Origin of the sequence: Halomonas sp. KAO (assembly GCF_015595025.1) — a bacterium.
Classification (GTDB): domain Bacteria; phylum Pseudomonadota; class Gammaproteobacteria; order Pseudomonadales; family Halomonadaceae; genus Halomonas.
Window position 1 is genome coordinate 249,334 of sequence record NZ_JADNRL010000026.1, and the last position, 115,343, is coordinate 364,676.

At 62.8% G+C, this 115,343-nt stretch carries 101 protein-coding genes, 3 pseudogenes and 1 riboswitch (1 of these 105 running past the window's edge); of the genes and pseudogenes, 39 read left to right on the forward strand and 65 right to left on the reverse strand.

Features of this window, described 5'->3' with window-relative positions; genetic code table 11:
- The coding region (locus IOC61_RS14955; protein ID WP_195689529.1) for an IS481 family transposase at nt 1-706 on the forward strand (706 nt) is incomplete at its 5' end.
- 167 nt (nt 707-873) lie between these two features.
- Here IOC61_RS14955 and IOC61_RS14960 read toward each other — a convergent pair.
- Both IOC61_RS14960 and gloA read right to left on the reverse strand, forming a co-directional pair.
- A complete protein-coding gene (locus tag IOC61_RS14960; protein WP_195689530.1) occupies nt 874-1,842 on the reverse strand; it encodes a glycine betaine ABC transporter substrate-binding protein in 969 nt (322 codons plus the stop codon).
- 112 nt (nt 1,843-1,954) lie between these two features.
- Nucleotides 1,955-2,488: a lactoylglutathione lyase gene (gene gloA, locus IOC61_RS14965; protein WP_195689531.1), complete on the reverse strand. Its 534-nt coding sequence runs from the start codon at nt 2,486-2,488 to the stop codon at nt 1,955-1,957.
- A gap of 278 nt (nt 2,489-2,766) precedes the next feature.
- Here gloA and IOC61_RS14970 point away from each other — a divergent pair, with 278 nt between their 5' ends.
- Genes IOC61_RS14970 through IOC61_RS14985 form a run of 4 tightly spaced genes read left to right on the forward strand, consistent with a single transcriptional unit; the run spans nt 2,767 to nt 5,774 of the window.
- The gene (locus IOC61_RS14970; RefSeq protein ID WP_195689532.1) at nt 2,767-3,111 is read left to right on the forward strand and encodes a hypothetical protein; all 345 of its coding nucleotides are present in this window, start codon (nt 2,767-2,769) and stop codon (nt 3,109-3,111) included.
- Nucleotides 3,112-3,163: 52 nt separating this feature from the next.
- Complete coding sequence (locus IOC61_RS14975; protein ID WP_195689533.1) at nt 3,164-3,670, forward strand: C40 family peptidase; 507 nt, start codon at nt 3,164-3,166, stop codon at nt 3,668-3,670.
- Between the two features lie 41 nt (nt 3,671-3,711).
- The gene (locus IOC61_RS14980) at nt 3,712-4,392 is read left to right on the forward strand and encodes a response regulator transcription factor (RefSeq protein ID WP_195689534.1); all 681 of its coding nucleotides are present in this window, start codon (nt 3,712-3,714) and stop codon (nt 4,390-4,392) included.
- Nucleotides 4,389-5,774, forward strand: coding sequence for an ATP-binding protein (locus IOC61_RS14985; protein ID WP_195689535.1), 1,386 nt, complete (start codon nt 4,389-4,391; stop codon nt 5,772-5,774). The genes IOC61_RS14980 and IOC61_RS14985 overlap by 4 nt, the downstream gene beginning before the upstream one ends.
- Nucleotides 5,775-5,798: 24 nt before the next feature.
- Here IOC61_RS14985 and IOC61_RS14990 read toward each other — a convergent pair whose 3' ends face one another.
- Both IOC61_RS14990 and IOC61_RS14995 read right to left on the reverse strand, forming a co-directional pair.
- Complete coding sequence (locus IOC61_RS14990) at nt 5,799-5,966, reverse strand: hypothetical protein (protein ID WP_195689536.1); 168 nt, start codon at nt 5,964-5,966, stop codon at nt 5,799-5,801.
- A 178-nt stretch (nt 5,967-6,144) separates the two neighbouring features.
- Nucleotides 6,145-6,753, reverse strand: a complete 609-nt coding sequence (locus tag IOC61_RS14995; RefSeq protein ID WP_195689537.1) for a CBS domain-containing protein — start codon at nt 6,751-6,753, stop codon at nt 6,145-6,147.
- 134 nt (nt 6,754-6,887) lie between these two features.
- On the opposite strand from IOC61_RS14995, the gene nhaD reads away from it, so the two are divergent.
- The 3 genes from nhaD (at nt 6,888) to thiE (ending at nt 9,957) form a co-directional block, all read left to right on the forward strand.
- Complete coding sequence (gene nhaD / locus IOC61_RS15000) at nt 6,888-8,354, forward strand: sodium:proton antiporter NhaD (RefSeq protein ID WP_195689717.1); 1,467 nt, start codon at nt 6,888-6,890, stop codon at nt 8,352-8,354.
- A 46-nt stretch (nt 8,355-8,400) separates the two neighbouring features.
- Nucleotides 8,401-8,499: riboswitch (TPP riboswitch) on the forward strand.
- 32 nt (nt 8,500-8,531) lie between these two features.
- On the forward strand, nt 8,532-9,353 hold the full coding sequence (gene thiM, locus IOC61_RS15005) for a hydroxyethylthiazole kinase (protein WP_195689538.1): 822 nt from the start codon (nt 8,532-8,534) through the stop codon (nt 9,351-9,353).
- Nucleotides 9,343-9,957, forward strand: a complete 615-nt coding sequence (gene thiE / locus IOC61_RS15010; RefSeq protein ID WP_195689539.1) for a thiamine phosphate synthase — start codon at nt 9,343-9,345, stop codon at nt 9,955-9,957. Before thiM ends, thiE begins: the two co-directional genes overlap by 11 nt.
- A 24-nt stretch (nt 9,958-9,981) precedes the next feature.
- On the opposite strand, the gene IOC61_RS15015 is transcribed toward thiE, so the two are convergent.
- The 3 genes from IOC61_RS15015 to IOC61_RS15025 form a co-directional block, all read right to left on the reverse strand.
- A complete protein-coding gene (locus IOC61_RS15015; protein ID WP_195689540.1) occupies nt 9,982-10,857 on the reverse strand; it encodes a DMT family transporter in 876 nt (291 codons plus the stop codon).
- 112 nt (nt 10,858-10,969) lie between these two features.
- Entirely contained in the window at nt 10,970-12,388 is a 1,419-nt protein-coding gene (locus IOC61_RS15020) for a serine hydrolase (RefSeq protein ID WP_195689541.1), read from the reverse strand.
- Nucleotides 12,389-12,504: 116 nt separating this feature from the next.
- On the reverse strand, nt 12,505-13,266 hold the full coding sequence (locus tag IOC61_RS15025; protein ID WP_195689542.1) for a TSUP family transporter: 762 nt from the start codon (nt 13,264-13,266) through the stop codon (nt 12,505-12,507).
- A 199-nt stretch (nt 13,267-13,465) separates the two neighbouring features.
- On the opposite strand from IOC61_RS15025, the gene IOC61_RS15030 reads away from it, so the two are divergent.
- The 4 genes from IOC61_RS15030 (at nt 13,466) to IOC61_RS15045 (ending at nt 17,556) form a co-directional block, all read left to right on the forward strand.
- Entirely contained in the window at nt 13,466-14,374 is a 909-nt protein-coding gene (locus tag IOC61_RS15030; protein WP_195689543.1) for a 3-keto-5-aminohexanoate cleavage protein, read from the forward strand.
- Complete coding sequence (locus IOC61_RS15035) at nt 14,371-15,327, forward strand: L-carnitine dehydrogenase (RefSeq protein WP_195689544.1); 957 nt, start codon at nt 14,371-14,373, stop codon at nt 15,325-15,327. Before IOC61_RS15030 ends, IOC61_RS15035 begins: the two co-directional genes overlap by 4 nt.
- Nucleotides 15,327-15,782 (forward strand): thioesterase family protein, encoded by a 456-nt coding sequence (locus IOC61_RS15040; protein ID WP_195689545.1) that lies wholly within the window; start codon nt 15,327-15,329, stop codon nt 15,780-15,782. The genes IOC61_RS15035 and IOC61_RS15040 overlap by 1 nt, the downstream gene beginning before the upstream one ends.
- 166 nt (nt 15,783-15,948) lie before the next feature.
- Entirely contained in the window at nt 15,949-17,556 is a 1,608-nt protein-coding gene (locus IOC61_RS15045) for a BCCT family transporter (protein ID WP_027960703.1), read from the forward strand.
- Nucleotides 17,557-17,665: 109 nt separating this feature from the next.
- Here the strand turns inward: IOC61_RS15045 and IOC61_RS15050 are convergent, their stop codons facing one another.
- Nucleotides 17,666-18,775, reverse strand: coding sequence for a hypothetical protein (locus IOC61_RS15050; RefSeq protein WP_195689724.1), 1,110 nt, complete (start codon nt 18,773-18,775; stop codon nt 17,666-17,668).
- Between the two features lie 164 nt (nt 18,776-18,939).
- Here IOC61_RS15050 and IOC61_RS15055 point away from each other — a divergent pair, with 164 nt between their 5' ends.
- Nucleotides 18,940-19,614 (forward strand): Fe2+-dependent dioxygenase, encoded by a 675-nt coding sequence (locus tag IOC61_RS15055; protein WP_195689546.1) that lies wholly within the window; start codon nt 18,940-18,942, stop codon nt 19,612-19,614.
- 322 nt (nt 19,615-19,936) lie between these two features.
- Here the strand turns inward: IOC61_RS15055 and IOC61_RS17825 are convergent, their stop codons facing one another.
- The gene (locus IOC61_RS17825; RefSeq protein ID WP_195689547.1) at nt 19,937-20,203 is read right to left on the reverse strand and encodes a GreA/GreB family elongation factor; all 267 of its coding nucleotides are present in this window, start codon (nt 20,201-20,203) and stop codon (nt 19,937-19,939) included.
- Between the two features lie 386 nt (nt 20,204-20,589).
- On the opposite strand from IOC61_RS17825, the gene IOC61_RS15065 reads away from it, so the two are divergent.
- Together IOC61_RS15065 and IOC61_RS15070 are read left to right on the forward strand one after the other, a co-directional pair.
- On the forward strand, nt 20,590-21,558 hold the full coding sequence (locus IOC61_RS15065; protein ID WP_229333164.1) for a GlxA family transcriptional regulator: 969 nt from the start codon (nt 20,590-20,592) through the stop codon (nt 21,556-21,558).
- Nucleotides 21,559-21,638: 80 nt separating this feature from the next.
- Nucleotides 21,639-22,874 carry a TauD/TfdA family dioxygenase gene (locus IOC61_RS15070; protein ID WP_195689548.1) on the forward strand — a complete coding sequence of 412 codons (1,236 nt, stop codon included), beginning with the start codon at nt 21,639-21,641 and terminating at the stop codon, nt 22,872-22,874.
- A 111-nt stretch (nt 22,875-22,985) separates the two neighbouring features.
- Here the strand turns inward: IOC61_RS15070 and IOC61_RS17695 are convergent, their stop codons facing one another.
- From IOC61_RS17695 to IOC61_RS17710, 4 genes are read right to left on the reverse strand one after another with little or no spacing between them, the layout of a single operon-like run.
- The gene (locus IOC61_RS17695) at nt 22,986-23,138 is read right to left on the reverse strand and encodes a hypothetical protein (RefSeq protein ID WP_229333165.1); all 153 of its coding nucleotides are present in this window, start codon (nt 23,136-23,138) and stop codon (nt 22,986-22,988) included.
- 3 nt (nt 23,139-23,141) lie between these two features.
- The gene (locus IOC61_RS17700) at nt 23,142-23,282 is read right to left on the reverse strand and encodes a hypothetical protein (protein WP_229333166.1); all 141 of its coding nucleotides are present in this window, start codon (nt 23,280-23,282) and stop codon (nt 23,142-23,144) included.
- Nucleotides 23,272-23,505 carry a glycine betaine ABC transporter substrate-binding protein gene (locus IOC61_RS17705; RefSeq protein WP_324254727.1) on the reverse strand — a complete coding sequence of 78 codons (234 nt, stop codon included), beginning with the start codon at nt 23,503-23,505 and terminating at the stop codon, nt 23,272-23,274. The genes IOC61_RS17700 and IOC61_RS17705 overlap by 11 nt, the downstream gene beginning before the upstream one ends.
- A complete protein-coding gene (locus tag IOC61_RS17710; protein WP_229333167.1) occupies nt 23,502-23,687 on the reverse strand; it encodes a hypothetical protein in 186 nt (61 codons plus the stop codon). The genes IOC61_RS17705 and IOC61_RS17710 overlap by 4 nt, the downstream gene beginning before the upstream one ends.
- Nucleotides 23,688-23,841: 154 nt before the next feature.
- Between IOC61_RS17710 and IOC61_RS15080 the strand changes: the two genes are divergently transcribed.
- From IOC61_RS15080 to IOC61_RS15100, 5 genes are all read left to right on the forward strand, one after another.
- Nucleotides 23,842-24,081: a hypothetical protein gene (locus tag IOC61_RS15080; RefSeq protein WP_195689549.1), complete on the forward strand. Its 240-nt coding sequence runs from the start codon at nt 23,842-23,844 to the stop codon at nt 24,079-24,081.
- Between the two features lie 12 nt (nt 24,082-24,093).
- Nucleotides 24,094-25,620: a sodium:solute symporter family protein gene (locus tag IOC61_RS15085; protein ID WP_195689550.1), complete on the forward strand. Its 1,527-nt coding sequence runs from the start codon at nt 24,094-24,096 to the stop codon at nt 25,618-25,620.
- A gap of 50 nt (nt 25,621-25,670) precedes the next feature.
- On the forward strand, nt 25,671-26,483 hold the full coding sequence (locus IOC61_RS15090) for a FadR/GntR family transcriptional regulator (protein WP_195689551.1): 813 nt from the start codon (nt 25,671-25,673) through the stop codon (nt 26,481-26,483).
- Between the two features lie 108 nt (nt 26,484-26,591).
- Entirely contained in the window at nt 26,592-27,860 is a 1,269-nt protein-coding gene (locus IOC61_RS15095; RefSeq protein ID WP_195689552.1) for a Zn-dependent hydrolase, read from the forward strand.
- Between the two features lie 3 nt (nt 27,861-27,863).
- The gene (locus IOC61_RS15100) at nt 27,864-29,279 is read left to right on the forward strand and encodes an amidase (protein ID WP_195689553.1); all 1,416 of its coding nucleotides are present in this window, start codon (nt 27,864-27,866) and stop codon (nt 29,277-29,279) included.
- A 172-nt stretch (nt 29,280-29,451) separates the two neighbouring features.
- Here the strand turns inward: IOC61_RS15100 and IOC61_RS15105 are convergent, their stop codons facing one another.
- From IOC61_RS15105 to IOC61_RS15120, 5 genes are all read right to left on the reverse strand, one after another.
- Nucleotides 29,452-29,973, reverse strand: coding sequence for a hypothetical protein (locus tag IOC61_RS15105; protein WP_195689554.1), 522 nt, complete (start codon nt 29,971-29,973; stop codon nt 29,452-29,454).
- Complete coding sequence (locus IOC61_RS15110; RefSeq protein ID WP_324254728.1) at nt 29,970-31,532, reverse strand: sodium/proline symporter; 1,563 nt, start codon at nt 31,530-31,532, stop codon at nt 29,970-29,972. The genes IOC61_RS15105 and IOC61_RS15110 overlap by 4 nt, the downstream gene beginning before the upstream one ends.
- Nucleotides 31,533-31,582: 50 nt before the next feature.
- The gene (locus IOC61_RS17830) at nt 31,583-31,714 is read right to left on the reverse strand and encodes a hypothetical protein (RefSeq protein ID WP_267491317.1); all 132 of its coding nucleotides are present in this window, start codon (nt 31,712-31,714) and stop codon (nt 31,583-31,585) included.
- 95 nt (nt 31,715-31,809) lie between these two features.
- Nucleotides 31,810-33,300 (reverse strand): CoA-acylating methylmalonate-semialdehyde dehydrogenase, encoded by a 1,491-nt coding sequence (locus IOC61_RS15115; RefSeq protein ID WP_195689555.1) that lies wholly within the window; start codon nt 33,298-33,300, stop codon nt 31,810-31,812.
- A 53-nt stretch (nt 33,301-33,353) separates the two neighbouring features.
- On the reverse strand, nt 33,354-34,697 hold the full coding sequence (locus IOC61_RS15120) for an aspartate aminotransferase family protein (protein WP_195689556.1): 1,344 nt from the start codon (nt 34,695-34,697) through the stop codon (nt 33,354-33,356).
- A gap of 244 nt (nt 34,698-34,941) precedes the next feature.
- On the opposite strand from IOC61_RS15120, the gene IOC61_RS15125 reads away from it, so the two are divergent.
- A complete protein-coding gene (locus IOC61_RS15125) occupies nt 34,942-35,862 on the forward strand; it encodes a LysR family transcriptional regulator (RefSeq protein ID WP_195689557.1) in 921 nt (306 codons plus the stop codon).
- 100 nt (nt 35,863-35,962) lie between these two features.
- On the opposite strand, the gene IOC61_RS15130 is transcribed toward IOC61_RS15125, so the two are convergent.
- The 3 genes from IOC61_RS15130 to IOC61_RS15140 form a co-directional block, all read right to left on the reverse strand.
- Nucleotides 35,963-36,868 carry a LysR substrate-binding domain-containing protein gene (locus tag IOC61_RS15130; RefSeq protein ID WP_195689558.1) on the reverse strand — a complete coding sequence of 302 codons (906 nt, stop codon included), beginning with the start codon at nt 36,866-36,868 and terminating at the stop codon, nt 35,963-35,965.
- 90 nt (nt 36,869-36,958) lie between these two features.
- The gene (locus IOC61_RS15135) at nt 36,959-38,836 is read right to left on the reverse strand and encodes a TRAP transporter permease (protein WP_195689559.1); all 1,878 of its coding nucleotides are present in this window, start codon (nt 38,834-38,836) and stop codon (nt 36,959-36,961) included.
- Nucleotides 38,837-38,979: 143 nt separating this feature from the next.
- Nucleotides 38,980-39,981 carry a TAXI family TRAP transporter solute-binding subunit gene (locus IOC61_RS15140; RefSeq protein ID WP_229333168.1) on the reverse strand — a complete coding sequence of 334 codons (1,002 nt, stop codon included), beginning with the start codon at nt 39,979-39,981 and terminating at the stop codon, nt 38,980-38,982.
- 299 nt (nt 39,982-40,280) lie between these two features.
- Here IOC61_RS15140 and IOC61_RS15145 point away from each other — a divergent pair, with 299 nt between their 5' ends.
- Genes IOC61_RS15145 through IOC61_RS15155 form a run of 3 tightly spaced genes read left to right on the forward strand, consistent with a single transcriptional unit; the run spans nt 40,281 to nt 46,188 of the window.
- Nucleotides 40,281-41,528, forward strand: a complete 1,248-nt coding sequence (locus tag IOC61_RS15145) for an aspartate aminotransferase family protein (RefSeq protein WP_195689560.1) — start codon at nt 40,281-40,283, stop codon at nt 41,526-41,528.
- Nucleotides 41,525-44,830 (forward strand): FAD-binding and (Fe-S)-binding domain-containing protein, encoded by a 3,306-nt coding sequence (locus tag IOC61_RS15150; RefSeq protein ID WP_195689561.1) that lies wholly within the window; start codon nt 41,525-41,527, stop codon nt 44,828-44,830. The genes IOC61_RS15145 and IOC61_RS15150 overlap by 4 nt, the downstream gene beginning before the upstream one ends.
- Nucleotides 44,827-46,188, forward strand: a complete 1,362-nt coding sequence (locus tag IOC61_RS15155) for a VOC family protein (RefSeq protein WP_195689562.1) — start codon at nt 44,827-44,829, stop codon at nt 46,186-46,188. The genes IOC61_RS15150 and IOC61_RS15155 overlap by 4 nt, the downstream gene beginning before the upstream one ends.
- Before the next feature lie 34 nt (nt 46,189-46,222).
- Here IOC61_RS15155 and IOC61_RS15160 read toward each other — a convergent pair whose 3' ends face one another.
- The 11 genes from IOC61_RS15160 to IOC61_RS15210 form a co-directional block, all read right to left on the reverse strand.
- Nucleotides 46,223-47,602 carry an L-serine ammonia-lyase gene (locus IOC61_RS15160; RefSeq protein ID WP_195689563.1) on the reverse strand — a complete coding sequence of 460 codons (1,380 nt, stop codon included), beginning with the start codon at nt 47,600-47,602 and terminating at the stop codon, nt 46,223-46,225.
- A 144-nt stretch (nt 47,603-47,746) separates the two neighbouring features.
- Nucleotides 47,747-48,613 carry a formyltetrahydrofolate deformylase gene (purU, locus tag IOC61_RS15165; protein ID WP_195689564.1) on the reverse strand — a complete coding sequence of 289 codons (867 nt, stop codon included), beginning with the start codon at nt 48,611-48,613 and terminating at the stop codon, nt 47,747-47,749.
- 133 nt (nt 48,614-48,746) lie between these two features.
- Entirely contained in the window at nt 48,747-49,091 is a 345-nt protein-coding gene (locus IOC61_RS15170; protein ID WP_195689565.1) for a cupin domain-containing protein, read from the reverse strand.
- Nucleotides 49,092-49,254: 163 nt separating this feature from the next.
- Nucleotides 49,255-49,905: a sarcosine oxidase subunit gamma gene (locus tag IOC61_RS15175; RefSeq protein WP_195689566.1), complete on the reverse strand. Its 651-nt coding sequence runs from the start codon at nt 49,903-49,905 to the stop codon at nt 49,255-49,257.
- Nucleotides 49,898-52,936 (reverse strand): sarcosine oxidase subunit alpha family protein, encoded by a 3,039-nt coding sequence (locus IOC61_RS15180; RefSeq protein WP_195689567.1) that lies wholly within the window; start codon nt 52,934-52,936, stop codon nt 49,898-49,900. Before IOC61_RS15180 ends, IOC61_RS15175 begins: the two co-directional genes overlap by 8 nt.
- Nucleotides 52,933-53,307 carry a sarcosine oxidase subunit delta gene (locus IOC61_RS15185; protein WP_195689568.1) on the reverse strand — a complete coding sequence of 125 codons (375 nt, stop codon included), beginning with the start codon at nt 53,305-53,307 and terminating at the stop codon, nt 52,933-52,935. Before IOC61_RS15185 ends, IOC61_RS15180 begins: the two co-directional genes overlap by 4 nt.
- Before the next feature lie 12 nt (nt 53,308-53,319).
- The gene (locus tag IOC61_RS15190; protein ID WP_195689569.1) at nt 53,320-54,570 is read right to left on the reverse strand and encodes a sarcosine oxidase subunit beta family protein; all 1,251 of its coding nucleotides are present in this window, start codon (nt 54,568-54,570) and stop codon (nt 53,320-53,322) included.
- A gap of 38 nt (nt 54,571-54,608) precedes the next feature.
- The gene (gene glyA, locus IOC61_RS15195; protein WP_195689570.1) at nt 54,609-55,928 is read right to left on the reverse strand and encodes a serine hydroxymethyltransferase; all 1,320 of its coding nucleotides are present in this window, start codon (nt 55,926-55,928) and stop codon (nt 54,609-54,611) included.
- A 283-nt stretch (nt 55,929-56,211) separates the two neighbouring features.
- The gene (locus IOC61_RS15200; protein ID WP_195689571.1) at nt 56,212-57,255 is read right to left on the reverse strand and encodes a GlxA family transcriptional regulator; all 1,044 of its coding nucleotides are present in this window, start codon (nt 57,253-57,255) and stop codon (nt 56,212-56,214) included.
- 45 nt (nt 57,256-57,300) lie between these two features.
- The gene (locus IOC61_RS15205; RefSeq protein WP_195689572.1) at nt 57,301-57,696 is read right to left on the reverse strand and encodes a PIN domain-containing protein; all 396 of its coding nucleotides are present in this window, start codon (nt 57,694-57,696) and stop codon (nt 57,301-57,303) included.
- The gene (locus IOC61_RS15210) at nt 57,693-57,935 is read right to left on the reverse strand and encodes an AbrB/MazE/SpoVT family DNA-binding domain-containing protein (RefSeq protein ID WP_195689573.1); all 243 of its coding nucleotides are present in this window, start codon (nt 57,933-57,935) and stop codon (nt 57,693-57,695) included. The genes IOC61_RS15205 and IOC61_RS15210 overlap by 4 nt, the downstream gene beginning before the upstream one ends.
- Before the next feature lie 151 nt (nt 57,936-58,086).
- On the opposite strand from IOC61_RS15210, the gene IOC61_RS15215 reads away from it, so the two are divergent.
- Nucleotides 58,087-59,016: a LysR substrate-binding domain-containing protein gene (locus IOC61_RS15215; protein ID WP_195689574.1), complete on the forward strand. Its 930-nt coding sequence runs from the start codon at nt 58,087-58,089 to the stop codon at nt 59,014-59,016.
- A gap of 15 nt (nt 59,017-59,031) precedes the next feature.
- Here the strand turns inward: IOC61_RS15215 and IOC61_RS15220 are convergent, their stop codons facing one another.
- The 5 genes from IOC61_RS15220 to IOC61_RS15235 all read right to left on the reverse strand — a co-directional run bounded on the left by IOC61_RS15220 (nt 59,032) and on the right by IOC61_RS15235 (nt 65,350).
- A complete protein-coding gene (locus IOC61_RS15220; RefSeq protein ID WP_324254729.1) occupies nt 59,032-60,063 on the reverse strand; it encodes an Ldh family oxidoreductase in 1,032 nt (343 codons plus the stop codon).
- A gap of 67 nt (nt 60,064-60,130) precedes the next feature.
- The gene (locus tag IOC61_RS15225) at nt 60,131-62,167 is read right to left on the reverse strand and encodes an NADH:flavin oxidoreductase (RefSeq protein WP_195689575.1); all 2,037 of its coding nucleotides are present in this window, start codon (nt 62,165-62,167) and stop codon (nt 60,131-60,133) included.
- Nucleotides 62,168-62,350: 183 nt separating this feature from the next.
- Nucleotides 62,351-62,680, reverse strand: coding sequence for a M24 family metallopeptidase (locus IOC61_RS17715; protein ID WP_229333169.1), 330 nt, complete (start codon nt 62,678-62,680; stop codon nt 62,351-62,353).
- Entirely contained in the window at nt 62,656-63,600 is a 945-nt protein-coding gene (locus IOC61_RS15230; protein WP_229333170.1) for a M24 family metallopeptidase, read from the reverse strand. Before IOC61_RS15230 ends, IOC61_RS17715 begins: the two co-directional genes overlap by 25 nt.
- A gap of 61 nt (nt 63,601-63,661) precedes the next feature.
- The gene (locus tag IOC61_RS15235; protein ID WP_195689576.1) at nt 63,662-65,350 is read right to left on the reverse strand and encodes a BCCT family transporter; all 1,689 of its coding nucleotides are present in this window, start codon (nt 65,348-65,350) and stop codon (nt 63,662-63,664) included.
- A gap of 356 nt (nt 65,351-65,706) precedes the next feature.
- Between IOC61_RS15235 and IOC61_RS15240 the strand changes: the two genes are divergently transcribed.
- The 6 genes and pseudogenes from IOC61_RS15240 to IOC61_RS15260 all read left to right on the forward strand — a co-directional run bounded on the left by IOC61_RS15240 (nt 65,707) and on the right by IOC61_RS15260 (nt 71,585).
- Nucleotides 65,707-66,897 (forward strand): aromatic ring-hydroxylating oxygenase subunit alpha, encoded by a 1,191-nt coding sequence (locus IOC61_RS15240; protein ID WP_195689577.1) that lies wholly within the window; start codon nt 65,707-65,709, stop codon nt 66,895-66,897.
- A 22-nt stretch (nt 66,898-66,919) separates the two neighbouring features.
- Nucleotides 66,920-68,362 (forward strand): aldehyde dehydrogenase family protein, encoded by a 1,443-nt coding sequence (locus IOC61_RS15245; RefSeq protein ID WP_195689578.1) that lies wholly within the window; start codon nt 66,920-66,922, stop codon nt 68,360-68,362.
- An 11-nt stretch (nt 68,363-68,373) separates the two neighbouring features.
- Nucleotides 68,374-68,535, forward strand: a pseudogene (locus tag IOC61_RS17720) (rubredoxin); the annotation flags it as partial.
- Nucleotides 68,524-69,789, forward strand: a complete 1,266-nt coding sequence (locus IOC61_RS15250) for an FAD-dependent oxidoreductase (RefSeq protein ID WP_229333196.1) — start codon at nt 68,524-68,526, stop codon at nt 69,787-69,789. The pseudogene IOC61_RS17720 and the gene IOC61_RS15250, both read left to right, overlap by 12 nt.
- 101 nt (nt 69,790-69,890) lie before the next feature.
- On the forward strand, nt 69,891-71,210 hold the full coding sequence (locus IOC61_RS15255; protein ID WP_195689580.1) for an NAD(P)/FAD-dependent oxidoreductase: 1,320 nt from the start codon (nt 69,891-69,893) through the stop codon (nt 71,208-71,210).
- A gap of 171 nt (nt 71,211-71,381) precedes the next feature.
- Entirely contained in the window at nt 71,382-71,585 is a 204-nt protein-coding gene (locus tag IOC61_RS15260) for a cupin domain-containing protein (RefSeq protein ID WP_324254730.1), read from the forward strand.
- Nucleotides 71,586-71,900: 315 nt separating this feature from the next.
- Here the strand turns inward: IOC61_RS15260 and IOC61_RS17980 are convergent.
- The 5 genes and pseudogenes from IOC61_RS17980 to IOC61_RS15285 form a co-directional block, all read right to left on the reverse strand.
- Nucleotides 71,901-72,447: pseudogene (locus IOC61_RS17980) on the reverse strand (IS1380 family transposase); the annotation flags it as partial.
- Nucleotides 72,448-72,642: 195 nt separating this feature from the next.
- Complete coding sequence (locus IOC61_RS15270; RefSeq protein ID WP_195689582.1) at nt 72,643-73,938, reverse strand: TRAP transporter large permease; 1,296 nt, start codon at nt 73,936-73,938, stop codon at nt 72,643-72,645.
- Nucleotides 73,938-74,465: a TRAP transporter small permease gene (locus tag IOC61_RS15275; RefSeq protein WP_195689583.1), complete on the reverse strand. Its 528-nt coding sequence runs from the start codon at nt 74,463-74,465 to the stop codon at nt 73,938-73,940. The genes IOC61_RS15270 and IOC61_RS15275 overlap by 1 nt, the downstream gene beginning before the upstream one ends.
- Before the next feature lie 74 nt (nt 74,466-74,539).
- Nucleotides 74,540-75,556 (reverse strand): TRAP transporter substrate-binding protein DctP, encoded by a 1,017-nt coding sequence (dctP, locus tag IOC61_RS15280; RefSeq protein WP_195689584.1) that lies wholly within the window; start codon nt 75,554-75,556, stop codon nt 74,540-74,542.
- Between the two features lie 55 nt (nt 75,557-75,611).
- The gene (locus IOC61_RS15285; RefSeq protein ID WP_195689585.1) at nt 75,612-76,718 is read right to left on the reverse strand and encodes a hybrid-cluster NAD(P)-dependent oxidoreductase; all 1,107 of its coding nucleotides are present in this window, start codon (nt 76,716-76,718) and stop codon (nt 75,612-75,614) included.
- Between the two features lie 307 nt (nt 76,719-77,025).
- On the opposite strand from IOC61_RS15285, the gene IOC61_RS15290 reads away from it, so the two are divergent.
- A complete protein-coding gene (locus IOC61_RS15290; protein ID WP_195689586.1) occupies nt 77,026-78,291 on the forward strand; it encodes an aromatic ring-hydroxylating oxygenase subunit alpha in 1,266 nt (421 codons plus the stop codon).
- A 72-nt stretch (nt 78,292-78,363) separates the two neighbouring features.
- On the opposite strand, the gene fdhA is transcribed toward IOC61_RS15290, so the two are convergent.
- From fdhA to IOC61_RS15350, 12 genes are all read right to left on the reverse strand, one after another.
- The gene (fdhA, locus tag IOC61_RS15295; RefSeq protein WP_195689587.1) at nt 78,364-79,551 is read right to left on the reverse strand and encodes a formaldehyde dehydrogenase, glutathione-independent; all 1,188 of its coding nucleotides are present in this window, start codon (nt 79,549-79,551) and stop codon (nt 78,364-78,366) included.
- A 155-nt stretch (nt 79,552-79,706) separates the two neighbouring features.
- Complete coding sequence (locus IOC61_RS15300; RefSeq protein ID WP_195689588.1) at nt 79,707-80,483, reverse strand: electron transfer flavoprotein subunit beta; 777 nt, start codon at nt 80,481-80,483, stop codon at nt 79,707-79,709.
- The gene (locus IOC61_RS15305; RefSeq protein WP_195689589.1) at nt 80,473-81,696 is read right to left on the reverse strand and encodes an electron transfer flavoprotein subunit alpha/FixB family protein; all 1,224 of its coding nucleotides are present in this window, start codon (nt 81,694-81,696) and stop codon (nt 80,473-80,475) included. The genes IOC61_RS15300 and IOC61_RS15305 overlap by 11 nt, the downstream gene beginning before the upstream one ends.
- On the reverse strand, nt 81,696-83,672 hold the full coding sequence (dgcB, locus tag IOC61_RS15310) for a dimethylglycine demethylation protein DgcB (RefSeq protein WP_195689590.1): 1,977 nt from the start codon (nt 83,670-83,672) through the stop codon (nt 81,696-81,698). Before dgcB ends, IOC61_RS15305 begins: the two co-directional genes overlap by 1 nt.
- Before the next feature lie 95 nt (nt 83,673-83,767).
- Nucleotides 83,768-85,840 carry a dimethylglycine demethylation protein DgcA gene (gene dgcA, locus IOC61_RS15315; protein ID WP_195689591.1) on the reverse strand — a complete coding sequence of 691 codons (2,073 nt, stop codon included), beginning with the start codon at nt 85,838-85,840 and terminating at the stop codon, nt 83,768-83,770.
- A gap of 15 nt (nt 85,841-85,855) precedes the next feature.
- Nucleotides 85,856-86,386: a 4-vinyl reductase gene (locus tag IOC61_RS15320; protein ID WP_195689592.1), complete on the reverse strand. Its 531-nt coding sequence runs from the start codon at nt 86,384-86,386 to the stop codon at nt 85,856-85,858.
- A gap of 155 nt (nt 86,387-86,541) precedes the next feature.
- On the reverse strand, nt 86,542-87,519 hold the full coding sequence (locus IOC61_RS15325) for a dipeptidase (protein WP_195689593.1): 978 nt from the start codon (nt 87,517-87,519) through the stop codon (nt 86,542-86,544).
- A gap of 772 nt (nt 87,520-88,291) precedes the next feature.
- Nucleotides 88,292-89,596, reverse strand: a complete 1,305-nt coding sequence (locus tag IOC61_RS15330) for a TRAP transporter large permease (RefSeq protein WP_195689594.1) — start codon at nt 89,594-89,596, stop codon at nt 88,292-88,294.
- Nucleotides 89,597-90,154 (reverse strand): TRAP transporter small permease, encoded by a 558-nt coding sequence (locus IOC61_RS15335; protein WP_195689595.1) that lies wholly within the window; start codon nt 90,152-90,154, stop codon nt 89,597-89,599. It abuts the gene before it with no gap.
- Nucleotides 90,154-91,167: a TRAP transporter substrate-binding protein gene (locus IOC61_RS15340; RefSeq protein WP_195689596.1), complete on the reverse strand. Its 1,014-nt coding sequence runs from the start codon at nt 91,165-91,167 to the stop codon at nt 90,154-90,156. Before IOC61_RS15340 ends, IOC61_RS15335 begins: the two co-directional genes overlap by 1 nt.
- Nucleotides 91,168-91,740: 573 nt before the next feature.
- Nucleotides 91,741-92,877, reverse strand: coding sequence for a GlxA family transcriptional regulator (locus IOC61_RS15345; RefSeq protein WP_195689597.1), 1,137 nt, complete (start codon nt 92,875-92,877; stop codon nt 91,741-91,743).
- Between the two features lie 582 nt (nt 92,878-93,459).
- Nucleotides 93,460-94,914, reverse strand: a complete 1,455-nt coding sequence (locus IOC61_RS15350) for a sodium:solute symporter family protein (protein WP_195689598.1) — start codon at nt 94,912-94,914, stop codon at nt 93,460-93,462.
- Nucleotides 94,915-95,176: 262 nt separating this feature from the next.
- On the opposite strand from IOC61_RS15350, the gene IOC61_RS15355 reads away from it, so the two are divergent.
- On the forward strand, nt 95,177-96,040 hold the full coding sequence (locus tag IOC61_RS15355; protein WP_195689599.1) for a LysR family transcriptional regulator: 864 nt from the start codon (nt 95,177-95,179) through the stop codon (nt 96,038-96,040).
- Between the two features lie 144 nt (nt 96,041-96,184).
- Here IOC61_RS15355 and IOC61_RS15360 read toward each other — a convergent pair whose 3' ends face one another.
- The 4 genes from IOC61_RS15360 to IOC61_RS15375 form a co-directional block, all read right to left on the reverse strand.
- Nucleotides 96,185-97,873 carry a BCCT family transporter gene (locus tag IOC61_RS15360; protein WP_195689600.1) on the reverse strand — a complete coding sequence of 563 codons (1,689 nt, stop codon included), beginning with the start codon at nt 97,871-97,873 and terminating at the stop codon, nt 96,185-96,187.
- 83 nt (nt 97,874-97,956) lie between these two features.
- A complete protein-coding gene (locus IOC61_RS15365) occupies nt 97,957-98,715 on the reverse strand; it encodes a creatininase (protein ID WP_195689601.1) in 759 nt (252 codons plus the stop codon).
- Between the two features lie 65 nt (nt 98,716-98,780).
- Nucleotides 98,781-99,989: a M24 family metallopeptidase gene (locus IOC61_RS15370; protein ID WP_195689602.1), complete on the reverse strand. Its 1,209-nt coding sequence runs from the start codon at nt 99,987-99,989 to the stop codon at nt 98,781-98,783.
- A 234-nt stretch (nt 99,990-100,223) separates the two neighbouring features.
- The gene (locus IOC61_RS15375) at nt 100,224-101,291 is read right to left on the reverse strand and encodes a substrate-binding domain-containing protein (protein WP_195689603.1); all 1,068 of its coding nucleotides are present in this window, start codon (nt 101,289-101,291) and stop codon (nt 100,224-100,226) included.
- Nucleotides 101,292-101,415: 124 nt separating this feature from the next.
- Between IOC61_RS15375 and IOC61_RS15380 the strand changes: the two genes are divergently transcribed.
- The 5 genes from IOC61_RS15380 to IOC61_RS15400 are packed head-to-tail and all read left to right on the forward strand — an operon-like array spanning nt 101,416 to nt 107,440.
- The gene (locus IOC61_RS15380; protein WP_195689604.1) at nt 101,416-101,910 is read left to right on the forward strand and encodes a formate dehydrogenase subunit gamma; all 495 of its coding nucleotides are present in this window, start codon (nt 101,416-101,418) and stop codon (nt 101,908-101,910) included.
- A complete protein-coding gene (locus tag IOC61_RS15385; RefSeq protein WP_195689605.1) occupies nt 101,907-103,463 on the forward strand; it encodes a formate dehydrogenase beta subunit in 1,557 nt (518 codons plus the stop codon). The genes IOC61_RS15380 and IOC61_RS15385 overlap by 4 nt, the downstream gene beginning before the upstream one ends.
- The gene (gene fdhF / locus IOC61_RS15390; protein ID WP_195689606.1) at nt 103,460-106,333 is read left to right on the forward strand and encodes a formate dehydrogenase subunit alpha; all 2,874 of its coding nucleotides are present in this window, start codon (nt 103,460-103,462) and stop codon (nt 106,331-106,333) included. Before IOC61_RS15385 ends, fdhF begins: the two co-directional genes overlap by 4 nt.
- A gap of 38 nt (nt 106,334-106,371) precedes the next feature.
- Complete coding sequence (gene fdhD, locus IOC61_RS15395) at nt 106,372-107,196, forward strand: formate dehydrogenase accessory sulfurtransferase FdhD (protein ID WP_195689720.1); 825 nt, start codon at nt 106,372-106,374, stop codon at nt 107,194-107,196.
- A 10-nt stretch (nt 107,197-107,206) separates the two neighbouring features.
- Nucleotides 107,207-107,440, forward strand: coding sequence for a formate dehydrogenase subunit delta (locus tag IOC61_RS15400; protein WP_195689607.1), 234 nt, complete (start codon nt 107,207-107,209; stop codon nt 107,438-107,440).
- A gap of 153 nt (nt 107,441-107,593) precedes the next feature.
- On the opposite strand, the pseudogene IOC61_RS17985 reads toward IOC61_RS15400, so the two are convergent.
- Nucleotides 107,594-107,740 (reverse strand): annotated as a pseudogene (locus IOC61_RS17985) (IS481 family transposase); the annotation flags it as partial.
- Nucleotides 107,741-107,879: 139 nt separating this feature from the next.
- Here IOC61_RS17985 and IOC61_RS15405 point away from each other — a divergent pair.
- Nucleotides 107,880-109,337, forward strand: coding sequence for an aspartate ammonia-lyase (locus tag IOC61_RS15405; protein WP_195689608.1), 1,458 nt, complete (start codon nt 107,880-107,882; stop codon nt 109,335-109,337).
- A 94-nt stretch (nt 109,338-109,431) separates the two neighbouring features.
- On the opposite strand, the gene IOC61_RS15410 is transcribed toward IOC61_RS15405, so the two are convergent.
- From IOC61_RS15410 to IOC61_RS15435, 6 genes are all read right to left on the reverse strand, one after another.
- Nucleotides 109,432-110,784: a sodium:solute symporter family protein gene (locus IOC61_RS15410; protein ID WP_324254731.1), complete on the reverse strand. Its 1,353-nt coding sequence runs from the start codon at nt 110,782-110,784 to the stop codon at nt 109,432-109,434.
- 649 nt (nt 110,785-111,433) lie between these two features.
- On the reverse strand, nt 111,434-112,360 hold the full coding sequence (locus IOC61_RS15415; RefSeq protein ID WP_195689610.1) for a LysR family transcriptional regulator: 927 nt from the start codon (nt 112,358-112,360) through the stop codon (nt 111,434-111,436).
- Nucleotides 112,361-112,455: 95 nt separating this feature from the next.
- Complete coding sequence (gene argE / locus IOC61_RS15420) at nt 112,456-113,667, reverse strand: acetylornithine deacetylase (RefSeq protein WP_195689611.1); 1,212 nt, start codon at nt 113,665-113,667, stop codon at nt 112,456-112,458.
- 83 nt (nt 113,668-113,750) lie between these two features.
- A complete protein-coding gene (locus IOC61_RS15425; protein ID WP_195689612.1) occupies nt 113,751-114,425 on the reverse strand; it encodes a DUF1028 domain-containing protein in 675 nt (224 codons plus the stop codon).
- Complete coding sequence (locus IOC61_RS15430; protein WP_195689613.1) at nt 114,422-114,847, reverse strand: RidA family protein; 426 nt, start codon at nt 114,845-114,847, stop codon at nt 114,422-114,424. The genes IOC61_RS15425 and IOC61_RS15430 overlap by 4 nt, the downstream gene beginning before the upstream one ends.
- Nucleotides 114,847-115,343: the 3' portion of a flavin-containing monooxygenase gene (locus IOC61_RS15435; RefSeq protein ID WP_195689614.1), read on the reverse strand. The gene runs 865 nt beyond the window's last position; 497 of the gene's 1,362 nt are visible here — the last part of the coding sequence; the start codon falls outside the window, past its right edge; the stop codon is at nt 114,847-114,849. The genes IOC61_RS15430 and IOC61_RS15435 overlap by 1 nt, the downstream gene beginning before the upstream one ends.

Genomic DNA, 115,343 nt, shown 5'->3' on the forward strand with positions numbered 1-115,343 from the left:
GCGTCAGCGACGCCAGACCTATTGCCAGATTGCTCAGGCGCTGGGGGTTGGCCAGAGCACGGTGGCGCGCATTCTCAAGCGTAAAGGGCTGAATCGTCTGGCGGCGCTGACGCCGCCAAGGCCCGATAATCGCTATGAGCACGCCGCCCCCGGAGATCTCTTGCATCTGGATATCAAGAAGCTCGGCCGCTTCGAGCGCCCGGGGCATCGGGTCACCGGCGATCGCCAACAGGCCACGCGTGGCGCGGGGTGGGAGTATGTCCATATCGCCATCGACGATCACTCGCGGGTGGCCTTCGGCAGCCGCTACCCCGATGAAACTGGCTGGAGCGCGTGTTACGCGCTGTTGGAGGCCATGCGCTATTACCGAGGGCTGGGGACTCGCTTCACGCGGGTGCTCACCGACAATGGCGCTTGCTACCGATCCAGAGCGTTTCACCGCCTGTGCCGGCGACTGGGGCTGAAGCACAAGCGCACTCGCCCCTATACGCCCCGCACCAACGGCAAAGCAGAACGATTCATTCAAACCGCTCTGCGCGAATGGGCCTATGCCCGGTCGTACAAGAGCTCGAAGGAGCGAGGCCAGCATCTACTCGCCTGGCTCCATCAGTACAACTGGCATCGACCGCATGCCAGCCTGAATTATCAGCCTCCGGTGAGCCGGCTGGGGCTTTCCGTGAACAACCTGGTGGGTTTACACATCTAGCTGTGCAACCCCATCGGGTCAGGCACTCCCGCCGCATGCCAGTGGCACCATCATGCCAGTAGCACCACCGAACGGCGTGGCGCTGGTTCACCATGCTTCCAAAAGCATCAAGGCCGCCCGTAGGCGGCCTTGATGCGGCAACGATGGGCAGCGCCTCATCGACCGATTCAGGCGTCGGGAATCTCCAGTGCTTCCTGAACCACCGGCCAGGCTTCCTTGCCACCGTCTCGGGTGGTCACGCCCTCCAGGAAGGCCTTGACCCGCTCGGGGTTGTCGCGCAGCCACTCCAGTGCGACCTCCTCGGGCGGGCGCTCCTCGAAGCTGAAGCCGTAGATCATCGCACTCTGGTCGTCGGCGCTGAACACCAGCTGGTCGAGCAACCGGGTAGCATTGGGGTTCGCTTCGGCGAAGCGGCGGGTAACCAGCGAGATAACGTCGCTGCGGCCACCATCCGGACCCCAGGCATCCTCTGGGTCATCGAGGAAGCGGATGTCGTATTCGATGGTCATCCAGTGGGGCGTCCAGGCGTAGAAGACGATCCACTCATCCTTGGCCATGGCCGCCCGCGCCTGGCTGAGCATGCCGGGTGTCGACGTTTCCGACAGTTCCCACTCGTCGAGGCAGTAGGTGCCGTTGTCCTGCATCTCGGCCAGCAGATCGCTGGTCCCCGAGCCCACCTCGATGGAGTAGAGCGTGCCGCCGGCCTTGCCCCGCAGCTCTTCACTGCAGAGATCCTCGGCCGAGGTGTAGCCTTCATCATGGATGTAGGTGGGTACCACGAAGCCCAGCCGTGCACCGTCGACGTTGGTGCCCAGATCGACCAGCGGATTGTCGCTCTGCATGGCGGTGTCGTACATGCCTTGCTGAGCCGGCAGCCAGGCGGCCAGGTAGGCGTCGAGCTCACCCTGGCCAAGTGCCTGATAGGTGATGGTGGACCCCACCTCCTGTGACCGACTCTCATACCCCAGTGCATTCAGCAGCTGTGAGGCGAGCTCGGTCTTGACCGTCACGCCGGGCCAGGGCGGCACGGAGAAGCGTACCGTGGCAGGCTCCTCGGCCTGGGCGGTCATGGCCAGCGGAGCGGCCAGCAGGGCACCAGCCAGGGCCAGGGTGATAGGTCGACGTGGCAAGTTCATCGGGTCTCCTTGGCAGTTCATGCCATGTATGGACATGAACTTACCTTATCGCCCTCCGGCGTGGAGGGCAAAGACGCCGCCTTCCACGAAACGCCTCTGCGCCGACGCGATCTCAGTCGCCCATCGCGGCAAGCCGGTCGGCCTGAACGACCTCGATCCAGTAGCCATCGGCGTCCTTCACGAACACCACGTTCTTCATCTTGCCCTGGTCGGAACGCTTGATGAACTCGACATCGTTGGCGTCGAACCACGCCTCGGCCGCCTCGAGATCCGGCACGCTGAAGCAGATATGTCCGAAGCCCTGGGGCTCGGCATTGCCGTCGTGATAGGCGAAGTCCTGCTGCTCCTCGGTGCCCCAGTTATGGGTCAGCTCCAGCAGCCCCTTCTGGCTGAAGGTCCAGACGGTACGCTGCCCGGCCTCTTCCGGCACGGCGTCATCCTTCTCCAGGCGGGCCAGGAAGTAGAGCGAGAACTGCATCTCCTCGAAGTCGAGGCGGCGCACCACCGACATGCCGAACACCCGCGAGTAGAAGGCCAGGGCCTTCTCGGGGTCCTTGACCCGCAGCATGGTGTGATTGAGGCGGAATCCCTCGGTCTCGGCCGTGGGGACCTGTACCCCGGGATGCTGTTCACCCTGGAAGCTCATGGATCACTCCTGTTTTGCGCGAATGTAAGCATAGATATGGGGGCGAAGACGGCGGTTTTCCAGCCAGGTCAATCTGCATAAGAGCAACACACAGCAGCTATACATAAGCACTACATATAAAAGCTATACAATGCATCACCTTTACGCCTTCTCACTCCGAAAATTGCCAGAAAAAGGCCAACTTCGGCTTGAGTGGCGCCACAATAGCTCTACACTTCCTATACAGGGATGATGCTTTCCGCTTGCCATTCGGCTGAATCAACCTTAGAGGCCTCCCCATGAACGCCCATGCCTACGACCTTCACGACCGTATCACCCTGAAACAGCTGGCCAACGCCCTGAACCACGGCTTCACGCCTGTCGTCGAGATAGAGTCCATGGATGGCATCTATACGGTGCGCTTCCATCACGGCACAGGCGTCTGTGAGCTCGCCGACGCAAAGGGCAACACTCGCACCTTCCTGGGTACCGGAGAGATTCGCGATCTGCTTGGCAATCTGGGGCTGAGCCACGGGGTATTGACCTGGTCCGATCAGTGCGGCGACGAGATGATCGGGGTGCCCGGCCATGCCGTGACACCCGATGAAATGCTTGCCTATGGCACGCGCATCGCCTTCCGTTAGTGCGTTCGCCGGACTAGGCTAGGGGCGAACTTGCCGCCCGCGTGGAGCTCGAATGCCCCCTTTCCTCTCCGTTTATCTACCTCCGGTATCGATACGACTGATCGCTCTGCTGTTGCCCCTGATGCTGCTTACCGGCTGTGCCGGCAAGCAGCTGGCGGTGGAGGATCCGCCGCCTCACGAAGGGCTCTCCATCGATCGCGTGCTGATACTCGCCGCGGCCGAGCGCACCCTGGGCACACCCTATCGCTTCGGCGGCAACACCCCCTCAGGGGTCGACTGTTCGGGCTTGGTGCAGCTGGCCTACCAGGCCGCGGGCATTGCCGTCCCACGCACCGCCGACGACCAGTTTCGCCAACTGCCGAAGGTGGACCGCGCCCGCCCGGGCGACCTGCTGTTCTTCGACACCAGCGGAGGCGGCAAGGCCAGCCATGTCGGCATCTATCGCGGCAATGGGCAGATGATCCATGCCCCTGGTCGTGGCCGCCGAGTGGAGACCTCGCCGGTGGAGATCGATTACTGGCAGGAGCGCTTTCTGGGTGCCGCCGCCCTGGTACCCTGATCTCCAGTTTGACAAGCCAGCCCCCAAGGAGAGAACAACCGATGCGCATCCTGCTGGTGGAGGATGATCCAAGCCTGGCCGCGGGCATCCGCCTGGCCCTCAAGCCGGAACACTACACCGTGGACCATCTTGGCGATGGGACCATGGCCCTCGCCGCCCTGCAGGGCGACGAGCCCTTCGATGCCGTGATTCTCGATCTTGGCCTGCCGGGGCTCGACGGCATGCGGGTGCTGGAGGCCGTGCGGCGGAGCGGCAATCGGGTGCCGGTGCTGGTGCTCACCGCCCGGGATGCCGTGGATGACCGTATCGAAGGCCTCGATGCCGGCGCCGACGACTACCTAGTCAAGCCCTTCGAGGTCGCCGAACTCAAGGCGCGGCTGCGCGCCCTGCTGCGCCGCAGCCAGGGCCAGGCCACACCGCTGCTGGAGTGCCGTGGCATCCAGCTCGACTCCACCAGACGCCAGGTGAGCTACCAGGGCCAGGAGATCACCCTGTCGCGCCGTGAGTTCACCCTGCTTCAGGAGTTCATGAGCCATCCGGGGCGGGTCTTTACCCGCGATACCCTGACCCGCCTGGTCTACGGCTGGGAGGAGGACGTGGAGAGCAATGCCATCGAGGTGCATGTCCATCATCTGCGTCGCAAGCTGTTCCCCGGCCTGATCCGCACGGTACGCGGCATCGGCTATGTGCTGGACCGTGCGCCTCAGGAGGCCGGAGCGTGAGCTCCATTCGTCGCCGTACCCTGGGACTGGTACTGCTGGTATTCGGCGTCAGCATGCTGGCCATCGGTCTGGTCAGCTACCGCTACGCCGCCCACGAGATCGAGGAACTCTATGATGCCAGCCTGGCCCAGAGTGCCCGCCTGCTGGAAGGGTTGATCCAGGCACCACTACCGGAGGGGCAGCGACAGGCATTGCTGGCCAGCCTCGAGAGTGCCCTGCTGCGAGCCGAGCAGTCGGACAAGCGCTTGGCCGGCCATCGTTACGAGAGCAGGCTGGCCTTTCAAGTGTGGGAAGATGATCGACTGGTACTGCGATCGGCCAGCGCTCCGCCCGAGCCGTTCACCGATGCGCCCCCCGGCTATGCCAGCAGCCAACGGGCGGACCATGACTGGCGGGTCTATATCCTCGACCTGCCCGAGTCGTCGCGGCGGGTGATGGTCGCCGAGCGTGATGACGTGCGCGGTGAGCTGATTCGCGCCGTGGCCCTGCGCACCCTGCTGCCGGACCTGATCGGCCTGCCCCTGCTGGCTCTGCTGCTGTGGTGGGCCACCGGCCGTGGGCTGCGGCCGCTATCGCGGCTGGCCGCGGCGATCCGCCAACGCGATCCCCACAACCTGCAGCCGCTGGTGATGCAGTCCCTGCCCCGGGAACTGGACACCATCGTCGGTGCCCTGAACCGCCTGCTGGAACGCATCCGGCATCTACGGGTACGCGAGAAGCGCTTTATCGCCGATGCCGCCCACGAGCTGCGCACCCCCCTGGCGGTGCTCGACCTGCACGCCCAGAACGCCCTGGCCGCCGAGGACCCCGCCGACCGCCACGAGGCGCTGCAGGAGCTACGCGGCGGCGTGTCCCGAGCCACCCGGCTGGTCTCCCAGCTGCTGACCCTGGCACGCCTGGAGCCCGAAGAGGTGGAGCAGGAGGCGGCGCCGCGTGTGGCGAGCAATTTGCTGATCGAGGTACGCGAGGCGCTGGCCGAGCTCTCGCCGCTGGCCATCGAGCGAAACCAGACCCTGGACCTTGTCGCCGACGAGGCAGATGACTGGCAACTGGCCGCCGAGCCGGGCGCCATCGGTATCCTGGTACAGAACCTGGTCGGCAACGCCCTGCGCTATAGCCCGGACGGCGGCCGGGTGACGGTGGCCCTGGAGGCCAGTACGGACCGCCTGATGCTGCAGGTGGATGACCAGGGCCCGGGAATCCCCGCCGCGGAGCGCGAGCGCGTCACCGAGCGTTTCCATCGCGTCGGCCCCGGTGCCGGTGCCGGCCTGGGGCTATCCATCGTCGAGCGCCTGCTGGCCCGCCACGGCGGCACGCTCGATCTCGGCCCCGCTCCCGGGGGTGGGCTGCGTGTCGTGGCGATGCTGCCCCGGGACGCCTGAGCTTCGCGTCCCTCCGCAACCTCCCTACTCGTCAGCCAACGACGCTTGCGGCTCCCCATCGGTCGACACTGTCTTCTCGCCCCCAGCCTCGTCCCCACCGAACGTCATCCCCAATACGCGCCTGTCGACATAGTGCAGCAGCCCTAGCTGAAAAAGCAGCACCAGGAAACACCAGAACAGTGCCTTGATCATGGCCCCCTCCTTTCGAAGGCTCACAGCCTTCATGCTTGTGATTGCGATTCCGCCGTCGACAGAGAAGGCGCCTTCGTCGTCAAGAACTCGACAGCGTCCTGAGCATCCTCGCGATAGCTTCGCTGAAACACCGCCAATACCTATCGCGACATGGCCTGTGCCAAGGTCATCCACTGCCTCACAGATCATGTCCCATCATCATCCTGTAGGTATCTGCAAAGCTATTCGCCGTTGCCACCTCCGGCGTTGCGCTCTCCGTCCGCCCGACGGCCCGTCGAATATCAGCCGCCGAGACCAGGCCACGAATTCGCAGGCTTCCCTGCTGATCGCGCTCGGTCACCAGCAGGTGCTGGTCGGTCATCGATTCCAGTGATAGCAGCAGGTCGCCAATGGTTAAAGTGGCAAGCTGCTCCAGCGGCATGGCCGAGAGCTTCTGCCAGGGTGTCATGATCATGCCCACGGTCACCTCATCGCTCGAGAGACCATGCTGTTGCTGGGCAAGCGTGATGCGACGACCACCAATGACCTCACGGGCTGCCAGCACGCCGATGCAACACTGCTGATCATCGATGACCAATAGCAGGCGAAATCCACCATGGCGCATCATCAAGTGGGCCTCATTGACATCGGCATCGGCCCGAATCGTGCGGGGAGCCACCCGCAAGAAGTCCGTGAGCATCTCGAGGGCAGGATTCAATACGCTGAACCCATCCCGGGCAGGGGTAGCCAGCCGCGGGGCTGCCTCGAGCCGACTGAGAGGCATGAAGGAGGCGTGTAACTGGTTCATGGGATTACTCCTGTGCGGGGTAAATGGGTACCACCGGCATTCATTTATTTACATTCACAGGACTCCCTTAAGGCAGCCTTAAGGCTAGAACAGCTATCATGCTGCCCCCTCTTCCTCGACGCTTCACTGCCACCATGACATCTCCCCTGAACGCCCTCCGCCAAGCGCCTTACCGCCTCGGCGCGTTTCTGTTTCTTGGTTTTTGCTGCCTGGCCATACCCTCTCTTGCCATGGCCAGCGCTGGCCCCCTCGATCTCACTGGCTCAGGGGTCGGCGTGATCTCGGTGGCACTCTTCGTGCTCGCCTACGCCCTGGTCATGTCCGAAGAGCTGCTGCACATGCGCAAGTCGAAGCCGGTGCTGGTCGCCGCCGGCCTGATCTGGGCGCTGGTGGCCTGGGCCTACACCAGCGCCGGACTGCCCCAACAGGCCGAGACGGCCTTTCGCGAAACGCTGCTCGAATACACCGAACTGCTGCTCTTCCTGCTGGTTGCGATGACCTATATCAACGCCCTGGAGGAGCGCCGGGTATTCGATGCGCTGCGCGCCTGGCTGGTACGCAAGGGGTTCAGCTACCGCAGCCTGTTCTGGATCACCGGCTGTCTCGCCTTCTGGATCTCGGCCATCGCCAACAACATGACCACCGCCATGTTGATGTGCGCCGTGGTGCTCAAGGTGGCCGAGGGCGACGACCACTTCATCCGGCTCTGCTGCATCAATGTGGTGGTGGCATCGAACGCCGGGGGCGCCTTCAGCCCGTTCGGCGACATCACCACGCTGATGGTGTGGCAGGCCGGCCAGCTACCCTTCGGCGCCTTCTTCCAGCTGCTGGCGCCTTCGCTGGTCAACTTCCTGGTACCGGCGCTGGTAATGAACTTCTTCATTCGCAACCGCAAGCCTCCGACCCTCACCGAGGAGGTGTGGCTCAAGCGCGGTGCGCGGCGCATCATCCTGCTATTCCTGCTCACCGTGGCCATCTCGGTGCTGTGCCACTCGGTGCTCGGCCTGCCGCCGGCCATGGGCATGATGTTCGGGCTGGGGCTGCTGCAGTTCTTCGGTTACTTCCTGCGCCGCAGCCTGCCACGTTCACTGGACAGGAAGCGCACCCGTTATGCCCAGCGCGGTGACTGGAAGAAGCTGGAGCAGCTCGGCAGCGTGGTGCCCTTCGATATCTTCAGCCGTATCGCCCGCGCCGAGTGGGACACCCTGCTGTTCTTCTATGGCGTGGTGATGTGCGTGGGCGGACTGGGCTTCATGGGCTACCTGGCCCTGCTCTCGGAGACGCTCTACGGTGGCTGGAACCCGCTGTGGGCCAACATCGTGCTGGGCATCGTCTCGGCGGTCGTCGACAACATTCCGGTGATGTTCGCCGTGCTCTCCATGGCACCCGACATGTCCGAGGGCCATTGGCTACTGATCACCCTGACCGCCGGTGTCGGTGGCAGCCTGCTCTCCATGGGCTCCGCCGCCGGCGTGGCGCTGATGGGACAGGCTCGCGGGATCTACACCTTTGCCGGCCATCTACGCTGGGCGCCCGCCATCGCCCTGGGCTATGCGGCCAGCGTGGCGACGCACCTGATGATCAATCACTCCCTGTTTTAAGATCGATGCACGGGCTTTACAGGCTTATCCGGGGCAGGGATAGTGATGCCCACGACAGGGGCGCCGCGGCATCCACCGCGGTTGAGACGCACCCTTGGAACCTGACCCGGATCATGCCGGCGTAGGGAGTCGTGCAGCCCACCCCGGCGACTGCACCTCCCGCGCCCGGGAGGAATGATGACTACCGCCATCCGCGGACCGATCGACCCCGCCGCCCACCTGGCACGCCTGCGCGAGCGGGCGCCGCTGATTCACAACATCACCAATCTGGTGGCCATGAACCCCATGGCCAATGTGCTGCTGGCACTGGGCGCCTCGCCGGCCATGGTGCATGCCCGCGAGGAGGCCGCCGAGTTTGCGGCGCTGGCCGATGCGCTGACGATCAACATCGGCACCCTTTCGCCCCACTGGCTGGCCGCCATGGAGGAGGCCGCCGAGGCCGCACAGCTGGCGGGCAAGCCCTGGGTATTCGACCCGGTGGCAGTGGGTGCCACCGCTTATCGCCGCGAGGCAGGCCAGCGCCTGCTGGAACATCGACCGACGGTGATTCGCGGCAACGCCTCGGAGATCCTCGCCCTGGAGCGTCAGGGCAGTGGCGGTCGCGGGGTCGACAGCAGCGACCCCATCGAGGCCGCCGAACAGGCCGCGATCACCCTGGCGCGGCGCACCGCGGCGGTGGTGGCGGTCACCGGTGAGGTCGACCTGGTCACCGATGGCCGGCACCTGGCCCGGGTGCCGGGTGGTCATCCCCTGATGCCCCGGGTCACCACCCTGGGCTGCGCCCTCACCGGGGTGGTGGCCGCCTTCCTGGCAGGGGCCGAAGATCCCTTCGCCGCCAGCGTGGCGGCACTCGCCTGCTACGGCGAGGCGGGACGCCGCGCCGGTGAGGTGGCCAGCGGCCCCGGCAGCTTTGCGGTGGCCTTCCTCGATGCCCTCTACGCCCTCGACCACGACCAGCTTGTCACCCTGCCCACCCTGGAGGTGTCCGATGCGCCTTGATCTTTCCCTGTACCTCGTTACCGACCCGAGCCTGTGCGCCGGCCATGGCCTGGAGAAGACCGTCGTGGCCGCGGTGCGCGGTGGCGCCACGGTGATACAGCTGCGCGACAAGCACGCCGGTGACGGTGAGCTGATCGACCAGGCCCGGCGCCTGAAGGCAGCGCTTGCCGGCAGTGGCGTGCCGTTGATCATCAATGACCGCCTGACGGTGGCGGTGGAGAGCGGCGCCGACGGCCTGCATATCGGCCAGGACGACGGCGAGGTGGCCGCGGCCCGAGCGGCACTGGGGGAGCAGGCGATCCTGGGGCTCTCGGTGCAGACCCTGGACCAGATGGCCCGCCTCGACGTCGAGCGTCTCGACTACCTGGGGCTGGGTCCGGTCTTCGCCACCCCGAGCAAGCACGATCATGCCGCACCCCTGGGTTTCGAAGGGTTGGCCAGCCTCGTGGCGGCAAGTCCCCTGCCCAGCGTGGCGATCGGCGGACTCAAGGCGGAGCATGCCGCCGCGGTACGCCAGGCCGGCGCCCAGGGCCTGGCGGTGATCTCGGCGATCTGCGGCATGCCGGACCCGGAGGCCGCAGCGCGCGCCTTCTATCCCGACTAAATCATGCCCCGACTGATGCCTGGGTCAGGCGGTCGGGCGCCGCGCGAGCGAGGTGCGCCGCTCGTGGTAGGCGATCGCCAGGCCGCTGGCGATGATCAGGCTGCCGCCGACGAAGACCCAGAGGTCCGGCACCTCGTCCCAGAACCACCACCCCAGCAGCACCGCCCATAGCAGCGCGGTGTAGTCGAAGGGCGCCACCAGGGCGGCCGGTGCGTAGCGAAAGGCCAGGGTCAGGCCGGTCATGGCGCCCACGCCGAGGAAGCCCGCCATCAGGAAGGCCGGCCAGTGCAGGGGCGCCGGCATCTGCCACACCCACGGCAGCGTCGTGGCAGACACCAGCAGCGGCACCAGGGTGCTGTAGAAGACCAGCGCCCAGAGGTGCTCGCGGCTACCGTAACGCCGCGCGGTGATCATCGTCAGCGCGTAGAAGACCGCCGCGCCGACCACCACCAGGGCCCCCAGCTGGAAGCTCTCGCCACCCGGCCGCACCACCACCAGCACGCCCACAAAGCCCAGCGTGGTGGCCAGCAGTGTCGGCCGGTCGACCCGCTCACCCAGCAGCGGTACCGAGAGCAGGGTGACGAACAGCGGGGCGGCGAAGGCGATGGCGGTCGTCTCGGCCAGGGGCAGCAGGGTCAGCCCCCACATGAAGCAGATCATGGTGCCGGTGAAGATCAGGCCACGCAGCAGATGCACACCGGGACGCCGAGTGCTCAGGGTGCGCAGGCCACCGTTGAAGCGCGCGATCAGCGCAATCAGCGGCAGCGACACCAGGGTGCGAAAGAAGATGATCTGCAGCGGCGAGTGCACTTCGCCCAGCCACTTGGTGATGGCATCCCCCAGCGCCAGGCAGAGCACCCCCAGGCACATCAAGCCGATTCCCTTGAACGACTCAGACATCGCGACTCCCCTTCCCGATCGTCCCGCATGACAAAAGCACCACCCCGTCGATCAGGGATCGACGGGGTGGTATCGAGATAAGGCTAGAAGGTTCGCAGACGAACGGCAAGAACTAGAGGGTGGCGTTGACCACCATGCAGTCGATGCCATCCCGAACCAGGCTTCGACAGGCGCGATAGGCCTGGTTCTCGTCGAGATTGACCAGGCGGGCACGGAACAGGGATTGCGGCCCGGGTACCTCATGGACATCCACGCGGGCATTGGCCAGGTCGCTGGCCAGCCGGTCGGCGGCACGGCCGGCCAGGTTGCGGGCGTTGTCGGGGCTGCTGAAGGCGCCGACCTGGATACCCCAGCCGCCTCTGGGCCCCAGCGGCTCGAGGCGCTGGGTGGTACGGCTGACCGGTGCATCGGCTCGGCCGATCAGTTCGCGAATCGGGTCGTTGGCGGAGCCCTGGGCGGTCTCGGGCAACGCCGAGGCCGCGCGGGGCAGCGGCTCGGGCGCCTCCAGACTGGCCACCTGGACCGCCGGCTCGGGTGGCAGACGACGCGTTACCCGAGCGGCTGGCTCAGGCGTCTGGCGGCTTGCCACCTGCACGGCCGGCGGAGCCGACGGCAGCGTGCGGCTGGGCACCGGTGCCGCCCGAGGCAGATCCATGCGCTCACCCGAGAAGTCGGCCTGGGCGACCCAGTCACCGCGCCCGAACAGCGAGGCCCGCACGAAACCGCGGTTCAGCAGGTCCGCCATATGGGCGTCGCGGGAGGCCGCGGTAAAGCCTCCCATGACCACCGACACCAGCCGACGTCCGTCGCGCACCGCCGAGGTCGCCACATTGAACCCCGAGGCGCGGATAAAGCCGGTCTTCAGGCCGTCGGCACCGGCATAGTTGTCGAGCAGGCGGTTGTGCCCGGTGATGGTCTTGCCCTTCCAGTCGAAGCTGGTGCGCGAGAAGTAGTGGTAGTACTGGGGGAAGTCCTGCATCAGACGCAGCGACAGGGTCGCCATGTCGCGGGCGGTGGTGGTCTGGCCGGCGTCGGGAAGACCGTTGGCATTGCGGAAGGTGGTGCGACTCATGCCCAGCTCGCGCGCCTTGTCGGTCATCATGCGGGCGAAGTTGGCCTCGCTACCGCCCAGCGCCTCGGCCACCACCACGGCCACGTCATTGGCCGACTTGATGATCAGCGCCTCGATGGCGGTCTCCACCGGGATCGTCGAGCCCGCCTTGACATAGAGCTTGGAGGCGGGCTTTCCGGCCGCATAGGAAGAGACCGCCAGCGCATGATGCAGGCTCAAGCTACGATCCTCGAGCGCCTCGAAGAGCAGGTAGAGGGTCATCATCTTGGTCAAGGAGGCCGGGTAACGCGTCTCCTCGGCGTTGGCGGCATGCAGAATCTCGCCGCTTTCCACATCGACGACGATGGCCGCATAGCGAGGGTTGGCCTGCGCCACCCCGGCCAGCAGCACCGCCAGGCTCACCAGTAGCCCGAACGCCAATAGCCGTGAGCGGCCCATGGCCATGATCGCGGTCACCATAGTCTTCTCCCTCGAATGTCCCGAAGCGCTTTTTTTGAGGTTTCTAAAGGCATTATGGCCAGCATGACACCAGTTTACAGTGTCAGTTGCCAAAAAAAGAGGCGTCCTCCATCCCCTCACCCCATCAGCCGGGACGCCCCCAGCCAGACCAGTCGCAACGCCAGCAGCGTCAGGGCCCACTTGAACAGCGTATCGAAGCGGTGATCCGAAAGCCGACTGAGCAGGCGCAGCCCCAGCCAGGTGCCAAGAAACCCCGAGGCGATCATGGCCAGCATCAGTCCCAGCCAGTCGCGAAACACGAAGCCGGCCATGCCGAACACGAAGGCCTTGGTCAGGTGCTGTGCGCTCATGCAGGCCGAGAAGGTGGCCACCTTGGTCAGCCGGTCGGCCTGACCCTGCTTGATGAAGGCGGCCACCATGGGTCCACTGGCACCCACCAGGCTGGAAAGCAGTGTGGTCAGGGCGCCGGCCAGCAACACCCCGGCACGCCCGAGGGCACGCCTGGGCAAGCCCGGCCCCCAGCAGCTGTAGAGCACGAAGGCGGCGATACACAGCTCCAGCAACCCGGCAGGCAGGCGTATCAGTAGCCAGGCCGCCGCCAGGGCACCCAGTACCACCCCGGGCAGGAAGGCCGCAATCACCTTGCGGTCGACATGACGCCAGGTCAGCGCTACCCGCCCGACATTGGAGCCCGTCTGCACCATGCCGTGCACCGGGATCAGCGCCGCCGCCGGCATCACCTGGGCCAGGGCCATGATCAGCAGCAACCCGCCGCCAACCCCTACCGCCGCGGTAAAGGCGGAGGTAAACACGGAAATCACGATCAGCAGCAGATTGATGCCGGCGGAGAGCGGCGACAGCAGGTCGAGCAGCAGCATTGGGGCTCCCGGGGAGGATTTATTGCGGCGTCCAAGGGTAGCGAGAAAGCGCTCCGCAGGCCCTTATTTATTGACCATGTTCCGCGCCAGCCCCCACAACCGTCGTGTTTAATCAATCAAATGTCGCTTACCGCCAACAATGTGTATCGATGGCTGGCCACACTATGCGGGTCAAATCCTCCAACACAGGGAGCGGAGCATGAACCGCAACGTTATTCTGACCTGCGCCGTCACCGGTGCCGGCGACACCACCGGCAAGAACCCCAATGTGCCGGTCACCCCGCAACAGATCGCCGATAACTGCATCGAGGCCGCTCGCGCCGGCGCCAGCATTGCGCATATCCACGTGCGCGACCCGGAGACCGGCGGCATCAGCCACTCCTTGGACCACTTCCGTGAAGTAATGGAGCGCGTTCGCGAGGCGGACGTCGACATCGTCATGAACATCACCGCCGGCGGCGGTGGCGACTGGATCCCCGATGTCGAGGACCCGACCCGCGGCGGCCCGGGCACCGATATCCAGACGCCCGCCCAGCGCCACGAGCCGGTGGGCGAACTGCTGCCCGAGCTGTGCACCCTGGACTGCGGCAGCCTCAACTTCGGCGACATGGTCTATATCAACACCGCCGACTGGCTGCGCGAGCACGCCCGCCTGGTGCAGGCCGCCGGCGTCAAGCCGGAGCTGGAGTGCTTCGACCTGGGCCACGTCTGGTTCGCCCGCCAGCTGCAGCAGGAGGGGCTGATCGACGGGGACCCGCTCTACCAGCTGTGCCTGGGCATCCCCTGGGGCGCCGAGGCCGACCCGGAAACCATGCTGGCCATGCGCAACAAGCTGCCCCAGAACGCCAACTGGGCGGCCTTCGGCATCGGCCGTCACCAGATGCCGATGGTGGCCCAGGCGATGATGCTGGGTGGCCACGCCAGGGTCGGCCTGGAGGACAACCTCTACCTCGAGAAGGGCGTGCTGGCCACCAACGGCGGCCTGGTCGAGAAGGCCGGCAACCTTATCGAGACCCTGGGCGGGCGTGTCATGACCCCGGCCGAGACTCGCGCGCATCTCAAGCTGCGCGACCCGAGCACCGGCAAGGTCGTGGGAGGTGAAGCATGAGCCAGCAACTGAGTGTCATCGGCACCGGCGTCATCGGTAACGGCTGGATCGCCCGGGCCCTGGCCCAGGGCTGGGATGTCGTCGCCTTCGACCCGGCGCCCGAGGCCGAAGCCCGCACCCGCGCCTTCGTCGACAACGCCTGGAGCTCGCTCGAGAAGCTCGGCCTGGCCGAAGGGGCGAGCCCCGAGCGGCTACGCTTCGTCGCAGGCCTGGAAGAAGCCGTCGAGGGCGCCGACCTGATCCAGGAAAACGTCCCCGAGCGCCTCGAGCTGAAGCGCGAGATCCTCGCCGCCCTGGATGCCGCGGCGGCGACGGAGACCATCATTGGTTCGTCGACGTCCGGCTTCAAGCCCAGCGATCTTCAGCAGGATTGCGCCAAGGCTCCCGGCCGGGTGATCGTCGCTCATCCCTTCAACCCGGTCTACCTGCTGCCGCTGGTGGAGCTGGTCGGCGGCGAGGCTACCGAGACCGCACAGATCGAGGCCGCCCAGGCCCTCTACCAGGATCTGGCCATGCGCCCGCTGGTGGTGCGTCGCGAGATCGAGGGGCATATCGCCGACCGCCTGATGGAGGCGTTGTGGCGCGAGGCGCTGCATCTGGTCAACGATGGCGTGGCCACCACCGAGGAGATCGATGCCGCCGTGGTCTACGGCTGCGGCCTGCGCTGGTCACTGATGGGCACCTTCCTGACCTTCCATCTGGCCGGTGGCGAGCAGGGCATGCGGCATATGCTCGAACAGTTCGGCCCGGCGCTGAAGTTGCCGTGGACCAAGCTGGAAGCTCCCGAGCTCACCGATGAGCTGATCGACAGGGTGGTCGATGGCTGCGAGCATCAGGCCGCCGGCCGGCCGGTCGCCGAGCTCGATCGCCGTCGCGATGACTTCCTGGTCGAGCTGCTCGACCTGGTGCAGAAGTACTGGCCCGAGGCCGAAGGCCTCGAGGGACGCATCTGATGGTGATCCTGGAGAGCCGTGTCGCATCGGAGTGGGTCGACTACAACGGCCACATGAACGACGCCGAGTATGCCCGGGTGTTCTCCCTGGCGCTGGAGGCGCTGATGGATCATATCGGCCTGGACGCCGCAGGACGCGAGCGCCACGGCTATACGATCTACACCCTGGAGACCCACCTCTGCTATCGCCGCGAGGCCCACGAGGGGCAGCCACTGAGCGCCGCCGTGACCCTGCTGGATCGTGACGCCAAGCGTCTGCATGCCTTCCTGGAGATGCACGACGAGGAGGGCAACCTGCTGGCCACCAGCGAGCAGATGCTGATGGGCATGAACCAGGCGAGCGGCCGACCGTCGCCCTTTCCGCCGGAGGTCGTGGAGGCCATCGCCACCCTGCCCCAGGCAGAGGCTTCGGCCTGGCCGGCCCTTGCAGGCCGCACCATCGGCATTCGGCGCTAGGACTCGATGCTGTTCGACGACGGTGCCGCCCTCGGGCGGCACTCCGGGATCGCCGGCCCGTTGCCCGGTTAAAGAGGACAAGACCATCGCTAATCACACACCCCCCATTCGTCCCTCATCCCCACCCAAGGATGACTCCCCCTATGTCGAGCTCGACACCGACTACATGGTCACCGAGCTGGCCCAGGGTGGATTCTTCCAGGGCATGCACCGCGGCATGACCCTTACCTCCGCGCTGCTGGTGCTGTTATTTGTGGCTTTCACCGGCTTCGGCTCGGAGACCGCAAGCACTCTGTTCGGCGCCACCCGCACCTGGATCGAAAGCACCTTCAGCGGCTACTACCTGATCACGGTGATGCTGCTGTTGACGGTCTGTGCGTTCATCGTCCTCAGCCGTTACGGCAGCGTGCGTCTGGGCCCCGATGACAGTCGCCCGGAATTCAGCAACTTCGCCTGGTTCTCGATGCTTCTTTCCGCCGGTATCGGCATCGGCATCCTGTTCTTCGGCGTCGCCGAACCGATCTTCTATCTCGACGATACCGGCGGCTTCGGCTACCCCAACAACCCCCACGCCGACATGGCCGGGGCCACCGCCATCGGCTATGAGCGGGCCATCGACGCGCTGCGAGTCACCGTCTTCCACTGGGGACTGCACGGCTGGGCCATCTACGTGATCGTCGGCATGTCGCTGGCCTACTTCGCCTATCGCAAGGGGTTACCCCTGGCGCTGCGCTCGGCACTCTACCCCTTTATCGGTGAGCGGATCTTCGGCCCACTGGGGCATCTGTTCGATATCCTCGGCGTGCTGGGCTGTGTCTTCGGCGTCGCGACCTCCCTGGGCCTGGGCGTCAGCCAGATGGCCGTGGGCCTGGAGCGCCTGGTGGGTATCGGCTCGGGCCTGCCGACGCAGCTGATCCTGATCGCCCTTATCTCGGTGATCTCGATCCTCTCCGCCGTTACCGGGGTACGCCGCGGCATCCGCATCATCTCGGAGATGAACATCTGGACCTCGCTGTTCGTGGTCGGTGTCTTCCTGATCGGTGGACCCACCCTGTGGCTGATCACCGCCTTCGGCGAGACCCTGCTCGACTATGCGATCAACTTCATTCCCATGGGACTGTGGTTCGCGGACGAGCCGGCGACGGAGACGTGGCAGCAGGGCTGGACCATCTTCTACTGGGGCTGGTGGCTGGCCTGGGCGCCCTTCGTCGGGCTGTTCATCGCACGTATCTCCAAGGGCCGCACCCTGCGCGAGTTCGTGCTGGGTGTCCTGCTGGTCCCCACCCTGATCATCTTCGTCTGGCTGATCATCTTCGGCGGCAACGCCATGTATCAGGAGCTCAATGCCAGCGGTGGCCCCGGTAGCGCCGGCATCATCGAGCTGGTCAACGCCTGGCAGCTCCCCGCCGCGCTGTTTGCTACGGCCGATGGCATCGTGGGTACCGGCGTGTTCGGCTGGATACTGTCGGCGCTGATGGTCTTCCTGTTGATGAGCTGGTTCGTCACCTCCTCCGACTCCGGCACCCTGGTGTTGACCACCATCCTGTCGCTGGGTGACGACGAGCCGCCGGCACGCTTCCGGGTGTTCTGGGGTATCGTCATCGGCCTGGTGGCCGCGGTGCTGCTGGTGGCCGGCGGTCTGACGGCGCTGCAGACGGCGCTGATCGCCGCCGCCCTGCCGCTGAGTGCCGTCATTCTGGTGATGACCGTGGGGGTGCTGGTCTCGCTGCTGCGCGAGACGCGCCGAGCCAGGCAGGCCATCAAGCAGAGCTGACCCCTCGGGGCACAAGACACCCTGCTCCAATGACAAGGCCCGCCCCGGAACGTTCGGGGCGGGCCTTGTCTTTGACGGCCCGACGGCTTGCCGGGGCCTGTCTCTCGGCTCAGTAGCGGCCGAGTGTCGCTTCCAGCTTGAACAGCCGTGCAGAGAGCTCACCGGGGGTCATCACCGGGGTCTCCGGGGCCACCGCGGACGGCCATGCCTCGAGAGTGGACTCATAGGCCGCGAGCAGCTCATCATAGGTAGCCTCCTCATAGAGGCCGGCCTGCTTCTCGAGCAGCGATCTGGCCGTCAGCACGAAGCCACGGCTGTCCTGATACTCGACGACATTGACGAAGCGACCATCATCCACCGCTTCCTCGTACTCGTGCAGTGCCTGGCGCAGCAGCGCCAGCTGGGCGCGACTCTGGAAGGCCACATCGTCACGCAGCTCGCCATCCACGTCATGCATGGCGTCATCGATCGCCTCGAGCGCAGTCGTGTAGGCATCGGCCTTGCTCTCCCACTCGCCGCCGCCACGCATCGTCTCGACCAGCGCTTTCAGATTCGACTCCATGCCCTTCACGCCGTGCGCCTCAAGGGCCGGCTCCAGCATCTCGTAGTGCTCATGGATGGGGTGGCCGAAGTGTGGCTGGGCGGCGGCCTGCTCACCGGCCTGGTAGAGCTCGCGGGCCACGGCAAGATGGCCTTTCATCATCGCCAGGTTGGTGTAATACACGCCGGGGTTGCTGACGTCGATGGCATAGCCGCCTTCACCGCCTTCACCGCCTTCACCGCCTTCACCACCTTCGCCGCCTTCGCCACCTTCGCCACCTTCACCGCCGGCGGAGACGTTCAGATAGTCAAAGACCGCATAGGGGTCGGTCGCGGCGCTGCCTTCACCGCCCTCGCCGCCTTCACCGCCTTCGTGGTGATGGCCGGCTTCACCGCCCTCGCCACCTTCACCGCCTTCTCCGCCTTCGTGGTGATGGCCGGCTTCACCGCCCTCGCCACCTTCACCACCTTCACCGCCTTCGTGGTGGTGGCCGGCTTCACCGCCCTCGCCACCTTCACCACCCTCGCCGCCGTGATCGGCCTGGGCCAGCAGCAGACTGTCGGGACCCTGGGTATAGTCGACAGCGGGCTCGGCCTCTGCCCAGCCGGCAGTGCTGGTGCCAAGCAGAACGCTGGCGCCGACGCCGACCCAGAGCTTGGTGCGGGTGCTGTTTGTCATGCAGACCTCCTTATTTATACATTTGACAGCTTATACGTTTGACAGGGGGTGGCCCTACAGGCCGATAGGAGCACGGGCGTAGAGTGCCGGCTTGGAAAGCTCAATGCAAACGATTCCCAGTTGTTTATAATCGAGGTTCATTTCTCGACCGACTGGAGCACCCCGTGATCCTCTGCATCGACCAGGCCATCTCCCCCGAGCTGCTCTCCCGCGTCCGGACCACCCTGACCGATGCCGCCTTCCGCGACGGTCGCGAGACCGCCGGCTGGCATGCCCGCACGGTCAAGCACAATCAGCAGGCCGACGGACGTCACCCCGAGATCGCCGAACTGCACAAGGAGGTGGCCAAGGGCCTGCAGGCCAACCCGCTGTTTCAGATGGCGGCACGCCCGAGGCGCATGAAACCGTTAATGTTCAGCCGTTACCGGGAAGGCATGAGCTACGGCAACCACGTCGACGATGCGATCATGGCCACCCCCCAGGGGGCGATGCGCACCGACCTCTCGTTCACGCTGTTTCTCAACGAGCCCGAGAGCTACGATGGCGGCGAGCTGCTGATCGATTCGACCGCTGGCGAGCAGACCTACAAGCTGCCGGCCGGTGCCCTGATCCTCTACCCCTCCTCCACCCTGCACCGGGTCGTGCCGGTCACCCGCGGTGAGCGTCTGGCCGTCGTCGGCTGGGTCCAGAGCCAGGTGCGTGACCCCCTGCAGCGCGAGATCCTGTTCGACCTGGATAGCACCCGCCGCCAGGAGTTCGAGGCCAATGGCAAGACCCGCACCTTTGATATGCTGTCGAAGAGCCTGGCGAACCTGCTGCGGATGTGGGCCGAGATTTAAACGCTACCGTGGACCAGCCCTTTGGGGCCCGAAAGGCGTATAGAAGAATGCCCGCTGTTTAGCGGGCACTCTTATTCCATGAATCCGGGGTTTATCCTGAAAAACTTATTCTTATACAACTCTCAATCCAACCAGCCACCCTGCTCTCAACCCAACTATCAATCCGGCTCTTCATCTGGCTCATCAGTTTAATTTAAAAACAGACCCTTGGCTTCACCCCCAGACAGAAAATTATAAATATTAATAATTCAATATCACTATAGAGAGGCGCTCCCCGAATAATTAAAGCCAGGATCAGTGGAGCTGCACAGGGGTTTTTTATTTACTGAACCTCAATGATGCGCACCTCTTTTTCAAACCCCATCATCACCACTTTCACGACCTCTCCCACCTTGGAGGAGAGCAGCGCCGCGCCGAGAGGCGAGAATATCGACACCAGCCCCCGTCTCGGATTCGCCTTGCCGGGCTCTGTCAAGGTATAGGTGCGTCGCTCACCCGTCGACAGGTCGACGATACGTATCATCTTGTCAATCGATGCCACGCTCGGATCCCCTCCCGCACCGGCCGCCAGTTCTTCGATCTTCTCCACGACAGATGCGTAATCGACTGGGCGACCTCGAAAGAAGAAGGGGTGACACATACCCTTGGAGAAAACCTTGCCGACCGAACGATTTGCATAAATCACTCTAGACCTCAAAGCCACTTTCACGCCTCAAGATAAATAGCTTGCCATAGCAGCCATGTTGCATATGGGATCATTACTGCCAAACCTCACAACCATACCCGGTATAATAAAAAAGGCAAGCCAGAAGACTTCCTTAGAGAAGTTGGCCAAAAACGCTGTTTAAAACACTTAACCAGGAAGAATCGCCAAAAACACCGAGAAAGTAGTATCATTTACTCCGCGCGCACCCTTGCAGCAAGGTACTGAAGAAAAACGTCCGGCAACAGGCCACCACCTCGGCACCCCTGACCATGAGAATTCAGCCCCCCGATACCCGTCCAGAACGCATCGGCTTCCTGCTGCTGCCGCGATTCGCCATGGTGGCCTTCTTCTCGGCGATCGAGCCGCTGCGCATCGCCAACCGCATCAGTGGCAAGAGGCTGTTCGAGTGGGACCTGATCAGCCGTGATGGTGAGCCGGTAATCGCCTCCAACGGCATGACCCTGAACGTCAGCTACTCGCTTTACGAGGCACCGCTGCTGCCCAGCCTGACGGTATGCGCCAGCTTCGAGCCACAGAGCACCATCGACGACGAGCTGATTGCCTGGCTTCGCAAGCGCGCGGCGACAGGCTGTGTGCTGGGGGGCATGGATACCGGTTGCTACATCCTGGCCGCCGCCGGCCTGCTCGACGACCAGACGGTCACCCTGCACTGGGAGTGCTTGTCCGACTTCCGCTCCCGCTTTCCCCGGGTCGATGCGGTCGAGTCGATCTACGAGGTGACCACCGAGGGCTTCTCGTGCGCCGGCGGCAGTGCCGCGATCGACATGAGCCTCGACCTGATCCTCCGCCGGCACGGCGAGGACCTGGCAACCCGGGTGCGTGACCAGTTGGTTCACGATCAGGGCCGTCGGCCTGCCAGCCGCCAGCGCGACCCCGTGATCCCCCAGGAGCCGCTGCTGCAACGCGCCATCGCGCTGATGGAGGCCAACCTCGAAACGCCCCTGGGCATCGGCGAGCTGGCCGACGAACTCGATATCTCGTGGCGCCGACTCGACCGGCTGTTCGCGCGTCACCTGGACACCTCCCCCCAGCAAGCCTATCTGGCCCGGCGCCTGGATCATGCCCACCGCCTGCTGCGCGTGACACCGCACAGCGTCATGCAGATCGCCCTGGCCTGCGGATTCGCCTCACCCTCGAGCTTCTCTCGCGCCTTCAGGCGACAGCATGGCCTCACCCCCAGTGAGCTGCGCCGGCAGGAACTGTCGAATCGTGCATAGTCGGTGTCGAACTCCGCCAGGCGTCACGGCCTCCCCACTGGCACTCTAGGCGGCGTTATGAATCCCCCGAGGAGGCCAAGATGACCACCGCACTTCCAGCGACACCCGATTACGACGCCTGGCCGATCGAGGCGCATCTCGAGACGCTAACCTTCTCGCCACGCCTGGTGACCGTGCGCTGGAGCGATGGCCGCGAGAGCCGCTACCACAGCATCTGGCTGCGTGAGAATGCCGCCGACGACTCCACCATCAATCCCGCCACCCGGGAGCGCATCCTCGACCTCTCCGCCCTGCCCGGATGGCCGGAGATCGCCGGCGCCGAAATCGATGCGGCCGGCGCACTATGCGTGGACTTTGCCCCGGAGCAACTTCGCCTGCGCTTTCACCCAGGCTGGCTGCATGCCCACGATTACGACAACGCCGAGGATCCCGAGGCGCCGCTGGTAGCGGTACAGCTCTGGCATGGCGGCCCCGAGGCGGCCCCGGAGAGTCTCGATGCCGGCGGCCTGCTCGACACCACGCCTGACAGCGAGGCCGAGGAGACGATTCTGGCCCCCGCCCTGGAAAGCGTGCTGGGCAAGGGGCTGGTGCGCCTGCGTGGCCTGCCCACCGAACCCGGCTCGCTGGAAGCCATCGCACGGCGCATCGGCCCGGTACGCCCCACCAACTTCGGCCTGCTGTTCGACGTCAAGGCCAAGCCGGACCCGGACTCCAACGCCTATACCTCCATCGCCCTGCCACCCCACACCGATCTGCCGACGCGCGAGTATCATCCGGGCCTGCAGATGCTGCACTGCCTGGAAAACAGCGTCGCCGGCGGCCAGGCGGTAATGCTCGACGGTTTCGCCGTGGCCGAGGCGCTGCGCCAGCGCGACCCCGAGGCCTTTGACACCCTGACCCGGGTTCACTGGTGCTTCGCCAACACCGCCCGGACCACCGACTACGTCTGGTACTCGCCGATGATCCGCCTGGATGATCGCGGCGAACTGCTCGAGGTACGCATCGCCGACTTCCTGCGCGGCCCGCTGCAGACCGACTTCGATGAGGTGGAGTCCGCCTATGCGGCGCTGATGACCCTGCAGGCGATGCTGCGTGAACCCGAGTTCGCCATCCGCTTCACCTATGCGCCGGGTGATCTGGTGATCTTCGACAACCGCCGCCTGCTGCATGCCCGCGACGCCTTCGAGGGCTCGAGCGGCCACCGCTGGCTGCAGGGCTGCTACATGGAACGTGACGAGATCCGTTCGCGCTACCGCATGGTGGAGCGTCGTCGCCGTGAGCGTCGCGTGGCGGCCAAGGGGCAGCAGGAGTCGTGACAGGCAAATGATGCCCTTGGGCATGCCTGCACGACCTCCCGAAAAGCACAGCGCCTGGCAGAGACTCTGCCAGGCGCTGAAGGATCGACTCGGCGCATAACGCCGTCGAGCTTACTGGTAGAGGGCGCGTACCGCCTCGACGCCTTCCAGCCAGCCGGCCACGATATCGAGGTTTTCACCGATCCAGTCGCTGGCGACCTCGTCCGCCGGCCGATCCTCATAGCTGTAGCCGTGGACCCAGGCGTTCTGACTCTCGATCTCCACCACTTACTGTGACTGGAAGCGGTGCAACTGGGGATGTTCCTCCGCCAGACTCGCCGGCACCACCGTCCACACCATACTGCCGATCTCTGCGATGCCCGCGCCGTCAGCGTTCTCCAGGTAGGCCAGCTCGAAGCTAACGTTCATCTAGTGCGATTCCCAACCAAAACTCGCTGTCGGCCATCTTGCGCTCGGCCTGTGCCAGCATGGCCGCCGTGGAGCTCTCGCGCAGATCCCAATCGCCGAGACCCGCAAGGTCGTTATCGATAGCCTTAAGAATGGCGGTATTGATACCGGCGCCTGCCTCGATGCCCTGTATCTCGCCGTCAAAGCGATCGCGATGGGCATCGAGACCCGTCACCGAGGTCACGCCGGCATCATGGACGTATTGCGGCACCACCAGCCCCTCAGGTAGACCTCCAGATCGTTGCGGGTCAGCCCTTCCAGGATGACACTTACTGCCAGATCGTTCTGACGTGCCTCATAGCCCATCGCCTTGATCAGCTGGGCAGCCACCTTCTCGCCCGGCCAGGGCGGTACACCGAAACGCACCACCTCATGGCTTGACGGTCTGGGCGCTCTCGACTATTAATATATTTATTCGCATAAATACAACAATTAGAACCGATACAACCACCACCTTCTCCAGATGGCTTATGTCAGACGGAGATTCCTCCCCCACTAACCAAAAACAAGGGGAAGCACAATGAGAACGACCCTCCCAACAAAGAAGCTCGCCATTTATGGCGGCATGCTACTCGGCTTCATTATGCTCGAAAGCCCCATAGTCATGGTGGCCAACAAAGTTGAGCCCATGATCATGGGTGCTCCATTCTTGCTCGTCTGGAACCTAGGGTGGTGGGCTTTTATCACCGCCCTTTTCCTTGTGGCCTACCTCACCAACTGGGGTAGCGGCAGCACCTCCACCGCCCAACGCAGCCGCTAAGGAGATCGTGCCATGACCGGTAGCATTTTCATTATTGCAGCCTTCATGATCATTCCCTTGCTAGTAGGTGTGGTTTCCGCCAGAAAATCGAAGGACACCAGTGAGGACTTTTTCGTTCAAGGACGAGCAATGGGCAGCATTGCCGTATTTTTCACGGTGGCCGCCACTTGGTGGAGTGCTTTTGCCTTCCTGGGCTCCAATGCCACCTTCTACACCAGTGGCCCTGTCTATCTCACCGCGCTGGCGTGGAACCTGCTGTTTGGTTTCATGTACTACTGGGTCGGCAAGCGGGTCTGGTTCCTGGGAAAGCGCTTCAACTACCTGACGCCTTCTGATCTGATGGGTGATTTCTATAACAGCGAGGCACTACGTCTTCTAGTCGTCGTGATCACCCTGGTATTCACGGTCCCCTATCTCCAGATCCAGCTAACCGGAGGGGCATATTTGATCGAAGTTGCCTCTGGGGGTGTTATCCCTTTCTGGCTGGCAGCTCTCCTCTTCTACTTTATAATTATTGTCTACGTTTGGATTGGCGGCATCCGAGCAATCGCCTGGACAGATGTAATCTACGGCGCACTACTATTCTTCGGAATGCTATTTGCCGGCTACTACATCTCCCATCAACTGGGAGGCCCAGCGGCTCTATTTTCCCAGCTTCATCAAAACTCACCTGAGCACCTGACCATGCCAGGGCCAAATGGCAACATGGGATACAGCATGTGGTTCTCCCTGTTCGTCATCGTGGCAATTGGAGCTTTCATGGGCCCTCAAATCTGGCTTCGCATGTATTCAGTCAAGAGTGGGCGCCTGTTTAACCTCATGCCTTTTCTTTTGGGTCTTGCGGCCTTCGGCTACTTTGGTTCCGTTCTGACTGGCTACAGTGGCGTTCTGCTTGAGCCAGGCCTGGAGAATGCTGACCAGATTCTGCCTGTCATGTTGATGAATTATGCACCATACATGATCGCATCACTTATAATGGCTGCTGGTGCTGCTGCCGCGATGTCTACGGCCAACTCGCAGATACATGCTGTATCTACAGTGGTGACCATGGATATCTACCAGCGCTATGTGAACCGCGAAGCGAGCCAAGCGAGAATTGTGACTATCGGCCGCCTCTCGTTAGTCGGTTTCTCCTTGGCTGCTTACATCCTGGCACTGACAGTCCCTGGACTTTTGGTAACTATTGGTATCGCAGCCTTGGCAGGCACCGCCCAGCTAATTGTACCAACCATCGGCGCGATTACTTGGCGACGCGCGCACCCTATGGCGGCATTCTGGGGACTGATTGCTGGGATACTGTGTGTGCTGTTTCTCACCTATGGCCCAACAGTCAGCAACCCACTTGGCCTGCATGCTGGTATTTGGGGGCTACTGCTCAACGGAGGGCTCTTCGTGAGTCTTAGCCTTGCGCTTAAGCGCAAGGACCACAATGTAGTCGAGCGATTCGTACAAGCTCGTCAAGAGTATGACGCAGAGTATCACCCCGAACGTCTGGAAGGTGAAGCCAGACCTGTAGGTGAAGCGGCTACGTCCCGATAAGTCCAGTGCGGGGCCTGCCCACAGGCCCCGCTTATTACAAGGAGCGATCCATGACCAATATCCCACCCCGGCGCCGGCAAAAACTAGCTGAACTTATAAGTGATGATATCAAGCGTTGGATCGCGACTGAGGGAATGACGGAGGGCGACCGCCTCCCCAATGAAAAATCTCTTATGGAACTCTACGACTGCGCCAAAGGGACAGTTCGTGAGGCCCTGAAGATTCTCGAAGTTGAGGGATTAATTACTCTTAAAACAGGTCCGGGTGGTGGGGCAATCCTGCATACTCCCAGCATGGAGCCGGCCAGCCGAATGTTGCGTAACTTTCTACACTTCCGATCGCTAGATGGCCACCATGTCTATCAGCTACGTCGACTACTAGAAATAGAGCTAGCCGTTTCCGTTGTAGGAAGACTTTCTGAGCAGGATCTGGAAATCCTGGCTGCCAACATTGATGCCTGCCAGAGTTGCCATCCCGGCGAAGAGGATCAACGGCGCCAGCGTTTCCTCGAGCTGGAATTTCACAATCTACTGGCTCGCGCTTGTCCCAATCCACTACTGGCTTTCATGTGCCGCTTCCTAAACGACATGCTACGCGACCTCGTAGTAGTCAAAAAAGCCTATGTACCCGAGCGACAACAGTTCGACAAGGCCAATCATCGCTACCACCGCGAACTAGTCGAAGCCTTCCGTGAGGAAGATCGCGAGCTAGTAGCTAGGCTGATGGACGAGCATATGCGTGACGCTGAAGAGCATATGTCGGCACTTGAGGCCGAAATGGCCGATCAGATGCTGGTTACTCATAACACACCTTACGACGATACAGCCTCGCCTCTTCGGCGGCTTACCCAGACTGAACACTAGCCAATAACGTTGCAGCTGCCTTAGCACGGCCACCTGCATTACATTTCTCAAAATTTACTCTTAATAAACAACCAGTTCTCTTACAAACAACCACAACGAGGCTACTTCATGACCACAGCTAATATCCAGCATCTCATAACAGAGTTACGTACAGACCAGCAACGACTTTGGCGATCACTGATGGAGATGGCTAGAGTCGGCGCCACCCCCAAGGGCGGTGTTAATCGACAAGCCTTCACTGAGCTCGATCGCCAATCACGCGAATTGTTCATCGAGTGGTGCCGCGCCGAAGGGTGCAGCATCCGCGTAGACGCCATCGGCAATATCTTTGCCCGGCGTGAAGGACAGGACCCTAGCAGTCCCGCAGTATTGACAGGAAGTCATCTCGACAGCCAACCCACCGGTGGCAAATTCGACGGCGTATATGGTGTGATGGCCGGGCTAGAAGTAATCAGGACCTTAAACGAGTCCGATATCCAAACCCGTGCCCCAATTGAGGTCGTCGCTTGGAGCAATGAAGAAGGGTGCCGATTCGCTCCCTGCATGATGGGCTCCGGTGTATTTACTGGTCAACTCAAGCTAGAGGAAATGCTTGCCCGGCACGACGATGAGGGCATCAGCGCAGGTCAGGCGCTAGAGGCCATCGGATATCGAGGCACGGATCATGTAACGCCAGAGAATATCAAGGCGTTCTTCGAGTGCCATATCGAGCAGGGGCCAATCCTTGAGGACACCGGCAATACCGTTGGTGTGGTGGTGGGAGCTCTGGGACAAAAGTGGTTCGACCTCACTCTGACCGGGTTGGAGGCGCATGCCGGCCCGACACCAATGACGCTGCGACGCGACGCCATGCTCGGTGCCGCCGAAATCACGCAGGCAATCAATCGAATCGCCAATACCTATCAGCCACATGGCCGCGGTACAGTGGGCGTAATGCAGCTGCACCCTGGCTCGCGCAATGTCATCCCCGGGCAGGTCAGGATGACCGTCGACATGCGCCACTTTGACAGCAATACTCTTGAAAAGATGGCAGCCGAACTGCGCGTGGCAGTTGAGGAAACGCGCCAACAACATGGACTCGAAGCCGAGCTGGTTGCCACTGCAGACTTTGCCCCCGAGCACTTTGCCGACACCTGCGTCGGTGCCGTGCGGCGAGCAGCCGAGATGCTGGGCTGCTCGCATATGGACATTGTCAGCGGCGCGGGACACGATGCCATCTTCATGGGCCGCATCACGCGGGCTGGCATGATCTTCGTACCTTGCGAGAATGGTATCAGTCACAACGAGATCGAGAACGCCACTCCCAGCGACCTGCACGACGGCTGCAATGTGCTGCTTCACGCCATGCTCGAGCAAGCCGGCGTAAGCGAGGAGTGATTCATGCCCCAACAGACCTCTCTTCCAACTCGTCTTGCCGAACTGACCGCTGTGCAAGCCCTCGAGCTCTTCCGCCAACGACTATTATCACCAGTGGAGCTAACCCAGGACTGCCTGGCACGTATCGAGCAGCATAACCCGACGGTCAATGCCTTCGCTCACGTAGATACTACTCAGGCGTTGACCTCTGCTCGTGCCGCCGAGGCGCGCTGGCATGCCGGCACCCCCTGTGGCCCCCTGGATGGCATTCCCACCACCATCAAGGATCTGACGCTAACGGCTGGTATGCCGACGCGGTTCGGCTCAGCTACCAGCGACCCTGATGACCCGTGGGAAATCGATGCACCGATCAGTCACCATCTGCGTCAGGCAGGCGCGGTAATCCTCGGGAAAACTACCTCACCGGAGTTCGGCTGGAAGGGAGTAACCGACAACCCCTTACATGGCATCACTCGCAACCCCTGGGACCACCGTCTGACACCGGGTGGTTCCTCGGGAGGTGCAGCGGCGGCAGCGGCCCTCAATCTGGGGCTGCTTCATCAGGGTAGTGACGCCGGCGGCTCCATTCGGATTCCCTGCAGCTTCACAGGCTCCTTCGGCATCAAGCCCACCTTCGGCTGGGTACCACAGTGGCCGGCCAGTGCCATGAGCCAGCTCTCACATTTGGGACCGATGACCCGCACCGCGAATGACAGCGCCCTGATGCTCAGCGTCATGGCCAAACCCGATGCTCGTGACGGGTATTTAGGCAACCCCCGCGCCGACGATTGGCTGACGCCGCCACCTACGTCGCTGAAAGGATGGAGGATCGCGTACAGCCCTGACCTTGGCTATGTAGATGTGGCCCCGGATATTACGGCGAGCACCCGAAAGGCAGTTGAGAAGCTGCAGGACTTAGGTGCCACGGTTGAAGAGATAGACCCTGGGTTTGACTCTCCTCTGGAAGTCTTCAATACCCTTTGGTTTGCTGGCGCCAGTCAGGTGCTGGAGCGCCTTGATATGGACCAGCAAGACAAGCTGGACCCTGGATTCCTGGGTATTGCCCGACGTGGCGCGGACATATCGCTAAGAGACTACCTGGCTGCCTGTCGCGCCAGAGAGCAGCTTACCGCGCAGATGCAGCTATTTCATCAGCAGTATGACCTGCTGATCACACCCACCCTCCCCCTCTCTCCCTTTGAGGCAGGGCACAATGTTCCCCCCGGCGGCCCCTACAGGGAATGGATGGAGTGGACTCCCTTCAGCTACCCGTTCAATCTGACCCAACAACCTGCCGCCTCGCTGCCCTGCGGCCTGGACGATCAGGGATTACCGGTTGGTCTGCACCTGGTCGGACCACGCTTCCAGGACCTCAAGGTTCTGCAGGTTGCTCGGCTACTAGAGCAACATCTGCCGGATCATCCCAACCTCGATCTCTAACCGGGATGGTGCCGGGGTGGCTCCCGGCACTCCACATTCCAATCTCCCGGCCTACCGCATAACGCAAGCCGGCAAAGGCTTAGAGCTGGGTACGAAGCAGGCACCGACAGGGGGATGAGCCAAACCGGCTTGCTCAAAGGTCCATCGCCCTTCTACCGCCAAGTGCGCCCGCTTACAGCAGGTAATAACCGCCATTGAGGGCATCGATCAGCAGCTCGAGATCGCCATGCCGTTCATGGTGAGCAGTGAGGCGCCACAGGGGCTTGCGAACGGTCTCGCAGCGCATCAGCTCGAGACCCGAGGCGCTTCGCCGCTTCAAACGATGGCGGCGCACCTGCATCACATGCTGGCGCGCCTTGCGCTCGAGGGGTGGAATCTCGAGCTCGGGGGATGGCAGCGTGGCAGCGCTCAGGGGGGTACCGAACTCGATGCCCTCCACTGTCGTACTGACCCCTTGGCAGCGATCGACCAGACAGCTCATCAGCTCCTGCCGCGACATGCCCCAGCGTCGAGTGTTCCAGCGATAGAGGCAGAGCAGATACGGGAAGCCGATCGGCTCGACCCTATCGATCGTGAGCTCGGCATCAATGGTAGCGACACGTCGTTCGAGGCCGTCGAGGGGAAGCCTGGCCTTGAGCCAGGCTTCCCGATCATCGGCGACGTCCACCACGGGACTCCCCGAGGGCTCGATCACGCCGGGCGCTCACTGAGCTTGAGCGTCAGCGCCTCATGTGCCATCTCGAAGCTTTGCTGCGCCTTCAGTGGCCTCGGCAGGGGGCGCAGTTCGGCGGTCTCCTCCATCGCCTGCAGGATATGCTCGGGAACGGGATGGCTGGTTTGCGTCAGCAGGCTGGCGACGACCATCGCCAGGCTGGAGAGCACCACACCGGCCAGCATGGGATGCAGGCCGGTCACCCCGTCCAGCGCCAGATACTGCCAGAAGAACGCCACCAGGCTACCGACAATCATCGAGGCCAGGGCACCGGGCGTATTGGCCTTTCGCCACCACACCGCGGCCACATACGCCGGCAGGAAGGCACTGCCCAGTACAGAGGTCGTGAAGACGACGATGGAGAAGATCGCCGGCGGCTCGAAGACGGCCACGACACCGCAGACGGTTCCCAGCAACAGAACGATCAGCTGGGACACTCTCACCATCTGTTTCTCCTCCATGTTCGGATTGATAAACCGCTCATAGAGGTCTCGCGCCGCAATGCTCCCCGTCTGCAGCAGGATCGAGTCGGCCGTGGACATGATGGCCGCCATGATGGCCGCCATCACGATACCCACCACGGCGGCAGGCAGCAGGTTCTGGGCCAGGGCGAAGATGGCCTGCTCAGGGTCGTCGAGATCGGGCAGCACCAGGATGGCCAGGGTGCCGAGAATATAGGGGGCACTGACGAACACCAGGTTCCACAGGGTGGAGTAGACGCCGGCGCGACGCGCATGGAAAGGGTTGCGCATTGCCATGTGACGCGTGACGACGTGGGGCCAACCCATATAGCCGATGGAGAAGATCAACAATGCCCCCAGCACGATTCCCCACTGCCCTTCATGGACGAGATCCTTGCCCCAGATGCTGAGTAGCGTCGGATCAATGGAAGCGATGGCCTGGTTGGCAGCCGTCAGGCCACCGACCTCCTGAAGCGTGGCGACCAGGATCCAGACGATGCCGATGATCATCACGAAGCTCTGCAGCAGGTCGGTGTAGGCCACCGCGCCATAGCCGCCCATCAGGGTATAGGCAAGAATGACGCCCACGGCTATCGCCAGCGCCACCTCGTAGGGCAGTCCTGTCACCAGTTCCAGGCCCTTGCCACCGGCGATGAACTGCGCCAGTACATAGGCGCCCAGCAGGGAGACCGACAGCACCGCCGCGATCAGGCGGACCCACTTGCTGGGATAGCGCTTCTCGAGATACTCGATGGAAGTCAGTGCCCCCATGATCTGGGAGAGCTTTCGCATCCGCCGTCCGAGAACCGAGAGGTTCACCACCCCGCCACCGATATCTCCCGCGGCATACCAGAATCCATAATACCCCTGGGTGTAGCCGAGAGACCCGGCCCCCAGGAACATGTAGCCACTCATGGATGTCGACTGCATCGTCATGGCGGTCACCAGAGGCCCTACATTGCGACCGCTAAGATAGTACCCCTCCATGCTGCTCGAGCCGCCTCGGCGCATGGAGATGACGCCTACGGCCAGCATGCCGATGAAGTACAGGGCAAGAAACAGCAATACCGTCGAGTTCACTCATTTTCTCCTGTCACGCGATTCTTGTTTTCATGACCAGCCGCCTCGACTCAGCGACCGGACTCCGAGTTCTTGAGTCCCGGCCAGCCTCGCGTTACCCAGAGGAAGCCCAGCGTGTAGAGCACCCAGAACACCGGCACACCGATGACCAGCCAGGTGGTGGATACGGGTAATCCGAACATCGTTATCTCCACTGCTTTTTGTTGATATTTTTGGCGTCTCAATCACGATGGCCCCGCCTAGGCGGAGCCACTTAGCCTCAACGAAACCACCGGGCTCAGGAGGGAAAGGAGAACTGCGCCCCCTCGCGCACGCCGGCGGAGGGCCAGCGCTGGGTCACGGTCTTGCGACGCGTGTAGAAGCGCACAGCATCGGGGCCATAGGCGGAAAGGTCACCGAACAGCGAACGCTTCCAGCCGCCAAAGCTGTGATACGACACGGGCACCGGCAGCGGCACGTTGATTCCTACCATGCCGACCAGGATATTATCGCTGAAGTAGCGTGCCGCCTCACCATCGCGGGTATAGATGCAGGTGCCATTGCCATACTCATGCTCATCGATCAGCCGCATGGCCTCTTCCATGCTGTCGACCCGCATGACCAGCAGCACGGGACCGAAGATCTCTTCCCGATAGCAGGTCATCTCGGGCGTCACATTATCGATCAGGGTGCCGCCGACATAGAAGCCCCTCTCGTAACCCTCGACCTGGACATCACGACCATCGACCACGAGGGTCGCGCCCTGCTCCGCGGCACTGGCGATATAGCCGCAGACCTTTTCCTGATGCGCCCTGGTGATCACCGGGCCGAAGTCGTTGCTCTTGTCGGAGAAGGGGCCGACCTTGAGGGTCGCCATCGACGCCTGCATCTTGGCGATCAGGGTATCGGCCGCCTCATCCCCCACGGCCACCGCCACGGATAGCGCCATGCAGCGCTCGCCGGAGGAGCCGAAGGCGGCTCCGGTCAGCGAGTTGACCACATTTTCCATATCGGCATCGGGCATGACGATGGCGTGGTTCTTGGCGCCACCCAGTGCCTGACAGCGCTTGCCGTTGGCGCTGGCCCGCGAGTAGATATACTCGGCGATCGGCGTGGAACCGACGAAGCTGACGGCCTGGACGCGCTCGTCATCGAGCAGGGTGTCCACGGCCTCCTTGTCGCCATTGACCACATTGAGCACGCCCGCGGGCAGGCCCGCCTCCAGCGCCAGCTCGGCGATAAAGAGTGCCGAGGTCGGGTCGCGTTCCGAGGGCTTGAGCACGAAGGTGTTACCACAGGCGATGGCCATGGGGTACATCCAGAGCGGCACCATGGCGGGGAAGTTGAACGGCGTGATGCCGGCCACCACCCCCAGGGGCTGATGCTCGCTCCAGGAGTCGATGCCCGGCCCGGTATTCTTGCTGTGCTCTCCCTTGAGCAGCTCCGGCGCGCCGCAGGCGTACTCGACATTCTCGATACCGCGGGCCAGCTCCCCCTGGGCATCGTGGGAAATCTTGCCATGCTCTTCACCGACCAGGCGAACGATCTCCTCGGCATGCTCCTCCAGCAGCTGCTTGAAACGGAACATGACCCGGGCCCGCTTGGCCGGGGGCGTATTGCGCCAGGCCGGGAAGGCCGCCTGAGCCGCGGCGATGGCCTCCTCGACGGTCGCCCTGCTGGCCAGGCTGACCTGGCCCTTCACCTCACCGGTGGAGGGGTTGTAAAGATCCTGGCTGCGCCCTTGGCGGTCGACACGAGCGCCGTTGATCAGGTGGCCGAGTGCTGTCATGAATTACCTCTTGCTGTTGCATTGTTGTGGGAAAATTCCGCCGTGAGAAAGGCTCAGTCCAGCTCGCCGATGACCTCGCCAAGCACATTGACGACCCGATCGACCTCCTCTTTCTCGACGATAAAGGGCAGGCCCAGCTGGATGGTGTCGGCGCCATAACGCACATAGAAGCCCTTCTCCCAGCACTTCATGGCGATCTCGAAGGGGCGGCGGGCCGGCTCGCCGGGGTAGTGTTCGATCTGCAGGGCACCGGCGAGGCCGTAATTGCGAATATCACTGATATAGCGAATCCCCTTGAGGCTGTGCAGGGCGTCCTCGAAGAGCGGACTCATCTGGCGCACCCGCTCGATAAGATTGTCCTGCTCCAGGATATCCAGTGAAGCCATGGCCGCGGCGCAGGCCACCGGATGACCGGAGTAGGTGTAGCCATGGGGCAGCTCGAGCATATAGTCGGGTCCCCCCTGCTCCATGAAGGTGTTGTAGATCTCGCCGGTGACCATCACGCCACCCATGGGCACCGCGCCGTTGGTGAGCTGCTTGGCGAAGTTCATCATGTCGGGAACCACCCCGAAGGCGTCGGCCCCGGTCATGGCTCCCATGCGCCCGAAGCCGGTGATCACCTCGTCGAAGATCAGCAGGATATCGTTGGCATCGCAGATCTCACGCAGACGCTGCAGGTACCCCTGGGGCGGAGGAATCACGCCAGCCGAACCGGCCAGCGGCTCGACGATGACCGCGGCGATATTGGAGGCATCATGCAGCGCGATCAGCTCCAGCAGATCCTCGGCCTTCTCGGCGCCGCGCTCGGGCATGCCCCGAGTAAAGGCGTTCTCGGCCATCAGGGTATGGGGCAGGTGATCCGCGTCCACGCCCTGACCGAACAGCGCTCGGTTGGCACCGATGCCACCCAGGCTGATGCCGCCGAAGTTGACCCCGTGATAGCCCTTGGCCCGGCCGATCAACTTGGTCTTTGTGGGTTTGCCCTTCTTGCGCCAGTAGGCACGGGCGATCTTCAGGGAAGTGTCGGCGCTCTCGGAGCCTGAGCCGGTAAAGAAGGCGTGGTCCAGCCCTTCCGGCGTCAGCTCACGCAGCCGATGGGCCAGCTCGAAGGCCTTGGGGTGGCCAAACTGGAAGGCCGGCGCATAATCCAGCTCGCGCAGCTGCCGGCTGACGGCATCGGCAATCTCGGGGCGAGAGTGCCCGGCACCGCTGGTCCATAGTCCGGAAAGGCTATCGAAGACCCGACGGCCATCGGCATCGATCAGGTAGCTACCCTCGGCGCCGACGATGATCCGCGGGTCGCGCTTGAACTGACGGTTGCCGGTGTAGGGCATCCAGTAGGCATCCAGCTGCTCGGCGCTCAAGCCGGCGGCGTGGCGAAACTGCTGTGCGGTCATGATGTTGACCTCCCCTGTTGTAGCGATCTGCCGTGCTGCCATGGCGATCTATTGTTGCTATCGGTTGTAAGTATCGGTTGTCGGTGCCGATGTGCATTACCACCCTCAAGCTAGCCCCTGGCTTGCATCAATTAAATCACAAGCTGTTTAATCTCATGCAAGCGATCACTTACCTAACTAGGCGCCGAGACATTCGGCACCCGACATCCACGCCAACAAGACAAACAAGAGGAGGCGAGACGCCATGACACGGCGCAGGAGTACGCCCATGGGGCAGCCCGGAGACGCCGACCTGCGTCTGCTGCGGATCTACCGCAAGGTGGTGGAGTGCGGGGGATTTTCCGCCGCCGAGGTAGCACTCGGCATCAGCCGCGCCGCCATCAGCATGGCCATGAACGACCTGGAGACCCGGCTCGGCCTGCGCCTCTGCCAACGCGGACGCAGCGGCTTCGCCCTGACCGACGAGGGAGCCGAGGTCTACGAGTCGACCCTGCAGCTGCTCGCTGCCGTGGAGGGGTTTCGCACCCGGGTCAACGGCCTGCATGCCCAGCTGAAGGGAGAGCTCAACATCGGCATCACCGACAACCTGGTGACGATGCCCGAGATGCATATCACCGACGCCCTCAGCGCGCTCAAGGAGCGCGGCCCCGAGGTGCGCATCAATATCCGCATGATTCCCCCCAGCGATATCGAGATGGCGGTGCTCGATGGGCGACTCCACACCGGGGTGATTCCCGACCTCAAGGTGCTACCGGGGCTGCATTACCTCTCTCTCTACGCCGAGGAGTCGCGTCTCTACTGCTCCAATGAGCATGCGCTGTTCGATAGGAAGAGCATCGACGAGGAGGCTCTGGCCGACCACGATGCCGTGGTCCCCGCCTACGCCCAGACCCCCGAGATCAAGGAAGTTCATGAGCCACTGAAGGAGGCCGCCTCGGCCAGTGACCGCGAAGGCATCGCCTTCCTGATCCTCTCCGGCCGCTTTATCGGCTATCTGCCGACCCACTACGCGGAAGGCTGGGTCCGCGAGGGGCGCATGCGCGCCCTGTGCCCCGAGAGGTGGCGTTACTGCACCCACTACAGCGCCATCACGCGCAAGGGCGCACCACCCAATCTCGTGCTGGAGAGCTATCTCGAGGAGCTGACTCGTCTGGTGCAGACATAAGCGGAGGGCGATGTACTCTTGGGCAGGCAGGGTCACCACCCCATGTCCTGGCCGAGCGCGGCGGCGATGATGCAAGACTCGCCACACCGAGAGCCGACCGTCACGCCTGCAGCTCGGAGTCGGCGGCGGCCTCCAGCAGATGATTGACGAAGTGGCGAACCTTGGCCAGTTCGCCCAGGTGTTCCGGATAGACGAGATAGTAGGCGTTGGGGCTGCCGAGCACCGCCGGCCAGGCCGGCACCAGGGCACCCTGCTCCAGCTCGTTCAGGATCATGAAGCGAGGAATCAGCGCCAGGCCGCCGCCGGCCATGACCGTTCCGATCAGGGTTTGAAAGGTTTCAAAGCGGATGCCGTGATAGCTCTTGTCGGTGCTGGTCCCCTGGCCGGCGAACCAGCGGTGCCAGGCGTCGGGGCGAGTCGACAGATGCAGCAGCCGGCAATCGGCCAGGTCGTCGGGGGAGGTCAGCCGTCGACGCGCCAGGTAGCCGGGAGCCCCCACCGCCACCACCTCTTCATCGAACAGCTTGTGACACTCGAGGTTGGGCCAGCTGCCATGGCCATGGAAGATCGCCACATCGATGCCGTCGTTCTCCAGGTCGAAGGTCTCGACGCGTTCGGTCAGGTGCAGGGTAATGCCGGGATGGGCCGTGAAGAAGGCCGGCAGATGCTGTGCCAGCCAGCGGGTGCCGAAGGTGGGCAGGGTGGTGACGTTGAGCACCTCGCCATGACCGCTGTAGGTCATGATGGCATTGGCCGACATCTCGAGATGCGCCAGAATCTTGCGCACCTCGGTCAGGTAGAGCGAGCCTTCCGGGGTCAGCACCAGAGTGCGCCGCAGTCGCCGGAACAGCTTGTGCTGCAGGTAGTCCTCGAGCTGCGCCACCTGCTTGCTGATGGCACTCTGGGTGATGCTCAGCTCGTCCGCCGCCCGAGTGAAACTCAGATGCCGGGCGGCGGCTTCGAAACACTGCAGAGTGGTGGTCGAGGGTAGATGACGAGCCTTCATGGACGCCGACTCCAGCGCAAAAAAGGTCATTCTACCCCAGACGGTCAGCTCGAACAGAGGCCTCGCGGCCGTAGCCGCGGGGCCTCTGCATCAGGCCAGTGCGCCGTCCCGGGGCTGCTCCGGGCGGCGTGACTGCCACCAGGCCAGCAGCGCCAGCGCCACCAGCCCCAGGGTGCTGGTGATTGGCTCCGGCGCCACCATGGCCAGGCCGGCCACCAGCAGCACCAGACGCTCCCAGGCCAGGGTGTCGCGCACGAAGTGGCCCATCAGGGCCGCACTCACCCCGACCAGCCCCACCAAGAGGAAGCCCACCGCCGTCACCAGGCCGAGCGGCGTGGCGTCGATCATTACCAGCGCCGGATTGTAGATCAGCGCATAAGGAATGATGAAGGCGCCGATCGCCAGTTTCAGCGCGGTCACCCCGGTCTTCATCGGATTGGCGCCGGCGATGCCCGCCCCGGCGTAGGCGGCCAGGCATACCGGTGGGGTGATGTCGGCCACGATCCCGAAATAGAACACGAACAGGTGCACTGCCATGGGGGCCAGGCCGAACTCGTTGATCAGGGCCGGCGCTGCGATGGTGGCGGTCACCACGTAGTTGGCGGTGGTCGGCAGCCCCATGCCCAGCACGATGCAGGCCAGCATGGTGAAGATCAGCGCCAGGATCAGGGTGCCGTCGGCCAGGCTGATGATGCCGGCGGCGAACTTGGCGCCCAGTCCGGTCATGCCCACCACGCCGGCGATGATGCCGGCGGTGGCCACGGCGGCGATCACCGGCAGTGCCACCCGGGCGCCCTTGTCGAGCAGCCGCACCAGCTTGGCCGGCGAGGGGCGCGTCTCCTTGCGAATCAGGCTGACCGCCAGGGCGGCGGCGATGCCCAGCAGCGCGGCGCGCTGAGCGGTAAAGCCGACGCTGACCGTGGTCACGATCACCGCCAGTGGCAGCAGCATATAGCCCTGGCGCAGCAACAGCTTGCGCTTGCTGGGCAGCTGATCCTTGGGAATGCCCAGGATGCGGCTGCGCTTGGCCTCGAAGTGAACGCCGATGAAGATTCCGGTGAAGTACATCAGTGCAGGAATCAGCGCCGCATACATGATCTCGCGGTAGGAGACCCCCACGTACTCCACCATGATAAAGGCGGCAGCGCCCATCAGCGGTGGCATGATCTGCCCGCCGGTGGAGGCCGAGGCTTCGGTGGCGGCAGCCATCTCGGGGCGGAAGCGGGCGTTCTTCATCATCGGGATGGTGAACGAGCCCGACGCCACGGTATTGCCCACCGAGCTGCCCGAGATCATGCCCTGCAGGGAGCTGGCAATCACCGCAGCCTTGGCGGTGCCGCCGGTGAAGCGGCCGGTGGCGGCGAAGGCCAGCTCGTTGAAGAAGCGGCCGACCCCGGTCTGGATCAATACCACGCCGAAGAACAGGAACAGGAAGATGAACTTGGCCGAGATCTGCAGCGGCGTGCCGAACACTCCGCTTTCGCGGAACCACAGATAGGGCATGATATCGTGCAGGGCGAAGCCCGGATGCGACAGCAGCTGCGTGGGAATGTGGTTGCCAAGCAGCGCATAGGCCAGCGCCAGCAGTGCCACGATCACGATCGGCAGGCCCACGGTGCGGCGCGTCGCCTCCAGCACGAACAGCACACCCAGCCCCGCCACGATCAGGTCCAGGGTCGAGTAGCCGGTGATGCGGGCGCGCAGCACCTGATCGTAGAACAGGATCTTGTAGTAAGCGCCGAAGGTGGCGACAAAGGCCAGCACCACATCGTACCAGGGCACCCCCTGACGCGCGCCGGCACCGCGATGGGCGGGAAATAGCAGAAAGATCATCCCGAGCGCCAGGCCCAGATGGACCGCGCCCTGCTTCTGCGAGGGCAGGGTGCCGAAATAGCCGGTATAGAGGTGAAAGGTCGTCAGCGCGATGCCGAGCAGCGAGACCGCCCAGCCCCAGCGGCCGAGCGTCACTCTGACGCTTGACTCGCGGTCGTACTTCTCTAGTAGCGCCTGAGTGTCGTCAGGACTTTTTTTTTAACTGCGGCGTCTTGAGTCACGACAGGGTCTCCGATGGCCCCGCGGCACCGCCGAAGGCGGCGCCGCGGCGGCGTGGGTTACTGAGCGAGGTCGTTCAGGTCGGTGATGCCGCTGGCGTCGCGGGTCACGATCTGAATGACTTCCGGATAGATATGGCCGATGAAGGCGACGTTGCCGATGGCGTTACCATCGAACTCGCCGCTGCCGGCCACCGCGTCCTGGGCCGGTGCATGCACGGTCATGCCCAGGTCCATGCGGTCATCTCGGATGCTGACCAGGTTCTCGATCGAAGCGCCTGTCTCGATGTTGGTGAAGTTGGCACCGTCCAGATAGTTGTTCCAGATGGTGGCCATCTCGCCGCCGAGGGGGTAGTAGGTGCCACCCTGGCTGCCGGTGCCCAGAATGAACTCGCCCTTCTCCTCGCTGATGTCGAGCTCGGCCACCGGATTGTCGACCTGAAGCCCCTGCTCCTCGTAGTAGCGCTTGGCGCCCGGATGGATCGGCAGACCCTCGGCGCCGTTCAGTGCATTGTCCAGGGTCATGAACGCGGACTGGGAGTGGGTGTTCTCGGCGGCCTTCTCGTGCATCAGGCGGGCCAGCTCGTAGCCCAGCTCCTCATCGATGCTGTGGGTGTTGCCCACCAGCACCGCGTAGGCGGTTACCGTGGTCACGTCCTCTGCAAGAAACTCATAGCTGTCCTTGGGGATCACGAAACGGCGGTAGGCACTGTTAGCCTCGATGTATTCCACCGCTTCATCATCCAGGCCGATCATGCGCACGTCGCCGGCGGCTGCCTGCAGGTTCTCGATGCTGCCGGAAGGCAGGCCGAGAATGCCGATGGAGAGATCGATGTTGCCGTCCTGAACGCCGTCCAGGGCGGCGCCGAAGCCCTCCTGGTAGGCGCTGTAGTCGTCCTCGGTAACACCGTGGGCATCGAGAATCAGGCTGGACACCTGCTGGGTGGTGCTGGCCGGCGGACCGATCGCCACATTGGGGGTGGACGAGCCGGCATCGCTGCAGGCACCGAGCAGGGTCGCGGCGGCGATGGCCACGGCGACCGGCATCAGGGGATAGGGCATGGGGCGCTCCTGTCAGGGGGTTGGGGTGGCCTAAGGGCTCTTGTAGGTAGTTCATCGGTTGCTGTGCCAAAGCGGCCGGCATTGGTATCACGAGGGGGTGCCTTTGACAAAAGAAATAACGGCATTTACCCATTCTTTTTACTCATCTTGTATTCCAACCTTCCGCCTGAGCGTGCCGGCAGCGACTCGATGTGACATTCCTTCAAGGAATGGAATAAGCGCTTTTTTTCGTTTGCGACCGCCGTCCCACGCTGGTTACATCGGTGACACTCCCCTGATGAACCGACTGGAACCCGTACATGGACCTTCCTCACGTCAGCCGCTCGCTGAGCATCGTTCACCCGCTGTGCGTTGAGCGCGGCCGCAATGCCGAACTGTGGGACGAGCAGGGTCGGCACTATATCGACTTCGTCGGCGGTATCGGCGTGCTCAACCTGGGCCACGGCCACCCGGCGGTCGTCGAGGCGGTCAAGGCTCAGGTCGACAGGCTGATGCACTCGGCCTTCAACGCACTGCCGCACCGCGGTTACCTGGATGTCGTCGAAGCGCTCGACCGGTTCGTGCCGGTCTCCTACCCGCTGTCCTGCATGCTGACCAACAGCGGTGCCGAGGCCACCGAGAATGCGCTCAAGGTGGCCCGCGCCGCCACCGGGCGCCAGGCCGTGATCGCCTTCGATGACGGCTTCCACGGTCGCACCCTGGCGGCACTCAACCTCAACGGCAAGGTCAAGCCCTACAAGAGCGAGCTGGGCAGCCTGCCGGGGCCGGTCTACCACCTGCCATTTCCGAGCCGCGACAGCGGCGTCGACGCCGACGAGGCGATGCGTGCCCTGGACCGCCTGTTCGAGGTGGAGCTCCCCGCCGAGTCGGTGGCGGCAATCATCGTCGAGCCGGTACAGGGCGAGGGCGGTTTCAGGCTGCTCGACGCCGACTTCGCCGCTCGACTGCGCGAACGCTGCGATGCCCAGGGCATCGTGCTGATCTTCGACGAGATCCAGTCGGGCTTCGGCCGCAGCGGAACGCGCTTCGCCCTCACACACCTGGGCGTCGAGCCCGACCTGCTGCTGATGGGCAAGAGCATGGCGGCGGGCCTGCCGCTGGCGGCGGTCGCCGGCCGTGCCGAGCTGATGGACGCCCTGCCCAAGGGCGGGCTGGGCGGCACCTATTCGGGCAACCCGGTTGCCTGTGCCGCGGCACGCACGGTGATGGAGGTCATGAGCGACGCCAGGCTGTCTCGCTGGAGCGAGACGCAGGAGGCGCTGATCCTCGAGGCCCATACCCGCCTGGCGGAGCGCTTCCCGATGGTCGGTGCCCTGACCGGTATCGGCACCATGCGTGGCATCGTCTTCGAGGACACCAGCGGTGCCAGCGGCGGTGAACACCTCGCGGCGCTGCTCGACGCCGCCCGCGAGGCCGGGGTGCTGCTGATGCCCAGCGGACGGCGCCGCAATGTGCTGCGTCTGCTGCCGCCCCTGACCGCCGAGCCCGAGGTCCTGCGGGAAGGGTTCAGGCGTCTCGAGCAGGCACTGGAGACGCTGCGCCCATGATCGCTCGGCTGGCACCGAAGGCCCCGCCGCAAGCGTCCTACCTGGGCTTTCTCGAGGCCCTGAAGGCCGCCGGCTTCGCGGGCGAGATCGCTCCGGACTACGCCAACCGTACGGTGCTGGCCACCGACAACTCCCTCTACCAGCGCCTGCCCCAGGCGGTGCTCTATCCCCGCCACGCCGAGGACCTGGTGCGCATCGCCCGGCTCGCCGGCCAGGAAGAACACCGCGGGGTGGTACTCACCCCCCGCGGCGGTGGCACCGGCACCAACGGCCAGTCGCTCACCGACGGCCTGGTGGTGGATCTCTCCCGGCACATGAACCGCATCCTCGATATCGATGTGGCAAACCGCCGGGTTCGGGTCCAGGCCGGGGTGGTCAAGGACCAGCTCAACGCCGCGCTCAAGCCCCACGGGCTCTTCTTCGCCCCGGAGCTCTCCACCTCCAACCGGGCGACGATCGGCGGCATGATCGCTACCGACGCCAGCGGCCAGGGCAGCTGCACCTATGGCAAGACTCGCGATCATGTGCTCGAGCTCGATAGCGTGCTGCTCGGCGGCGAGCGGCTCACCAGCCGGCCGGTGGACGAGGCCGAGCTCGAGGTGCTGTGCGCCCGCGACGATGTGACAGGCCGCGCCTATCGCACCGCCCGGGAGATCATCGACACCCAGAGCGAGCGGATCAAGGCCACCTTCCCGCCGCTCAACCGCTGCCTGACCGGCTACGATCTGGCGCACTTGAGAACGGCGGAAGGTAAGTTCGACCTCAACAGCCTGCTGTGCGGCGCCGAGGGCTCGCTGGCCTTCACCTGCGAGGCGGTGCTTAACGTCCTGCCGATCCCCAGGCACGCGACCCTGGTCAATGTGCGCTACTCGGGATTTATGGACGCCCTGCGCGACGCCAGGGCGCTGATGGGCGGAGGCAGCGCTTCACAGCACCAGCCCCAGGCCGGACCGACCTCCATCGAGACGGTGGACGACACCGTGCTGGGCCTGGCCATGCAGGACTTCGTCTGGGATAGCGTCGCCGAGTTCTTCCCCGACTCAGGGGGCACCCCGACCCACGGCATCAACCTGGTGGAGTTCAACGACGATGACCCCGAGCGCCTGGCTCGCCGGGTCGAGGCCTTCTGTCGACATCTAGGGCAGGACGCCAGCGTGCCGCGCCTCGGCTACACCCTGGCCGAGGGCCGCGCGGCGATCCAGAAGGTCTACGCCATGCGCAAGCGCGCCGTGGGCCTGCTCGGCAACGCCCAGGGCGAGCGCCGCCCCCTCCCCTTCGTCGAGGACACCGCGGTGCCGCCGGAGCACCTCGCCGACTTCATCGCCGAGTTCCGCGCCCTGCTCGACGCCCGCGGCCTCGACTACGGCATGTTCGGCCACGTCGACGCCGGGGTGCTCCACGTGCGCCCGGCGCTGGACATGAAGGACCCGGCCGACGAACGGCTGGTACGCGAACTCTCCGACGCGGTCGCCGCGCTGACCCGGAAATACGGTGGGTTGCTGTGGGGCGAGCACGGCAAGGGGGTGCGCTCGGAGTACGCCCCGGCCTTCTTTGGCGCGCTCTACCCCAGCCTGCAGCGAGTCAAGGCGGCCTTCGATCCCTACAACCAGCTCAATCCCGGCAAGATAGCGACGCCACTCTCCAGCCCGCCCGAAGCCGCGGACAGGACTACCTCGCCCAATGACGCGGAACCCTTGAGCACGCCCAATAGCGCGGAGCCCTCTGCCTCAGCCGATAGCGACACAGACGAGCGGGCTGTGAAATGGGTCGACCCCGGGCTGCTGGCCATCGACGGGGTGCCCACCCGGGGCCAGTACGACCGCTCCATTGACCCGCGGGTGTGGCAGGCCCATGCCGCCACGGTCTACTGCAACGGCAACGGTGCCTGCTACAACTACGACCCCGACGACGCCATGTGCCCGTCGTGGAAGGCCACCCGCGACCGCGTGCACTCGCCCAAGGGCCGCGCCAGCCTGGTACGCGAATGGCTGCGCCTGCAGGGGGCAGCCGGGGTCGATCTGATCGAGGAGGCGCGACGCCGTCGTCGCGAGGGCGTCTGGGGCGGCATCCGGCGCCTTCCTGCCCGCGCCTGGAACACGCTGTGTCGCCGCCGCGAGGCGGACTTCTCCCACGAGGTCTACGACGCCATGGCCGGCTGCCTGGCGTGCAAGTCCTGCGCCGGCCAGTGCCCCATCAAGGTCAATGTACCCGACTCCCGCGCCCAGTTTCTGGAGGTTTACCACGGCCGCTACCTGCGGCCGCTGCGCGACCACCTGGTCGGTAGCCTCGAGTTCCTGCTACCCGCGCTGTCACGCATCGCCCCGCTCTACAACGCCGCCCTGGACAACCGCCTGGTGGAACGGCTGCTGGCCGGCTCGGTCGGTATGGTGGACAGCCCGCGGCTCTCGCGATCACGCCTGCAGAGGCGACTCGCCGCCTGGGGCGTGGACGAGGCCACGCCGGCGTCACTGGGCCTGCTCAGCGAGGCCCAGAAGGCCAACAGCGTGATACTCGTCCAGGACGCCTTTACCCGCCACTTCGAGGCCAGGCTGGTACTGGAGGTCGTCGAGCTGCTCACCCGCCTTGGCGTGCGGGTATTCGTGGCGCCCTATGCCGCCAGCGGCAAGCCGCTGCATGTCCAGGGTTTCCTCGGCGCCTTCGAACGCACGGCCGCCAAGCAGGCCAAGCGGCTACGTGCCCTGGCCGAGTTCGGCGTGCCACTGGTGGGCATCGACCCGGCCATGACCCTGACCTACCGGCAGGAGTACGTGAAGGCACTGGGGCCCGAAGCCGTGCCCGAGGTGCGGCTACTCCAGGAGTGGCTGGCCACCCATGCCGACCGCCTGGCGAACCGGCTTGCCGACGGTCCCGCCCTGGCCGACCCCGGCTTTCGGCTGCTCGCCCACTGCACCGAGGCGACCACCGCCCCCGGCAGTCCCAGGGCCTGGCAGCGGGTGTTCGCCGCCTTCGGTCTCAAGCTGGAGCTGGTCAGCACCGGCTGCTGCGGCATGTCCGGCACCTACGGCCACGAGGCCCGCAATCTGGCGACCTCGAGAACCCTCTATGCCCAGTCGTGGCAGCCGCTGGTGGAGGACCCGGCCAACGCCGGCAGGCTACTGGCCAGCGGCTACTCCTGTCGCAGCCAGACCCGACGCTTCTCCGACGCCGCGCTACCTCACCCGCTGCAGGGGCTGCTGGCGGTGCTCAAGCGCAGCGATCGGCGACCACTCCCTGCTGCCACTGCCCCTGTCGATAGCCGCACCCACTCCCCTGATCCACAACCCGAGAGACAGATTCCATGACCCAGGCATCCCTGATTTCCCCCGATGAGATCCGTCACCGCTTCGCCGCCGCCATGTCGGCCATGTACCAGAGCGAGGTGCCGCAGTACACCACCCTGCTGGAGCTGGTGGAGCAGGTGAACCGCGAGACGCTGGAGGCGAACCCGGCGCTGGCCGAACGACTGACCGAGGCCGATGAGCTGGCACGGCTCGATGTCGAGCGTCACGGCGCCATCCGTGTCGGCAGCGCCGAGGAGCTTGGCATGCTGCGCCGCCTGTTCGCGGTGATGGGCATGTACCCGGTGGGCTACTATGACCTTTCCGAGGCCGGCGTGCCGGTGCACTCCACGGCCTTTCGCCCGATCGATGATGCGGCCCTTTCGCGCAACCCGTTTCGCATCTTCACCTCGCTGTTGCGCCTGGAGCTGATCGAGAGCGAAGCACTGCGCGAGCGCGCGGCGGCCATCCTGGCCGAACGTGACATCTTCACCCCCGGCGCACGGGAGCTGATCGCCCTTAGCGAGGCCCAAGGCGGGCTCAACGATGAGCAGGCCGAGCGCTTTGTGGCCGAGGCGCTGGAGACCTTCCGCTGGCACCATGATGCCACCGTGGACCTTGCCACCTATGAGGCACTGCACGCCGAGCACCGGCTGATCGCCGACGTGGTCTGCTTCCGCGGGCCGCATATCAACCACCTGACGCCGCGCACCCTGGATATCGACGAGGTTCAGCGACGCATGCCGGCGGCCGGCATGACGCCCAAGGCCATCATCGAAGGACCGCCGCGCCGCGACTGCCCGATCCTGTTGCGTCAGACCAGCTTTACCGCGCTGGAGGAGACGATTCGCTTCGCCGGGGAACAGGCCGGTACGCACACCGCCCGCTTCGGTGAGATCGAGCAGCGCGGTGTGGCGCTGACGCCTCGTGGCCGCGAGCTTTACGACCGCCTGCTGACCCATAGCCGCGAGCAAGGTACCGGCGGCGACAACGCGACTCACCAGCAGCGACTGGCGGAGGTGTTCGCCGACTTCCCCGACAGCGAGAGCGCGCTGCGCCGCCAGGGTCTGGCGTTCTTCGAATACCGCCTGACCGACGCCGGCCGTGCCGCGGACAAGGTTGCCGAGGCGGACCTCGAGACGCTGATCGAACGCGGACTGGTCAGCGCACGGCCGATCACCTACGAGGACTTCCTGCCGGTCAGCGCGGCGGGCATCTTCCAGTCCAACCTGGGCGGCGGGGATAACGGTGCCTACGCCGGCAACGCCAACCGCGCGGCCTTCGAGGCGGCACTGGGCGCCCCGGTGACCGACGAGCTGGCGCTATACGCCGAGCGGGAGCGTGCCAGTCGCGACGCCGTGCTGCAGGCGCTGGCCTACTGAGCCAGGACCGCCGGCAGCACGACGGAGCCAAGGATCAGCACTCGATGGCGCTGACGGCGAGGCCGCCCTTCGAGGTCTCCTTGTACTTCTCCTGCATATCCGCACCGGTATCGCGCATGGTGCGGATCACCTTGTCCAGCGAGATGAAGTGCTCACCATCGCCGCGCAGTGCCATCTGGGCGGCGTTGATCGCCTTCACCGAAGCGATGGCGTTGCGCTCGATACAGGGCACCTGTACCAGGCCGCCCACCGGGTCGCAGGTCAGTCCCAGGTTGTGCTCCAGGCCGATCTCGGCGGCGTTCTCCACCTGGTCGACGCTGCCGCCCATCAATTCGGTGAGGCCGGCGGCGGCCATGGCGCAGGCCGAGCCCACCTCTCCCTGGCAGCCCACCTCGGCACCGGAGATGGAGGCGTTCTTCTTGCACAGGATGCCTACGGCGGCGGCGGCCAGCAGGAAGTCGACCACGTCGCGCTCGCAGGCGCCCTGGCGAAACTGCATATAGTACTGGAGCACCGCCGGGATAATCCCCGCCGCGCCGTTGGTGGGCGCAGTGACCATGCGGCCTCCGGCGGCGTTCTCCTCGTTGACCGCCAGCGCATAGAGATTGACCCAGTCCATGGCCGACATGGTGGAGGCGATCAACGAGTGGTCGTCCTTGCTGGCCAGCATGCGCTGGTGCAGATTCCTGGCGCGACGCCTGACGTTGAGCCCGCCGGGCAGCACGCCCTCGGCTTCCATGCCCTTCTCGATGCATGCCTGCATCGCCTTCCAGATGGTCAGAAGGCCCTCACGGATCTCCGTCTCGCTGCGCCACGCCTTCTCGTTTTCCAGCATCAGCTCGCTGATGCGCAGGCCGCTATCGCGACACATGCGCAGCAGCTCGTCACCGGTCTGGAAGTCGAAGGGGATCTCGGTATGGTCGGTATCCAGCACCCCCTCGGCAGACTGGGCCTCGTCGATGACGAAGCCGCCACCCACCGAATAGTAGGTATTGCGGTAAAGCTCGCCCTCGTCGCCATAGGCGAGCAGCCGCATGGCGTTGGGATGCTGGGGCAGGCTCTCTTCGAGCAGCCGCATGTCGCGCTGCCAGTCGAAGGCGACAGCGTGGCGGCTGGCCAGCTGCAGGGTACCCGAGGACTTCAGGGCATCGATCCGCGGGGCGATGACATCCGGGTCGATCAGGTCGGGCCGCTCGCCCATCAGACCCATGACCACCGCATGGTCGGTGCCATGGCCGATGCCGGTGGCGGAGAGCGAGCCATAGAGCTCGACCTCGAGGCGCCGGGTGTGCTCAACCAGCTCCCTGGCCTCGAGTTCGGCGACAAAGTTGCAGGCGGCCTGCATCGGGCCCACGGTGTGCGAGCTGGACGGTCCGACGCCGACCTTGAAAAGATCGAAGACACTGATTGGCATGGCTATTGTCCTTGCAGAATAATCGTTGTACGTCAGGGCTTATCGCCTCGGAACAGCAGCGTGCGTGGCGGTTCCACGTCGTGCTGCTCCCGGCGCCCTTGCTATGAAGGCCTGCAGTGAACTGACAGGTGACTGGCGGTGTCGTTAACGGTCGAAGACCACGGTGCGCCTGGCGTGCAGGAAGACTCGGCGCTCCACATGCAGGGCCACGGCGCGTGCCAGGGTGAGGCATTCGACGTCGCGCCCCTTGGCCACCAGATCCTCGGGATAGTCGGCGTGGCTCACCGGCTCCACTCCCTGGGTGATGATCGGGCCCTCATCGAGGTCATCGTTGATGTAGTGGGCGGTAGCGCCGACCAGCTTGACGCCCTTCTCATAGGCCTGGTGATAGGGCCTGGCCCCCTTGAAGCCCGGCAGCAGCGAGTGATGGATATTGATGGCGCGGCCGCTGAGCTTCTCGCACAGGTCGCTCGAGAGCACCTGCATGTAGCGGGCCAGGATCACCAGTTCCGCCCCCGTCTCCTCGACCACCTGCCACACCTGAGCCTCCTGCTTGGGCTTGGTATCCGGCGTGATCGGGAAGTGGTGGTAGGGAATGCCGTGCCACTCCGCCAGATTGGCCAGATCCGGATGATTGGAGACGATGGCGCGGATCTCGATGGGCAACTGGCCGATACGGTAGCGATAGAGCAAATCGTTCAGACAGTGATCGGCCTTGGAGACCATGATCACTACCGGCATCCGCCGGTCTGGCGGTGTCAGTTCGAACGTCATGCCAAACTCGGCGGCACGCTCGGCGAAGCCGGTCTCGAAGCTTGCGGCCTCAAACCCTTCTGCCTCCGGCCTGAACTCCGTGCGGATAAAGAAGCGTCCGCTCAGCCGATCATCGAAGGAGTGCTGCTCGGTAATGTAACAAGCATTCTCCTTGAGAAAGCGTGTGACCACGTCCACGGTACCCAACCGACTCGGGCACTGCGCGGTCATGATCCAGTTATCTGAATGACGCCCCATGAGCCTGACTCCTGTGATGGCGAAAAGCCGGGAGGGGGAAACATCCCGCCCCCGGCCTGACCCTGACGAGTGGTACAGCGGCTGGCATCAACCGCCGATACGCCGCCATATCAACTCAATGCGAAAGATTGATTCAGGCAAAAACAAAATACTTGCGTACCGTTTCAACCACTTCCCAGGTCCCTTTGAACCCCGGCTCGACGATAAAGATATCACCCGCCTTCAGGTGAATCGGCTCGCCATTTTCCGGGGTGAGAATGCAGTACCCTTCACGGAAGTCACAGTATTCCCACTTGTCGTAGTTCACTGCCCATCTTCCCGGGGTACAGATCCAGGTGCCCATGGTCTTGGTCCCGTCCTCCGACGCGTAGGCGTTGAGGTTGACGGTATGAGGATCGCCAGAGAGCTTTTCCCAGGAGCCGGCGTCCAGCAGCACGTCCGGCTGTGCATCACGCAGTACCTTGATCTTGTCGGTCATTGTTCTTCCTTAACGATATTGTTGATCTTGTTGCATATCATGGTGATATGCCCCTATGCCGCTCCTCGGTTCGTGATGCAGCAAGCTCGAACAACAGGCATCCCTGCAGAACAAGCCATCCTGCAGAACAAACAAAGAAGCGGCCTTGCTCACCGCCCGGCTCCTAACGCTGCACACCAATGCCATACTCGGCGCCGGCGTCCAGGATCCAGCGATAGAGGTAGTCGGCGAAGCTTCTGCGCAGTACCAGCTCATAGCGCTCCTCGCCGGGACGGCGCAGGACAAGGCTGGACTTGCCGAACACCACACTGACCGCCTTGCCCACCGGGAAATTGCTCGGGTGGACATCGTAGTTGGTCGACTTCATCAGCAGCTCGCGGACCTTTTCCCCCTCCAGGGAGACCAGGGTCTGACCGCCGCTGACATCGACGATGGCATAGTGGGCATCACCCAGGGCGTCGCGCAGTCGCTGCTCGACGTCGAGCTCCTCGCCACCGGGCACGATCACCAGCCACTCATCCGGCGACAGCCACTGAACGCTGCGCTCGCCGCTTTCGTCCAGCGACAGCCCCAGGGGCTGGCCGGGCAGGCTGATGCCCAGCACCTTGCGCACGGCTTCATCGAGAACGATGGCCCCGCCGCGCAGGATCAGATGGCCCAGGAAGGCCTGCTCCTTGAACAGGACTCCGCTGCCGGATGTCGCGGCCGGCACACTGCCCGTGTTGTACGCCACGGACAGCGGTGACTCCTTGGGAATCGAAGCGTCCGGGTGGGTGTTGAAGGTCGCAACCTTGCCGTAAGTGATATCAGACATGCTGACGCTCTCCCTTGGGATCGATGAATACGGGGCTGACGACCTCGACCTCATGGGCCTGACCGTCCGGCATCGGCACATAGAGCTTCTCGCCCATGCGGTCCCGACCGCCCTTGATCACTGCCAGAGCAAAACCGCTCTCCAGGTTCGGGCTGTAATAGCTCGAGGTCACATGACCCAGCATATCCATGGGAATGGGCTGGTCCTTGTCGACGACGATATGGGCGCCCTCTTCCAGCACCACCTTCGGGTCGACGGGCTTGAGCCCCACGAACTGCTTGCGGTCCTTGCGCGCCGTATCCGGACGCGTCAGGGCGCGCTTGCCGATCCAGGAGAAAGGCTTGTCGTAGCCGATCGCCCAGAACATGCCCAGGTCTTCCGGGGTCACCGAACCGTCGGTGTCCTGGCCGGCGATGATCAGTCCCTTCTCGGCACGTAGCACGTGCATGGTCTCGGTGCCGTAGGGCGTCAGGTCATACTTCTTGCCGTGCTCGAACAGGGTCTTCCAGACATGCATGGCGTAGTTGGCCTGCACGTTGATCTCGTAGGCCAGCTCCCCGGTGAAGGAGATGCGGAACACCCGCGCCGGGACATCGGCCACCTTGCCGTTGCGCCAGTCCATGAACTTGAACTGCTCGCGGTCGAGATCGATATCGGTGATCTCGGACAGCAGCTTGCGCGCATCCGGGCCGGTCACGGTCATGGTCGCCCAGTGATCGGTGACCGAGGTGAAGTACACCTGCAGCTCCGGCCACTCGGTCTGGTGCCACAGCTCCAGCCACTCCATCACGCCGGCGGCGCCGCCGGTGGTGGTGGTCATCAGGAAGTGGTTCTCGCCCAGGCAGCTGGTGGTGCCGTCGTCCATCAGCATGCCGTCGTCCTTGCACATCAGGCCGTAGCGTACCCGGCCAGGCGCCAGCTTGGCCCACTTGTTGGTGTAGACGCGACCGAGGAATTCCCGCGCATCCGGCCCCTGGATATCGATCTTGCCCAGGGTGGAAGCATCGAGGATGCCGACGCCGGTACGTACCGCCAGGCTCTCGCGTGCCACGGCTTCATCCATGGTCTCGAGCTTGCCGTTGACCTTGCGTGGGAAGTACCAGGGGCGCTTCCACTGGCCGACGTCCTCGAACTCGGCACCATTCTCCACATGCCACTGATGCAGGGCGGTGTAGCGCTCGGGGTCGAACAGCTCACGGCAGTGACGTCCGACGATGGCGCCGAAGGTGACCGGCGTATAGTTGGGCCGGAACACCGTGGTACCCACCTCGGGAATCGACCTGCCGAGACAGCGCGCGGCGATGGCCATGCCGTTGATGTTGCCCAGCTTGCCCTGGTCGGTGCCGAAGCCCATGGCGGTGTACCGCTTGACGTGCTCGATGGACTCGAAGCCCTCGCGGGTGGCCAGCTCGATGGCCGCCGCGGTGACGTCGTTCTGCATGTCGACGAACTGCTTGGGCGCACGCAGGGTCGGCTTCTCGTGGGGCACCTGATAGAGAGCACAGGCCTCGCCTTCGCGAATCGTCTCGGCTCGGGGCGGCTCGATGGCGCTGGCAGACTTGCCCAGCGCGGCAAGCGCCTCACTCGCCTTGGCCGCACCATCGGCCAGGCCCTCGGCCAGGTCATGCACGCCGCGGGCGCTGCCGGCGGCGTGCACCCCCTTCACCAGGCTGGGCACGAAACCGAGGATCTCTTCGTCCCAGGTGGGCCGCGCACCGGTATGAGAGGCCAGGTGGATCACCGGGCTGTAGCCGCCGGAGCTGGCGATGGTGTCGCACTCCAAAAGCTCGGCCTGACCGGTGACCTTGAAGGCCGCGGCATCGATGGTCGCCACACGGGCGCCGCTGACACGCTTGTCCCCCTTGGCCTCGAGCACCGCCGAGCCTTCGATGATGCGGATGCCACGGGCACGGGCCTGCTCGACCAGCTCACCATCCGGATGACGGCGCGCATCGACGATGGCCACCACGTCACGGCCGGCTTCATCCCAGTCCAGGGCGGCACGATAGGCATGATCGTTGCTGACGGAGAGCACCAGCTTGTTACCCGGTACCACGCCGTAGCGGCGAATATAGGTGGAGACCGCACCGGCCACCAGGTTGCCCGGCACATCATTGTTGCCATAGACCAGCGGGCGCTCATGGGCTCCTGTGGCCAGCAGCACCTGCCCCGCCCGCACGCGATGCATGCGTGAGCGCGTGAGCCGGACACCGTCGACCGTCGGCGCGGCCTCACCGAGATGCTCGGTGCGCCGTTCGTGCAGGGTCACGAAGTTATGGTCATGGTAGCCGTTGGCCGTGGTGCGCGGCAGCAGGGTGACATTGTCGTTCTCTGCCAGCTCGCTGATCACCTGTTCGGCCCACTGGGCGGCCGGCTGATCGTCGAGCAGCTCACGGCTGGCAAGCAGCGAGCCACCCATCTCCTCCTGCTCATCGCAGAGGATCACGCGAGCGCCGGCACGGGCGGCGGTAAGCGCGGCGGCCAGACCCGCGGGGCCAGCACCGACCACCAGCAGGTCGCAATGCTGGTTGAGGTGGTCGTAACGATCGGGGTCGTTCTCCATCGGGCTGCGACCCAGACCCGCTCCCTTGCGGATGTATTTCTCGTAGGTCATCCACATGGAGGCCGGCGCCATGAAGGTCTTGTAGTAGAAGCCCGGCGGCATGAAGCGCCCACCCAGCTTGCCGACCAGACTCATGACATCACGCTGCACGTTGGGCCAGCCGTTGGTGCTCTGTGCCGTGAGGCCCTCGAACAGCGCCTGCTGGGTGGCACGCACGTTGGGCACCTGGGCCGCCTCGGTGCTGCCCAGCTGGACCAGCGCATTAGGCTCCTCGGCCCCGGCGGCGACGATGCCGCGCGGACGCGAGTACTTGAAGCTGCGGTTGACGAGATCCACCCCATTGGCCAGCAGTGCCGAGGCCAGGGTGTCACCGGCATGGCCCTGATAGCGCTTGCCGTTGAAGGTGAAGCTCAGGGTGCGGCCGCGGTCGATGCGTCCACCCTGGCGAAGACGATTCGGCTGATTCATGCCTTGACTCCTTCCTGACCTGCGACCATTCCCGCCTCGTCGGCGACGTTTACAGCAGCCCCCTGCTCGGCGGGCTTGCCCTCCGGGTGCTCGGCGCTGAAGCGAGGCTGCTCACCCATTCGATAGGTCTCGAGGATCTCGTAGCTCGCCGAATTACGTGTGATGTTGAAGAACTTGCGGCAGCCGATCGCGTGCACCCACAGCTCATGGTGGATGCCGCGCGGGTTGTCACGGAAGAACAGGTAAGCACCCCACTGATCATCGCTGCAGGACTCGGGGTCCTCGGGACGGGCGATATGCGCCTGGCCCTTGGGGGCGAACTCCTCTTCGTCGCGGTATTCGTCGCAATAAGGGCAATGGATATAGAACATGTTGTTATCTCCTTAGTGCGCGACGCCGGCGGCGCCATGTTCGTCGACCAGGGCACCGGTGTTGAAGCGGTCGATCGAGAACGGCGCTGCGATGGGATGCATCTCGCCCTTGGCGAGGCTCGCCGCAAAGACATGACCGGAACCCGGAGTGGCCTTGAAGCCGCCGGTGCCCCAGCCGCAGTTGAAGAACAGCCCCTTGACCTTGGTCTTCGAGAGGATCGGACAGGCATCCGCACAGGTGTCGACGATGCCGCCCCACTGACGGTTCATGCGCACCCGCGAGAAGATCGGGAACATCTCGACGATGGCCTGCAGGGTGTGCTCCACGGTGGTGTAACTGCCGCGCTGGCCGTAGCCAAGGTAGCCGTTGATACCGGCGCCGATGACCAGATCACCCTTGTCGGACTGGCTGATATAGCCATGCACATGGTTGGACATCACCACGGTGTCGAGCACCGGCTTGAGCGGCTCGGAGACCAGTGCCTGCAGCGGATGAGACTCCAGCGGCAGCGTGAGGCCGGCCATCTTGGCCACCACGCCGGAGTTGCCCGCCGTGACGCAGCCGATGGTCTTGGATTCGATATCACCGCGATTGGTGTGCACGCCATACACCTGGCCATCGCGAATCTTGAAACCCGTGACCTCGGTGTTCTGCAGGATATCCACCCCCAGGGCGTCCGCCGCCCGGGCGTAGCCCCAGGCCACCGCATCGTGGCGAGCGACGCCGGCGCTCTTCTGCCAGGAGGCGCCGAGGATCGGATAGCGGGCGCGCTTGGAGGTGTCGATGACCGGCACGATCTCCTTGATCTGGTCGGGGTAGATCACCTCACTGTCGACGCCGTTGAGCCGGTTGGCATGCACCCGGCGCTGGATATCGCGCATATCCTGCAGGGTGTGTCCCAGGTTCATCACGCCACGCTGGGAGAACATCACGTTGTAGTTGAGGTCCTGAGACAGCCCCTTCCACAGGTCCAGCGAGTGGTCATAGAGGCGTGCCGACTCGTCCCACAGGTAGTTGGAGCGCACGATGGTGGTATTACGCGCGGTATTCCCCCCCCCCAGCCAGCCCTTCTCCAGCACTGCCACGTTGGTGATGCCGTGGTTCTTGGCCAGGTAGTAGGCGGTGGCCAGGCCATGGCCCCCGCCACCGACGACGATGACATCGTACTTTTTCTTGGGGGTCGGATTGCGCCACTGGCGCTGCCAGTTCTCGTGGTGGCTGAGCGCGTGCTTGGCCAGCCCGAAGCCTGAATAGCGTTGCATGTCTCTCTCCTGAATCCGCTGCTGATTCGTTAAGGCGATCAGACCGCTGACGCGGCATCGGCCTGGGCGGGGGTCTGGTGACCCGTGGCGGCAGAGTCGCCATAGACCGGGTGGCGTCCACAGAGCTTGGCCACCTGTTCGCGCACCTGCGCCTCCACGGACTCCGTCGACTCCTGGTCGGCCAGCACGTCGAGGATGTCGCAGATCCAGCCTGCCAGCTCGGCGCACTCGGTCTCGTCGAAGCCACGGCTGGTCACCGCCGGGGTGCCGATGCGCAGGCCGGAGGTAACGAAGGGACTCTGGGGGTCGTTGGGCACGGCGTTCTTGTTGACGGTGATATGGGCACGGCCGAGTGCCGCATCGGCATCCTTGCCGGTGACGCCCTGCTTGATCAGCGAGACCAGGAAGAGGTGGTCGTCGGTACCGCCGGAGACGACATCATAACCACGCTCCAGGAATACGCCGGCCATGGCGCGGGCGTTGTCGATGACGCGCTGCTGATACTGCACGAACTCCTGGCTCATGGCCTCCTTGAAGGCCACCGCCTTGGCGGCGATGACATGCATCAGCGGGCCGCCCTGCTGGCCCGGGAAGACCGCACCGTTGAGCTTCTTGTAGAGGTCCGCATCGCCGGTGGCGGAGAGGATCAGGCCACCGCGCGGGCCGCGCAGGGTCTTGTGAGTGGTGGTGGTGACCACATGGGCGTGGGGAACCGGGCTCGGATAATGACCCGCGGCAATCAGGCCGGCCACGTGGGCCATGTCGACCATGAACCAGGCACCCACCTCGTCGGCGATGGCGCGGAAGCGGCGCCAGTCGACGACACGCGCATAGGCGGAGAAACCGGCGATGATCAGCTTGGGCTTGTGGCTGCGTGCCAGGCGCTCGACCTCCTCGTAGTCGATCTCGCCGGTCTCCGGATTCAGGCCATACTGCACGGCATGGTAGTGCTTGCCCGAGAAGTTAGGCGCGGCGCCGTGGGTCAGGTGGCCACCGTGGGCCAGGCTCATGCCGAGGATGGTGTCGCCCGGCTTGACCATCGCCATGAACGCCGCGGCATTGGCCTGAGCGCCGGAGTGCGGCTGAACGTTGGCGTAGTCGGCGCCGAACAGGTCACAGGCGCGGTCGATGGCCAGCTGCTCGACCACATCGACATGCTCGCAGCCGCCGTAGTAGCGCTTGCCGGGATAGCCTTCGGCATACTTGTTGGTCAGCTGGGTGCCCTGGGCTTCCATTACCGCACGGCTGGCATAGTTCTCGGAGGCGATCAGTTCGACATGAGCCTCCTGGCGGGCCACCTCATCGGCGATGGCGGCGGCGATCTGGGAATCGAAGTTGGCGAGACCTACCTGGTTCATGACTGGCTCCTGTTGTTATCGATGTCGGGCAGGGTGTACCTCGAATCTATCGCCTACCCATCAGAAGGAAAAATTTGAAATCCTTATGCGTGGATAACCACCACGCTGTGCGTCTGGCATACCACTCGATTAAAGACGACTGCGACGGGGAGGGATTGAACAGATGCGACAGGATTCCTGAACGCCGAGGCAGGCTGGCCACCACTAGAGCGGCGAGAAACGGCAGGCTGCGGCGTGCTTATTGAAAGCGTGAGGGGGCGAAAACCGGGAGGCGGCCGAGGACTCAAGGCACAGGCCGGCCGTCGATATGTAGGAAGAAGGGGTCGACCCGGTCACCGCCCGGCTCAACGGCACGTTTGCGCATCTCCGACGGCGTGGCGTCGAAGGCCGTGCGGAAGTGACGCGAGAAGTGGGCGGTATCAGCGAAGCCGCAGCGCTCGCCGATCTCGGTGATGCTCTTGCCGGTGTAGTGCAGCAGCCAGAGGCCGTAGCGCAGACGAAGGTCCCGGGAGAACTTGAGCGGACTGACGCCAAGCGTATCCCGGAACCGCCGCTCCAGATTACGGCGTGAAGTACCGACGCGCTCGGCCAGCGCCTCCATCGACAGCGCCTCCCCCAGGTGCTGCTCGAGCACCGCAATGGCGCGGCGCACCAGGCGATCCTCGATCTTGCCGAACACCACCGGCTGAGGCTGCGGGTGGGTACCGGCTCGCGCCTCGTCGAGGAGCATGATATTCAGGCTCTTCATGGCCCAGGCCTTGCCCTGATGACGCTCGATCAGATAGGCCGCCAGGTCGGCCGCCGCCGCACCGCCGGCACAGGTGAGCCGGTCTCCGTCATCGATGAATAGTCGGTCGGCTACCGGCTCGATGGCCGGAAAGCGCTGGACCAGGTCGCGGTGGTGATACCAGCTGACGCAACAGCGCCGCCCCTTCATGAGCCCAGCCTGGATCAGCGCGAACACCCCGGTACAGAGCCCCACCAGTGGAACGCCGGCACCGGCCGCCTCACGCAGGTAGGCCAGGGCAGCGCTATCCTGCCGGTCGCCCTCCGCCTGAACGCCCCCCACGACCACGATATAGTCGAACTCACCCGGGTCGCTGAAGGGCTCACAGGGCGAAATGGCCGCACCGCTGCTGGAGAGCACCGCCTCGCCATTACTGGCCATGAAGGTCCAGCGACAGCGCAGCTGCCGGCTGCGGTCGCCCTCATCGGCGGCCAGGCGAAGGCAGTCGACGAAGGCGGCGAAGGGCATCAGGGTGAAACGGTGCAGCAGGACGAAGCCGATGGTGAGAGGAGCACCTTGAGATGCGGGATTGAGGGTCATGCCTGACGACACCGTGCGATAGCCCGAGAATTTGATTCGTGCTTGTCAGTTGAGTAAACGCATACCAGCGGTGTTGGCAGCCTGCTTGTCGAACGTCACTATATGGGGGCATCCGGCCGCGCTGGCGCAGCGTTCGATCAGGCAGTCAGCGAAGTCCGCCTTGGCACCGTCGAAACGCCGTAAGGCTTGCCAAACGATTTCCGCTTGCTCGACGACCAGTTCTCGCGTTCTCAGAATGGTTTCGAGAACGTTGACGGTTTCTTCCTTCGTGGCCTGGTAACAGCTTTGCAGTATCCACACCAATTCCACCATCGACACCATCGTAATAAAGCCAGGCTCGTCCGTGGAAAGGGATTCGATCATTGCCGTGGCCTTGGGCGACTGCTGCGTGTCGTCCTGAGCCACGTAGCGAACGACCACGTTGGTATCCAGGCCGATCATTCCGAGCCTGCTCCTTGCCGGGCGATTGCGTCGTTCATTTCCTCAATACTCACAGGCCTTTTTGGCTTGCGAATCATACCTTTGAGCTCCTGAACAGGGCGATTGACCGCCAGGATGGTGAACTTGCCTTTTTCAACCTCCACGAACTCTATTCGGTCTCCGGTGCCGACCCCTAGCGAGGCTCGAACCTGGGCAGGAATCGTTACCTGTCCTTTGGAAGTAAGCGTTGAAGTTGTCATAAAACAATCCTTCAATTTGGCACTTCCTTACTATAGGGTAAGGAATAGACACTGGCAATGCGCGATCGCCCTGGCGATACCCGCCGGCACGTAGCCTTGCCCAGGCGGGAGACGTAGACTCGGTAGGCCTACTCCGACGGTTGCGAACACCATGAAGATCAGCCCCCTACCTCCTCTGAACAGTCTCGTGGCCTTCGAGTCGGCGGCGCGCCATCTGAGCTTCACCCTGGCGGCCAAGGAGCTGCATGTCACCCAGGGCGCCATCAGTCGCCAGGTCCGCGGCCTCGAGGACTACCTGGGCAAGCCGCTGTTCGAACGCGCCAATCGCAGCGTCAAGCTGACCGCCATGGGCCAGCGCTATGCCCAGGCGGTGCGCCAATCGCTTGCCGATATCTCGGCGATCACCGACGAGGTACGCAGCTGGCACGGCATGCACCAGCTCACCGTGGCCACCACCAGCGCCATGGCCTCCCTCTGGCTGCTACCCAAGATCCCCCGTTTCCAGCGCGAGCACGACGACATCGAGCTGCGCATCGTCGCCACCGAGCAGCTCCGCGACCTGTCGCGGGTGGAGTCCGACGTGGCGCTCTTCTACTGTCGAACGCCGCCGGCCTCCATGCACGCCACGACGCTCTTCCACGAGGAGGTCTTCCCGGTTTGCAGCCCCGGCTACCTCGAGCGCTATGGCCCCTTCGAGGGGCCCGAGGCCCTGCTCGACTGCACCCTGCTGTCACTAGAGGATGCCGACCAGGACTGGATGAGCTGGAAGCAGTGGTTCTCCCAGGTGGGGGTAGCCTCCGCCAGGGCTCCCCGCCGGCGACTCAATATCAACAGCTACTCGATGCTGGTGCAGGCGGCGATGATGGACCAGGGGGTGGCCCTGGGGTGGAGCCAGCTGGTCGACGACTACCTGGTCGGCGGCCACCTCGTGCGCCCGGTGGAGACGGTACTGCGTACCGAGGCGCGCTTCTGCCTGCTGGAGCGCAGCGAGGCGCCCGCCCACCGTTGGGGGGTACGCGCCTTCCGGGAGTGGCTGCTGGAGACGTTTCCCAAGGAGGTCGGCGACCTGGGCCTGACGTGAGAGGCCACCCGGGGCTCAGGCCGTGATCGACACACCGCTTTCGGTCATAAACCAGTCGCGGAACCGTCGCAGCGCCTCGTCGTCGGCCTTGGCCAGGTAATGGCGTGTCTCTTCCAGCACCACCGTGTCGATGGCAACCTGGCCCTTTTCCGAAACGTGGGGCCGCACCTGACGGCGACCGGGCACATACACACCCCGTTCGGCGATCCTGTCAAGCTGCCGAGTGAAGCGGGAGGAAAACCCCTCGTCGATCACGGAGGGTTGAATGGCGATGATCGTCATCCCCGCATCAATCGGCTGGTCCCCGTTCTGGAAATCCGGCATGTCCAGCGACCAGGCGGCGCCGGACAGCCCTGCCGCCAGGCACTCCACCATCAGCGCCAGGTTCGCGCCTTTTGCACCACCGAAGGTGAGCAGGGCACCGCGCAGGACGGCCGCGGCGTCGGTGGTCACCTCACCGCGCTCATCGATGGCCCAGCCTTCGGGGATCTGCCGTCCTTCTGCCGCGGCCTGTGACAGGCTGACGAAGGCCGTGGCGCTGGTCGCCTGATCGATCACCAGCGGGGCCCCGGGGTCGGCCAGAGGCGCGGCAAAGGCCAGCGGACTGGTGCCGAACACGGCCTGGCCTCTGGGCGCACCGGCCACCACCGCCGGGCTATTGGAGACTGCAAAGGCGACCAGCCCTTCCAGGGCCAGGCGGCGGACATAGTCGCCCAGCTCACCGGTGGTATAGCTGTTGCCCTGGGTAAAGAGCGCGAGACCCAGTTCCTGAGCTCTCGCGACAAACGTCGGCATGGCTCGGTCAAAGCCGAGCTGGGCGATGCCGCCATCTGCATCCGAGTAGAGAATAGCGGGTAGGGGAGACGAGGTGGTCGGCTCGGCATCGCCCTTGATGCGTCCCGCGCGAAAACCGGCGAGATAATCCAGAAGATGAGGAAAGTCGACGCCGGGCCGGCCGTACAGTGCCGCGGTGAGCGTCGCCCCGCCAGGGAGCCTGCGCTGGCCTGGCTGGCTCCTGCGGCGAGACAGGCCTACTCGACGAGTCACCGGGCCTCATCAGCGGACAAGGTCTGCTGATTCAAGACATACCTCCTGTCCTGCGCCTGGTCGGGGATCATAGATCCTTGACCAGGCGCAGGGCATCGTAGATGGCCGCATGGGTGTTACGCGACTCGACGGCATCGCCGATCCGGAACAGCTGGAAGCTTCCCTCCGGGTTGCGAATCACGGCCTGGGGGTGGCCGACAATCAGGTCATCGTAGTTCACCTCGCCCGCATTGCGGGAACACGCTTTCAAGTCGAAATAGAGGTTGGCCATTGGCGTGATCCCGTAGTTGACCACCACCTGGTCGATCCGCCGCTCGTGCTCGAGGTCCAGATAGTCGCTGGTGATGCTGGCACGCAGTTCGCCTCCCTCTCGCTGCACGAACTTCAGCCGATAGGTGGGCGTGAAGGTGACATTGGGCCGCTGCAGGGAGCGCATGTACGGCACCAGGTTCATGGCCATGATCTCCGCCGAGAAGGTGCGGTCGGGGGTCATGATCTCGAGCTCGGTCCCGGTGGCGGCGATGATCTCCGCGGCCTGCAGGGCAGCATGATCGCCGGCCTCGTCGAACAACAGCACTCGTTTCCCCGGCGCAACGTGTCCGGAGAGGATATCCCAGGTGTTGACCACCAGGTCGTGTCCAACCTCGGGCTGATCGTCCAGGGGATAGCCGCCGGTGGCCACGATCACCACGTCCGGCTGCTCGGCGAGCACGTCCTCAATCTCGGCCCAGACGTTGTAACGGATCTCGACGCCGAGGGCCTCACAGCGCGCCAGGCGCCAATCGATGATGCCCATCATCTCGCGGCGGCGCTCGCTCTGCGCCGTGAGGCGCACCTGCCCGCCGGCATCGCTGGCGGCCTCCAGCACCAGCACCGCATGGCCCCGCTCGCCGGCGACCCGCGCGGCTTCCAGGCCGGCAGGACCGGCGCCGATGATCACCACCCGACGCTGCTGTGGAGCCTGGGGGATGGTGTGAGGCATGGTGGTTTCTCGCCCGGTGGCGGCGTTGTGGATGCAGTAGGCGGCGCCGCCCTGGTAGATGCGGTCGAGGCAGTAGTTGGCACCGACGCAGGGGCGAATCTCCTCCTCGCGCTTCTCCATGATCTTGCGCACGATGTGCGGGTCGGCCATATGGGCGCGGGTCATGCCGATCATGTCGACCTTGCCCGAGGCAATGGCATGGCGGGCGGTGGCGACGTCCTGAATCTTGGCGCCGTGGAAGGTGGGAAAGTCCACCTCGCGACGAATCTCGCCGGCGAAATCCAGGTGCGGGGCGCTGGGCATGCCCTGGATCGGGATGACATCGGTGAGTCCCGGGTCGGTGTCGATATGCCCGCGGACCACGTTGAGAAAATCGATCAGGCCGCTGTCCTTCAGGCGCCGTGAAATCTCCATCCCGTCGCTGGCCGTGAGCCCGCCCGCCAGCCTCTCGTCGCCGGTATAGCGCAAGCCGATGATGAACGCCTCGCCGACCCGCTGACGAATGGCGCGCAACACCTCGAAGGTGAAGCGCAGCCGGTTATCGAGCTCGCCCCCATATGGGCCCTCGAGGGTATTGGTCAGCGGCGACCAGAACTGGTCCATCAGATGGCCATAGGCCTGCAGTTCGATGCCGTCCAGGCCGGCGGCATGCATGCGTTCGGCGGCATCGGCGTAGTCGCGGATCAACCGCTCGATATCCCAGTCCTCGACCTGCTTGGGAAAGGCCCGGTGGGAGGCTTCGCGGCGGTGAGAGGAAGACATCGTCGGCAGCCAGTCCCCCTTGTCCCAGCGAGTGCGTCGGCCTAGGTGGGTCAGCTGGATCATCACCGCTGTCCCATGCTCGTGGCAGGCGTCGGTCAACTCGCGCATCCACGGCACCACCTCATCCTTGTAGGCCAGGATGTTGTTGAACACGGGCGGGCTGTCCTTGGCCACCGCCGCCGACCCGGCCGTCATGGTCAGGCCGAGACCGGCCCTGGCGCGCTCGACGTGGTAGGCGCGATAGAGCGCCTTGGGCATTCCTTCCTCGGGATATGCCGGCTCGTGGGACGTCATCATGAGCCGGTTCTTCAGGGTCAGGTGCTTGAGTCGGAAGGGCGTCAGCAGCGGGTCGGTCGCCATGGTCGGGCCTCTCTCTTGTTATGCGTGAGACATTGAGCCGCTTGGCCAGCGGCAGGATCCGTACGCCGTCCACGCCGGACTCGAGCAGTAACTCGAAGGCCGCATCGAGCCAGGCGTCACGGGAATCTCTCCATTTGGTGTCGTGGGTCTCGGCAGGTGGCATCGTGATGAGTTTTCCTGATTTCATTCCAGCCAGTCGGTCTCCAGCGGATAGCGGGACAACAGTTCGCACCCCTCACGGGTGATCAGCACCTGCTCCTCCAGCTTGACGCCTTCCTGGCCGTTCCGCGCGCCGATATAGCTCTCGACGCAGACGGTCATGTGCTCCTCGAACACGCCGTCGTAGCCGCTGCTCGTCCAGTCCTTGCCAGGGTGAGCGATGGCCGGATACTCGTCTGCCAGGCCCACGCCGTGGGCTACGCAGCAGTAGCGATTGGCATGGTACTTGTCGGGAATCGGCCAGCTCCGCTCGGAGAACTCGCGGAAGCTCAACCCCGAACACAGCAGTGCCATGTTGTGTTGGAGCTGCTCATGGGCGAGCAATACAGACGTCGTTGTTCCGCGCTTGGCGGCACTCGGCCGACGGTCCAGGTCCGGGAGATGTCCGCACAGTAGCCGTAGGGGCCGATCAGGTCGGTATCGAAGGCGATCAGCTCACCTTCCTGCATTACCCGGTCGCTGCATTCCTGCATCCAGGGATTGGTGCGCAGCCCTAAAGCCAGCAGCCGGGTCTCCAGCCACTCGCCGCCATGGCGGATATTCTCAAAATGCAGCCAGGCCCACAGCTCGTTTTCCGTCATGCCCGGGCGAAGCTCGTCGGCCATGCGCTGGATGCCACGTTCGGCGACGCGAATCGTCCAGCGGATCAACTCAAGCTCCTCGGCCGACTTGATGGCCCTAGCCCGCTCCATCAGCGCCTGGCCCTGGACCAGCGTGATGCCTGAGGCGGCAAGTGCCGCGACGCCCGATGGATCGAGCCGGTCCACCGCCAGGCGCGGGTGGTCGCCGGCGTGATGGCGGATCAGGTCGACGATCTCGGCGGCCCATTCGCGGGCCTTCTCCGTCACTCGAGGGCCGGCGCCGAAGTAGGCCCAGTTGATCGCCCCGCGCACCTCGTCGATGGTTTCGAGGTGGGCGCAGAGGTGTTCGCAGTTGTGGAACTCCCAGAGGATCACCGGGCCCTCGGCGAAGATCAGCGCGTAGCGCGAGGGGTTGTGGGCGGTCCACACCTGCATATTAGAGCTATCGGTGGCGTAGCGGATATTCACCGGATCGTAGAGCAGCATGGCCGTGACATCGTGGTGCCTGAGTTGCTCACGGACGCGTTGCAGACGATAGCGGCGTGCAGCGGCGAGGGTCGCGTCGGATATAGGGTTCCTCAGCGGTCGATCCCCGGCCTCGGCGTTCAGATAGATGGGCTTGTCGGGTGACATGGCATCACTCCCATGACGAACCATGAAAGCGGGGCCGGCTCGACCGGCCCCAGTGGGAGGATCAGGCTTCCTGAAACGCAGCCGGTCGGACGCGCTCTGGACGCTGCAGTTCATTGTCCACGCCGCTGTGGTGGTCGAGGTCCTCGTGGGCGGGGCGCACCTGGGGTGGCAGCATGGCGGCGGCTATCGGCTCCCGGCGCAGGGTGCGGTAGAGACTCAAGGTCATCACCAGGATGAAGACCGCGATGGGTAGCCCGGCGATGATCGAGGCGGTCTGGATCGTCTTCAGGCCCCCGGCGTAGAGCAGGGCACCGGCGATGCAGCCGATCACCAGGCCCCAGATCACCCGGATCGGCTGGGGCGGTTCGGGACTCCCCATGCTGTCCAGGGTGCACAGCACCAGGGTGCCGGAGTCCGCCGAGGTGATGAAGTAGGTGGCCAGCAAGAGCACCGCCAGCAGCGACAGCACGCTGCCCAGCATGCCCGGGTCCAGGGCATCGAACAAGGTGAACAGCGCCAGGGTGGTGTCCTCCTGGGTGGCCTGGAGCACCGCACCGCCCTCGAACTCGGCATCGGTGGCCAGTGAGCCCGCGACCACCGCCTGCTCATGGGCCTGCCGCGCCTGCTGTTCCTCGAACAGGGCGCTGCCGCCGAATACCGACATCCACACGAAGGTCACCAGGGTCGGCACTAGCAGGGCGCCGCCGATCAGTTCGCGGATGGTGCGGCCCCGCGAGATACGGGCGATGAACATGCCGACGAAGGGCGCCCAGGTCATCCACCAGGGCCAGTAGAAGGCAGTCCACCAGTTCTGCCAGCCACTGTCGGCGTTGGCGTCGCTCCACAGGCTTATGCCGATTAGGTTGTCGGCGTAGTCGCCGGTGCTCTGCAGCAGGGTGTTGAGGATGTAGCGGGTCGGGCCGATGGCCAGCACGATGGCGACGATGGTCACGGAGAGCAGCATGTTCCACTCCGAGAGCCGGCGGATGCCGCGACCCACGCCGGACATCACCGAGGCGATGGCGAACAGCGTGATCACGGCGATCATGGTCAGCTGGATGCCGATGCTGACCTCCACGCCAAAGACGTTGTTCAGGCCGCTGTTCATCTGGATCACCCCCAGGCCCAGGGACTGGGACACGCCGAAGGCGGTAATAGCGACCGTAAGGATATCCACAGTGTGACCGATGGGACCGTAGATGCGCTCGCCGATGAAGGGGTAGAGGATCGAACGCAGGGTCAGCGGCAGCCCCTTGCGGTAGGCGAAGTACGCCAGGGCCAAGGCGACGATCAGGAAAGTAGCCCAGGGATGCAGGCCCCAGTGAAAGAAGGTCAGGCGCATGGCCATGCCGGCGGACTCGTCGCTCATGCCCTGGGTGAAGGGATTGTCGGCGTAGTGCCACATGGGCTCGGCCACCGACCAGAAGATCAGGCCGATACCCATGCCGCCGGAGAACAGCATGCTGACCCAGGACAGGAAGCTGAACTCGGGGCGCTCGTCGTCCTTGCCCAGGCGGATATGGCCGAAGCGGCTGACCATCAGGTAGAGCAGGAAGGCCAGTACGGCGGTGACCAGGCCCAGATAGAACCACTTGACGTTGTTCAGCAGGGCGGTGGAGACATCCTGGAAGATGGCGCCGGCCTTGTCGGCCAGCACGGCGCAGAAGATCACGAAGCCGATGACCAGCACCTTGGAGGCGATGGTCACCGTGGGATTGAGGCCCTTGAACAGGCCGTTTTCTGAGCGCATGGCGTCACTCTTGGGTTGTTATTGCTTGAGGTCGTCGGGGATAGGGCTCACGGCAGCCCACTGGGAAGACTGGGGGGTCGGCGGGCCTCGAACAATGCATTTTTTGTCATCTATTAATGATTATTTATCATCTTTATACATCTTGATAACGTCATTTCTTCATCCGCGAGAAACAAAGTTAATGAAAATTTATGGCTTTCACCATTCGTCTAATACTTGAGTTTTTATCATTAATTGATGCCGATTCATCGATTGTCGCCGCCTCATGCCATGCCCAGACTCAGCTTCACCAGCCGGTACTCCCGGCAGGACTACAACAAACCAGAACCCGCCCGTGACCCTGTGAGGAGGCCAAGATGACCGACCTGACCCAATCCCTGATCCCCGCCCAGCGACTCGACGACGTCCTCGCCCCCATCGAGCTGGCCACCGGCATGCCCAACGAGGCCTACGTGAGCGAGGCTTTCTTCGCCGCCGAGCGTGATCGCCTGATGGCCAGCACCTGGGCCTGCGTTGGCTTCGCCAGCGACCTGATCAAGAACGGCTACGTCAAGCCGGTCGACTTCATGGGCCTCCCGCTTTTGATGATGCGTAACAAGGATGGCGAGACTCAGGTCTTCCATAACGTCTGCAGCCACCGCGGCATGCAGCTGGTCGCCGAAGAAGGCGAGGTGCAGGGCATGATCCGCTGCCCCTACCACTCCTGGACCTACGACCTGAACGGCAACCTCAAGGGCACGCCGCACATCGGTGGCGTCGGCCAGCATAAGGTCGAGGGCTTCAAGTGCGAGAAGCACGGTCTCAAGCCGGTGCGTAGTGCGGTATGGATGGACATGATGTTCATCAACCTGGATGGCGAGGCTCCGGAATTCGCCGAGCACGTGGCCCCGCTGGAGAACCGCTGGCGCGACTTCATCGGCGCCGAGGGCTTCGAGTTGCTGCGTCGCGTCAACATGGGCGGCAACCTCGAGATCACCGTCAACTGCAACTGGAAGCTGGCGGTCGAGAACTATTGCGAGAGCTATCACCTGCCCTGGGTGCACCCCAGCCTGAACAGCTACTCGCGCCTCGAGGATCACTACAACATCCAGTTCGGCGAGCATTTCTCCGGGCAGGGCAGCCTGGCCTACCGGCTCTCCAATGTGTCCGGCACCCGCCTGCCCAAGTTCCCGTCCTGGCCGCAGGACAAGCTCGAGCACGCCGAGTACATCTCCTTCTTCCCCAATGTGCTGCTGGGCATCCAGGCCGATCACGCCTTCGCCATGAGGCTCGAGCCAGTCTCCGCCGGTAAGACCGTGGAACACCTGCGCGTCTACTACGTCGGCGACGAGGCCACCCAGGACGCCTACGCGGCCTGCCGCACCTCGACCCTGGAGTCCTGGCGGGTGGTGTTCGGCGAGGACATTGGCGTTGTCGAGGGCATGCAGCGAGGCCGCCTGTCCCCGGGCTTCCAGGGCGGCGTCTTCTCGCCGGTGCTGGATCACCCGACCCACTTCTTCCATCAATGGGTGGCGCGTCGCGTACGCGGCGATGCCGAGGCCACCTGAATTCCCCGTTTCCGGAGCCCTGATGAGCACATTCGACCGCTACTACAACTATATCGACGGCGCCTGGGTAGGCGCCGACACCTGGCTAGTGGTCGCTGATCCGGCCACCGACGAGCCCTATGCCGAGATCGCCGAGGCCGGCCTCGAGGACGCCGACGCGGCCATGGCGGCGGCGCGGCGCTGTGTGGCGTCGGGCGCGCTGAGTTCGGTGCGCCCGGCCCAGCGAGTCACCTGGCTGCTGGCCATCGCCAAGGAGATCAAGGCGTTGACCGAGGAGGCAGCCCTGGTGCTGTGCCGCGAGAACGGCAAGTCCCTGGACGTGGCCCGCGGCGAGTTCGAGGAGGCTGCCCGCTACTTCGAGTACTACGCCGGCATGGCCGACAAGATCGAGGGCACCTCGATTCCGCTGGGCGACGACTACGTCGACTTCACCAGCTATGAGCCCATGGGGGTCTCGCTGCAGATCGTGCCCTGGAACTTCCCGCCGTCGATCTGTGCCCGCTCCCTGGCCCCGGCGCTGGCCGCCGGCAATGCCGTGGTGATCAAGTCGCCGGAGATCTCGCCGCTGGCGATGACCTTCCTGATGACCGCCTGCGAGCGCGCTGGCCTGCCGAAGGGCGCGGTCAACCTGCTGTGCGGCAAGGGCTCGGTGGTCGGCAGCCATCTGGTCAAGCATCGCGATGCCAACCAGATCGTCTTCACCGGCTCGGTGCCTACCGGCCAGCGCATCCTACGCGACGCCGCCGAGCGCGCCACGCCGAGCGTGATGGAGCTGGGTGGCAAGTCCGCCGCCATCGTGCACGCCGACGCCGACATCGAGCAGGTCATCGACAGTGTCAAGGCGGGCATCTTCTTCAACGCCGGCCAGGTCTGCTCGGCCATGTCGCGCCTGCTGGTGCATCGCTCGCGCTTCGACGAGGTGGTTGAGCGCGCCCGCGAACTTGCCGAAGGCCTGTCCATCGGCCCCGGCGTCAACAACCCCGACCTGACCCCGCTGGTCTCGCGCGACCAGCTCGAGCAGGTCGAGGCCATGTGCCGCCGCGCCATCGAGGCCGGCGCCGCCTGCATCACCGGCGGCGAGCGGGTCTCGGGCACCGATGGTTACTTTATGCAGCCGACCCTGTTCACCGACGTGGCCGTGGACAGCGAGATCTTCCAGGAAGAGGTCTTCGGCCCGGTGCTGGTGATCCATCCCTTCGACACCGAGGACGAGGCCGTCGAACTGGCCAACGGCACCGCCTTCGGCTTGGTGGCCGGGGTCTTCGATGAAAACCTGAATCGCGCCCTGCGCACCGCGCGGCGCCTGCGCGGCGGCCAGGTGTTCATCAACGAGTGGTTCGCCGGCGGCGTGGAGACGCCCTTCGGTGGCGTGGGGCTCTCCGGCTTCGGCCGCGAGAAGGGCCAGGAAGCGCTCTACAGCTACGTCCAGACCCGCAACATCGCCGTCCGCGTCAAGGGCGCGTGAAGGAGGTCCCGATGAAGAAGTGGCTCTGCATCATCTGCGGCCTGATCTACGACGAGGCCGAGGGCTGGCCCAGCGACGGCATCGCTCCCGGTACCCGCTGGGAGGACGTGCCGGAGGACTGGCTGTGTCCGGACTGCGGCGTGGGCAAGGCGGATTTCGAGATGATCGAGATCACCGATGACACGCCTGCCGCCGCCCCTGTGGCTTCGTCGCCCCTGGTCGATGCGGTGGCCGTCCCGGCGGCCGCTGCCGCTGTCTCCACCAACGCCCAGGAGCCGCTGGTGATCATCGGCAGCGGCCATGCCGGTTACGGGCTGGCCGAGGCAGTGCGGGCCCGGGACGCCGAGCGCGAGATCCATGTGATCACCGCCGATGATGGCGGCCTCTACTCGAAGCCGGCGCTGTCCAATGCCTTCGCCCTAGGCAAGGACGCCGAGGCGCTGCTCGACGAGCCAGCGCTTTCCATAGAGCGGCGCCTGAACCTCCGGATGCATGCCTTCTGTCCGGTGCAGCGTATCGATGCCGAGCGCAAGTGTCTCACCACCCGGCTCGGCGAGCTGGATTACGGCCAGTTGGTGCTGGCCACCGGCGCAAGCCCGATCCGCATCCCCGTGGCGGGCGAGGCGGGCGCACTGCTCTCGGTCAACGACCGGGGCGACTATCGCGAGATGCGTGAGCGCCTCGACGGCCTGGGCCGCGAGGCGCGGGTGGTGATCATCGGCGACGGCCTGATCGGCTGCGAGTTCGCCAACGACCTGGCCCAGGCCGGCCACGAAGTCGCGGTGGTAGGCCTGGCCCAGCGGCCGCTGCCGCGGCTGCTGCCCGAGGCGGGCAGTAAGGTACTGCGCGAAGCGCTCTCCCGGCTCGGCGTAGGCTGGCACCTGGAGCGTTCGGTGGCAAGTGTGGCCGCCGAGGACGACGGCTACCGGCTGACCCTGACCGACGGCCGCGAGCTCGCGGCGGATCTCGTCGTCAGCGCCGTGGGCCTGGCGCCCAATACCGCCCTCGCCCTCTCGGCCGGCGCCGACTGCGGCTGCGGCATCCGGGTGGACGACCATCTGGCCACCTCGCTGCCGGATGTCTATGCCCTCGGCGACGCCGTGGAGATCGACGGCCAGCTACTGCCGTATCTCGCGCCGATCAACGCCGGCATCCGGGCCCTGGCGGCGACGCTGACGGGCACACCGACGGCGGTCAGCTACCCGGTGATGCCGGTGATGGTCAAGACCCCGGCGGCGCCGGTCTGCGTGGTGGTGCCGCCCGCCGAGGCTGAGGTCAACTGGCGGGTCACCGCCACCACCGACGGCATCGAGGCCGGCGGATATGACGCCACCGGCCGGCTGCTGGGCTTCGCCCTGGTGGGGGAGACGGCCATGGCCCGGCGCAGCGACTGGGTCAAAGCCTGCGGCCAGGCCCAGGTGGCTTGATCCAGCCGACACGACATGCGGCGCCTGTTGGCGCCGTCTTCTTGCAAACCGCCGGGCCCGCCCGGCGATGACGTCGCGCCCCGGCGCGGCAGAGGTCCGAGATGTCAAACGCCATCCTTCCCCGTGACGACAACTGCAACGGCTGGTATCAGCTGCTCGACGCCCCGGCCCCGGCGCGTCGCCTCAATAGCCGTGAGAGCGCCGACTGGCTGGTAATCGGCGCCGGCTTCACCGGCCTGGCCGCGGCGCGCCGCGTCGCCGAGCTGTGCCCCAGTGATCGCGTGGTGCTGCTCGAGGCCCTGCGCGTGGGCCAAGGCGCTTCCGGGCGCAACACCGGCTTCGTCATCGACCTGCCCCACAAGCGCGATCTCGAGGGCGGCGACATGGCGCGCAAGCACAAGCTGCTGTCGCTGAACCGCGCGGCGGTGGACGACCTCGAGACCCTGGTCCAGCGCCACGGCATCGACTGCGGCTGGTCCCGGGCCGGCAAATATCAGGGCGCGGTAGGCGAGCGCGGTCTCAAGTACCTCGACCACTACGAGACATTGCTCCGCGACTTCGACTATCCCTATCGGCGCCTGGAGCGTGACGCGCTGGCACCGATTATCGGCACCCGCCACTACGCCGCGGCCATCTACACCGCCAACACCGCCCTGATGCAGCCCGCTGCCCTGGTGCGCGGCCTCGGCGAGACCCTGCCGGACAACGCCGAGCTCTTTGAACACACCCCAGTGGTGAGCCTGAACCGCGGTGGGGGCAAGTGGTGCGCCACCACGCCGGAAGGCGAGGTGCGTGCCACCAACCTGCTGCTGGGCTCCAACATCTATGCCCAGGAATTCGGCTTCCTCAAGCACCGGGTATTGCCGGTGATGACCTTCGCCAGCATGACCCGGGAACTGACCGACGAAGAAATGGGCCTCTTCTCCGCCGCACCCCATCACTTCGGCCTGACCCCCGCCGACCATGCCGGCACCACGGTGCGGCTGACCCCGGACCGGCGGCTGATCATCCGCAACCAGTACCGCTTCGTGCCGCGCTACCACGACGACCTGGCCGAGCGGACCCGTATTCGCCAGGGCCACCGGGCGTCCTTCGAGGCGCGCTATCCCGAACTCGCCCAGGTGCCCTTCACGGCCACCTGGGGCGGGGCCTGCGGGCTGTCTCGCAACTACACCGCTTTCTTCGGCAAGGTCGGCGACCTGGCCTGGATGTCCGGCGTCCATCAGAGCGTCGGGGCGGCTCGGGGCACCATCTCCGGCAAGCTGCTGGCGGAGCTCGCCACCGGCGAGGACTCCAGCCAGCTGGCCGACATGCTGGCGGTCTCCGGCAAGCCGGCGCTCAATCCGCCGGAGCCCTTCCTGAGCCTCGGCGTGAAGACGCGCATGAAGCAGGCGGCGTGGGCGAGTCGCAGCGAACTCTAAGGATACCGACCGCCATGAGCGATACCCCCATCCGCGCCATCAAGTTCGACCATCGTGAGACGCAGTTCCGACATCGCGGCGGGCCGCCCGGGCATGCCGAGATCGGCCGCACCGTGGAGACCGCCCTGCGCGACCCTTGGGGCGGGCTTCGCCCGCTGGGAAGGCGCCGAGGTGGCCTGGACGCTGCTCTACGACGAGGTGATCTTCGTCATCGAGGGTAAGCTCGAGGTCACCGCCGACGGCGAGACCCACCGCGTCGCGCCCGGCCAGATGCTGTGGATCCCCGAGGGCACCGAGCTAGTCTACGGCGGCCATGCGCTGTTCGGCTATGCCCTCTATCCGGGCAACTGGAAGGCCCTGCACGGAATAGAGTGACGCCGCGTCTGGCGCAGTTTCTGTCGAAGGCCGTCGCAGCCCACAAGAATCAGGTTTATCGCCTTTCACCGGGAAACGGCCGGCGGAGCTCGCAGGCTCGTTTATCCAGCCTGCACCGGGCTCAGCCTGTTTCACGCTGATTGGTGCAGAAACCGGATCAGGCCCCGGCATACCGAGCTGCCGGGGCCTTCCGTCGTCAGGCGGTGGCTACCGATAGACGACCACCGGGTCGCCGAGATCTCTGGATGGATCTCGATCCCCAGTCCGGGCGAACCGGCACCCGGACACTGCCGCCAATTCTTGTTCGACAGGCGATCAGCAAAACGTGCCTCGCGAATAGCACAGGCGGCTTCGAAGGGTGTTTAACAGCGTTATGCAACCAATGCTCTGCCCAAAGTCAAGGAAGATCTGCCGCGCCTTGTGAGTCACGAGGGCCGCACGGTGCACCAACTCCTGCAACGCCGCCAGTGTCCGTTGCCGCTTGGCGGGATGGCGGACCGAAGTTAGTTCGCCGGTCATGCCCAGCTGCCCCATCAATCGCAGGATGTGTAGGCCAGTTGGGCGAGATGCAGGATCAGGTCGTTGGTGGCGAACTTGCCCGAGGGCAGCCGCTCCAGATCGAGATTGGTCTTGATCCCACTGTGAAACTGCTCATGAGTGGCATGCGCCTGATGGCTTTGATCACCGCCTCCGGCGACTCGCCCAGGCTGGTCCACCAGCCTTCCAGCTCATATCCCGGTTCGATCAGCCACTGTCCATCGCGGTCAGCGGTGCGCTCCACTAGGCGCATCACACGCTTGACGACGTATTCAGCTTTGCTGTTGTCGTGGTTTGAGACGGTCTGTTTCCACTGCGCCTGGCGCAGAACTTGACGTTGGGCAGGGAACAGCCCGGGTGAATGGCGACATCTGCTACATTGCCATGCAGGTTAGTAGGTTAGAAGCTTTTCAGGGGGCCAGACTCACGGATTCAGGATCTTGGCCACGAGTATCTCCACTGCCGCAACCATGAGGTTTATCGAGGCGCCCCCAACTGGATCACTTGAGAATTATTGAATTCAAAGAAATCCTAAGCGTCTTGGCAACCACAAGGAAAGCTCTGGCACAAACGTCGTGATCAGCATCACGGGTATACCGACGAAGGCGATAAGCAACAATGAAGGCGCGAAAACCTTGTGAATTGATACCCGCCCTATCCGGCAGGCCATATAGAGGATAGGTGCTACCGGAGGACTATTAGCCCCGATCACCACTGAGCAAGCAACAATGGCGCCAAAGTGGACAGGGTGAACCCCGGTATCAACCATCAACGGAAGGAAAAGCGGTGCCACAACAACTGTCACTGACACATCATCAAGTATTGCTCCGGCGAGCACCAGAAAAATGTTTACTGCTATCAGGATCAGCAATGGATCGCGAATCAGAGTCATGATCAACTCAGTAAGGTCTTGCGGTACGCGCTCAAAAGCAAGAATGCGACCGATCATGAAGGAAAAAAGCAAAATTAAAACAATCGATCCGGTTGTCTCTGCAGCGGCGACCACGCTTTGTGCAAATTGCTTGATGGTCTGATCACGGTAGATCAAAAATCCGATAGCAAGGGCTGCGAAGGCCGCTACCGCTGCTGCTTCAGTGGGCGTGAAGACACCACCATATATGCCGCCAAGGATGATAACAGGCAAACTTAGTGCCGGTAACGCTCGCCAGGTCGCCACTCCCTTGGCCGGTGCTTTACCAGCCGCTAGCCCCTCGCTAGCTATCTCTTGAAAGAACCTTCCTGCCGCCAGGCGATTGAAAAAAATCAGCCCCAGAATCAATAACAATGCTGGACCCACCGTGGCTGCAAACAGCGCTGCCACTGACTGCCGCGTCACCACTGCGAAGAGGATCATGGTAATCGACGGCGGGATCATGATTCCCAGCAGCGAGGAAATCCCAAGTAGCGCCGAAGAGTAGCTTCGAGGATAGCCTCGCTTCTCTAGCGGACCAACCATAATGGTACCAATAGAGGCCACTGCAGCGGTGGCAGTACCAGCAATGGCGCCAAATACTCCAGAAGCCAGCACCATGGAGGCGCCCATTCCACCGCGACGCTTACCTACCAACGTCTCAATAAAGGTAACTAGCCGACTGGCAATCCCACCGCTTTGCATCAAATATCCCGTCAACACGAACAACGGCAAGGCGATCAGGACCACCGAATCTAACGAACGAAAACCCTGCATCATCAAGATGTCCAGGTTGGAGTCATAAGCCACAGCCAGATAGGTCAGTACGCCAGCGAATGACCAGGCAACGGGTACACCGAGCCCCATTAATATCAGCAGAAGCAGGATCGCAAACAAACCTTCCATCAGGCTTCCTCCCTGGTCATTGCATGGTTGGCGCGGGAAGCCTTCAGATCTCTAATGCCCTGCCAGATATCGCGAAGTGAATAACAAAAGCAGCCTACGCTCGCGATCATAATTGCCGCCTGGGAGACCCACAGCGGGATCGACAACTCAGGAGTGTGCTGAGGACGCTGTACGCCCCAAGCCAGCATTCGCTGGGCCCAGTAAACAAAACAGGCACTAATGATAGTGACGATTATCGCCACTAGAATCTTGTGTAGTGCCATGATTCGTGCATCGCGTAACTGCAACTCAAGGAAGTCCACTACCAGATGCTCTCGATTCCGGCTGGCGATCATCGCCCCCGTCATGTAAAGCCACATTCCAGCCAACATCACCAACTCCAGAACCCCAACTAACGACCAGCCGAAGACGTAGCGAGCCAGGATGAGGAAAAGCATCAGCCCGACGGTGAGTAGGCTAGTCACGAAGGCGACCGTATTGAGTAGCAAGCCGACTTTCTCGTCCAATGCCTTTAAGAAGGGGGACATAAGCGACCCTCGCAAAGAGATGCGGCCCGTATTATGGGCCGGCACCGGTGTTCAGTAATTCAGGCGAATGAGCGTCACAGCGACGTAGCGTTGGCCCGAATGGTATCCATGATCTCGCTACCTAGCTCCTCCTCCATGAGTGGCCAGACTTGCTCACGGGCCCGGCGCGCAAAGTCGTGGAGGGTCTCTTCAGGAAGTTCGAAATACTCCATGCCCTCTTCCTGGGATTTTTCGATATAGTACTCGTCACGGTCGCGAGCATTAATGAACTGCTGATCCATGACCTCTCGAGCCGCCTCGCTGACCACCTCCTGATGTTCATCACTCAGACTGTCATAAGACTCCATATTCATAACCAAGACACCAGTCATGAAAAAATGCTTGGTATGGACGTAGTAGTCCAAGGTGTCGCGAAAATACTCATAGGGCCAGAAAATGACGTTGCCCGCCTCACCATCCACGACTCCTGTTTGCAGGGCGGTATAGACCTCGCCCCAATCGATAGCGGCGGTTTGATAGCCTAATGCCTGCATGGTCTGGGCCGCCGGAAAGACGGTCATGGTGCGCACGACCATCCCTTCTGCACCCTCGACATTTAAGGCATACTGATCGCGGGAGGCTACGCCGTTGAAGCCCTCGGGCCACGGGCCGAAGAACTTCAAGCCGATGTCGGCGAAGATATCGCCGAGAAGCTCGTTAACCCAACCGCCCGGGCTGTAAGCCTCGATGGCCTCGTCCCACGAGAGAGTCATGTAAGGGGTGTAGACGACCCCGATACGCTTGTCGTAGGAGGTCATTGGCCAACTGAGCATCATGTCGATGCCGTTGGCAACCAGCAGATCGAAGACCTCCTGCTGGCCACCCAACTGGTTCTGATAGTAGACCTCAACCTCGATTTCTCCGTCCGACTTTTCCTCGATCAGACGGCTCCACTCGTCGAGAGTATCGCCCGCCGGCGAGCCCTGAGTCCCCGAGTCAGTGGCTAGGCGGAGAGTGGCAGCTTCGGCATTAAGTGTAATTCCGCCAAGGGTGAGTGCGACTGCAGTGGCGACAACTGCCGGAAGAAGAGCATTGTTATTGGTAGAGCTCATGTGAATGTCCTCCAGATAATTATAGATATTTATGATTTGTTTTACGTGAGTCCCTCTAAAAATCCACCACCACATCGCTCTTAGGCTTGCTGCAGCATGACAGGATGTATCCCTCTTCAATATCCTCGTCGGTGATACCGCCATTATGATCCATCTCCACCTCACCGGAGGTGAGCTTAACCTGACAGGTGCCACAGATTCCCATCCCGCATGCTTTGGGGATGTGTAAACCGAGCTTGGACGCTGCGGCGTGCACAGTTTCGTCGGGTTGAATATGTACACTCTTGCCCGAGCCCCCAAATTCGATGCTGAACATTTCAGCATAATCGAGCTGTTCAGCGTCAGCCTCGGCTTGCTCGGCAAGCTCCAGCACGTCTTCCTTTACCTCGATCGGCGTGGCACCAAAGGACTCCTCATGATAATGGTTCATATCGAAGCCGTTATCATGAAGGATCCGCTTCACTGCGCTCATATATGGCGTAGGGCCACAGCAGAAAATCTCTCGCTCCATATAATCCGGCGCCATCAGCTCCAGCATCGGTTGGGTCAAGTAGCCACGATACCCGGCCCACGCCTCGCCGATATCAATCTTGTTCTCGCACACAACATGTAGCTTGAACTCGGGAATTCGCGAAAACATGTGCACCAGCTCACGATGATAGATCACATCGCGTGGGGAACGAGCGCTATGAATAAACTCGACATCGACATCGGCGTTGGTATCGAAGAGCCAACGGGTCATCGACATCAGTGGCGTTATACCTACGCCCCCGGAAAGAAACAACACTTTCTCGGCGGGGAAATCTATAATATTGAAGTTACCCACAGGGCCATGTACCGCCAACTTATCGCCAGCCTTGAGGTTTTCATGCAGCCAGTTGGAAACCTTGCCCCCTGGCATTCGCTTGACGGTGATGGAGAAGCTGTAGGGAACCGACGGAGAACTGGAGATGGTGTAGGAGCGCATGATCTGCTCACCCTCAATCTCCAGCTCCAGCGTGACGAACTGCCCCGGCTTGAAAAAGAACATCACCGGCTGCTCGGCCATGAAGCAGAAGGTGCTCGCATCCTGTGTCTCGTGTATCACCTTGACACAGCGCACCAGGTGCCTTCCATTAGACCAGGTCTGAGTAGTGATCGGATTATAGAAGCTCATTGACATCGTCATTTCTACCTGGAATTACCGCGGCTAGGCTTCGCTGGGCCATAGCAGTCACTACGGCTCAACCCCATCGTGCCTTGATTCTGAACATGCACTGGGCGACTGACTTATCTGTCAGCGACATAAACATGCCTTGCACATCTTGCCAAAGAGAAGCGCCTCGCCAAATACGTCGCTGGGGTATCACTCGGTGTCGCCGGCAGACAACCGGACCTTCACCACAAACCCCACACTCAAAATTAATAATAAATTTCCAGCAACCTGGCATCACTCTCGTAGAGAGACGGTGATTTCGAGGACCTCCGGCATGAACCTAATTGCAAGCTCCCACTTTGATAGCCACCTGACCAGTGCACGAGAAGTCGCCACTACTCTGCTCAGCAGCCGGGCTCCCGGCTTCTCGCTTCCCCAACCTTTTTATAACGATGCCCAGACCTTTTCTCTCGACATGAAAGAGATCTTCGAGAAGGAGTGGCTCTTTGCCGGAATGACCTGTGAGATCCCCGCCAAGGGCAACTTCATCACCGTGGATATTGGCGACAATCCCGTGATTATCGTGCGTGGTGCCGAAAACCGCATCCACGCCTTTCATAACGTCTGCCGCCACCGTGGCTCACGGCTGTGTCTGGAAGAGAAAGGCAAGGTTGCCAAGCTAGTCTGCGGCTACCACCAGTGGACCTACGAGCTCGACGGCCGCCTGTTGTTCGCTGGTAGCGATATGGGGGAGGACTTTGATCTCGCCAGCTACGGGCTCAAGCCGGTCAGCGTCGAGACCGCCGGCGGCTTCATATTCATCAACCTGGGCGACGAGCCACCGGTGATCGACGAGCTTCTGGAGACGCTGGAGCACTACCTAGAGCCCCACCAGATGAATAACGTGAAGGTTGCTGCTCAGTCCAGCATTGTTGAACAAGCCAACTGGAAGCTGGTGATTGAAAACAACCGTGAATGCTACCACTGCAACGGCGCCCACCCGGAACTGCTCAACTCGCTGCAGGAATTCGACGATAGCGACGACCCTCGCGCGACGCCGGCTTATAAAGCGCTGGTTGCGCGCAAGCAGGCCGAATGGGACAGCGAAAACATACCTTGGCAGCTCCAGCGTTTCGGCAAGCGTAACCGCCTGACCCGCACGCCGCTGCAGGAAGGCACCGTATCGATGACCATGGACGGCAAGCAAGGTTGCAAGAAGTTGATGGGCCGGTTTACCAACCCTGACATGGGCTCGCTGCGTATCCTGAATCTCCCCAACTCGTGGAGTCACATTCTGGGCGATCACGCTGTGGTGTTCCGCGTCCTGCCGCTGGGACCACAGAAGACCGTGGTGACGACCAAGTGGCTAGTGCACAAGGACGCCGTCGAGGGTGTCGACTATGACCCCGAACAGCTGCGCAAAGTCTGGGATGCGACCAACGCCCAGGACCGCCACCTGGCCGAACAAAACCAGCGCGGGATCAACTCGAAGGCCTATCAGCCAGGCCCTTACTCCAAGACCTTCGAGTTCGGCGTCATCGATTTCGTCGACTGGTACAGCGAGCGCATGCTACACCACCTTGGTGCTTCCACTCGTTAATCACAAAGCTTCCAGTATCAGTAACAAGCTGGCCCGCGTTAATGCGGGCCAGATCGTTTGTATCTGTATCGCTTAAAGGCTGCCGTGGGGATCGATGACAAATTTCTTGGCAACGCCGCCATCAAAGTCAGTGTAGCCCTGAGGCGCCTCATCCAGTGAAATAACCTGCACATTGACCGCCTTGGCAATCTGTACCCGTTCGAATAATATCGCCTGCATCAATTGGCGATGATACTTCATCACTGGGCACTGGCCGGTATGCAAGGAGTGAGACTTGGCCCACCCTTGACCGAGACGCAACGACAGGTTTCCGCTCTTGGCCTCATCGCTTACGGCCCCCGGGTCCTCGGTGACGTAAAGTCCCGGAATGCCAATCTGTCCACCGGCACGGGTGATATCCATACAGGCATTCAACACCGTGGCTGGCTGCTCGTGCGAGTGGTCATGGCCATGACAGCGTGCCTCAAAGCCGACGGCATCCACTGCACAATCCACCTCGCGCTCACCCAGAATAGGCTCGAGCATCTCCGCCATGGGCGTATCCTGACGCAGATCCAGGGTCTCACAGCCGAAGCTTCTTGCTTGCTCGAGACGCTCCAGGTTCATGTCACCGACGATGACGCAGGCCGCCCCCAGCAACTGTGCCGAGACCGCTGCCGCCAGTCCTACAGGGCCGGCACCGGCAATATAGACGGTACTGCCCGGCCCTACCCCGGCGGTCACGCAGCCGTGGAAGCCGGTGGGAAAAATATCCGACAGAAGCGTCAGATCCTGGATCTTGTCCATAGCGATATCACGGTCAGGGAACTTCAGCAGGTTAAAGTCCGCATAGGGCACCATGACATACTCGGTTTGACCGCCGACCCAGCCCCCCATATCCACATAACCATAGGCGGCGCCCGGACGGGCAGGGTTGACGTTGAGGCAGATTCCGGTCTTGCCCTCTTTACAGTTGCGGCAGCGTCCACAGGCGATGTTGAAGGGTACGGAGACAATATCACCAGTCTTGATAAACTCCACATCACGCCCGCACTCGATCACCTCTCCGGTAATCTCGTGTCCCAGGACCATTCCCTCCGGAGCCGTGGTGCGACCACGCACCATATGCTGATCGCTACCGCAGATGTTGGTCGCAACAACCTTCAGAATAACGCCATGCTCACACTTGCGACTGCCCAGTGCCAGCTCGGGGAAAGGGATTGACTGGACCTCGACACTACCGGAACCCGTGTAGATGACTCCACGGTTGACTGCAGTCATTGTTGATCTCCTTCAACTTGTTGTTTGAAGCGGAAGCTCCGCATCTTGACCATAGCGCCTGTACACGACGGCACTGTTCTCCATGAGTCACTGCCATATCTAATCGAGACATCAAGGCAGCAGGCCAAACTCGCGATACTGATACAGCAGGCGGGCTAGCGCAGCACATCTTCCCCTCTGAGCAGCGCGAATATCGCCTCGGCGCCCTGTTCAGGCGTCATGTCGGTAAGCACCTGCCCACCGGCCGAGGCTTTGGCGGTAGCTGCTTTCATCCGCTCGGCACCGGTCTTGGCCTTGATCACCTTGAGACGTTTCGGCCTTGGCCGTGCAGGTTGCAGCTGCGCCTCTTCAAGCAGCGCGTCCTCAACCACCGCCACTTCCTGCTGCTGTAACTGCCCGCGCCGGGCTGGGCCAAAGGCGCTTTGCCTGGCCTCGGGGGCCGCATTATCGACACTGGCCACAAAGGGCAAGCGCACCTGCAGGCGGCGACGCTGGCCACGAGGCAGGGCCTGCAACACCTGAGCCACGCCCCCCGTCACGCTTTCCACCTCGGCCAGGCCAACTATCAGCGGCCAGTCAAGCTGTTCGGCAAGCAGGTAGGGCAGCATGCCGGAACCTTCTCCGGTTTCCGCCTGGCTGCCGGTCAGCACCAGCTGAGCGCCGGCATGCCGCAGATAATTACCCAACGCCGGCAAGACATCGGCCTGGGGAGGCTGTTGCAGCACGGTCATTTCCGCCAACCCCATGCCCAGATAGGCACGCAGGGCCTCCGCCTGGGGGTCACCGGCGTGCAATAGGTGGAGCTCCTTGCCCGCCAGGCTTAGCCCCAGGTCGACGGCGCGGGCATCCTGCTCGGCACGCCGGGCGCGGCCCGTGACCGGGTGCGCACCGACGGAAACCAGGGTGATGACGTTCAACGGATCATGCGACATCGCGTAGGTCTCCTTGACGGTACTCGCTCACACGCTCGATCAGCGCCTGAAGAATCGCCGTCGAGTCGCCGATCACGGCAAGATCGGCGCGCTTGACCATGTCACAGCCGGGGTCCTTGTTGATGGCCACCACCTTGTCGCAAGTGGCAATGCCTTGAAGGTGCTGAACCGCACCGGAGATCCCCACCGCCAGGTAGACCCGCGCAGTGACCCAGGTACCGGTCGCGCCGACCTGACGATCGCGTGGCATGAACCCATCGTCGACCGCCACCCGTGAAGCACCTTCGGTAGCACCAAGAACCTCGGCGGCCTGATGAAACAGCTCCCAGTCCCGGACACCGTTGCCACCGGAAAGAATAAATTCGGCTTCGGCCATGGGGGTCAACGCCGGATCGACCGCCACGGCGCCGAGGTTGTCGATGCGCGTCAAGCTGTGGGCGAGCGTGCCCTCTAGCTCGATGGCGCGGACTTCGTGACGGGTCTCGCCCACCGGATCGGCGCACTCGGCCGCGGCCAGAATCAGTCGCGGTGCACGACGAGCCAGATCTTGCTGGCCCGCACCGGCGCGGCCGATGCACTGGCCGTCGGCCACCTGCCAGACGCGTGTGGCCGGACGCTCACCGAGCTTGGCCGCCAGCCGACGACCGAGCTCCCCTCCGCCGGTGCGGCTATCCGGGAACAACCAGTGGCGCGGGGCCAGCTGGTCATCCACCGCCCGCAGGGCCATGATCCGCTGCTCCGGGGTATAGCCCACGAAGGCCTCGCCCTGGATATGCAGCAGGCGGTCGACGCCTGCGGTGTCGAAGGCGCTTTCCTTGTGCTCCCCGAAGACCACCGCGACCACCGCGCCCTCACTACCGGCCAGCATGCTGGCCAGGCCGAGCAGGTCCTTGTCATGACTGCTCAGGCGACCGCCGACCATGTCCGGTACCACCACGATGTGAAAGGACGGCTGCTCGATGATGTGCAGCGGCAGCTGTGCCGCCGCGCTGATACTTGCTCGCTTGCCGCCGCCACCTTGCTGGGCACCGCTACGATCGATGCGCTTGAGCCCATTGGGACCAACAAAGGCAACGGCATGGGGGTTCTTGCGGATCAGGCCGCTTGGCCCTACCCAGCTAGCCCCGAGTGCCTGCAGCGAGGCGTGCAGTGGATGCAGGCGGTTACGGGCGATCCACTCGCTTCGTGGGTCGCGGCGGATAATATCACTCATCAGTGCACCTCCAGGACATCGGGGCTGGCCGCTGACGTTTTCCTCACCGGCGCGGGCGCTTCAATCAATACGTCTGCGACCAGCTCGGCAATGTCTTTGACATGCGGGCGAGGCTCGACCACGCCTTCGAACATCGCGGTGCACTGCGGGCAGCCCACGGCCACCAGCTCGGCACCGGTTTCCTTGATATCTTCCATACGCATATCGGGGATTCGCTGCTTGCCGGGGATGTCGGTAATCGGTGCACCGCCACCACCGCCACAGCAGCGCGAGCGGAAGCCGGACCGCTCCATCTCCTTGACCTCGATGCCGATGGCCTTGAGCACGTTTCGCGGCGCCTCGTACTCGCCGTTGTAGCGACCGAGATAGCAGGGGTCGTGGTAGGTGACGCTCCCCCCCTTGTGCTGACTGAGGTTGAGCTGCCCGCCGGCGATCAACTCGCCCATATAGGTGCTGTGGTGCAGCACTTGATAATTGCCGCCCAGGGCACCGTACTCATTTTTCAGCACATGGAAGCTGTGCGGATCGCAGGTCACGATCTTGTTGAAGCGGTACTGCGCCAGGCTGGCAATGTTGCGCTTGGCCAGACTCTGAAAGGTTGCCTCGTCACCTAGACGACGCGCCACATCGCCACTGTCGCGCTCTTCCAGCCCCAGTACGGCGAAGTCGACCTCTGCTGCCTTGAGCACCTTGACGAAGGCGCGCAGGGTGCGCTGGTTACGCATGTCGAAAGCACCGTCGCCGACCCAGAACAGGACATCGGCCTGTCTCTTCTCGCTCATCAACGGCAAGTTGAGATCGGCGGCCCAGTTCAGACGGCCTCCAGGGTTAAAGCCGCCGGGGTTGTCGGTGGCGATCAGGTTGTCGAGAACGTCAGCGCCCTTGTTCGGTGTGGCGCCCTGCTCCAGGGTCAGGTGACGACGCATATCGACGATGGCGTCGACGTGCTCGATCATCATCGGGCACTCCTCGACGCAGGCGCGGCAGGTGGTACAGGACCACAGCGTGTCGGCACCCACCAGCCCCTTGCCCTGCTGGTTGACGATGGGCTGGTGCGGGCCACCACTGTGCTCACCCAGCGGAACACCCGGATAGGGGCTGCCAGCAAAGCTGGCGTCATTGCCACCGGCCAGGCCGATGACCATGTCCTGGATCAGCTTTTTCGGATTCAGTGGCTGGCCGGCGGCGAAGGCCGGGCACGCCGCCTCGCACTTGCCGCACTGCACGCAGGCATCGAAGCCGAGCAGCTGATTCCAGGTAAAGTCGGTAGGCTTTTCGACACCCAGGGGCGCCTCGGGATCGTCGAGATTCAGCGCCTTGAGACCGGTCGAACGCCCGCTCCCTCCCACCCTTGTGGAGAAGCGCTCGGCACGACGATGCCAGGCCAGATGCAGAGCACCCGCGAAGGCGTGCTTCATGGGCCCGCCCCAGGTCATGCCGAGAAACATCTCGGCTACTCCCCAGGCCACACCAACGGCCAGGAGCAGCGCGAGAACCCAGCCGCCAGCGTCGGCTGGCAGAACCCCGGCCACCGGCAGGGTGACGACAAAGAAGCTCACCGAGAACATCAGCAGGCTTTTCGGCAGTCGATTCCAGGGGCCCTTCGACAGTCGCGCCGGCGGGTTGCGACGACGCCTGGCGACGAACAGGGCACCGATGAACATCAGCACGGTGGCGCCCAGCAGGGCGAAGCCAAGCAGGCGATGATGCAGGCCGAAGCCGTGCACGATGATCGCCAGCAGCGCCGCCAGCACGAAGCCGCCGGCAGTGGCCACATGGGTCCTGGACATGTACCTGTCGCGCTCGACCACCTGGTGCAGGTCGACCAGATAGCGGCGTGGCATGGCCGCCAGCCCCCGCATCAGCGGTACCGGCGACGGCCGTCCCTGGCGCCACAGGCTCACGCGCCGCCAGGCGCCGAGCATCATCACAGCTAAGGCGCAGAAAATCAGTATTGGCAGGAGGGTATCGAGCATTGGGGCTCACCTCGCAAACTTGGAGTCGTTAAGCGGCCCGGTGGTCATGTGCCGGACCGCTGAAAGCGTCATGAGCGAGCGCCATGGACGTTTGCCTAGAAGTCCTTGCAAAGGCGCAGTGCATCGTAAATCGCCGCATGGGTGTTACGCGGTGCGGTACAGTCACCCAGGCGGAACAGCAAGAAGCCCTCCCCCTCCTCCGCCAGGCAGGGCTGTGGCTGGATCGCGTAGAGTGCCTCCAGGTCCACCTGCCCCTTGTTGCGTGACTGCTCCTTGAGCGCGTAATAGAGGGTTTCGTCCGGCCGTATGCCGTTCTCTACTACTATCTGATCGACCACCCGCTCCTCCTGGTTTCCGCTGTACTCGTTTTCGAGTACCGCCACCAGTGAGTCACCCTCACGGTAGACCTGGCGCAGCATCAGGTCGGAGGTCATGATCACCTGCTTCTCGTAAAGGCTGCGGTAGTAGGTCGGGAAGGTAGTGCCCCCCACAGCGCAGCCGGGCTTGATATCGTCGGTGACGATCTCGACCTTGGCACCCTTGTCGGCCAGGTAGTCTGCCGCGGACACGCCGGAAAACTCGCAGATGGAGTCGAAAATCAGCACGTTCTTGCCCGGCTCGACACTGCCGCTGAGCACGTCCCAGGTACTGACCACCAGGCTCTCGTCAGGATTCTCGGCGTAACCCCACTCCATGTGCTGATCGAGGAAGGGGCGACCACCGGTGGCCAGCACCACGATATCCGGCCGTAGGTCCTTGAGCGTTGCTTCATCGGCATGGATTGCCAGGCGCTGATCGACCCCGAGGCGCGCCAGCTCGAGCTGATACCAGCGAGTAATGCCCGCGATCTGGTCACGCTGCGGCGCCTTGGCGGCGATGGTGATCTGCCCCCCCAGGGCATCGCTCTTCTCAAACAGGGTAACGTCGTGGCCACGCTCGGCCGCCACACGTGCCGCCTCCATGCCGGCGGGACCACCGCCGACCACCACCACCTTGCGCTTGACGCCGGAGGTCTTCTCGATGATGTGCGGCAAGCCCATGTATTCGCGGGTAGTCGCGGCATTCTGGATGCACAGTACGTCCACCCCCTGGTACTGGCGATCGATGCAGTAATTGGCGCCGACGCACTGCTTGATCTGGTCGACCTGGTCCATCTTGATCTTGGCGATCAGGTGCGGGTCGGCGATGAGCCCACGGGTCATGCCGACCATGTCGACGTAACCACCTTCGAGAATACGCGAGGCCTGGTTCGGGTCCTTGATATTCTGCGCGTGCAACACCGGGACCTGGACCACCTCCTTGATCCCTGCAGCCAGGTGCAGGAAGGGCTCCGGCGGGAAGCTCATGTTGGGAATGGCATTGGCCAGGGTATTGTGGGTATCGGCGCCCGAACCTACCACACCAATGAAGTCGAGCATGCCCGTGTCGTCGTAATACTTGGCGATCTGTTTCATGTCCTCGTGGGACAGGCCATCGGGATGGAACTCGTCGCCGGACAGCCGCATACCCACACAGAAGTCGTCGCCGACCTCGGCGCGCACGGCCTTGAGTACTTCCATGCCGAACTTCATGCGACCCTCGAAGGTACCGCCCCACTCATCGGTACGCTTGTTGACCCGTGGGCTCCAGAACTGGTCGATCATGTGCTGATGCACGGCGGACAGCTCGACGCCGTCCAATCCGCCTGCCTTGGCCCGGCCCGCCGCCTTGGCGAAGTCACCGATGATGCGCCAGATCTCCTCCGGCTCGATGGTCTTGCAGCACGCCCGGTGTATCGGCTCACGGATACCGGATGGCGACAGTAGCGTCGGCCAATCGTTGCCATGCCAGCTCGTGCGTCGCCCCATGTGGGTGATCTGGATCATGATCTTGGCGCCATGCTTGTGCATCGCATCCGCCAGGTTCTGGAAGTGTGGGATGATGCGGTCGGTGGAGAGGTTCACCGAGCTCCACCACTCGTGCGGGCTATCGATGGAGACCACCGAGGAGCCGCCGCAGATGGCAAGGCCAATGCCGCCCTTGGCCTTCTCTTCGTAATACTTGACGTAGCGCTCGGTGGTCATGCCACCGTCGGTGGCGATGACCTCGGCGTGGGCGGTAGAGAGCACACGGTTACGGATGGTCAATTTGCCGAGCTGAATCGGCTGGAACATTGCTTCGAAAGCCATGATGGATTCCTCGACTTAGAGCGGCTTGACGATGAAAAGGCCGTGGTCATGGCCTTCCTGTGATGCGCCGTAGACCTGTTCGGCACGGGTGCGGATGTTGCTGCCCTGGGCCTGCAGGATCTGGTCCATGGCCCCGGCAAACCAGCCGGTGAACATATAGTCGACCTTGCGCTCGCACTGGCCGTAGACGTAGACGAAAGCGGAGTGATCCAGACGCACTTCGCACGTGCCTTTGCCGAGGTCGATCGACAGGGTCTCGAACAGGCCCCAACCACGCTGTGACAGCCTCTTCATGTAGTGCTCGAACACCTCCACGCCGGACAGGCCGTGGCACTCGGCCTCTTTCTCGCACCAATGCCAGGCCGACTTGTAGCCAGCCTTGTAGAGAATCTCGGCGTAGGCCTCGGCACCCAACACCTCCTCGATGCCAATATGGTTATTGACAAAAAAATGTCGTGGCACATAGAGCATTGGCAGGGCATCGGTCGTCCAGACGCCGGTTTCGCTATCAACCTCTATGGGCATCTCGGGGGCATGTGTCGCCATGTGCTTAAACTCCAGGATTCAATTGTTTTCCTTGACCGGCCATCGGACCAACCCGATGGGCAGCGCACCGCGCTCCCCCGCCAGGCGGAGGGTGACCGCTGTGTCTTGCATAGCATTGGTTCAGGTCCGGTGCGCCGTACCGACAACGAGGTGAGTTACTCGCCCCAAACGTCCTTGAGTACGCGAGTCCAGTTCTCGCCCATCACCTTTCGCACCACAGGCTCGGGCATGCCGCGCCCCAACAGGGTCTCGGTGAGATTGGGAAATTCTCCGACGGTGCGGATGCCTAGCGGGTTGATGATTTCACCGAAGCGAGTCAGCCGACGAGCGTAGCCCTTGTCGTGGGTCAGCCACTCGAAGAACTCCTGGCCGTGACCCTGAGTGAAGTCGGTGCCGATACCGACGGCATCCTCACCGACGATATTCATGACGTACTCGATAGCTTCGGCATAGTCCTCGATAGTCGAGTCGACGCCTTTGGCAAGGAAGGGAGTGAACATGGTCACACCGACGAAGCCGCCGTGATCGGCGATGAACTTCAGCTCTTCATCGGACTTGTTGCGGGGGTGCTCTTTCAAGCCGGACGGTAAACAGTGCGAATAGCACACCGGCTTCGAGGACTCGAGGATAACCTCCTCGCTGGTTTTGCTGCCGACATGGGATAGATCGCACATGATGCCAACACGATTCATCTCGGTAACGATCTCGCGGCCGAAATCGGACAAGCCGCCGTCACGCTCGTAGCAGCCTGTACCGACCAGGTTCTGGGTGTTGTAACACATCTGTACAATGCCCACGCCAAGTTGCTTGAATACCTCGACGTAGCCAATCTGATCCTCGAAGGCATGGGCATTCTGGAAACCGAAGATGATGCCTGTCTTGCCCTGAGTCTTGGCCGCATGAATATCCTCGGTAGTGCGCACCGGGATCACCAGGTCGGAGTTGTCGCGAATCAGCTTCTGGTTGGCGACAATGTTGTTAACCGTGGCCTGGAACCCCTCCCAGACAGAGACGGTACAGTTGGCCGCGGTCAGGCCGCCTTTGCGCATGTCTTCGAACAGTTCGCGGTTCCACTTGGCGATGATCAGACCATCGATAACAATGGCATCGTCGTGCAGGTCGGCTGGGGTCATGGGTGGCTCCATCATTGTTATGTAAACCTGCCACCAGCATAGCCCTCCGTCTTGACGCCTCGTCGCCTGGAAGCGACCGCAGAAATTCCAAAAACGTCATGTATGTCGAGAAGGCGACACGCCAAGAGCGTCTCATCACATTTTTCTTTTCAGCTCTTCATCGCTTCACGTGGATTTGGCCTGATCGACCCTGCACCCTACAAGGCTGCCAATCAGATACCTCATGACAAGTCATCTCGGCGCCGGGAGAGTTGCGGCCACGCCGCTCAGAACGGCCTGGGCCATATCGCAGGCCACCTCGACCACGTGTTCTCCGGATCGCCGCCATGTGCTGCCAGGAAGGCCTGGATGGCGCCCTTGCCATGCTCAAGTACAACCAAGATCACCGGCGCCTACTCGACTGTAGAATGAAATCGCTGCCAGGAGAAGCCCGGCACCTCGCAGCGTTTAATGCCATGCTCTGGGCACTTGGTGCAGGGCGCGCGAGCACGCAGGTACCAGCGGTGCGGGAAGCAACCAAGGTGCCGCCAGGACTTTGTCGGAAAAAAGACGTGGACCGGGCAGGCCCTGCGGCACTCTGGGGAGGGATAGAGGCTACCGCGCCGGACCTCGACTTAGAGGTCAAGCGCGGTGAGGCGAAACGGCGGTACCCAAGTGCTGGTCCTCGAGAGTCCAGGGCGCTTACAAGCCCTAGCCTGGTGCTCAGTCTTCAGGGCACACCACACCGACAGATTTCTTAACAACCACCGGTGAACGGCAAAACAGTGAGCGGTTAGCCGCTCAGCACCGCGGGCAACCACAGGACGATCATCGGCCAGAGACTGATGATCAAGGCAGCGATGCACATCAGCATGAAGAAGGGGGCCGCTGCCAGAGCCACGCGGCCGATGCTCTCACCGGTCAGACCCTGCAGCACGAAGAGGTTGAAGCCGACGGGAGGTGTGATCTGCCCCAGCTCGACCATGATCACCAGGAAAACGCCGAACCACAGGGGGTCATAGCCCGCCTGAATGATGATCGGCAGGGTGATAGGCAAGCTCATCACGGTGATCGAGATGCCATCCAGAAACAGGCCAAGCAGCACATAGAACAACGCCAGGGCCAGCAACAGGGCCAACGGAGAGAAGGCTTGCTCAGCAATCCAGCCGGCCAGCTCGCTGGGCAGATGCAGGTACCCCATGGCGGTGGAGAGCAGCGCCGCGGCCACAAGGAGGCTGCACACCATGACCGCACTGACCAGCGCACCGCGCAGCGCCTCGAGAAACAGGCCAAGGGTCAGCTGTCGCTCCCAGAGCAGCAGCCCCAGGGTAGCTGCGCAGCCCACGGCCGCCGCCTCCGACGGAGTGGCGATGCCGCTGTAGATCGCGCCGATCACGATCACGATCAACCCGAGCACGGGGGCCAAATCCTGGAGCGCACGCCAAGCCCCCTGGCCGGCATCCTCGGCGCGGGGCGCGAGGTCGGGATCAATCAGGCTACGCACTGCCACATAGCCGATGTACAGGGCCGCGATCAGCAATCCCGGCAGGACGCCGGCCATGAATAGCTGACTGATGGAGACCTCGGCCTGCACGCCATAGACGATCATCACGATCGAGGGGGGAATCAAAAGCCCCAAACTCCCCGCTCCGGCTAACGAGCCGATCGACAGACTGCGGTCATAGCGACGCTCCGCCAGCTCTCGGGTGGTGATCTTGCCGATGGTGGCCGTGGTCGCCGCACTGGAGCCACTGACGGCAGCGAACAGCGTGCATCCCAGCACGTTGGTGTGCAGGATGCCCCCGGGCAGATACCGGGTCAGCGGGGTCAAGCCACGAAACAGCCGCTCGGAAATGTCGGAGCGGAAGATCAGTTCCCCCATGAGGATGAACAACGGTATGGCCGACAGCTCCCAGCTATTGGCGGCCCGGAACAGGATTTTCGACAGGATCAGACCGATTCTCGAGGGATCGAAATCACCGAACCCCCATAGCGACAGCATGGCCACGATGACCAGCCCGGCAAAGACCCAGCTGCCGAGGGCGAGTATGCCGAACAGCAGGCCAATAACGCCGGCTCCGACAAGCAGCATCTCCATTCAGCGTTCCCCCGAGATGAAGGCGTGGCGCTGCACCAGGATACGCAGCGAGCGAACGACGAGTACCAGGCAGAGCAGATAGAGACCGACGAGCACCGCGCCTTGGGGAATCCACAGAGGCGTCTGAGCCAGCGTCTCGCTGACGATGCCACGGTCATGACTGCGCTGGACGGCCAGGGTCCAGTATCTGGCCAGCCAGCCGAAGGACAGCAATGCCGTCAGACTGACAATCAGCTCGAGCGGCCAGCGCCAGGCGCGGGGCAAGCGTTCCAGCACGAGCGCGACGCGAATCAACCCGCCCTGCTCGAGGGCATAGGGCAGGCCGAGAAAGGTCATTGCCGCGACGCTGTAGCCGATGTATTCGTCGAGAATGAAGGTGGAGCGGCCCACCAGCCGCAACCCGATCTCGAGCAGGATATGCCCCAGCATGTAGACCACCAGCAGCATGGCCAGGCCGGCGCCCAGAGTCGCCAGCCCACCCGAAAACCGGCCCAGCGCCGCCACCGCTCGCGCCAGGGCGCCGTGGGGCACGGCGCCTTCCGGGGATCGAGATGCCATCACTGGTCACTCTCTTGGCGAAATTCTTTCAGGATGCGGCGCCCACGCTCGCCGGTGTCATCGACCCAGCTCTCGACCACCGGCTGGGCTGCCTGCTCGAGGCCAGCCTGGAAGTCAGCCGGGACGGGATCATGAATCTCGACCTGATGGTCACCGAGCTCGGCGTAGTTCTCCTCCAGTCGCTGCTTCACGATGTCCCAATTGCGGGCGTCGGTTTCCCTGGCGGCCTGGAGCACTGCCTGCTGCTCCGCCTCACTCAGATCGCTGAAGGCATCCCGGTTCATATGCACCATGTTGAGCGGGATGGCGTACTGGATGGCATTGAAGTCGCTCAGGTGCTCCCAGAAGCTGGCATTGGCACCGGCCTCGGCGGAGGTGAGCACCGCCTCGATGCCTCCGGTGGCCAGCTGAGGCACCACATCAGCCCAGGAAAGGCGGACGGGTGAGGCCCCGGCGTTCATCAGCGTCTCGGTGCCGTTGCGGTCATAACTGCGGATCTTGAGGTTTTCCAGGGCTTCCATGCTGGTGACCGGATCTTCGGACCAGATGCCGCTGGCCGGCCATGGCGAGGCATAGAGCAGGATCTGATCGTTGTCCTCGAAGACCTTGTCGTACTCGGGGCGGGCGATCTCGTAAAGGCGATGGGCGGAATCGACATCCTCCACCACGAAGGGCAGAGACGACAGCAGGAAGATGGGGTCGATACCGGCCAGCGCTCCGGAGAGGCTATCGGCAATCTGCACCGCGTTATCGGCTACGCCGTAGAAGTGGTCCGATGAGCGAAAGCCGAGGGCACCACCCGTATGCAGGGTAATGTCCACCTCGCCATCGGTCAGCTCCTGGACACGCTCGATGAACCAGGCGTCCCCCTGCGCATGGATCGAATTGGCATTGTATTCGTTGGAGAAATCCATGCGTGTGGCCGAATGGGCCGGCAGACTGAAGGCTCCGAGGCTGAAGACCAGCAAGGGTAACGCCGCAGCGGCACGAGATGGGTGGGGGATATAAGTCATGAGCAGCACATCCTATTTTTATCGTGATTCACAGCCTTTTCAGTGTTCTAAAATACTCGGTACTCAAGCAGCTCAGTAACGCCCCCTGATGTTCAGATCACGACATCGATCGGAAAAGTGGGAGAAGCACCGTCTCATGGTATGCCACCGAGCCGATCGCGGTGTCGGAGATTTCTGTACTCTGCGCAGCTTTATTTTGATCACCTAAGTAATTTAGCAAAATTAAATTTAATGCTCGAAGCCTGCCGAAGGGTGCTCGAGTTTCAGGTCACAGTGGTACTAGAAGTCATAAAGGTGCCGCCAGGACTTTGACGGAAAAAGATATGGGCCGGGCAGGCCCTGCAGTACTTCGGGTAGGGGCAGAGACTACCGCGCTGGACCTCATCATGAGGTCCAGCGCGGTGAGGAAATTCGATGGTGACCAGCCCACTGAGCTTGAGGCCAGGCGAGGGTAAGAAACCGGTGTCGCCCATGCCCTGCCTCCTATCGCCATGTAGGCGCCATGGCGGTCCAGCACCGGTGCCTGACTTTATTCCCAACGACGAAGAACCCGTTTTCGTTCTTGCTTTTCACTCACGAGTCTAGCCGTACGCTGCCATATGTGGGCTCACCCTGAGCCTCACTCAAGGCATTCGTGGCGGCAGAGGCTGGCTCCTCCACCAACGGTACGAAAGTGGAACTCTTTAGCGCCCTAGAGACCTCCTTCGCCGTTTTCACCGGCCCCCTATCCAGCGCATGCCACAGACGCTCATTCTTGGGCGGTATACCGAAGTGCTCACGATAGCACTTGGAAAAGTGCGGCGTAGATACGAAACCACACACCATGGCAACTTCAATAATCGACATTGAGGTTTGCTTGAGCAGCTGCCGAGCCCGAGTCAAGCGTAACTTCAGGTAGTAGCGTGACGGTGTACAGTTCAGGTTATTCTGAAACAGCCGTTCCAGTTGGCGACGAGACACCTGAACGTAACTGGCCAGCTCATCGAGGCTGATGGGCTCCTCAAGATTAGCCTCCATCAAGGCGACGGCCTCCAACAGCTTGGGCTGCGTGGTTCCCAGCACATGCTTCAACGGTATGCGTTGCTGATCCTGTTCGCCGCGCATCCGCTCATAAATAAACATCTCAGAGATAGCCGCCGACAGTTCACGGCCATGATCGCGACCGATCAGCGTCAACATCATGTCCAATGGGGCAGTTCCCCCCGAAGAAGTAACACGATCGCGGTCGATGGAGAACAGACGGTGAGTCAGCAACACTTTCGAAAAGGCCTCCTGCATAGCGGTTAGGCACTCCCAGTGAGTACTGACCTCGTAACCGTCCAACAAGCCCGCCTGAGCCAACGCCCAGCTACCGGTACAGATCGCACCCAAACGCCGTGACCGTCTCGCCTGAGACTGAAGCCAAGTGATATGCTCAGGCTTGACGCTACGCTGATGCGCTACACCACCGCAGACAATCACCGTATCCAGCGTAGAGGCTGTCGAGGTAGCCAGGTCTGGCGTAATCTGAAGGCCATCGCTGGCGTGAACCGGGGCACCATCCAGGCTCAAGGTATACCAGCGGTAGAGCTTACGTCCCGTCAGTTGGTTGGCCATGCGTAGTGGACCAATCGCCGATGCCAATGAAATCAGCGTAAAGTTTTCCATTAGCAAAAAGCCTAGAGTCTGCGGATTAGCAGCGCTACTCGCCACCTCAGGAGCCTCTTTCATGGGTACCTCCTACTTTCAGCCTACCCAACCCTAAACTAACAAGGGTAATGGGAGGTCAGTTGCATCAATTATATTTATTCAAATCATGCTCAGGAAAGCTGTATCCCCGAAGTGATTAAAATTTCATCAAGGCAGTATGTAGCGCTATAGCTGGGGCACTAGTAATTTATTGCGCTGCTAAAGCTCTTCGCTTTTCAATATTTTCAATCTGAGGCAGGAACCCATGCATGGCACCCGCCACCTGGTAGCCAGACCACCGCCCCCACAAGACACCTTTGCCCACTGCCTCCTCTTGATTGGGCCTCAACAATTTGTTTTGGTCAAGCTAGAGTGGACAAACCCAAGGGAAAGCCCTACGCCAGAGAAGGCTTCGGTAGCAATGGGATAGGGTCTTCCCCACCCTATGCCGACATCGTTGCGCCACACTGATGGGTCAGTACGGGTCAATCACCCCTGTTGGCATCGGCCAGCTGCGCGCCATGCCTGACGCACAAAAAAGCGCCGAAGGCATTTATCCTCGGCGCTTTACGTCTGCTTAACGAAGCCTCGTCACCTCATCTTGGGGTGCTTTAGCAGATATTACTATAACCATGCTTTCTGGAAGACGTCTCGCTTAGTAACCAGCGACACACCCACGTAGCAGATCGAGGAGACCACGCAGCCCGTCAGCGGCCCGATCAACCAGCCCACATCGGCGAACAGCATCATGTAGCCGCTGGTACCGAAGCCAGCCAGCATGGCGACCAGGGCGCCCCAGGCAGAGCCCTGCCAGAAGGTGGAGATGAATACCGGTCCGATCATGCTGGCCAGCAGGGTGCCGGTACCGAGGATCCCCAGCCAGGAGAGCATGAAGGGCGGCGCGTAGAGCATCATCAGCAGGGCGACGACACCCAGAGCCACGACGGCCAGGCGATTGACCCACAGCACCAGCCGCTGGCTATGGACAAGGCCCTTGAACAGGGCAAGCCGCAAGTCATGGGATGTCGCCGAGGCCACGGTATGCAGCAACGAGTTCGCGGTGGACTTCATGGCGAACAGGATAAACAGGGTGATAAAGCCCTGAAGCGCCGGGTGCATGAAGTGTTCGAGATAGGCCGGCATGGCATTGTCAGGGTCGGCCAGTTCCGGCATCTGCGCCCTCATATAGAGACCCACGATTGGCACCAGGCTCAGCAGGGCCCCGATGATCGCCACATACACGCCCGCCTTGTGCAGCTTGACCTCCGGCTTGAAGGCCAGGAAGCGTATCGCCATGAACGGGAGGACCGCGGCAAACAGGAAGGCATAGGGCAGCACCAGGAACACCGTCGCAGGGCTGTTGCCATAATGGGCCCCGGTGCTAGGATTCAGAAGCTCCGGGTCGATCGCATTGAGCGACGCCTCCCAGGTGCCCAGGTCAATCGAGGTGAAGATCTGTACCATGATGATCACGGCGGCGACCGACATGCCGCAGACCATCACGGTATCGGTCCAGGCCACCGCGGCGAGGCCACCCAGCATGGTGTAGAGAATGATGACGCCGACCATCAGCAGGGCACTCTGGGTCAGCTCGATGCCCAGCCAGCTGGCTCCCAGCAGGCCAACGGCCTTGATCTGGCTGGTCAGGAACACCAGCAGCAGCAGGATGGTGATAAGCGCCGCGACCCCCTGCACGAGTCGACCCATGGTGCCGCCACCATGAATCTGGGCGATATACTCGGGAATGGTGTTGCTGCCCATGTCGATGGCCTTGCGCTGCAGGAAGCTCGCAAAATAGAGCACGGCGATCATCATCGCCGGGGCGAAGAAGAAATTCCCCAGCACCTCGATGGCGCCAAACTGGTAGGTAACACCCGGTGAGCCCATGAACCCCCAGCCGCTGAAGCCGGTGGCAACGATGGTACTGGCGCCGACGAAGGCCCCCAGCGAACGTCCAGCAACGAGAAAGCCTCCTTCATCGCCCTTCTTCATCATCCTGGAGGAGAGGAAGCCCAGGTAGATCATCAGGCCGAAGGTGAGGAACAGAAGCCCCCAGTTGAACAGCTTGTAGGAATCCATGATTACTGCCTCGCCGATCCATTGGTGGACTTTCTTTTCAGCTCTCTCCGCAAGTAAGCGGCTCCGGCATGGACCAGCATGTAGAGTGTCAGTATCAGGAAGGTGGTCAACACCCAGGAATCCATATGCCTATACCTCTTGTTGTTGGTGTGGCAGCAGCGTTGTGGTGTTTTCGTTTTGTCACCTTCAAGGTATTTTCCACGCATGAAAGGCGCCAATTTGTATACTCAATACACACATCAGACATCGAAATGGGCCAATAATGACTAATATACCCACCGACCTGTTGAGGACCTTCGTCACCATCAAGGATCTCGGTGGCTTTACCAGCGCTGGCGAGCTACTGGGTCGATCACAACCCGCGATCAGCCTTCAAATCAAGAAATTGGAGGAAATCCTTGGCACCAAGATTTTTCTCAGAGGTTCCAGCCTGGAGCTCACCGAAGATGGGGAGTATCTCTACAAGGCAGCGAGGCAGATACTGGAGATCAATGACCAGGTCATCGCCAGGGTAAGAGGCGAGAATATCTCGGGCAAGGTACGCCTGGGGATTCCCAACGATTTCGAACTGGCCTTCCTGCCCAAGGCGCTACGAAAGCTGTCGCGGGTCTATCCCAATATCATCGTCGAGGTCGACTGCGAAATCAGCAAGGTCATCCTCCAGCGCTATCAGAAGGGACACTACGATATCGCCATGGCCATGGAGCGCGAGAAGGAGAATGAAGACAGGGATTCTCGCGACTACCGCCTGGAAAAACTCGAGTGGGTGTTCAGGGAGGACCATCTCGTCAGCGGTGCCGATAGCCCGCTCCCGCTGATTGCCTATCCCCAGGGGTGTGTCTATCGCTCGATCATGGAGGAGGCGTTGCAGAGCCAGGCACACCCCTATCGCTTCATGTACACCAGCACCAGCCTGCTGGGCATCTTCTCAGCCGTGGAGGAGGGGCTTGGCATCACCGCGATGGCCAGCTCCGTCATTCCCGACCACCTCAAGCATGCCGTCAACACGGATTCACTGCCCGATCTGGAGCGCGTCTGCATCGGCCTTTACTACAAGGAGCGCGAGTTGAATATCGCCTCCCGTCATGTGCTCGATTTCCTGAGGACGGGAATCGCCAATATCTAGCCCGCCAAAAAACCCCAGAAAGCAAGAAAGCAGATGGCCCGACAGCGATAACGATCGCCTATCGGGCCACCTACCTTCTGCCAAAGGCTACCCATCACCTATCGCCAAGCGAACTTATTGAGAGGTGTGATGGGTAGTCGGGTATCAGGAGCTCGTCGCCCCAGGCTTCATTTCGCCGGCGGATACCGTTCGGACATCCCCCTCCTCGCTGACCTTGAGTTCCACATTGGGATCGGGGTCGTTAACCACCATCTCCAGCTCCCTGGTCGCCCTGTCGCGACTGCGCAGGCGCCGTATGGTGTTCACGATCATCAGGATGATCACGATGGAGAAGGGGAAGGCGCCGATGATGGTCCCGGTCTGGACCGTATCGACCACCCCACTGCCCCCCAGGGTGAGCAGTATCGTCGCCACCGCGCCGATGCTGAGCACCAGGACCACGCGGAACCAGGCGCCTGCACGCTTCGGTGCGGAAACGAAGTCCGCCAGGGCGTAGGTGCCGGCATCCAGCGATGTGACGTAGTAGGTCGCCACCAGTACCGTTGCCACCACCAGCAGCAAGCTGCCGATCACCGGTATGGACTCCAGCATCGCAAACAGCCCGCTGGCGACATCCGCATTCACCGCATCGGAGATGCCACGACCACTCTTGTCGTCGTAATAGATCGCTGCGGAACCGAGAACACCGATCCAGAGCATGACGATAAAGGAGGGAATGATGGTGACACCGATAACGAATTCACGCAGCGTGCGACCCCGCGAGATCCTGGCGATAAAGCCGGCCACGAAGGGGGAGAAGGCGATCACCCAGCACCAGATGAAGACGGTCCACCAGCCATTCCAGCTCTGCTGCCAGGAGGTCAGCGGCTCGGCCGTACTCGGAGCATCGGTCCAGAAACTCATGGGAACGAAGTTCGTGAAGTAGGAGCCGAAGGTCTGGGTGATATTGGAGATGATGAACAGCGTCGGCCCGAAGATGAAGGCGGCCACCACCAGCACCACACTCAGGATCGAGTTCGTCTCACTGATCAGGCGCATCCCCTTGCTGATGCCGAAGAAGGCCGAGATCGCCGCGGCGGTACCCAGGCCCACGATGACAAACAGCCAGATGGTGGGCCCCGAAGTCACACCGGTAAATGACGTGAGACCCGCGGTGAACTGCATCGCCGCGAAGGCAAAAGAGGTAGAGAGCCCCAGGATGGTTGCCATGATCGCCAGCAGCTCGACGACCACGCCGGCACCGCCACGCGCCCAACGCGGCAGCAGATCCACCGTCGCCTCGCGGAAGGTCAGGGTCTTGCCCAGGTTGTGGTGCGAATAAGCGAGACATACCGCCACGACGCAGTACATGGCCCAGGCGGTGAAGCCCCAGTGGAAATAGGCCCAGACGATACCACCGCCCGCCACATTACCTTCCATTGCCTCGAAGACCGGGCTGGAGTCACGCAGCATGATGGGCTCGGCCACCGACCAGAAGATCAGGCCGATCCCCTGGCCGCAGGCGAACAGCATCGAGTACCAGGCGAAGTTGCTGTACTCGGCCTTCGCCTTGGGGCCGCCCAGCCTGACCCGGCTTCCGACCTTGCTGAACACCAGCCAGCCGCATACCGCGACGGCAAAGAGAGAATAGAGGATAAACAGCCAGGTGAAGCCACCCGTGACATAGGTCCTCATGTCGAAGATGACTGAGGCAACACCATCGGGGTTTCCAAGCACCATCAGGATCAGCGCAATGATGGCGATGGGAGGCGCAAACTGGATGACCAGTCGCCCGAAGGGGGGAAGGTCTCGTCCCGTGAATCGTGGGATCGTGACCGGTTCTTTATCTGACATCTTGATACCTCGCTATTATTGTACTTGGCATCATCCCTGACATCTCAGGGCCCCGAGGGTAGTTCGGAGCCCATGACAGTGAATCAGTTCAAGTGCGATACGATTCCCGATATACACTCCTCGAGGATCATTTCTCCCTTCTCCGGCGTCGAATTGAGCGGAGAAGACAGGGTCCCGGACGGTGCTACCCAGGAAGGGTCGGGGGGAAAGACATCATAGGGAGGGAAGGTGGCCGGCTCCACGTCGACGGCCTTCGACATGTCGACGAGTTCAGGGTGAAGCTTGAGCATGATGGACGTCTCCAGCACACCGCCATGCTCAACGGCCCAGCCTGTGAAGCCGTCGGGGAATACCTTCTCGATGGTCTCCTCGCTGATGAAGTCCCAGTAGGAGAGCAGATAGATCTTGATCGAAATACCTTCTCCCTTGCACTTGTTGACCAGCCTGTCGGCGGCCTCACAGAGGTGCATGGAGTTCTCGAAGTGACCATTGATCAGGATGAATTCGCGATTGCCATGGTTGACATAGGCCTGCAGCACATCGAATACATAGTTCTCAAGCGAAGCGCCCGATACGCAGGTTGTGCCGGGAAAGAAGTTGCCTCCCCCGGATTTTACCTGTGACTTGTATCCATAGCTGATGGCGGGCGCTACCAGCATGTTGTTGCTTCTTTCCGCCACCTTCTCGCCAATATGGCTGGGAATCAACACATCGGGATTAAGCGACATATGAGGCCCATGTTGTTCGATGGCCCCCACCGGGAGGATGATTCTGCACTGACCATTTTCCGTCAGCGACTTGTAGGTTACCCAGTCAAGGTTCTCTATCTTGACACTGCTCATCTCGTTTCTCCCCGCACGCTATCGTCAAGAAGGGGGAGCAGAGCTCCCCCTTTGTCGTTAAAACATTACTTGATGATATTGTGCTCCGGGCCATACGGGAAGCCGGTGATATTATCGGCCCCGTGCTCGTTGACCACCAGGATATCGTGCTCGCGATAGCCGCCGGCACCCGGCAGGCCCTCCGGTACGGTGATCATCGGCTCCATGGAGACCACCATGTTGGGCTCGATCACTGTCTCGATGTCCTCGCGCAGCTCCAGACCCGCCTCGCGGCCGTAGTAGTGGCTCAGGGTGCCGAAGGAGTGGCCGTAACCGAAGGTGCGGTACTTGAGCAGGTCGTGCTTGGCGAAGATCTCGTTGAGCTCATGGGCGATGTCACAGCAACGCACGCCAGGCTTGATCAGCTCCTGACCGCGGCGGTGCACCTCGCAGTTCACCTCCCACAGACGCAGGTGCTCGTCGGAGGCATGGCCGAGGAACATGGTGCGCTCCAGGGCAGTGTAGTAGCCGGAGATCATCGGGAAGGTGTTCAGGCTGAGGATATCACCGGGCTGCACGCGGCGACTGGTCACCGGGTTGTGGGCACCGTCGGTGTTGATACCGGACTGGAACCACACCCAGGTATCCATCAGCTCGCTGTTGGGGTAGGTCTTGGCGATCTCGCGCACCATGGCGGCCTGACCGGCCAACGACACCTCGTACTCCGGCACGCCGGCATAGATGGCATCGCGCACGGCAACGCCGCCCACGTCGGCGATGCGAGCGCCCTGGCGAATCAGCGCGATCTCCTCGTCGGACTTGACCATGCGCATCTGCATGGTGGGCACGCCGGCGTCGACCAGTTCGACATCACCCAGCGCATCGAGGAGCTTCTGCTTGTTCTGCAGCGTCATATGGTCGTACTCGACGCCGACGCGACGCTTGCCTTCGCAGAGCTGTTTGACGGCCTTGAAGAAGTTGTCCTTCTGCCAGTCGGTGTAGACGATGTTGTCGCCCAGACGATTGCGGCGATAGGGCTGACCGCCGTCGATGTTGGCGGTCACGGTGGTGAAGCTGTCCTGGGTCACCACCAGGCCGTAGTCGCGGCCGAACTTGCAGTAGACGAAGTCACTGAAGTAGTTGATGTTGTGATAGGAGGTCAGCACGACAGCATCGACCTCGTTCTTCGTCATGTAGTCGCGCAGGCGAGCGAGGCGCCCCTTCATCTCGTTATCGGAGAACGTCGGTACCACTTTCTCGCCGTTGGGAATCTCGATCAGTGACGGCAGTTGCATGTTGTTATCTCCTCTTGTGTCAACGGAATCGTCATACCAGCCAGGCGTTTCCGGCCTCTGATGCCGGTATCGGGACGCCCCTCGCTTGCCATGTTGTACGGGTTACTGCTGGTACGAATGACTATGGCCAGACACCTTCCGTTGCACCAATGACTAGTGCAAATCCTCCCATTAGCGAGCGAAATACGTTTTATATTCAGTTGGTTGACAGACAGGAGGAGCCTTCAAGACTCCTCAGCACATATACAGCCCACTCTCCTCCAGCGACATGACGCGCCCACATCGACTCGGTGCATAGCCCGGCAGTGTTTCCACTGTATGCTGGAATTCGTCACTACCGAGCACCTCGAGTAGGCGCTCGAAACGCGGCTCCATCAGACTACGATGGTGGCAGACCAGCAGGTAGTCTTCCTGCGCCAACGGCACGAAGTCGAGCCCGAACCGCCGAGCCGCGGCCTCCACTCCAAAGCCAATATCGGCCATGCCGGCAGCTACATAGGCGGCCACCGCCGAGTGGGTGTATTCCTCGAGCTCATAGCCCTGGATGAGTGCTGGCTGAATATCTGCTTCTGCCAACAGTCCATCGAGTAAGGCACGCGTACCTGACGCCCTCTGGCGGTTAATGAAGCGTATAGCCTCTCCTGCCAGCTCTCCTATGTTATGAACCCCTTTGGGGTTCCCCGGTGCCACTATTAGCCCCTGGCGGCGAGCGATAAAGCCGATCAGGCGATGGCTGCGCGGCTTGAGCAAACTCCGATAGTCACGACTGACTCTCCCCCCCATTTCGCCGCGGGGCAAGTGGAAGCCAGCTAGATCGCAGGCACCGCGATTGAGCGCCGTCAGCGCCTCCCGTGGGCTGCAATACTGCAGATCGAGGCGCAGATCCTCGAGATGCTCGGGGAGCAGCTCCACCGCATAACCGTGGCTGGCATGCAGGCGCAACACCGGCTGCACACCCTCCAGGGCCTGCTGGATGGCCAGGTTGAGCTCTGATCCCAGGCTGTCCAGCTGGGGTCCGAGACGGGCGATCACCCGCTGCTCGGCCCACAGTAGCTTCTCGCCCAGCGGCGAGAGCCGTGCCCCCCGCCCCCGTTCGAGCTCAACCAGGACGACACCAAAGAACTCTCCCCAGCGCTGGAGCAGGTTCCAGGCGTGGCGATAGGAGACTCCTGCCGTCTCGGCGGCCCGGGTCAACTTGCCATGCCGATGTATTGCCTCGAGCAGCGCGAAGAGCTTGGGATCGAGCTGATTGCCGGCTTCGTCACTGAAGCGCCAGGCCGGCGTGATCCGGATACGTTTCATATGAAGTAACTTTCATATTTTGTCATTGAGACACCGATGCTAGCTTTATTGCGACCGTGACGCACGCGCCACCTCAATATATGCACTTTCATGCATAACTAATCAATAACGATCAGGTGACCCAATGAGCGCTTCCTCCGACTGGACGCCGCAGCTGATTCAGGCCGAAGTCGACGCCCTGAAGCACAAGCCCGGTGCCCTGCTACCGATCTTGCACGCCATTCAGGACCGCTTTGGCTTCGTGCCCGAGGGGGCGGTGCCGATTATTGCGGAGTCTCTGGGCCAGACCCGCGCTGAAGTGCATGGGGTGCTCAGCTTCTACCATCACTTTCGCATCACGCCCCCCGGCAGCCACGTGGTCCAAGTCTGTCGCGCCGAGGCCTGCCAGGCGGTGGGGGCCCGCGCCCTGGAGGCCCATGCCAGGACCCGCCTGGGCGTCGATTTCCACCAGACCACCCGCGACCGGGAGATCACTCTCGAAGCGGTCTACTGCCTGGGTAACTGCGCCTGTGGCCCTTCGGTTCGCGTCGACGACGAGGTGCGTGGCCGGGTCACCCCCGAGGCCTTCGATGCGCTAGTCGACGAGCTGCGCACCCGGCCCCTGGAGGTGATCGCATGAGCGTTCGAGTCTTCGTCCCCCGCGAGACCACCGCCCTCTCCCTGGGCGCCGACGCGGTCGCCGCCCGACTCAAAATCGAGGCCCACGCCCGCGGAAAAGCCTTCACCCTGGTGCGTAATGGTTCCCGTGGCCTGGCCTGGCTCGAACCCCTCGTCGAGGTCGAGACTCCGGCCGGCCGCGTCGCCTACGGTCCGGTGTCACCTGACGACGTGCCGACGCTACTCGACGCTGGCCTGCTCGAGGGCCACGACGCCCACCCGCTAGCCCTGGGGCTGACCGAGGCGATCCCCTATCTGGAACGCCAGCAGCGTCTGACCTTCTCGCGCATCGGCGTCACCGATCCGGTCTCGATTGACGACTATCGGGCCCTCAACGGCTTTCACGGCCTCGAGACAGCGCTCGCCCTCGAGCCACAGGACATCGTCGAAGAGATAAAGGCCTCCGGCCTACGTGGTCGCGGCGGTGCAGCCTTTCCCACCGGCATCAAGTGGCAGACGGTGCTCGATACCTCGGCGGACCAGAAATACATCGTCTGCAATGCCGACGAGGGCGATTCCGGTACCTTCGCCGATCGCTTGGTGATGGAGTGCGATCCCTACCAGTTGATCGAAGGGATGACCATTGCCGGGCTCGCCGTGGGAGCCACCCAAGGCTATATCTATCTACGCTCCGAATACCCGCTGGCCAAGCAAGTTCTCGACGAGGCTATCGCCCGCGCCGAGGAAGCCGGCTACCTAGGCTACAATCTCCAGGGCAGCGGCCGGGCCTTCCATCTGGAGGTGCGCCTTGGTGCCGGCGCCTACATCTGCGGCGAGGAGACCTCACTGCTGGAAAGCCTCGAGGGCAAGCGCGGCCTGGTGCGTTTCAAGCCACCGCTGCCGGCTATTGAAGGGCTGTTCGGCCGCCCCACCGTGGTCAACAATGTGCTGTCACTGGCCGCCATCCCCTTCATCCTCGCCGAGGGGGCCGAGGCCTACGCCAATCACGGCATGGGCCGCTCTCGCGGCACCCTGGCGCTGCAACTGGCCGGCAATGTCAAGCGCGGCGGCCTGGTGGAGCTGGCCTTCGGTATCACCCTGCGCACGCTGATGGAGGAGTTCGGCGGCGGCACCCTTACCGGCCGGCCGTTGCGCGCCGTCCAGGTCGGCGGCCCACTGTGCGCCTACCTGCCCGAAAGCCAGTGGGACCTGCCGCTGGACTATGAAACCTTCGCCGAGGTCGGCGCAGGCGTCGGACACGGTGGTGTGGTGATGTTCGACGACAGCGTGGACATGGCCGAGCAGGCCCGCTTCTCGATGGAATTCTGCAAAGTGGAATCCTGCGGCAAGTGCACGCCCTGTCGCATCGGCTCGACCCGCGGTGTGGAGGTCATCGACCGCATCCGTGCCGGTGAGAACCGCGATGCCAACCTCAAACTGCTCGACGAGCTGTGCGAGACCATGGAGGACGGTTCGCTTTGCGCCATGGGCGGCATGACCCCCTTCCCGGTGCAGAGCGCCCTGAAACACTTCCCCGACGACTTCCAGCGCACGCCGGAAGGAGACCGCTCATGATTCAGCACTTCGACCCCAGCCAGCACGCCAAGGATCTGGGCACCCCGGCACCGGACGCCGACGCAACCCCAGTGAGCGTCGAGATCGACGGCGTCGAGATCACCGTGCCCGAGGGCACCTCGGTGCTGCGCGCCGCGGCCCTGGCCGACATCAACATTCCCAAGCTGTGCGCCACCGACAGCCTCGAGGCCTTCGGTTCCTGTCGGCTGTGCGCCGTCCAAGTGGAGGGCAAGCGCGGCACCCCGGCGGCCTGCACCACCCCAGTCGCCGAGGGCATGAGGGTCACCACCCAGAACGATCGCCTGGCTCGGCTGCGCCGCAACGTCATGGAGCTCTACATCTCCGACCACCCGCTGGACTGCCTGACCTGCCCCGCCAATGGCGACTGCGAACTGCAGGATATGGCCGGGACGGTGGGCCTGCGCGAGGTGCGCTACGGCTTCGAGGGCGAGAACCACCTGGCCGCGGAGCAAGACCACTCCAACCCCTACTTCAGCTTCGACCCCAGCAAGTGCATTGTCTGCTCACGCTGCGTGCGCGCCTGCGAGGAGGTCCAGGGCACCTTCGCGCTGACCATCGACGGACGGGGATTCGACTCAAAGGTGGCGGCCGGCCAGGACGAAGCCTTTATGGACTCCGAGTGCGTCTCCTGCGGCGCCTGCGTCCAGGCCTGCCCAACCTCGACACTGATGGAAAAGAGCGTCATCGATGCCGGCCAACCCGAGCACAGCGTGATCACCACCTGCGCCTACTGCGGCGTAGGCTGCTCCTTCGAGGCCCAGATGAAGGGCGACCAGCTGGTGCGCATGGTGCCCTACAAGGGTGGCGACGCGAACCACGGTCACTCTTGCGTCAAGGGCCGCTTCGCTTTCGGCTACGCGACTCATCCGGACCGCATCACCACGCCGATGATCCGCGAGGCCATCGACCAGCCCTGGCGCGAGGTTGGCTGGGAGGAGGCGATCGCCTTCGCCGCCGAACGGCTCCAGGCGATCCAGGCCGAGCATGGCCGCGAGAGCATCGGCGGTATCACCTCCTCGCGCTGCACCAACGAGGAGACTTACCTGGTGCAGAAGCTGATCCGCGCGGCCTTCGGCAACAACAACACCGACACCTGCGCGCGGGTCTGTCACTCGCCCACCGGCTACGGCCTGAAGACCACCTTGGGCGAATCCGCCGGCACCCAGACCTTCGACTCAGTGATGCAGGCCGACGCCATCATCGTCATCGGCGCCAACCCCACCGACGCCCACCCTGTGTTCGGCTCGCTGATGCGCAGGCGGCTACGCCAGGGCGCGTCGCTGATCGTCGCCGACCCGCGGCGCATCGATCTGCTCAAGACCCCGCACCTAGCAGACGCCCAGCACCTCCCACTGCGCCCGGGCACCAACGTGGCGCTGGTCAATGCCTTGGCCCATGTGGTGGTAACCGAAGGGCTGGAGGATCACGACTTTATCGCGGCCCGCTGCGACACCCAGGCCTACCGGGCCTGGCGCGACTTTATCGCGGAAGAGCGCCACTCCCCCGAGGCCAGCGAGGCGATCACTGGCGTGACCGCCGAGGCGGTACGCCGCGCCGCCCGCACCTATGCGACGGTCGGCAACGGCGCCATCTACTACGGCCTGGGCGTTACAGAGCACAGCCAGGGCTCGACCATGGTGATGGGTATCGCCAACTTGGCGCTGGCCACCGGCAACATCGGCCGCGAGGGCGTAGGCGTGAACCCGCTGCGCGGCCAGAACAACGTCCAAGGCTCCTGCGACATGGGCTCCTTCCCCCACGAGCTGCCGGGCTACCAGCACGTCGCCGATGCCGAGGCCAGAGCCCGCTTTGAAGCCGCCTGGGGGGTGGCGCTCGACGACGAGCCGGGGCTGCGTATTCCCAACATGTTCGACGCCGCCATCGAGGGCAGCTTTAAGGCGCTCTACGTGCAGGGCGAGGACATCGCCCAGTCGGACCCCAACACCCAGCACGTCGAGGCGGCGCTGAAATCGCTTCAGTGCCTGATCGTCCAGGACATCTTCCTCAACGAGACCGCCAAGTACGCCCACGTGCTGCTGCCGGGCTCGAGCTTCCTGGAGAAGGACGGCACCTTCACCAACGCCGAGCGACGCATCAACCGGGTGCGCAAGGTGATGGCGCCGCTGGCCGGCAAGGCCGACTGGGAAGTCACCGTCGACCTGGCCCGCGCCCTGGGCTACCCCATGGAGTACGGCCACCCGTCCGAGATCATGGATGAGATCGCCCGGCTGACGCCGAGCTTCGCCGGCGTCAGCTACGCCAAGCTCGAGGCGCACGGCAGCCTGCAGTGGCCCTGCAACGCTGAGCATCCCGACGGCACCCCGACCTTGCACGAAAACGACTTCCCAATCGGTCGGGGGCGCTTCGCGATCACCGAGTACGTGGCCACCGAGGAGCGCGCTAACCGCCGCTTCCCGCTGCTGATGACTACTGGGCGAATCCTCTCCCAGTATAACGTCGGCGCCCAAACCCGGCGCACCAACAACCAGGTGTGGCACGACGAGGATCTGCTCGAGATCCACCCCTCCGATGCCGAGCTGCGCGGCATCCAGGACAGCGACTGGCTGGGCATCTCCAGCCGCGCCGGCCAGACCGTGCTACGCGCCCGGCTCAGCGAGCGCATGCAGCCGGGGGTGGTCTATACCACCTTCCATCACCCAGGCAGCGGCGCCAACGTCATCACCACCGACAACTCCGACTGGGCTACCAACTGCCCCGAATACAAGGTGACCGCGGTGCAGGTAGAGAAGGTCAGCCAGCCCTCCGCTTGGCAACGCCGCTTCGAGGAGTTCGACCGAGTCCAGCGCGGCCACCTGCCCGAGGTGGTACAGCGGGAGGCCACACCATGAGCACAAGGCAGCAGGCGGCGTCGCCGGCCAGCGACGCGATGCAGTCGCTGGCCGCCCTGGCCCGTCACTCGGTGGAGACCCGTCGCGGTAGCACCGGCTGGTACGCCGATACCCGCGAGGATGTCCTGGCGATGGAGGTACCCGTCGCTCTGGTCTACAACGGCATCTCCCATGCGGTGATGATGGCAACGCCCGAGGACCTCGAGGACTTTGCCCTGGGCTTCAGCCTCTCCGAGGGGATCCTGGCCCACCGACACGAGTGTTATGACCTGGAGGTTCGGCAGGAGCCCCAGGGACTGGCGGTGCATCTGAGCATCGCCAGCCAGCGGCTGGCCGAGCTTAAAGGACGTCGCCGCAATCTGACCGGTCGCACCGGCTGTGGGCTGTGCGGCACCGAGGCTCTGGAGCAGGCAATACGGCCCATTCGAGCGGTGCCGGCGCCGGCATTGGCCGACGCCGCCATTCAGCGCGCTCTGGCCGGACTGGCCGACCACCAGGCTCTGCAGGCGGCTACCGGCGCCGCGCATGGCGCGGCCTGGTGCGACGGCCTTGGGCGCATCCGGCTAGTACGTGAGGACGTGGGGCGCCATAACGCCCTGGACAAGCTGATCGGTGCCCTGGCCCGCCAGGGCGGACCGAGCGAGGGCGGATTTGCTCTGGTCTCCAGCCGAGCCAGCTACGAGATGGTGCACAAAAGCGCCAGTGCCGGCATCGGCGCCCTGGTGGCTGTCTCCGCGGCCACGACTCTTGCAGTAGAGCAGGCCCGGGCGGCCGACATGCTGCTGGTCGGCTTTGCCCGCCCCGGGCGCCATCTGATCTATCATCGCCCTGGCGCCGATGCGGCAATTAGAGTTAATGCTTGAGGAGCCGAGAATGTCCCATGAACAAGACGCGCAGCTGGTGCGTATGGTCAACCAGATCATCGCTAATCTGACGCCGGGCCGCGATCAGGACGCGGCGGCGGCAGAGGTGTGCGCGCACCTGGAGAAGTTTTGGGCCAGGCCAATGAAACAGAGCATTATCGCTTGCCTGGAAAAAGATGATACTGGACTGTCCACTCTTGCGAAGCGCTCAGTAAGATTACTGAAAACAAAAGATCGACTTTAATAAACTCAAAAAATAAACTCGACAACCTGAAGTGGAACCCGTCCTGTTTTTTATCATCAGCGCATCACTAGCACAATGTGGAAGACTGCTGGTTTTGCGCTGCCTCTCTAACAAAAAAAGATTTTTAAAAAATTAACATCAACTCGAAACAAGTTACTTACAGAATAAATAAATATCGACTCCTGTGTGACTAACCACCTGTTTGGCAAATAACCCCTCCCTGGTCGTTTAGCTTGCCATTCCTTCAATCGGCGACTGATGGTGCAGCGCCTTCTGCGGGACATGGTGGCTGTACAGAAAAAACCCTTTCATTTGCATAACACATCTAACATTAGCATTGGAAAAACTTTATCAACACAGACAAAATATAGTGTGCCTAGTATCTCTGATACAGCACAAAACCAATCAAAAAACATAACTCAAAGGAAAAATAACACTAATGAAAAATACTTTATCTGGCAAAAATGAGACATCAAATAACTCTGGTAAGAGCCGAGAAGAGAGAGACTTGCTAGGAGCTCGCAACGTCCCTGCTGATGCTTACTACGGTATTCAGACTATGCGGGCGATGGAGAATTTTCGTCTTACTGACGTGCCTCTCTCCCACTACCCACCACTGGTGAGCGCATTAGCAATGGTCAAACAGGCCGCCGCTGAAGCCAACCACCACCTCGATCATCTGCCTTCTACTCGCTTCAAGGCAATTTCCATGGCCTGTCAGGCTATTATTAACGGCCAGCATAATGACCAGTTCGTGGTCGACATGATCCAGGGCGGCGCCGGCACCTCGACCAATATGAATGCCAACGAAGTCATCGCCAATCTGGGGCTAGAGCTTCTTGGCCACGCCAAGGGCGAGTATCAGCATCTGCATCCCAATAACGACGTCAATATGGCGCAGTCAACTAACGACGCCTACCCTACGGCGATTCGCCTTGGGTTGCTGCTGGGTCATGACATTCTGCTCGATAGCCTCGCTGCGCTCAGTAGTGCCTTTGCCGCCAAGGGCCAGGAATTTGCCAAGGTGCTGAAAATGGGCCGCACCCAGCTACAGGACGCCGTACCCATGACCCTAGGTCAGGAGTTTCAGGCCTTCGCCACCACCCTTAATGAAGACCTGAGCCGACTCACACAGCAGGTGCCCGCGCTGCTGTGCGAGGTCAACCTCGGCGGTACAGCGATCGGCACCGGCATCAACGCCGACCCGCGCTACCAGCAGCTGGCGGTGGAGCGACTGACGGCCATCAGCGGTCAGCCGCTCAAGCCTGCTCAGGACCTGATTGAGGCCACCTCCGACATGGGCGACTTCGTGCTGATCTCGGGCATGCTCAAGCGCGTGGCGGTCAAGCTATCCAAAATCTGCAACGACCTGCGTCTGCTCTCCAGCGGGCCGCGTACCGGCTTCAACGAGATCAACCTGCCGGCGCGCCAACCGGGCAGCTCGATCATGCCCGGCAAGGTCAACCCAGTGATTCCCGAGGCTGTGAACCAGGTGGCTTTCGAGGTGATCGGCAACGACCTGGCGCTGACCCTGGCCGCCGAAGGCGGCCAGCTGCAGCTCAATGCTATGGAGCCCTTGATTACCTACAAGCTATTCGACTCCGTGCGCCTGTTGACTCGCGCCATGGACATGCTGCGCGAGTACTGCGTGGATGGAATTACCGCCAACGAGGCGCACTGCCGCGCACAAGTGGAGCACTCTATCGGCCTGGTGACTGCGCTTAATCCCTACATTGGCTACGACAACGCCACGCGTATCGCCCAGCAGGCACTGGCCACCAACGCCGGGGTCCTGGAGCTGTTGCGCAATGAGGATCTGCTGGATGAAGACACCCTGGCCGATGCCCTTCATCCCGATAACATGACTGCCCCGCGTTTGGTCACTCCACTTTCATGAAACGTGGCGGCAGCGAAGGCCTGTGGGCCCTCGCTGCCGCATTTTCCTGACTACCCCGACAACCTCTCCCAGGTTGCCATACGATAGCTCTTATTTATTTTCCCTTTTCGGCCTGCATGGTCACGCGAGCCGGCACCGTGGCGCGCCGCGTCGCCCAGCTGACGACCACGTAGCTGATTGCGGAGGCCAAGCAGCCGTAGAGCGGCCCCTGCACCCAGCCCAGATCGCTGCCCAGCAGCAGATAGGCACTGACGCAGAATCCGGTGCCCACCGAGGCGAAGGCGCCGGCGCTGTTGCCCTGCCAGAAGGTGGAAAAGAAGGTCACGCCAAACAGCGCGGCCATCAGGGTGCCATTACCCAGAATACCCAACCATAGGATCATCACCGGCGGCAGATAGGCCATGCCGATAAAGCCGCACACACCGACGATCAGCACCATCAGGCGGTTGAAGCTCATTCTGGCCATGAACCCCTTATCCCGGCCCAGGGCCGAGCGCAGGTCGTAGGACAGCGCCGTCGACACCGTATGCATCAGCGAGTTGGCTGTGGACTTCATAGCGAACAGGATGAACAAGGTGATCATGCTCGACATCAGTGGCCCCACGCCGTGCTCCAGGAAGGTCGGCATGGCCAGGTCGGGGGCCGCCAAGTCCGGAAAGTACGCCTTGGCATAGAGCCCGGCCATCGGCGTGAAGTTGAGCAGTAGCCCCAGCACCGCGACCCAGATACCGACCCGTGCCATGCTCACGTTCTTCTTGATAGCCAGGAAACGTACCGACATGAACGGCAGCGCCGCCGCCCACAGGAAGGCATAGGGCAGCAGCAGAAAAGCCGACGCTGGGCTGTCGCCGTAGGGCGCTCCGGTCGTGGGGTTGGCCAGCTCAGGATCCACGGCGTCGAGGCGCTCGATCAGCTCGCCGACGCCTACCTGAACAAACACCACGTAGGCGATAACACAGGAGCCCAGCGCCATGCCGATCACCATGGCGGCATCGGTCCAGGCCACCGCGCGCAGACCGCCGAACATGGTATAACCTATTACCAGCAGCGTGATCAGCAACGCGCCGATAGTAGGCGTAACACCCAGCCAGCCCGAGACCAGTAGGCCAATAGCCTTGATCTGCGACACTAGGAAAACGCCCAACAGCAGAATCATGATCACCGCCACGATACCCTGCAGCCAGCGACCCGCGGCGCCTTTCGAGTGCATCTGACCGATGTATTCGGGAATCGTCTGGCTGCCTAGGCTGGCTGCCTTGCGGCGCAGGAAGTTGGCAAAGAACAGCGTCGCGATCAGAAACGCCGGGGTATAAAAGGTGTTCGAGAACAGCTCGAGCGAGCCGTATTCATAGGCCACACCGGGCGAACCGATAAATACAAAGCCACTGTAGCCGGTGGCCACCAGCGTTGCCGCCGCCACGAAGGGGCCAAGTGAGTTGTTGGCCACCAGAAAGCCTGACTCCTCCTTATCGCCAGCGGCACGCATAGAATATAGCGAAAGGCCAATCAGCACGGAGGCTGAAAATATCAGCAATACCCAGTTCAGTAATATCAACATCAGGGAAACCTTTTTGTAGTCATTGTTTATTAGTTAGCACCATGAGGAAAAAGTTAGCGTCTCCGCTCGAGTAGTAATGCCGCTAAGGCCATGATCAGGGTTCCGGCAGAAGCGACACCGAAAGCGATAAAGGTCCAAGATTCCATGTTGGCTCCAGATTGCTTTTTTAAATCAATGGTTATTAATGCCCATCGCTGACCAGGTAGGCCTAGGGAATACAGTTCAGCTGCCTAAGTTCGATAACATAGGTCGCGCCAGTACACAAAATCAGAATTTTTCATGAGATAGCTCCGTTTCCTAGCTTTTAATTAAAAACTTCTTATAAGAAGCATCGTTGACCTGAGTCATACCCGAGTGATGTCACGATAGACGCATGGCGATCATCAATTAAAATACTTTTATACTAACACCTGAATCATTTTTTCCTATCCAAAGGGCAAATTCTACCACCATGCCGCGCACTACTCAGTTCAAAAAACCAGAGCTGGGATGCGACTCATCCTAAGCCTACGCTCGAGAGGTACCAGTCTGTCGCCGGCTAGGGTACGGCCTGCGCAAAAACCGTGACCTGCCTCTGGCCGTCGGCGGCCAGCCGATACATAGCCTCGGCGGCTGGCGCCAGCCGCAGCCCCCGAAGACAGGCGATGCCCAGCTGAAGTGGGCGAGCCGCGTCTTCCAGAGCCAACGCCTTAAGCTGGCCGCCGTCAGAGGGCTCGAAAGCATTGAGAGGAATATTGAACAAGGAATAGCCAAAGCCGTTGGCTACCAGCCCGCGAAGCATTTCCATGGACTTGGCACGATGCACCACACGCGGCGACAGACCGTGCTGGGTGAATATCGAATGGAAGTACTCGCGGCTCAACGGCCAGTCAAGGAGCACCATGGAGTAGGCCGACAGCTCCTTGAGGGTGATGCTATCGCGCTGGCTGAGCGGGTGGTCGGCGGCGACCACCGCATAGGGCGGAAAGCGATACAAGGGAGTAAAGTCGATGCCTTCAGGAATCTGCAGATCATAGATGAAGGCTAGCTCATAGTCACCCTGGCTCAGGCCACGCACGATGTCCACCTGGGTCATCTCGTCGCAATAGAGGCTCACTGCCGGATAACGGTCTGCAAAGCGTCGGAGCAGCTGGGGCAAAAACACCGGAGCAAAAGTCGGAAAGGCCACCAAGCGCAGCTCGCCGCCGATCTCTTCGCCAAGCGATGCAGCAAACTTTTCCAGCCCCTCGGCATCGTTCAGCAGTTGCCGCGCGCGCGCCATCAGCTGCTTGCCTGTGGGCGTCAGCGACAGTCCCTGGGCGTGATGGCGCACGAACAGCTGCAAGCCCATGGACTCTTCGATCTGCTGAATCGCCGCTGAGATGGACGGCTGCGAGACATGCATTTTCCTGGCCGCTTGGGTGACACTGGACAGCTCACCGGCCACCACAAAATAGCGCAACTGCTTGAGGGTGAATTTACGCATCGTTTCGGCACCGCCGTTGACTGAAGATCGTTGCCGCGGATTTACCCGGGCAAAGGAGGCATCAGCATAGCAGGTGGGGCATGGGAAAATCGTGGTCAGGCCGTCGTGGCGCTCAGCAACGTGCCCTCGACCAGGCGGCGGTGCGCCTGCGGCCCTTCCAGGGCCGCTACCAGTCGCGCCAGGAAGGCCTCACAGCGGGCCAGCTGGCCGCGGGTCACGAACTCGTCGGGCTGATGCCCCTGGGCCATGCTGCCGGGACCGCAGACCAGAGACGGAATGCCCAGCTCGTGCTGAAAGAGTCCGCCCTCGGTACCAAAACCGATGCGCTCCAGAGCGTGATCGTCGAGCAGCGCCACAATGAAGTCGACCAGGCTGTCGTCGTCGGCCATCGATAGGCCCGGATAGTCGCTGAGCCGCTCCAGGCGGATGCCGGCGTCGGGATGAACCTCGCGCATCTCCGCCTCGAGCGAGACGGCCAGGCTCATCAGCGCGTCGAGCAGCACTTCGGGGTCCTCCTCGGGGACATTGCGTATCTCGAGATCCAGTTGACAATCCTGGGGAACGATATTGAGCGCCGCACCACCCTGGATGGAGCCCACCTGCAGGGTGGTGTGGGTGATGGCAAAGCGCTCGTCGAAGGGCCCTGCGGCGGCCTTCTCGGCCGCCTTGTCGGCGACCCAGTCGACCAGCCGCGCGGCGGCATGGATAGCGTTGACGCCTTCGGGCGCCATGCCCGAATGGCAGGCCTTGCCGCGCAGGTGCAGGCGCACGGCAAGCTTGCCCTTGTGGGCGGTGGCCACGCGCATGGAGGTCGGCTCGCCCACCACGCAAGCAGCGGGCCGGATCGGCTGCTGGGCCAGGTCGGCAAGCAGGCTACGCACGCCCAGGCAGCCCACTTCCTCGTCGTGAGAAAACGCCAGGTGCAGCGGTGCGGCAAGATCAGCCTCGACCATGGCCGGCACCGCGGCCAGCACCGCGGCCAGAAAGCCCTTCATATCGGCGCTGCCGCGACCATAGAGACGCTCGCCGTCGGCGGTCAGCTGATAGGGATCGACACTCCAGCTCTGGCCGGCCACCGGTACGGTGTCAGTATGCCCGGAAAGCATCACGCCGGGACGGTCCGCGGGACCGATGATGGCATAGAGGTTGGCTTTTTCACCGGTCTCGTCGACGATCCGCCGCGAGGCCACCCCAAAGCGGGCCAGGTAATCCTCGATGAACTCGATCAGCGGCAGATTGGAACGGTGACTGGTGGTATCGAAGGCGATAAGTTCGGCGAGCAGGTCAACGACGGATGCTTGAGGCATGGAAAACACCAAAGATTCAAAGAGACAAGGCGCTGCTCGTGATGATCACAGCGCCTCAAGGCTAGCCGATTAACAACGTGACATTAGCGCTCGTCCCCGGGTACGCCGTAGGATGGCGACTGGTCGGGCCTCACGGCCCGCAGCACGTAAGCATCGCGCTGGGGCAGATAGTTCTCCCACACCATACGCAGCTCGCTCAGCGGCGCGATATGCCAGTCGACTCGCAGGTCGACCACCGGCCAGCTGGCCTTGTCCGTGACTTTCAGCCCTGCCGAAAAGACCGGCCCCATTTCACCGCCCGCCGCCAGACCGGCGTCCATGCCCGCCAGCAGTCGCTCTGCCAACTCACCTTGACTGGCTTCAAAGGCCTCGACCATGGCGCGGATGACGCCTTCATCGGCGAGCATGTTGCCGCCGGCCACGCAGTCATGGCCGGCCTGGGTGGCATGGATACCCAGGGTTTCGGCGCCGCTGTGCGCGGCGCTCTGGCCCTGGCCGTCGAGCACCTGCAGCTGGCGCCACTCGGGGTATTGTTCGTGCTCGGTGAGTCGCGTCAACACATCCTTGGCACCCAGCCCTTCCTCAAGCAGCTGCACGCCTAGTTGACCCAGCACCGGATTGGTCACATTCTGGGACAGCACCACGCCCTTGCCCGGGGCAACGAAGGCACAGCGGCTGGCTACACAGATGCTGGAGGAGCTGATAGCGGTCCCGAACTGTCCCGTATCACGGCAAAAGCCGGCAATCGAAAACGTCATGCTGTGTCCTTTTCATCCGGAATGACGGCGATCACGTCGATCTCCATCAGCCACTCGGGCTGGGCCAGGCCTGCCACGACCAGGCCCGTCGAGATCGGAAAGATGCCCTTTAGCCACTTGCCTACCTCACGATAGACCGGCTCGCGAAAGCGCGGATCAGTGATGTAGGTGGTGGTCTTGACGATATGACTGAGGTCCGAGCCGGCCTCCTCGAGCAGCTGCAGGACGTTCTTCATCGCCTGCTCGGCCTGGGCCTGGGGATCACCCAGCCCTACCAGCCGGCCCTCGAAGTCGGTACCCACCTGACCGCGCACATAGACGGTGTTGCCCGCCCGCACCGCCTGGCACAGATCGTTATCCAGGCTCTGGTTCGGGTACGTTTCCTTAGTATTGAACATGCGAATCCGCGTATGCGTCGGCATCAGCTTACCCTCATCATGCTGGCGTTGTGAGCGGGCTCGGCACGATCATCCTGACGCTTCTGCACGGCGTCGTCAGCCTGGCTCTGAGTGGCCCTGTGGTAGGTCAGGTACTTGTACTGCTTGCCAATCTGGTCGGCAATGTACTTGGCATCATGCCACACGCCCCAGATGAAGCTGGAACCGCGATGCGACAGCCAGGGAAGCCCCAGGAAATAGATACCTGGCGCACTCGACACGCCGCGATGGTGCTGCGGTGCGCCCTTGGCGTCCAGAGCGTCGTCGACCCTGAGCCAGCTGTAGTCCACCTTGAAGCCGGTGGCCCAGACGATCGAGGTCACTCCCGCATCGGCCAGGTCGAGTTCGAATACGGGGTTAGTCACGCAGTCCGGATCGGGAAGAATATTACGCGCCTCGGGCTCCTCCGGCAGGTCGAGGCCGTTATCGAGGACATAGGCGTCCGCCGCATCCAGCATCGACAGATAGTTGGCATCGCCGT

Bases quoted from the DNA above. Each gene is read 5' to 3' on its own strand.
- IOC61_RS14960 (WP_195689530.1), bottom strand. From the start codon at position 1,842: ATGAACTTGCCACGTCGACCTATCACCCTGGCCCTGGCTGGTGCCCTG.
- gloA (WP_195689531.1), bottom strand. From the start codon at position 2,488: ATGAGCTTCCAGGGTGAACAGCATCCCGGGGTACAGGTCCCCACGGCC.
- IOC61_RS14970 (WP_195689532.1), top strand. From the start codon at position 2,767: ATGAACGCCCATGCCTACGACCTTCACGACCGTATCACCCTGAAACAG.
- IOC61_RS14975 (WP_195689533.1), top strand. From the start codon at position 3,164: ATGCCCCCTTTCCTCTCCGTTTATCTACCTCCGGTATCGATACGACTG.
- IOC61_RS14980 (WP_195689534.1), top strand. From the start codon at position 3,712: ATGCGCATCCTGCTGGTGGAGGATGATCCAAGCCTGGCCGCGGGCATC.
- IOC61_RS14990 (WP_195689536.1), bottom strand. From the start codon at position 5,966: ATGATCAAGGCACTGTTCTGGTGTTTCCTGGTGCTGCTTTTTCAGCTA.
- IOC61_RS14995 (WP_195689537.1), bottom strand. From the start codon at position 6,753: ATGAACCAGTTACACGCCTCCTTCATGCCTCTCAGTCGGCTCGAGGCA.
- nhaD (WP_195689717.1), top strand. From the start codon at position 6,888: ATGACATCTCCCCTGAACGCCCTCCGCCAAGCGCCTTACCGCCTCGGC.
- thiM (WP_195689538.1), top strand. From the start codon at position 8,532: ATGACTACCGCCATCCGCGGACCGATCGACCCCGCCGCCCACCTGGCA.
- thiE (WP_195689539.1), top strand. From the start codon at position 9,343: ATGCGCCTTGATCTTTCCCTGTACCTCGTTACCGACCCGAGCCTGTGC.
- IOC61_RS15015 (WP_195689540.1), bottom strand. From the start codon at position 10,857: ATGTCTGAGTCGTTCAAGGGAATCGGCTTGATGTGCCTGGGGGTGCTC.
- IOC61_RS15020 (WP_195689541.1), bottom strand. From the start codon at position 12,388: ATGGTGACCGCGATCATGGCCATGGGCCGCTCACGGCTATTGGCGTTC.
- IOC61_RS15025 (WP_195689542.1), bottom strand. From the start codon at position 13,266: ATGCTGCTGCTCGACCTGCTGTCGCCGCTCTCCGCCGGCATCAATCTG.
- IOC61_RS15030 (WP_195689543.1), top strand. From the start codon at position 13,466: ATGAACCGCAACGTTATTCTGACCTGCGCCGTCACCGGTGCCGGCGAC.
- IOC61_RS15035 (WP_195689544.1), top strand. From the start codon at position 14,371: ATGAGCCAGCAACTGAGTGTCATCGGCACCGGCGTCATCGGTAACGGC.
- IOC61_RS15040 (WP_195689545.1), top strand. From the start codon at position 15,327: ATGGTGATCCTGGAGAGCCGTGTCGCATCGGAGTGGGTCGACTACAAC.
- IOC61_RS15045 (WP_027960703.1), top strand. From the start codon at position 15,949: ATGGTCACCGAGCTGGCCCAGGGTGGATTCTTCCAGGGCATGCACCGC.
- IOC61_RS15050 (WP_195689724.1), bottom strand. From the start codon at position 18,775: ATGACAAACAGCACCCGCACCAAGCTCTGGGTCGGCGTCGGCGCCAGC.
- IOC61_RS15065 (WP_229333164.1), top strand. From the start codon at position 20,590: ATGAGAATTCAGCCCCCCGATACCCGTCCAGAACGCATCGGCTTCCTG.
- IOC61_RS15070 (WP_195689548.1), top strand. From the start codon at position 21,639: ATGACCACCGCACTTCCAGCGACACCCGATTACGACGCCTGGCCGATC.
- IOC61_RS17700 (WP_229333166.1), bottom strand. From the start codon at position 23,282: ATGAACGTTAGCTTCGAGCTGGCCTACCTGGAGAACGCTGACGGCGCG.
- IOC61_RS15080 (WP_195689549.1), top strand. From the start codon at position 23,842: ATGAGAACGACCCTCCCAACAAAGAAGCTCGCCATTTATGGCGGCATG.
- IOC61_RS15085 (WP_195689550.1), top strand. From the start codon at position 24,094: ATGACCGGTAGCATTTTCATTATTGCAGCCTTCATGATCATTCCCTTG.
- IOC61_RS15090 (WP_195689551.1), top strand. From the start codon at position 25,671: ATGACCAATATCCCACCCCGGCGCCGGCAAAAACTAGCTGAACTTATA.
- IOC61_RS15095 (WP_195689552.1), top strand. From the start codon at position 26,592: ATGACCACAGCTAATATCCAGCATCTCATAACAGAGTTACGTACAGAC.
- IOC61_RS15100 (WP_195689553.1), top strand. From the start codon at position 27,864: ATGCCCCAACAGACCTCTCTTCCAACTCGTCTTGCCGAACTGACCGCT.
- IOC61_RS17830 (WP_267491317.1), bottom strand. From the start codon at position 31,714: ATGTTCGGATTACCCGTATCCACCACCTGGCTGGTCATCGGTGTGCCG.
- IOC61_RS15115 (WP_195689555.1), bottom strand. From the start codon at position 33,300: ATGACAGCACTCGGCCACCTGATCAACGGCGCTCGTGTCGACCGCCAA.
- IOC61_RS15120 (WP_195689556.1), bottom strand. From the start codon at position 34,697: ATGACCGCACAGCAGTTTCGCCACGCCGCCGGCTTGAGCGCCGAGCAG.
- IOC61_RS15125 (WP_195689557.1), top strand. From the start codon at position 34,942: ATGACACGGCGCAGGAGTACGCCCATGGGGCAGCCCGGAGACGCCGAC.
- IOC61_RS15130 (WP_195689558.1), bottom strand. From the start codon at position 36,868: ATGAAGGCTCGTCATCTACCCTCGACCACCACTCTGCAGTGTTTCGAA.
- IOC61_RS15140 (WP_229333168.1), bottom strand. From the start codon at position 39,981: ATGCCCTATCCCCTGATGCCGGTCGCCGTGGCCATCGCCGCCGCGACC.
- IOC61_RS15145 (WP_195689560.1), top strand. From the start codon at position 40,281: ATGGACCTTCCTCACGTCAGCCGCTCGCTGAGCATCGTTCACCCGCTG.
- IOC61_RS15150 (WP_195689561.1), top strand. From the start codon at position 41,525: ATGATCGCTCGGCTGGCACCGAAGGCCCCGCCGCAAGCGTCCTACCTG.
- IOC61_RS15155 (WP_195689562.1), top strand. From the start codon at position 44,827: ATGACCCAGGCATCCCTGATTTCCCCCGATGAGATCCGTCACCGCTTC.
- IOC61_RS15160 (WP_195689563.1), bottom strand. From the start codon at position 47,602: ATGCCAATCAGTGTCTTCGATCTTTTCAAGGTCGGCGTCGGACCGTCC.
- purU (WP_195689564.1), bottom strand. From the start codon at position 48,613: ATGGGGCGTCATTCAGATAACTGGATCATGACCGCGCAGTGCCCGAGT.
- IOC61_RS15170 (WP_195689565.1), bottom strand. From the start codon at position 49,091: ATGACCGACAAGATCAAGGTACTGCGTGATGCACAGCCGGACGTGCTG.
- IOC61_RS15175 (WP_195689566.1), bottom strand. From the start codon at position 49,905: ATGTCTGATATCACTTACGGCAAGGTTGCGACCTTCAACACCCACCCG.
- IOC61_RS15180 (WP_195689567.1), bottom strand. From the start codon at position 52,936: ATGAATCAGCCGAATCGTCTTCGCCAGGGTGGACGCATCGACCGCGGC.
- IOC61_RS15185 (WP_195689568.1), bottom strand. From the start codon at position 53,307: ATGTTCTATATCCATTGCCCTTATTGCGACGAATACCGCGACGAAGAG.
- IOC61_RS15190 (WP_195689569.1), bottom strand. From the start codon at position 54,570: ATGCAACGCTATTCAGGCTTCGGGCTGGCCAAGCACGCGCTCAGCCAC.
- glyA (WP_195689570.1), bottom strand. From the start codon at position 55,928: ATGAACCAGGTAGGTCTCGCCAACTTCGATTCCCAGATCGCCGCCGCC.
- IOC61_RS15200 (WP_195689571.1), bottom strand. From the start codon at position 57,255: ATGACCCTCAATCCCGCATCTCAAGGTGCTCCTCTCACCATCGGCTTC.
- IOC61_RS15205 (WP_195689572.1), bottom strand. From the start codon at position 57,696: ATGATCGGCCTGGATACCAACGTGGTCGTTCGCTACGTGGCTCAGGAC.
- IOC61_RS15210 (WP_195689573.1), bottom strand. From the start codon at position 57,935: ATGACAACTTCAACGCTTACTTCCAAAGGACAGGTAACGATTCCTGCC.
- IOC61_RS15215 (WP_195689574.1), top strand. From the start codon at position 58,087: ATGAAGATCAGCCCCCTACCTCCTCTGAACAGTCTCGTGGCCTTCGAG.
- IOC61_RS15225 (WP_195689575.1), bottom strand. From the start codon at position 62,167: ATGGCGACCGACCCGCTGCTGACGCCCTTCCGACTCAAGCACCTGACC.
- IOC61_RS17715 (WP_229333169.1), bottom strand. From the start codon at position 62,680: ATGGCACTGCTGTGTTCGGGGTTGAGCTTCCGCGAGTTCTCCGAGCGG.
- IOC61_RS15230 (WP_229333170.1), bottom strand. From the start codon at position 63,600: ATGTCACCCGACAAGCCCATCTATCTGAACGCCGAGGCCGGGGATCGA.
- IOC61_RS15235 (WP_195689576.1), bottom strand. From the start codon at position 65,350: ATGCGCTCAGAAAACGGCCTGTTCAAGGGCCTCAATCCCACGGTGACC.
- IOC61_RS15240 (WP_195689577.1), top strand. From the start codon at position 65,707: ATGACCGACCTGACCCAATCCCTGATCCCCGCCCAGCGACTCGACGAC.
- IOC61_RS15245 (WP_195689578.1), top strand. From the start codon at position 66,920: ATGAGCACATTCGACCGCTACTACAACTATATCGACGGCGCCTGGGTA.
- IOC61_RS15250 (WP_229333196.1), top strand. From the start codon at position 68,524: ATGATCGAGATCACCGATGACACGCCTGCCGCCGCCCCTGTGGCTTCG.
- IOC61_RS15255 (WP_195689580.1), top strand. From the start codon at position 69,891: ATGTCAAACGCCATCCTTCCCCGTGACGACAACTGCAACGGCTGGTAT.
- IOC61_RS15270 (WP_195689582.1), bottom strand. From the start codon at position 73,938: ATGGAAGGTTTGTTTGCGATCCTGCTTCTGCTGATATTAATGGGGCTC.
- IOC61_RS15275 (WP_195689583.1), bottom strand. From the start codon at position 74,465: ATGTCCCCCTTCTTAAAGGCATTGGACGAGAAAGTCGGCTTGCTACTC.
- dctP (WP_195689584.1), bottom strand. From the start codon at position 75,556: ATGAGCTCTACCAATAACAATGCTCTTCTTCCGGCAGTTGTCGCCACT.
- IOC61_RS15285 (WP_195689585.1), bottom strand. From the start codon at position 76,718: ATGTCAATGAGCTTCTATAATCCGATCACTACTCAGACCTGGTCTAAT.
- IOC61_RS15290 (WP_195689586.1), top strand. From the start codon at position 77,026: ATGAACCTAATTGCAAGCTCCCACTTTGATAGCCACCTGACCAGTGCA.
- fdhA (WP_195689587.1), bottom strand. From the start codon at position 79,551: ATGACTGCAGTCAACCGTGGAGTCATCTACACGGGTTCCGGTAGTGTC.
- IOC61_RS15300 (WP_195689588.1), bottom strand. From the start codon at position 80,483: ATGTCGCATGATCCGTTGAACGTCATCACCCTGGTTTCCGTCGGTGCG.
- IOC61_RS15305 (WP_195689589.1), bottom strand. From the start codon at position 81,696: ATGAGTGATATTATCCGCCGCGACCCACGAAGCGAGTGGATCGCCCGT.
- dgcB (WP_195689590.1), bottom strand. From the start codon at position 83,672: ATGCTCGATACCCTCCTGCCAATACTGATTTTCTGCGCCTTAGCTGTG.
- dgcA (WP_195689591.1), bottom strand. From the start codon at position 85,840: ATGGCTTTCGAAGCAATGTTCCAGCCGATTCAGCTCGGCAAATTGACC.
- IOC61_RS15320 (WP_195689592.1), bottom strand. From the start codon at position 86,386: ATGGCGACACATGCCCCCGAGATGCCCATAGAGGTTGATAGCGAAACC.
- IOC61_RS15325 (WP_195689593.1), bottom strand. From the start codon at position 87,519: ATGACCCCAGCCGACCTGCACGACGATGCCATTGTTATCGATGGTCTG.
- IOC61_RS15330 (WP_195689594.1), bottom strand. From the start codon at position 89,596: ATGGAGATGCTGCTTGTCGGAGCCGGCGTTATTGGCCTGCTGTTCGGC.
- IOC61_RS15335 (WP_195689595.1), bottom strand. From the start codon at position 90,154: ATGGCATCTCGATCCCCGGAAGGCGCCGTGCCCCACGGCGCCCTGGCG.
- IOC61_RS15340 (WP_195689596.1), bottom strand. From the start codon at position 91,167: ATGACTTATATCCCCCACCCATCTCGTGCCGCTGCGGCGTTACCCTTG.
- IOC61_RS15345 (WP_195689597.1), bottom strand. From the start codon at position 92,877: ATGAAAGAGGCTCCTGAGGTGGCGAGTAGCGCTGCTAATCCGCAGACT.
- IOC61_RS15350 (WP_195689598.1), bottom strand. From the start codon at position 94,914: ATGGATTCCTACAAGCTGTTCAACTGGGGGCTTCTGTTCCTCACCTTC.
- IOC61_RS15355 (WP_195689599.1), top strand. From the start codon at position 95,177: ATGACTAATATACCCACCGACCTGTTGAGGACCTTCGTCACCATCAAG.
- IOC61_RS15360 (WP_195689600.1), bottom strand. From the start codon at position 97,873: ATGTCAGATAAAGAACCGGTCACGATCCCACGATTCACGGGACGAGAC.
- IOC61_RS15365 (WP_195689601.1), bottom strand. From the start codon at position 98,715: ATGAGCAGTGTCAAGATAGAGAACCTTGACTGGGTAACCTACAAGTCG.
- IOC61_RS15370 (WP_195689602.1), bottom strand. From the start codon at position 99,989: ATGCAACTGCCGTCACTGATCGAGATTCCCAACGGCGAGAAAGTGGTA.
- IOC61_RS15375 (WP_195689603.1), bottom strand. From the start codon at position 101,291: ATGAAACGTATCCGGATCACGCCGGCCTGGCGCTTCAGTGACGAAGCC.
- IOC61_RS15380 (WP_195689604.1), top strand. From the start codon at position 101,416: ATGAGCGCTTCCTCCGACTGGACGCCGCAGCTGATTCAGGCCGAAGTC.
- IOC61_RS15385 (WP_195689605.1), top strand. From the start codon at position 101,907: ATGAGCGTTCGAGTCTTCGTCCCCCGCGAGACCACCGCCCTCTCCCTG.
- fdhF (WP_195689606.1), top strand. From the start codon at position 103,460: ATGATTCAGCACTTCGACCCCAGCCAGCACGCCAAGGATCTGGGCACC.
- fdhD (WP_195689720.1), top strand. From the start codon at position 106,372: ATGCAGTCGCTGGCCGCCCTGGCCCGTCACTCGGTGGAGACCCGTCGC.
- IOC61_RS15400 (WP_195689607.1), top strand. From the start codon at position 107,207: ATGTCCCATGAACAAGACGCGCAGCTGGTGCGTATGGTCAACCAGATC.
- IOC61_RS15405 (WP_195689608.1), top strand. From the start codon at position 107,880: ATGAAAAATACTTTATCTGGCAAAAATGAGACATCAAATAACTCTGGT.
- IOC61_RS15415 (WP_195689610.1), bottom strand. From the start codon at position 112,360: ATGCGTAAATTCACCCTCAAGCAGTTGCGCTATTTTGTGGTGGCCGGT.
- argE (WP_195689611.1), bottom strand. From the start codon at position 113,667: ATGCCTCAAGCATCCGTCGTTGACCTGCTCGCCGAACTTATCGCCTTC.
- IOC61_RS15425 (WP_195689612.1), bottom strand. From the start codon at position 114,425: ATGACGTTTTCGATTGCCGGCTTTTGCCGTGATACGGGACAGTTCGGG.
- IOC61_RS15430 (WP_195689613.1), bottom strand. From the start codon at position 114,847: ATGCCGACGCATACGCGGATTCGCATGTTCAATACTAAGGAAACGTAC.